Consider the following 81,161-nt stretch of genomic DNA (forward strand, 5'->3'; position numbering starts at 1 on the left):
ACGGCCTTTGGCGCGGCCGGTCCGGGTATTGCCTTGAGTGGCCCCAAAGTGGCATACACACCCAAAGGCGTGCCTGATGTGGTGCCCATCACCATCAGTGATGGAACGCAACGGGAAACCAGCAAACCATTGCCAGACGTGAGTTCCAAAGGTTTAAGTATCAGCAGCGAGTTCAGCTCTGTGAATTACGATTCCGACGGTGAACAAACCCAGGAAGATTTCAAAACACTCAATTGCACCTGCCAGTTTGCAGCCAATGGTTCTGCCAACCCAGCCGCCTATTACACCTACAAGGATGGTGCTCTGGTGGTGAAATATCCTGAAACAGCTGCCGACATGGTCAACAAGATCAACGGGGTGGCCATTACCGCCCAGGGGGATAGCCAAGACCCGTTGTGCAATACCTGTTGTGCGGATCATCATGACAGTGAGGACGCAAGTGTTACATCCAATGCGACAACGGCCTTGTTCGACCCTGAGCGACCTTCAGGCGACTATGAGACCAATGGTGACCACAAACATTATTACTACAACAATGCCAGCCAGCCCAACCTGGGGCTGACCCGTGTTGCACCCACCAGCGGCAACGATTACCTTGAAGCCTGCCGGTTTCTGCGTGTCGATGGCATCTTCCGCATCATGCAGGACTGGCGACTGTCCGATGTGGCGGTGATGCCCAAAGACGATTACCTCGAAGACAGCACAGCACTCAGCAACTACCAGACGTATGTTGGCAATGTGGTCAAAGGGCAAGCCAAGACAGACGGTGGCACATCGACCAGCTGGAGCAAATTAGGGCTTTCCACCCGGAATTTGTCCAATAAAAACGCAGGTCCCATTCAGTTGCTCGCCCGCGGTGTTTACGTCGATAAGGTGTATTCCGCTCCGCGCACGTTCGATACTGCTTATTACAGTGGCATTGTGGCTGGCACTACCGGTCTGGACAAAATTCCTTTCAGCGAGGTGAATCTCACCTTGTTGGCAAGCTGGGCCTCCAGCAACCTCTCTGTCGTAACGGTGACCAATGAAGCCATCAAGGACATCACCTCTGCCACCTCGGATTACTATGGCGTGTACAACCGTGGGCGGGCCGTCGTCCAAACGGGCAATGGGGGCAACGCCGATATAACCGCCTATGTCCTGCCCAGCAACAGTGGCCTGACTGGCGGCACCACGCGGGCAACCTATGCTGCGACCGTAGATTACGATAGTAGTCTGACAGCATCAGGAACAATTACCTACGACAGTGAAATCGGCATTGACCGCCATGACCATCGCTCAGCATTGAGAAAATCCGACTTCATTAATATTGCACGCACTGGCACCACCACCGCAGGCAGCCGTACTGTCTTCGGGACATTGCAGTTGGGCAACACCAGTGGTCTCCTCAATAGCGTGACCGTAACAGGGCCAGGGTCATGCTCGATTACGTCGCCCACTGGCAACAGTACATTCACATGCAGTGTTGCCGACACTTACACGGGAGCGTTAACTCTTGCAACCAGCCAAACAGATGGCTTCTTGTCGGCCACAAGTTGTGCATTAACGGCGGGTTCAACCGATGTGAATTGCGGAACTTATTCTGTTTATGGTCCAACAATAAACGTTTCTGGCACTTGCAATGGCAATGGTCAATCTTGCAGCAGTAAGACCCTTTCCCTTACCGCTGGAACTGGTACAACCTGTTTCATAGGTAATGCGCCGTATTGCACTGTTCCAATAGGCTGGACCGGCACCATTAGCGTGACCGATACAGCTAATAATGCAATCGTTGATATTGGCGCTAGCGGCACAACACCAAATTGCGGCTCTGGCAGCAGTAGCGACTCCTTGGTCATCAGTACGGAAGTAGGGCCGAGTGATGCCCCAAGTTCATTTGTCATGTGTGTTAAGTAACGGAAAAGGTTTTACACATTTCAATTTTTCCGCCTATTGATACTATTAATTCAATCAGAATAATTTCTATGCATTGTTGCCAGGTCTTGTAAAACAAAAGAGTAATTACAGGGAGGAAATACCATGAACATCAATCATGGGCATATTGGCGTCCGGCCGCATGGCCTGACGCTGGTGGAATTATTGGTGGTGCTTGCCATATCAGCCGTATTGCTGGCCATGGCAATCCCTTCCTTTTCCAGCATGCTCCACGCGAGCCGTTTGCGCGGCGCAGCAGATATATTAATGGCCGACTTTCGCCTGACCATGACTGAATCCAGCAAACGGGGCGACAATGTTCTGGTCTCTTTTCAACGGGACTCTGACGGTTCAAATTGGTGTTATGGCTTGAGCGCCCTCACCAGTTGCAATTGCCGCGAGGCAAACTCCTGTCTGATCAACGACGCCGAACATGTGGTCCGTGGGACAAATTTTGCCGGCATATTGGCAACACCAACACACAGCAACTATTGGTTCAAGCCAAAACGCTCAACCATCACAGCAGGCAACATCACATTTACCGCGCAAGATGGCAAACAGCTCAGGGTTCTGGTCAGTGGCTACGGCCGCATTCGACCTTGCTCACCCAGCGGCATTAGCAACATCTCCGGATTTCCAATATGCCCCTGAACTTGAAAGCAATACGACCATGAGTGGGTACCAACTGTCGACATCTACATACAAACCCAGGGCTTAATGCACGCATCAAGCCGTGCATTCATGTCCGGCACGGTAACGTCGTAGTCGAGATCGCTGGCCCAGGTCAAGCAGGCGATTTCGGACTCTTTTAGAACACCGGCAAGAAAAAAGGACTTGGCATTGCTGCGAAGTCCTTTTTCATTTTTTGTTTTGGTGGGCAGTACAAGTTTCGAACTTGTGACCCCTGCAGTGTGAATGCAGTGCTCTACCCCTGAGCTAACCGCCCTTTCCCTGTTCAGGAAAGAGGCAAATTATGCCACAGTATCTGGCGTTTTCTGCTCGTGCGAGCGCCAAATTGTCTTGGCATTGCTGGACTTGTCGATTTGCTTCAGCACGTCTTCGTGCGCGGCCATTTCCTGTTCGCTGGCGCGGATCACCGGCAGCACAAACTGGCTTAAATCCAGCGCACCGACGCGGTCACCGTTGGCATCGGTGGCGGGCGCTTCGTCCATGAGCAGGGCATCCTGGCCACGGGTGAGGTTGATGTACATGTCGGCCAGCAGCTCGGCATCGAGCAGCGCGCCGTGCAACGTGCGGCCCGAGTTGTCCACCTCCAGGCGGTCGCACAGGGCGTCGAGCGAGTTGCGTTTGCCCGGAAACATCTCCTTGGCCATGACCAGCGTGTCGGTGACGCTGGCCACCACGCTTTTAACCGGCGGCTGCTTGATGAGCGCCAGCTCCATGTTCAAAAAACCCAGGTCAAACGGCGCGTTGTGGATGACCACATGCGCGTCTTTCAGGTAGTCCAGCAGGTCCTGGGCGACTTCTGCAAACCTGGGCTTGTCCTTGAGGAATTCGCTGGTGATGCCGTGCACCTTGAGCGCTTCTTCGTGGCTGTCGCGCCCCGGGTTGACGTAAAAGTGGCGATTGTTGCCGGTGAGCTTGCGGTGCAGCATCTCGACGCAGCCGATCTCGATGATGCGGTCGCCGTTGTCGGCCGACAGGCCCGTGGTTTCGGTGTCGAGAAAAATTTGACGCATATGTTTAGCAGGCTAAAAAAGTAACGTCATTGCGAGCGAAGCGCGGCAATCCATGACTTCCGAATACATGGACTGCCACGCTTCGCTCGCAGTGACGAAGTCTCTGTTAATGATTTTCCTTGGCATGGTTGATCGAGTATTTGGGGATCTCAATCACCAGGTTTTTCTGCGCCAGGATGGCCTGGCAGCTCAGGCGCGAGTTGGGCTCCAGGCCCCAGGCCTGGTCAAGCAAGTCGTCTTCATTTTCTTCCGACGGCGCCAGAGTCTCAAAACCTTCGCGCACGATGACGTGGCAGGTGGTGCAGGCACAGCTCATTTCGCAGGCGTGCTCGATGTTGATGTGGTTGTCCAGCAAGGCTTCGCAAATGGAGGTGCCCGCCGGCGCAGACAGCTCGGCGCCCTGCGGGCAGTATTCGGCGTGAGGCAAGATTTTGATGATGGGCATGATTAGATTGATTTGATATTCTTACCAGCCAGAGCTTTTTGAATGCCGCGATTCATGCGCAGCGCGGCAAAGGCTTCGGTGCCCTTGGCAAGCGCCAGCGTGATGGCCTCAATCGCTTTGGCGTCTTCCAGCGTGCGGGCGGCCTGCACGGCCTGCATCAGGTAATCGATGTCGGCGCGCTGGGCGTCGTCGAGCAAGTCACCGTCGGCATTGAGTGCGCTCACAGTGGCCAGAACCATGCGGTCGGCATCGACGCGCGCCTCGGTCACGGCACGGGCCTGCATGTCGGCCTCGGCGGTGGTAAAACTTTCTTGCAGCATGCGGGCGATCTGGTCGTCGCCCAGGCCGTAGGACGGTTTGACGGTAATTTGTGCCTCCACGCCGCTGCCCTGCTCGCGCGCAGCCACGCTCAACAGGCCATCGGCATCCACGGTAAAGGTGACGCGAATACGTGCGGCACCGGCCACCATCGGCGGAATGCCGCGCAACTCGAACCGCGCCAGACTGCGGCAGTCGGCCACCAAATCTCGCTCGCCCTGCACCACATGCAGCGCCAGCGCGGTCTGGCCGTCGATGTAGGTGGTGAAGTCCTGCGCCTTGGCTGTGGGAATGGTTTCGTTGCGCAACACGATGCGCTCCACCAGGCCACCCATGGTCTCGATACCGAGCGAGAGCGGAATCACGTCGAGCAACAGCAGGTCGCCGCCCGGGTTGTTGCCGGCCAGCTGATTGGCCTGAATGGCCGCGCCCAGCGCCACCACTTCATCGGGGTTGAGGTTGGTGAGCGGCGTCTGACCAAAAAATGCGTTGATGGCCTGCTGGATTTGCGGCATGCGGGTGGAGCCGCCCACCATCACCACGCCCTTGACCACGTCGGCAGCCAGTTTGGCGTCGCGCAGCGCCTTGCGCACCGCCTGCAGGGTGCGCGCGGTCAGCGGCTGGGTGGCGGCTTCGAAGTCTGCACGGATGACATCCAGGCTGAGTTCACCGCTGGACAGTTGAGCCCGAAAAGTTGCAGCCTCTGCGTCCGTCAAAGCCTCTTTGCAGGCGCGTGCGGCGGTCTTCAAAGCGGCTTTGTCGGTGGCATTGGCAACTGCTGTGCCAGTCTGTGCCAGCACCCAATCGATGAGTGCATGGTCGTAATCGTCACCGCCAAGCGCCGAGTCGCCACCGGTGGCCACCACCTCAAACACGCCCTGCGTGAGTCTGAGAATGGAGATATCGAAAGTGCCGCCTCCCAGGTCGTAGACCGCGTAAACCCCTTCGCTGGCGTTGTCCAGGCCGTAGGCAATGGCCGCGGCGGTGGGCTCGTTGATCAGGCGCAGCACGTTCAAGCCCGCCAGTTGCGCCGCGTCCTTGGTGGCTTGGCGCTGGGCATCGTCAAAGTAGGCCGGCACCGTGATGACCGCGCCATACAGGTCGTCATTGAAGGTGTCTTCGGCGCGGTAACGCAGCGTGGCCAGGATGTCGGCGCTCACTTCCACCGGGGACTTCTCACCCTGCACGGTCTGCAGGCCGAGCATGCCGGGATGGTCGACAAAATGGTAGGGCAGCTTGGCGGCCAGCGCCACGTCTTTCAGGCTGCGCCCCATGAATCGCTTGACCGAAGCGATGGTGTTTTCTGGGTCGCCGACACCGCCGGTGACGGCATCATCGCCAATCTGGCGGCCACCGCCGGCCAGGTAGCGCACCACCGACGGCAAAATCACCCTGCCTTTTGCGTCAGGCAGACATTCGGCCACGCCATGGCGCACGCTGGCCACCAGCGAATGCGTGGTGCCCAGGTCAATGCCGATGGCAATGCGCCGCTCGTGCGGGTTGGGCGTTTGCCCGGGTTCGGAGATTTGGAGTAGAGCCATGAGGGAAGGTGTGTCAGTTTTCTATCTGGTCCAGTCGGTCGTTGACATCGGCCACAAAGCGCTCGATGAACATCAGCGCCCTGACCTGTGCCACAGCCGCTGCAAAGTCATGCGACTGGTCCAGCAATTGTTCTATTTTAAGAAGTACATCGCGTTCGGCCCGGCGGCACTGCTGGCTGATCTGCGCCAGGTCTTGCGCACCCTGCGCCTCGTCAAGCTCTTCGCGCCACTGCATTTGCTGCATCAAAAAGGACGTGGGCATGGCGGTGTTGTTTTCGGCATTGACCTGTGCGCCGTGCAGTTCGCACAAGTAGGCGGCACGCTTCAAAGGGTTTTTCAGGCGCTGGTAAGCCTCGTTGATGCGCACCGACCATTGCATCGCCACACGCTGGGCGGCCGCGCCCTGGGCGCTGAACTTGTCGGGGTGGGCCTGACGCTGCAGGTCTTTCCAGCGCGCATCCAGCGCCGCGCGGTCCTGGGCAAAACGCCGCTCAAGCCCGAACAGCTCGAAATCGTCAGATTGGAGATTCACACCCGAAAAGACTCACCGCAGCCGCAGCGGTCACGCTCTTTGGGATTGTTGAACTTGAAGCCTTCGTTGAGTCCTTCGCGCACAAAATCGAGCTCGGTACCGTCCAGATACGCGAAGCTCTTGGGGTCAACCAGCACTTTCACGCCGAAACCCTCAAACACCATGTCTTCCGGGCCGATTTCGTCCACGTACTCCAGCTTGTAGGCCATGCCGGAACATCCGGTCGTTTTGACGCCCAGGCGCACACCCACGCCCTGGCCACGTTTGCTCAGATAGCGGGTAATGTGCCTGGAAGCGGCTTCTGTCAGCGTCACAGCCATGATGAATTCGTAGGTTTCGTTTATGCAGATTGCGCTTCGGCGTGCTTTTGGCGGTAGTCGTTGACGGCCGCCTTGATGGCGTCCTCGGCCAAAATAGAACAGTGGATTTTGACAGGTGGCAAGGCCAGTTCTTCGGCAATCTCGCTGTTTTTTAGCGCCGCAGCCTGATCCAGCGTCTTGCCCTTGACCCATTCTGTGACCAACGACGACGAGGCAATGGCCGAACCGCAGCCGTAAGTCTTGAAGCGCGCATCTTCGATCACGCCGGTCTCGGGGTTGACCTTGATCTGCAGCTTCATGACGTCGCCGCAAGCCGGTGCGCCGACCATGCCGGTGCCCACCGAGTCGTCGCTCTTGTCAAAAGAGCCCACGTTGCGCGGGTTTTCGTAGTGATCTACGACTTTTTCTGAATATGCCATGTTGTTTCTCCTGGATTGATTGGGTTCAGTGGGCAGCCCACTGGATGGTGGAGATGTCGATGCCTTCTTTGTACATGTCCCATAGCGGGCTGAGCTCGCGCAGGCGCGCCACGTTTTCCTTGATGGTGGTCACGGCGTAGTCAATTTCTTCTTCGGTGGTCCAGCGGCCAATGGTCATGCGCAGGCTGCTGTGCGCCAGTTCGTCGCTGCGGCCCAGAGCACGCAGCACATAGCTGGGCTCCAGCGAGGCCGAGGTGCAGGCCGAGCCGCTTGAGACCGCCAGGCCCTTGATGCCCATGATCAGCGACTCGCCCTCGACATAGTTGAAGCTCATGTTCAGGTTATGCGGCACGCGCTGCGTCAGGTGGCCATTGATGAAGACCTGCTCCACGTCTTGCAGGCCGGCAATCATGCGGTCGTGCAAGGCCTGTATCTTGACCAGTTCAGCGGCCATTTCTTCCTTGGCGATGCGGTAGGCCTCGCCCATGCCCACGATCTGGTGCGTGGGCAGCGTGCCCGAGCGCATACCGCGCTCGTGGCCACCGCCGTGCATTTGCGCCTCAATGCGGATGCGTGGCTTGCGCCGCACAAACAGCGCGCCAATACCCTTGGGGCCGTAGGTTTTGTGGGCGGTGAGGCTCATCAAATCAATGGGCAGCTTGCTGATGTCGAAGGCCACGCGGCCGGTGGCTTGGGCGGCATCCACATGGAAAATCACGCCCTTTTCGCGGCAAATGGCGCCAATGGCCTCAACGTCCTGGATCACACCAATTTCATTGTTGACGTACATCACGCTGGCCAGAATGGTGTCGGGGCGAATGGCGGCCTTGAAGGCGTCCAGATTGACCAGACCATCGGTCTGCACGTCAAGGTAGGTCACCTCAAAGCCCTGGCGCTCCAACTCGCGGCAGGTGTCAAGCACGGCCTTGTGCTCGGTCTTGACCGTGATGATGTGCTTGCCTTTGGACTGGTAAAAGTGCGCTGCGCCTTTGAGCGCCAGGTTGTTGGACTCGGTGGCGCCCGAGGTCCAGACGATCTCGCGCGGGTCGGCACCAATCAGGGCGGCCACTTGTTCACGGGCATTTTCCACCGCGGCTTCGGCCTCCCAGCCCCAGGCGTGGCTGCGCGACGCCGGATTGCCAAAATGGCTTCTGAGCCAGGGGATCATGGCATCCACCACCCGCTGATCGCAGGGGTTGGTGGCGCTGTAGTCCATGTAAATGGGGAAGTGGGGGGTACTGTCCATGTTTTGTACTCTGGCTGAAGAAAAAGATTACATCTTGGCAAACGAAGAACCCAGCGCAAACACCGAATTGGGGGCGTTAACGCGGACTGGCTGCATCACCGGCATGCTGGAAATGGCGCGTTTGAGGTTGGGTTTCTCTTCCATCTGGAAGCCCTTGGCCAATTGGTCGTCAACCAACTTCTGCAGGCTGACCGAGTCCAGAAATTCAACCATTTTGACATTCAGCGAAGCCCACAACTCGTGCGTCATGCAACGCGAGCCTTCGCCCAGGCAGTTTTCCTTGCCACCGCACTGGGTGGCGTCAAGTGGCTCATCGACCGAGGTGATGATCTCGGCCACGGTAATGTCGGCGGGCGAACGCGCCAGCGTATAACCGCCGCCGGGGCCACGGGTGGATTCCACCAGCGCGTTGCGGCGCAGCTTGCCGAACAGTTGTTCGAGATAAGACAGGGAAATTTGTTGGCGCTGGCTGATGGCGGCCAGCGTGACCGGACCAGCCGATTGACGCAAACCCAAATCAATCATTGCAGTGACCGCAAAACGGCCTTTGGTAGTTAAACGCATGGCACACTCCTGATGTTTCGTTATCAATTATAACCAAAAACCGAGTATTTTAGTCGGATAAGAAGACTGATCAGTATCTTTATAAGGTTATTTGGCCGCCGCCAGCGCCAGCAGGTTGTCATGGCCGCCGGCGCCAAAGGCCTGCTCCTTCAAAATGGCCAGTTGGTCGCGCACCCGCGCGGCTTTTTCGAACTCCAGATTGCGGGCGTGTTCCATCATCAGTTTTTCCAGGCGCTTGATTTCGCGCGAAATATCTTTCTCGCTCATATCCTCCACCTGGGCGCGCTGCATGGCATCGCGCTCCAGCTTTTCGGCTTCCTTGCCGGCCTTTTCGCTGTAAACCCCGTCGATCAAATCCCGCACCTCCTTGACGATGCTGCGCGGCGTGATGCCATGCGCCAGGTTGTGCGCCACCTGCTTGACCCGACGGCGCTGGGTCTCGTCGATGGCTTTGCGCATCGACTCGGTCACCTTGTCGGCATACAGAATGGCGCGCCCTTCCAGGTTGCGGGCGGCGCGGCCGATAGTCTGGATCAGGGATCGCTCGGAGCGTAGAAAACCTTCCTTGTCGGCGTCCAGAATCGCCACCAGCGACACCTCGGGAATGTCCAGGCCTTCACGCAGCAGGTTGATGCCCACCAGCACGTCAAACGTACCCAAGCGCAGGTCGCGCAAAATCTCGACCCGCTCCACCGTGTCAATGTCGCTGTGCAGGTAACGCACCTTGACGCCGTTGTCGCTCAAATAATCGGTCAGCTGCTCCGCCATGCGCTTGGTCAGCGTGGTGATCAGCACCCGCTCGTGCTTGTCGACGCGGATGCGGATTTCCTGCAACACATCGTCGACCTGGCTGGTGGCCGGGCGCACTTCCACTTCGGGGTCGACCAGGCCGGTCGGGCGCACCAACTGCTCCACCACCTGGCCGGCATGGTCCTTTTCCCACTGGGCCGGCGTGGCAGAGACAAAAATGGCCTGGCGCATCTTGGTCTCGAACTCTTCAAATTTGAGCGGCCGGTTGTCAAGCGCACTGGGCAGCCGAAAGCCATATTCCACCAGCGTGGTCTTGCGCGAGCGGTCGCCGTTGTACATGCCGCCAAACTGGCCGATCAGCACATGCGACTCGTCCAAAAACATCACCGCGTCCTTGGGCAAGTAGTCTGTCAAGGTGGCGGGCGGCGCGCCGGGGGGTGATCCGCTCAGGTGGCGGCTGTAGTTCTCGATGCCCTTGCAGTGGCCGACCTCGCTGAGCATTTCCAGGTCGAACCGGGTGCGCTGCTCGATGCGCTGCGCTTCCACCAGCTTGCCTTGTGACACAAATTCCTTGATGCGGTCGGCGAGTTCGATCTTGATGGCTTCCACCGCCGACAGCACCTGCTCGCGCGGCGTGACGTAATGGCTGCTCGGGTACACGGTAAAGCGCGGGATCTTTTGCCGGATGCGCCCGGTCAAGGGGTCAAACAGCTGCAGGCTCTCGATCTCGTCGTCAAACAGCTCGACCCGGATCGCCATCTCGGAATGCTCGGCCGGAAAAATGTCGATGGTGTCGCCGCGCACGCGAAAGGCGCCGCGCGAAAAATCGATGTCATTGCGCTGGTACTGCATGCGCACCAGTTGCGCAATCATGTCGCGCTGGCCCATTTTGTCGCCGGTACGCAGCGTCATCACCATCTTGTGGTACGCCTCGGGCTGGCCAATGCCGTAAATGGCGGAGACGGTCGCCACAATCACCACGTCACGCCGCTCCAGCACGCTCTTGGTGCACGACAGGCGCATCTGCTCGATGTGCTCGTTGATGGCGGAATCTTTCTCGATGAACAGATCACGCTGCGGCACATAGGCCTCGGGCTGGTAGTAGTCGTAATAACTGACGAAATACTCGACCGCGTTTTTCGGGAAAAATTCGCGGAATTCGCTGTACAACTGCGCCGCCAGCGTCTTGTTGGGCGCAAACACGATGGCCGGACGACCCAGGCGCGCAATCACGTTGGCCATGGTGAAGGTCTTGCCCGAGCCCGTCACGCCCAGCAGCGTCTGGAACACCTCGCCATCCTTGACGCCTTCGACCAGTTGGTTGATGGCCTCGGGCTGATCGCCGGCGGGCGGATAGGGCTGGTACAACTCAAAGGGCGAGTCGGGGAAGTGCACAAACGTGCCGGCACGTTTCGGCTCGGAAGCATCGCTTGCGGCCAGGGACAGGGGTTCAGACATTCAAGATCAGCTCAAAATTCAAATCAGGGCGAATGTACTCCAATGCGCCCGACAACCGCTGTCAAGCCGGGCTCAAGTCCTGACCTCGGGTAATGCTTGCGCTTCAAGCCAGCGTTCCACATCGGCCGGGTCATGGAAGGTGCGTACTTCTGCAAAAGCTGTCTGCGCCTGCGGATAGACCCGCCGCAACAAATTGAGCCACTGCTTGAGCCGCCCGGTCTGCTGGTCGCGCTCCAGGTGCGCACAGACCAGGCGCCAGAATTCAGCGATCAGCACCAGAAGCTCTGGCCAGCTCAAATCGGCCACCCCTGAATTGTCCTCCAGCGCGGCCCGGATGCCGCGTGCCAGCGCCGGGTTGGCCACCATGCCGCGCCCCAGCATCAGACTCTGGCAACCCGATACCTGCTGGCAGCGCAAGGCGTCGGCCACCGTCCAGATCTCGCCATTGGCCACCAGCGGCAAACGCACCACCTGGCGGATGTCGGCGATGCGCTCCCAATAGGCCGGCGGCCGGTAACCGTCGGCCTTGGTGCGCGCGTGCACCACCAGCTCGGCAGCGCCACCGGCCTCGATCGCCAGGGCGCAGGCTTCGGCCCGGCTGTCGTCGTGCAGGCCAAGCCGCATCTTGGCCGACACCGGCAGATGCGCCGGCACGGCGCGGCGCACGCCAGACACAATCCGGTACAGCAACTCGGGCTCTTCGAGCAGGGCCGAACCGCCGCGGTGCCGGTTCACCACCGGCGACGGACAGCCAAAGTTCAGGTCAATGCCTTCGGCCCCCATGGCCGCCAGGCGTGCCGCGTTGTCGGCCAGGCAAACCACGTCGGAGCCCAGCAACTGCGGCCGCACCGGCACGCCGGACGCGGTCTTGCAGCCCTGCAGCAGTTCCGGCACATAGCGCAAGAAAACGCGCTCCGGGAAGAGCGTGCCGGTGACCCGGATGAATTCCGACACACAGCGGTCAACGCCCCCCACGCGCGTCAGGATGTCGCGCAGGACGAAGTCGAGCAAGCCCTCCATGGGGGCAAGAAGCAGGGTCGGCATGGTCAGGGATGGTCAGTGGGAACAGGTCATGAGCCTTGGATTGTCGGGCTCTATGCGTTGTTTTGACAGAATCGGAGCCAAACCATACAGTTGCCTTTTCTCAAATATGAACGGAAATCCACGCATGACCATCATTGTCAACATCGATCTGGGATATGAATTTGCCGTCAAGGCTGACCACACCACCGTCTTTGGCACTCTGTCTGACGTGCCGAAGTCCGCCAGTTTCTTCCCGAAAGTGGATCAGTTGGTGGACCTGGGCGATGGCGTTTATCGCTGGGAAATGGAAAAGATCGGCATCGCCCAGATCAGCCTGCAAACCATTTATGCATCCAGATACGTGTGCGACAAGGCCACGGGCAGCATCGTCTGGACCCCGGTGCCGGGCGAAGGCAACGCGCTGGTGTCAGGCTCCTGGCAAATCACCGACAAGAAAAAATCCACCCAGCTGGTGCTGAAGATTCAGGGTGAACTCACCCTGCCCTTGCCGGGCCTGATGAAAATGATGGTCGCGCCTGTGGTCGAGGCCGAGTTCGAGAAAATGGTCGAGCAATACATTGACAAGCTCACCCAGCATTTTGGCGGCGAGGTAATCAGTTCAAATCGCGTTTGAAGCGGATTTCCTCGACCCGTGTGTTGCCCATGGGCACGGTTTTGATGCTGGTCATTTCCCGCTTGAAACCGGCCATGTCAAAAAAGCGCAGGGCGCGCTCGAAACCCAGCGGCACCCAGGCGCTGACCTTGGTACAGCCCTCAAAAGTCAGCCCTTCACGCGCTGCGTCCCACAGCGCCAGCCCGACGCCCTGGCCCCACTGCTCGGGCTGAACATAAAGCGACCAGATTTCACCCATGGTGTTGGGCGTCTTGGGGTCGCGCGAGCGGTCAAAGCCGACAAAACCCACCACGGTCGAGCCCTGTACGGCCACCAGCACCTGGGGTTCGCTGTACTCAATGGCCTCGCGCCAGTAAACCAGGCTGTGCTCGGGGGTGCCGCCCAGGGGCACGGCCTCGCCGGGGAAAACGGCTTTGAAGGCGGCCTGACTGGAGCGGGTGCGGATGTCGGCAATGGACTTGGCGTCGCGCAGGAGGGCGGGACGCACTTCGGTAGGCGTAATCAAAGACATAAAAGCGCCGGGGACCAGCCCGACCATCAATCAAAATAGGAGCCGCATTGTCGCCGCAAGCGCTCAAAGCGGTCAGTACTGGTACACACCCTGCCCGGTTTTGCGACCCAGCCGGCCGGCTGCCACCATTTCTTTCAGCAAGGGGCAGGCGCGGTACTTGCTGTCGCCAAACTCGCTCAGATACACCTCCATCACCGCCAGGCACACATCGAGACCGACCATGTCGGCCAGCGCCAGCGGGCCGATCGGCTGGTTGCAGCCCAGTTTCATGCCGGCATCAATGTCCTCGGCCGTGGCCAGCCCCTCAGCCAGCACAAAGAAGGCCTCGTTGATCATCGGCACCAGGATGCGATTGACCACAAAACCGGGGGCGTTCTTGACGGTGATCGGGGTTTTGCCCAGGGCGGTAGCCATGGCGTGCACCGCCGCGTGGGTGGCGTCGCTGGTTTGCAGGCCACGGATGATTTCAACCAGCGCCATCATCGGTACCGGGTTAAAGAAATGCATGCCGATAAAACGGTCCGGGCGAGTGGTCACGGCGGCCAGCTTGGTAATCGATATGGAAGACGTGTTGGAGGCCACCAGCACTTCCGGAGCCAGCAAGGCATCGAGCTGTTTGAGTATCTTGACCTTGAGATCGTAATTTTCAGTGGCAGCTTCAATCACCAGTTGCGCGTCTTTGAGGTCGTCGTAGCTGGTACTGCCCTGAATGCGGGCCAGCGCTGCAGCCTTGGCATCCGCCGTGATCTTTTCTTTCTTGAGCAAGCGGTCCAGGCTGCCAGACACGGTGGCGATGCCCTTGGCCACTGCGGCCTCTGAAATATCCACCATGACCACGTTGATGCCCGACACGGCGCAAGCCTGTGCAATGCCGTTACCCATGGTGCCCGCGCCAATGATGCCAACCGTTGTGATGCCCATCTTGAAAACTCCTGTTGATTTGATCTCTTGATGTTAACTGGCAAAAAATCGCCTCGTTTTGGCTGAATGTGTCAACCCCGGCTGTCATTGCGAGCGTAGCGCGGCAATCCAGAGTCCATAAATGCATGGATTGCCGCGTCGCTGGCGCTCCTCGCAATGACGCACCCTAACGTGATAATGCGGGCACTTCAACCCAGGAGACGTTCCTCATGAATCTCACCGAACAACTGCTGACCGCGCTCAAAAAGCACGGTGCGCGGCAGATTTTTGGCATCCCCGGCGACTTTGCCCTGCCCTACTTCCGCATCATCGAAGAGTCGCAGATTTTGCCGCTTTACACCCTGAGCCACGAGCCCGGCGTGGGTTTTGCGGCCGATGCCGCTGCCCGCATCAATGGCAGTCTGGGCGTGGCGGCGGTCACCTACGGCGCGGGTGCCTTGAACATGATCAATTCGGTGGCCGCCGCCTTTGCCGAGAAATCGCCGCTGGTGGTGCTTTCGGGCGGGCCGGGCAAGAACGAGTCACGCTCGGGCCTGCTGCTGCACCACCAGGCCAAGACGCTTGACAGCCAGTTTCAGATTTTCAAGGAAATCACCTGCGACCAGGTGCGCCTGGACGACGCCGAACGCGCCCCGGCCGACATTGCCCGCGTGCTGGCCAACTGCCTGCGCCATTCCGAGCCGGTGTACATCGAGATTCCGCGCGACATGGTGGCCGTGCCCTGCCTGGAGGTGGTGCCCGAAGCCGCGTTCCAGGTGGACCCCGACGCGCTCGATGCCTGTGTCGATGAAATCCTGGAGCGCCTCGCCAGTGCCAAATCGCCCGTTTTAATGGCCGGCGTGGAAGTGCGCCGCTATGGCCTGGAAGACAAGGTCGCCACCCTGTCGCGCCGCCTGGGGCTGCCGGTCGTCACCAGCTTCATGGGCCGCGGTCTGCTGGCCGACCAGGACGCGCCGCTGATCGGCACCTACATGGGTGTGGCGGGGTTCCCGGAAGTGACGCAGCTTGTGGAAAGCTCCGACGGCCTGTTTCTGCTGGGCGAGATCATCTGCGACACCAACTTTGCCGTGTCCGAGACCAAGATCGACATGCGCAAGACCATCCAGGCCTTGAACGGCCAGGTCAACATCGGTTACCACACCTACGCCAAGCTGCCGCTGGCCGCCGTGGTCAACCGCATGTTGGAACGTGTGCCCGGGCCCGACAAGGCCTTCAGCGTGACGCCGCAAAGCTTTCCCACCGGCTTGGCCGAGGACGACCAAAGCATCACACCCACCGACATTGCCACGGCCGTGAACGACCTGATGGCCAGGCACGGCAAGATGCCAATGGCCTCCGACATGGGCGACTGCCTGTTCACCGCCATGGAAATCAGCCACACCGCGCTGGTGGCGCCCGGCTATTACGCCACCATGGGTTTTGGCGTTCCCGCTGGCCTGGGCCTGCAAGCCGCCACCGGTGAACGCCCGCTGATTCTGGTCGGCGACGGCGCCTTCCAGATGACCGGCTGGGAGCTGGGCAACTGCAAGCGCTATGGCTGGGACCCGATCGTGCTGCTGTTCAACAACGCCAGCTGGGAAATGCTGCGCACCTTCCAGCCCGAGTCCGGCTTCAATGACCTGGGCCACTGGGGCTTTGCCGAAATAGCGGCCGGGCTGGGCGGCGACGGTGTGCGCGTGGGCACCCGGGCCGAACTCAAGGCGGCACTGGACAAAGCCATGGCCACGCGCGGCAAGTTTCAGTTGATCGAAATCACCATTCCACGGGGCGTGCTCTCCAACACGCTGGCCCGTTTTGTGGCGGGGGTGAAGCGGCTCAACGCGGCCAAATAAGGGCCGAGCGCCTCACACCCAGGCGCATTCACAAGTGAAGTGCCGCAAATACTGCGGCTGCTTGGTAATCTTCACACCGCGGATGCTGGCGGCTTTTTGCTTGACCTCATCAATCACCTCAGCCGCATAGTCGAAGTGGCTCTGCGTGTACATGCGCCGCGGAAAAGCCAACCGCACCAGCTCCATGCTGTGGTAGGTCTCGGTACCGTCAGGCAGGCGCTTGCCGAACATCACCGAGCCAATTTCCACACCGCGAATGCCGCCCTCCAGGTACAAAGCGTTGCACAGCGCCCAGGCCGGGTAATGCGCCACCGGCATGTCGGGCAGCACGGTGCGGGCGTCGATGTAAACCGCGTGGCCACCGGTGGGTTTGACAAAGCCCACACCCGCCGCGTCAAGGCGCTCGCCCAGGTATTCGGCGGTGCGCAGACGGTAGCGCAGGTAGTCTTCCTGCATGCCCTCCTCCAGCCCCACGGCCAGCGCCTCCAGGTCGCGCCCGGCCAGGCCGCCATAGGTGGGAAAGCCCTCGGTCATGATCAGCACGTTGCGCACCGCGTCCATCCACTCCTCGCTGCGCAGCACGATGAAGCCGCCAATGTTGACCATGCCGTCTTTTTTGGCGCTCATGGTGGCGCCGTCGGCATAACTGAACATCTCTTGCACGATGGTTTTGATCGGCGTGTTCTCGTAGCCCGGTTCGCGCATCTTGATGAACATGGCGTTTTCGGAAAAGCGGCAAACGTCCATGATGAAGGGCTTGCCATGCGCCTTGAGTAGCTTGGCGTAGGCGCGGATGTTGGCCATCGACACCGGCTGGCCGCCGCCGGTGTTGTTGGTCACGGTGATCATGCCAAAAGGTATCTGGTCACCCCGCTCTTTCAGCAATGCCTCCGCCCGATCCAAGTCAATATTGCCCTTGAACGGATGGAGGGTGGCGGGCTGCAAGCCCTCGGCAATCACCAGATCGAGCGCCTCGACGCCCAGATATTCCAGATTGGCGCGGGTGGTATCAAAGTGGCAGTTGTTGGGCACCACGTCGCCTTTTTTACACACTGCGGTGAACAATACTTTTTCTGCGGCACGGCCCTGGTGTGTTGGCACAAAGAACTGCATGCCGGTGATGTCTTGAATCACTTTCTCCAGCCGGTAAAAGCTGCGCGCCCCGGCGTAACTCTCGTCGCCTTCCATGATGGCGCCCCACTGGCGCGAAGACATGGCGCCAGTGCCGGAGTCGGTGAGCCAATCGATCAACACGTCTTCGGCGCGCAGCTTGAACACGTTGAGTTTGGCGGCTTCCAGCAGTTGCTCGCGCTCAGGCCGCGTGGTCATGCGGATGGGCTCGACACTTTTGATGCGAAACGGTTCGATCAGGGTTTTGGGCATGGTGTTTCCTTGCAGGATTTCAAAAAAACCTGAAGGTAGCACCGCCCGAGGGACCGTGGTGTCGGTTATTTCCAACAGCGGCCATACGTTTTGTGCCAATACATGCGGCGAATGAAATCGCGCAGTCCTGACTTGAAAGGGGTGGATTTAACTTCGGTTGCGCAGCGGCAGGCATTATCCGGATTCAGTTCGTGGGCAGCAAATCCTTGGCCATTCGGCAAGCCAGCAAAAACACCGGCTTGCCTCAAGATCGGAAATCAGGGCATGTACTGACCACCATTGACATTGATGATCTGTCCCGTGATGTAGCCACTGCAGGCATGTGAAGCAAGGAACAAAAAGGTTGGTGCAATCTCTTGCGCGGTAGCAAAACGGCCCATCGGGATGGTGGCATTAATCTGGGCGCGCACCGCATCGTTCTTATCGGCATGGAAAGCGGTATCCACGGTTCCTGGTGCCACGACATTAAAACGGACGCCGTCCTTGGTGTAAGACGTCACCCAATTTTTTTGGATGGTATGGATCCAGGCCTTGGCGGCAGCATAAAGCGAAGCGCCCGGACCACCGCCCATGTAACTCGCAAACGAGCCTACCAGAATCACCGAGGATGTGGTACCGCTGGCCTGCGCCGAGGCCTTCAGATGAGGCATCGCGTACTTGGTGACCATGTGCGCCGACCGAGCATTCAGATCGAACACCCGATCAAAAAATTCATCGTCAATTTCGCTGATCTGTTTGCGACCGACCAACCCGCCAACGTTGTTGATAACCACGTCAATTCCGCCAAATCGAGCGACGAAACGCTCGATCAGATCCTTGCACTCCAGGGTATTACACAGATCGCCCTGAAAAAACTCGGCTTCGCCTCCGATTTGGTGCAAACCTTCAAGCGATTGCTGCACGCCATCGGTCATTGCCTGTGAGGTGATTCCTATTTTTGCGCCATAACGAGCAAAGGTCTGTGCAGTTGCCAGCCCGATGCCTGCTGTTGAACCGGTGATCAATACGCGTTTGTCTTTCAAGTCCTTGAACATTCTCTTTTTCCTTGTGATGAAAATCAGCTGCTAAATTGGGATAGTTCCCACTTAAATAGTCTCACTATATGGACACATAAAAACTATTTGACACAATGGTACTTTAATCTTACTATTTGGTCAACAAACTAAGTATTTGAGACAAAGTTGAGGTGCCCATTGAACAGTCCAACCAAACCATCACTGCCGACCGAAACAAAAGACGCCCAGAAAGGCGGCGGTACGCAAACCCTGTTGCGCGGATTGGCCTTGCTTGAATGTGTGGCGCAGGGCATATCGGATGTGAAAGGCATCGCAACACATCTTGGAACGCCCCGCAGCACCACCCACCGCATGCTCAACAGTCTGGTCAACGAGGGTTATCTGCACCACGTCCCATACGGTGGCTATACGCTCGGTTTCCGACTGATCTATCTGGGCGCCAAGGCAAGTGAGCAGCGCCCGCTAGGTGCACTGGCCCGGCCGTATCTTGAAGCACTGGCGGTACAGACCGGTGATACGGTGCATTTGGGCACGCGGGAAGAAAACCGGGTGTTTTACCTGGACAAGATTTCCGGAACCAAGGGCCTTGAAATGCGGTCCCGGGTCGGCCATCGCATGCCTCTGGCCTCCACTGGCGTGGGTAAGGCGCTGATGTTGGGATTGGCACCGGATGCCTGGCAGGCGCTGTACAACGAGGCTGTGGCCGAGAAGGTGAATGCAGGGGAGCGTGTCTTGCTGAGTCCGTGGCCGCAATACCAAGAGGACATGCTGCGTTACCGGGCGCAGGGGTGGGTCATGGATCTGGAGGAGAACGAACTCGGAATCCGCTGCGTGGCCGCACCGATCAGGGACGTCAGCGGTGCGGTGGTGGCGGCAGTCAGCGTCGCCAGCGCGGTGCCTTACATCCCAAAAGAAAGGCTGTTGGCTCTGGGCCCGACTGTTTATGCCGTAGCCCAAGACATATCTGAAAAGCTGGGACTGGAGCGAAACCGTCATGAATGACATCAACAAGCAGCATACCCCTGAACTGCTGGCGCTGGATTGGGGCACATCGAGTTTGCGCGCTTTTTTATTGGGCGGCGATGGGCAGGTGCTACAGACCCGCAGCACCTCCCAGGGTCTGCAATCGCTTCCCGTGCCAGGTGCAGCAGGTTTTGAAAAGGCTTTTGCTGACATTGCCGGTGACTGGCTGGCGAACTGGCCGCAGTTGCCAGTCGTTGCCGGGGGCATGATCGGCAGTATCCAGGGTTGGAAAGAAGCACCGTATGTGCGCTGTCCTGCTGACGTCGGTTCACTGGCTGCACACAGTGTGCGTATGCCAAGCGGAGCAGGTGTCGACGTGGTCATTGCGCCAGGTGTGCTGTTGGATGAAGTCGGCATGGCCCCTGATGTGATTCGTGGCGAGGAAATCCAGATTGCTGGGGCCCTGGCAGAAAACCCGGCGCTCGCCGAGCGCGCCACCATGGTGCTGCCCGGGACGCATTCCAAATGGGTCCAGATCAGAAACGGGCGGATCACCCACTTTTCCAGCTACATGACCGGCGAAATTTTCTCCGTTCTGGTCAAGCATTCCATCCTAGGCCGACTGATGACCGACGAGACCTCTGCCGAGGCCGGAGCCGAAAAGGCCGCCTTCATGCAGGGTTTGCAGGCCGCGCGCGACAGCCAGCCTGGTGATTTCACACACCAGATCTTTGCCTCCCGGACCCTTGGACTGACGGAGCGTTTGCCGTCCCACCTTCTCAAGAGCTACTTATCTGGGCTGTTGATCGGCCACGAACTGGTTTCAGGCTTGGCCAAGTCGTCAACTGTCTTGCAGGCGCAAGGTCCGTTGTTGCTGATCGGTGAGGGCACCCTGTGCCAGCGTTATGCAAGTGCTTTTGCGGCAATGGGCGTGGCGGTGGCCGGAATTCTCGACAACCCGGCCCCCCGTGGCTTGTGGGAGTTTGCCAAGGCGCTTGGATTGCTCAAAAAACCGATGCACATACTGAACTGAGACCCCATGATGACCCACGAAATTCATACCCGTTTTGAGATCGCGCTGCAGCATTTGCCCCTGGTGGCAATTCTTCGCGGCCTGACCCCAGCCGAAGCTGAGCCTGTAGCCAAGACCTTGTACCAGGCGGGCTTTCGCCTGATCGAAGTCCCGCTGAACTCGCCAGACCCGTTCACCAGCATTGGCCGCATCCGTCAGTGTCTGCCAGAGGATGCCCTGGTGGGTGCCGGTACGGTGCTGGATACAGCCGATGTGACGCGCCTGAAAGACATCAGCGCCGATCTGGTGGTGATGCCACATGCTGATACCGATGTGATCAGCGCCGCCAAAGCCCATGGTCTGATCAGTCTGCCCGGCATCGTCACACCGACCGAGGCCTTTGCGGCACTTAAGGCCGGTGCCAATGCGCTGAAGCTGTTCCCGGCCGAACTGGTGTCACCCGCCATCATCAAGGCGATGCGTGCTGTATTACCCAAAGCAACGCGTCTGTTCCCGGTGGGGGGCATCACACCCACCAACATGTCACCTTACTTGGCCGCCGGCGTCAGCGGTTTCGGATTGGGTTCCGCCTTGTATTCGCCTGGAGTCTCGCTTGCGCAGTTGTCCAGGCAAGCCGAATGCTTTGTTGCTGCGTGGAAGACGCAGTGCGCGGCATAGAGAGTTCCTGACCATCGCGTCGGGGACCTCATTTTGTGTAGTTTTTTCACCAACTGTACTAATTTTTAACAATCAGGAGAAATGATGAAATCGAAAACAGTGATAGCGCGTTTGTTGACGGCGATGTGCGCCTCCACCCTTTTACTCAGTGCCCCGGTTCGGGCTGCCGACTACCCGACCAAGCCGATTGAAGTGGTGGTGCCTTATTCCGCTGGCGGTGGGACAGACCTGGTGACCCGCGCCTTTGTGGACACGGCCAAGAAATATCTGCCCAAGGCCATCGGTGTGGTCAACAAGACCGGCGGCGGTGGTGCCGTGGGTTTGTCTGAAATCGCGATGACGCGTCCCGATGGCTACAAAATCGGTACCGGCACGGTGGAAATCGCCATGCTGCCGCATATGGGCTTGGTGCAGTTCGCGGCTGATGATTTTGCGCCTATCGCCCGCCTGAACGCGGAGCCGGCGGCCATTTCGGTCAACGCGAGTGCGCCATGGAACACCTATGAAGAGTTCATGACCTATGCCAAGGCCAATCCGGGCAAGGTGCGCATCGGCAATTCAGGTACCGGCGCCATCTGGCATCTGGCAGCGGAAGCGTTGTCGGACAAGACCGGCGCCAAGTTCAACCACATCCCGTATGACGGCGCCAACCCCGCTGTGACGGCCCTGCTCGGTGGTCACATCGAAGCCGTTACGGTCAGCCCCGCTGAAGTGGTGGGTCATGTCACGGCTGGCAAGGTCAAGATCTTGGCCGTGATGGCCGATCAGCGCCTGCCTTCGTTTGACAAAGTGCCCACACTGAAGGAAAAGGGCGTGGACCTGAGCATCCTGACCTGGCGCGGCATTGTGGTCCCCAAGAAGACCCCGCAAGACGTTCAGGACGTGTTGCGCACCGCAGCCAAAAAGACCGTGGAAGACCCGGCTTTCAAGGATCAGTTGGCCAAGATGAACCTGACACACGCTTATCTTGATGCCCCGGCATTCAAAGCGGCCATTGACAAGGACAACCTGTTCTTCAAAACCCTGATGACCAAACTCGGCATCGCCAAGTAAAACCTGATGCTGCCCGGTGACAGCGGGCAGACCGGACGACATAGCAAGGTCAGCCAACGTTTCCCGGTGGGCTTCGTGCCCGGCCCGGGTGCTTTGTGCTGCCAACTCGTGAGGTTCTAAACCATGACTACATCCCAAGCCTCCACCCCAACAGAGCTGAAATCTGCGGGTTGGAACATGGACATCGTTATCGCCGGCATCGTTTCGATGTTGGCCGTCGCCGCGATATTCTTTTCGCGCAAATTCCCTACCACTGGCCTAGCCACAGATATCGGTTCGGCGCGGTTTCCTCAAATTTACGCAGTTGCACTGCTGGTGCTGTGCGCGATGCTGATCGGCCGCCATCTGATCAAAGGCAGGCCAACGCCGTCCGCAGTGCCTGAGGGCATGGTGATCAATGTGGAAGTCCGCAACTACCGCAAAACCTTTGTCGGCATCGTCAGTTCGGTGATTTGTCTCGCCGCCATGCCCTACCTCGGTTATGGATTGGTCACCGTCACCTATCTGTCGTTTCTGATGTGGCTGATGGGCATGCGGCACAAGGCCTGGAACCCGCTCCTTGCCCTCACGATCACCGCAGTCCTTTACTTCACCTTTTCGACCGGACTGAATGTGCCTTTGCCGTTCGGCAGCCTGTTTGAATAAAACGAACCACTTCGTTGGAGACTTGCCATGCAAGAACTGAATTTGCTTTTGAACGGGTTTGCCGCCTTGGCGCACCAACCCATGGCACTGCTGCTGGCTGTGATCGGCGTTGCCGTGGGTATTGTGATCGGTGCCATGCCGGGTCTGACCGCGACCATGGGGGTAGCGATCCTGTTGCCCTTCACCTTTGGCATGGACCCGGTGTCGGGCCTGCTGATGATTTCCGGCGTGTATTTCGGCGGGGTGTATGGCGGTTCCATTACCGCCATCCTGCTGAAAATTCCAGGCACCCCCGCCGCGGCCGCCACGGCGATCGACGGTTTTGAGCTGACCAAAAAGGGCATGGCCGGCATTGCGCTGGGCACAGCGACCCTTTCGTCGTTCATCGGCGGTACCCTGAGCGTTATCGTGCTGGTGTTCATGGCGCCCCTGCTGGCGGGTGTGGCCCTTGAATTCAGCGCGTCGGAGACCTTTGCACTGGCCGTCTTTGGTTTGAGCATCATCGCCAGCATCTCGGGCAAATCGCTGGTCAAGGGCCTGATTGCCGGTTTTGTCGGCCTGCTGATCTCCACCATCGGGCTTGATCCGATGGGCGGCTTCCCAAGGTTTACCGGCGGTTTTGTTGAGCTGATGAGTGTGCCGTTCATCCCGGTGATGATCGGCCTGTTTGCCGCTGCTGAAGCCTTCAAGCAGATGGAAACCAGCGACATCGTCAAGAGGAAGGCCGCAGAACTGGGCCGCATCATTCCGCCCTGGTCGGTCTTCAAAGGCCTGATCTTCACGATTCTGCGTTCGGCGGGTCTGGGGATTTTCATCGGGGCGATCCCGGGTGCCGGTGCCGACATCGCGGCGTTTGTGGCCTACAACGAAGCCAAACGCTTCAGCAAGCACCCGGAGAACTTTGGCAAGGGTGAACTGTCCGCTGTTGCGGCCTGCGAATCCGGCGCCAATGGCTGTACCGGTGGCGCCATGTTGCCGATGCTGACACTGGGCATTCCGGGGGATGCCACCACCGCAGTGATGCTGGGGGCGCTGACGCTGCAAGGTTTGCAACCTGGCCCGCTGCTGTTCAAGGATCACAGCGATCTGGTGTTCACCCTGTTTGCGGGCATGTTGTTCTGTTACCTGGCCATGTTGGTGATTGGTTTGGGGTCGCTGCGTTTCATCGGCAAGATCCTGCAGATGCCCAAGTCGGTACTGACACCCACCATCCTGGCGCTGTGTGTGGTGGGCACCTACGCGATCAACAACAGCATGTTCGACATCGGCATCATGCTCGCTGCTGGCGTGCTGGGCTACTTCATGGAGAAGTGGGATTTCCCGCCCTCACCCATCGTGCTGGCGCTGATCATGGGCCCGATGGCTGAGAGCAACTTCCGGCGCGCCTTGTCGTTGTCCAACGGCAGCTACGACTTCCTCTATACCCGCCCGATCACCGCCACCTTCCTGGTCATCGCCTTGCTGTCGCTGTTCTTTCCGGTGATCAGCAGATACCGGCATAAACGTCTGCTACGCCGACTTGCCAGCGCCAACGCGGCCTGATCCAACCATTTTGCAAAGGACAATGTGATGAAGATAACCACCCTGAGCGCGGATGCGCTGCTATGTCCTGAGGTACGTAACGCCGTTGGCGAAAGCCCGGTCTGGGATGTGAATTCGGCTTGCTGGTTGTGGATCGACCAGGCTGGCAAGGTATTCCGTCTGGACCCGGCCACCGGTGAAACCCGTCACTGGTCGGTGACAGAGAAAATCGGCAGCATGGTGCTGCGTCCCGACGGTGGTCTGGTGTGTTGTTGCGAGACCGGCATTTTTGATGTGGAGTTGGGTGAGAGCGAGGCCGCCGGCATGACACGGCTGGCCTCAATCACCCACCCGAAGACCGGCATGCGCTTCAACGACGGACGTTGTGACCGGCAAGGGCGGCTCTGGGTGTCCACCATGGTGATGGACATTTCGCTGGGTGATGCGTCCGGAAGCTGGTTTCGCTACACCCGCCAGGAGGGGCTCATCGCCTCCGACTTTGGCGACTTTGTGATTCCGAACGGTTCGGCCTTCAGCCCGGATGGCAAGACCTTTTATTGCTCCGACACCCATCGCGATGTGCGCATGCTCTGGCAATTTGACTACGACACCGACGCCGGTGTTCCGAGCAACAAGCGCCCGTTTGTCGACCTGCGCGATGCGCCGGGACGCCCGGACGGCGCGGCGGTGGACGTGGATGGTTGCTACTGGATTTGCGGTCTGGATGAAGGCAGCATCATGCGCTTCACCCCGCAGGGCAAGCTTGATCACAAGTTCATGCTGCCGATGCAAAAACCGACCATGTGCTCCTTCGGTGGCGCCGATGGCCAAACCATGCTGGTGACGTCGCTGTGCCGAGGCGAGAAAGACCTGGAGACCGATCCACATGCCGGTCGGCTGCTGATGTTCAGGCCGGGTGCACAAGGGATTGTTGAACCACGGCTGCTGGCCTGACGTATACGCTGGCAAACTGGTTCCAAGCAGCGCAACTCGGGTTCGTCAAGCGTGATCACAACTTGGCTCACGATGCCGCACCCAAGTTCAGTTGCCACTCGTAACCATCGTGATCCTGGGTTTTCTAAAAAACCTCAACAGGATCGGCAAACACCACAAGGTCAGGGTAAACACGCCCAGCCCTCCCGCAATCGGACGCTCGAAAAAAGCCAGCATGGAACCATCGGACTTGATCAATGAGGTAGTCAGGCTGCGTTCGACCAGTCCACCCATCACGATGCCAAGGATGGTGGGAGCCACGGGGAACCCATTTTCCTCCATCATGTAGGCGATGACCCCCATCACCAGCATGATGACGATGCCGGATGCCGATGCATCAATTGCATACGAGCCGACGATACAGAACACGAGGATCAGCGGTGCCAGGATCAGTTTCGGGACGACGAGTACCTTGGTCCCCACACGGATCGCCAACAGACCCAGCGGGATGATTAGCAGATTGGCCAGCAGGAACACCAGAAAAATCGCCATGACCTGCGGCGCGTTGTTAACAAAGATCATCGGACCGGGGTTGAGGCCTTTCATGTAGAGGACACCAATCACGATGGCCGTGATCGAGTCGCCGGGAATGCCAAAAACCAGAGCAGGCACATACGCACCCGACAACGCGGCGTTGTTCGCTGAGCAGGCTTCAACCAAACCTTCATCGTGGCCTGTTCCGAACTTCTCTGGCGTCTTGGAGCGCATTTTTGCCGTCGCGTAGGCAATCCAGGAACCGATATCGGATCCTGCTCCCGGCAAGATACCAATGATGGTGCCAATCAGCGAGCCGCGCACTACGTTAAATCGATATTTGAATAATGAACCACCCAGACCATCAAAGATGGTTCGGAAGTTGCCGACACTCTTAGGTCTTTTTACCTGTGTTGCGCCGAGCAGCGTGCGTATGACCTCGGGAATGGCGAACATACCGATGAGTGCTGGTACAAAAGATACGCCACTGATCAGAGAAGGCTGGTCGAAGGTAAATCGAGGATAGCCAGAAGATGCATCTTGACCCACTGTCGCTATCAATAATCCAAGCGCCAATGAAAGCAGTCCTTTGATGACGGATCCGGTTCCCAGCATGACAGCGGCAGACAAGCCCAGAAGAGCCAGCCAGAAATACTCGAAGCTGGTGAAATTGATGGAAACTTCTGCCAGTTGCGGAGCTGCCAAGATGAGAATCAAGGTGCCAAATATCCCGCCGATGCATGAACATATGACCGAAATGCCAAGTGCTCGTCCTGCACGTCCTTGCTTGGCGTATTCGTGCATTTCGTCCACATATGCTGCCGACGCTGCAGTTCCGGGAATGCGTATAAGAGCCGCAGGTATATCAGAAGCGAAAATCGCCATGCATGCCGTCGTGACGATAGCGGCAATCGCCGTCACGGGTGGCATATAGAAGGTTAAAGGCACCAGCATGGCTGTTGCCATCGTGGCCGACAGTCCGGGTACCGCCCCGACGAACAGGCCAAAAGCCGCGCACGCCAGCATCGTTATCAGCGTCTGTGCATTGAAAACAAGCGGCAATGCAGCCGACATATGATCGAGCATCACAACCAGCTCCCCATTGGCAAAGGCACGTAAAGCATTCGGGTCATCACCAGAGCCACTATGGCAACGAAACCAGCCGCCATGACAAAAATCAACGGCTTGCGCAAGCCCGACAGCAGGTACATTCCCGTGCACATCACCAGCGCGCCAAGCGGAAAACCGATATCTTCGAACCAGATGGAGAGTACCAGGGTACCCAAGAGACAGAAAACCACGCTTGCCAGGTGGAGAGGCTGGTACCAACCAGGATCCAGCGTGACAAGCGCGCTCTTGCGCAAGCGTCTTAGCGACATTGCGGCAACGATTGCACCACCGATCATCATGCATGTCCCGATCAGGGTGGGAAAGGTCGATGGGCCAATTTCTTGCCCAGGCATCTGAGGGAAATGCCGTGCTATGAGCAGCACGGCAAGCCCCAATGCCATAAAGAAAAGACCACTAAACGCATCGTGAAGCCGCATATAAACATCTCCATGTCTGACTGCGCCAAAACCGCAGTCAGACATATACAAAAATCACTACTTAAATCACCACTTACTACTTGGTAATACCTACTGCACGCAGGGTCGATCCAACGTCCGCATCAGACTTTTTCATGAAGCTCACAAACTCATCGCCGGCATTCCACTGGGTTGCGTATCCGCGACTATTCATGAACTTGAGGTATTCCGGATTCACAACGACCTTCGCCACAGCTTTTTGCAGAGTCGCCAGGATATTTGGAGGAGTACCCTTTGGCGCAACCAAGCCGCGCCATGATCCCATGGACCAGGACTTTCCTGTAGCTTCGGTAAACGTTGGTAAATCCGATTTTGCAGCCGCGCGTTTGTCAGCGAAAATAGCAACGGGCCGGATGCGACCAGCATCCATCAAGGCTTGCGCCTCGGGCAGAGAGGCTACAGCGAACTGCACGCCGCCAGCCGCCAGATCCTGCAAACCAGGGGCTGCACCTTCTGACGGAACCCAGGCCACGCGATCAGCTGGAATATCCGACGCCAACAACATGCCAGCCATTGCCAGGTGATTCACGCCACCTTGAGCCGAACCCGAGGCCTTAAAGGCGCGGTTCGCACTGGCGCGAATGGCACCTACCAAGTCATTGGCTGTCTTGTAGGGCGAGTCCATCCGCACGAATACCGCTGCCGGGTCAGAGTTGTAGATCCCGATCGGTGCGTAGGACTGATAGGTGAGAGTCGTCAGCCCCTGGTAGTGCATGCTGCCGATCTCCAGCGTAGCCACGCCGATGGTGTAACCATCCGGCGCTGCCGAAGCGATTGCGCTATGGCCCACCACGCCTGACCCCCCCGTTCGATTGACAACCGGAACGGGTACACCAAGTTCCTTCTCCAACAACGTGCCGATCATGCGCGCGGTTGCATCTGTTCCACCACCGGCGCCCCAAGGTACGATCAGGGTTACCGGCTTGGCTGGCCAGTCGGCTGCCTGTACCGCAGTCGCAAAAGAGGTGCCCAAAACCAGGGCTGTTCCTGCCACCAGGGCGAAACGTCGGTTAAAACACGTAGCCATCAGTCTATCTCCTTAAAAATTGCGGCAGCAAAATACCACCGACTTGGTTGAAAATCAAACCACCTTGCCGGGATTGAGCAGGTTCTTTGGATCAAGTGCACCCTTCAGCGTGCGCATCAGTGCGATCTCTTCGGGCGTTCGGGCGTGCCCCAACCACCGTTGCTTCAACGTGCCGATCCCGTGCTCTGCTGAGACGGTGCCGTGATAAGCGCGCACCAGTTCATAAACCACCTCCTCGACATCGTCTTTGGGTTGAGTGGCAACGCCGGGTAGGAAGGCCACAATATGCATGTTGCCGTCACCAATATGCCCGTAGAACACCGACAGGCATCCCGGCACGCGTTCCGCCAGTTTTTCCTTGCAGCGGCGTGCATATTCATCCATAGCGGCAACCGGAAGTCCAATGTCAAAAGCCATGTGGCGCGGCCATAAGGTATGCAGCTCGCCACAAGCATCGCGCACGCCCCAGAAGGCACCGGCGTCCGCCACCGACTGGGCAACTGCTGCATCGGGGATCACACCGTTCTCAAGCAAGCGCCCCAGCCACGCTTCGAAACGGGGGGCATCCAGGGTCGGGTCGGTACCAAGCGCTTCGATCAATACATAGGCCGCACGAGGAGGCGCATCATGGCCAAATGGATTGCGAACACCAGGCGCTTGCGTCGTTGCAAAAGTCCAGTAGTCAGGCCACATCACTTCAAAGGCTGACAGCAGCGGTCCGAGCTCGCTGCGCGCCGACGACAGCAAACGAAGCACTGTTTCAAAATCATCGGCTGCGCAAATTGCCGTCATGGTTGACGCCGGCTTGGGAAACATCTTCAACACAATGCGCGTGATAATGCCAAGCGTTCCTTCACTGCCGATGAACAGGTGCTTTAGATCAAAGCCGGCATTGTTCTTGATCATTTTGTTCATGCTGGTAACCACGGTGCCATCGGCCAAGACCGCCTCGAGACCAAGAACCATCTCCCGTGCCATCCCGTATCGGATAACCCGGTTACCACCAGCGTTGGTCGAGAGATTGCCTCCTATGGCACAAGATCCGCGTGCACCCAGATCGAGTGGACAAAAGAAGCCCGCATCTGCCGCGGCCTGCTGCACTGTCTCCAACGGCGTTCCGGCCCGGACGGTCATGGTGGCCGAAGCTGGATCAATCTCTTCTATGCCGACCATTCTCTCCATCGAGAGTGCAATCTGGTCCTCTCCAGCTCGTGCACCGCCGCACAAGCCTGTCAATCCGCCTTGGGGAACCACCGCAATTCCATGCAGGTTACAAAGGCGCATCACGGTCGAAATCCCCTGGGTATCGGATGGACGAACCACTGCCAGCGGACGTGACGGCAACATGCCGCTGTAGTCATTGTGATTTCGAACCGGCAGATTGTTGCCTGTCAAAACGGCGGTGGGGCCGAGTTTTTCAAGAAGTTCCTGCAGTACAGTGGATTGGGCGGTGGCTGTCATAGTCATGATGTCTGTGTGCTTCTCGTAAAAAGTTGAACTCAATGCCCAAACTGGTCATCGAGATGTTTATGAAATGGCAGACCTATGCGCTCCGAGAAGTCGGCATAGCTCACCATACCGCTGGCAGCAGCGGCTGGGGTTCCATCTACCTTCAATCGCAGGAGTGCATCGCTTACCGCCTTGACTGCGGTAAAGAGCGTCGTAACGGCATAAAACACAACGGAGAACCCCATCTCCTGCAGGTCTGCGGCCGTGAGTGCGACCGTCTCGTTGCCATCGACGATTGACACAACTTTGGGCCCATTCACCGCCCTGGCAATAGCCTCGATCTCGGCGATTTTTTTAATGCCATCGACAAATACCAGGTCCACACCTGTGTCCTGGAAAAGCTTGGCCCTGCGAACCGCCTCGTCTATCCCCGCGGCAGGAAGTGCATCGGTGCGGCCGATGATTAACAGGTCATCATCACCGCGCGACTGAACGGCGCAGCGTAAGCGCAGCGCAGCCTCGCCCGCATCCATCAAACGGATGCCCGCCATCTGGCCACAACGTTTGGGTGCCACCTGGTCCTCCAGATGTATGGCGGCAACACCTGCCTGCAAATACTCACGTACGGTGCGATGGATGTTGGAGGGGCCTCCATAGCCGGTGTCAGCATCGGCAATCACCGGAATCTCAACCACGCGTACCATGTCCCTGGCGTGCGTTGTCATCTCGGTCTGCGTCATCAGTCCGATGTCCGGACATCCAAGGCGAGTGGCTGTTGCACCGAATCCCGTCATGTAGATAGCAGGAAATCCTGCCTGCTGAATCAACCGTGCGGTCAACGCGTCTGGTGCGCCTGGCGCCATCACGATCTGACCCGACTGAAGCAGAGTCCGCAGCGCCCCTGCCTGTGTGAGCTTGTTCATGGCGGCTATTTCCTGAAATGCTCAAGGGCCGCACCGCGCGCTGACAACCGCCCAACGCAAGGCGAACCTACTTGACTGAAAAAGTACAAACTCACCGATATTGCAAGAATGGCAACTTCGATAAAGGGTAAGGATGTCATCATGAAATTGGGTTGATAGGGTTGTATATGCGCTTGATGTATTGTTGTATGTAAGGCATTACATGTGAACTGGTGTTTACCCTATGTTGGCAATTTCCATCAAACTTGTACCTCACATACAATGAGCAACCATCCCAACATGGACTACCCTGGAAGGAAAATTGTGAAACGATCGCTCAAGCTAGCGCCCACCAGTTCACTGGCCACCCTGGCAACCCAGCGCATCCGCGACGCCATCACCGATGGGGAATTTGCCCTTGGTGAAATGATTCCCGAAGAGTCCCTGGCGCAAGCCATGGGCATCAGCAGAACGCCCGTGCGAGAAGCTTTAAACCAATTGCAGCGTATCGGTCTCGTCGTGATCAAACCGCAACGTGGCAGTTATGTGTTCGAACCCAGCGAAGAAGATATTGACGCCATCTGTAGCTACCGCTACATGCTGGAAAGTCAGGCTGCCAGGATGGCCCATGCGCAAAATATGGAAGCAACACTGAACGCAATGTCTGACGCGGTGACTGCCATGGAGAAGGCGCGCGGAGATGGCGACCGTGTGGCTTACGGTCAGGCTGACACCCGTTTCCACGCAGCTTTTTTCGAAAACTGCGGCAATGACTACCTGCGAGCTGCCTATGACTTGGTCTCTGGCAAGATTGCTGCTTTGCGCACTCAGTTGACGGCGCCCTTTGATGCCTTGCGCAGCCAGTCTTTCGATGAACACCGCGACTTCGTCGAGCTGTTTCGAGTGGGCGGTTTCACGCAGATCGATGCACTGATGCGCGAACACGTCAACCGCACAGGCGTCGTCTACTCACAGGCCTGGAAAGCACTGCAGAAGACCACTGCAGATCAGACTGACCGAAAAATCTGAACTGTGATGGACTGCAAATACTGCGATTTTCTAAAGCATGGCCACCTACCCGATGGTATGCAACCGGTGGGGCGTGTCAACGGAGCGGATGCGCTTCTGTTGATCGATAGCAAACACCCCGGACGCTGTGTTCTGGTGTCACCTTGGCATGTTCGCGATCTTTTCGACCTACTGCCAACGCAGCGAAGCGAGTTCCTCGAAGCCGTCAGCCGCCTTGCCAAGGTTGTGTCCACAGCCTGCGCTGCTGACAAGGTGAACATCGCGTTTTATGGCGACCTGTCTGACCATCTGCATGCGCATGTGGTGCCCAAGTGGCGCGATGGCCCTTGTTGGGGTGACGCATTTAATCTGCAACCGACGATCGCTGAGGAACCAGGTGCAGGTCCATTTAGCAATCTGAGCTGGACAGACGTTAATGAAAACCTTAGGGGGCTCATTCGCACCGGCAACTGATCACTTGTGCATTTTGAAATGCCGTGCCAAATGCAGAAATGGGCGCAGACATGCAGGAAGTACGTTAATACATGCTACGAGCCGGTCAATCAGTTTAGTGTTGCATATACCGGTCCATGACGACCGACAGCAACTGGTCCTTCAAGAGTCATCCGCTGCATACCTGATGATGGCATGCCCCTATTCTTCCTCGTATGCGCCAAGATACCACCAGCCAGCAGATGGTGAGTTGGGCTGACGGCCTATGGTTTACCCGCCCAACTGCTGCTCCAGATCATGCAACACCCGGTAACACGGCAACACTTGGCCTAAGCTGCTGTTGGGCTGGCGGCCGTCGCGGATGGCGACAAAAAATTCACGGTCTTGCAGCTCGATGCCATTCATGCTGACGGCCACCTGGGACACGTCGATCTTTTCTTCCTTGCCATTGAACAGGTCGTCGTAGCGGGCGATGTAAGTGGCGGTGTCGCCGATGTAACGAAAGAAGGTGCCCAGCGGGCCGTCGTTGTTGAAGCTCAGGCTCAGCGTGCAGATCGCGCCATTGGCGGTCTTGAGCTGGATGCTCATATCCATGGCAATGCCCAGCGTGGGATGAATCGGCCCCTGGATGGCGTTGGCCTTGACCACCGGGCTACCACACTGGTAAGCAAACAGGTCCACCGTGTGGGCCGCATGGTGCCACAGCAAATGGTCGGTCCAGCTGCGCGGCTGGCCCAGCGCGTTCATGTTGCTGCGCCGGAAGAAATAGGTTTGCACATCCATCTGCTGGATGTTGAAGCGGCCCGACGTGACCTCCTTATGCACGTACTGATGGCTGGGGTTGAAGCGGCGGGTGTGGCCGCACATAGCGACCAGGCCACTTTTTTCTGCCACTTGCGCCACTTCTTCGCCATCCTTGAGCACGTCGCACAACGGGATTTCCACCTGGACATGTTTGCCCGCGCGCAGGCAGGCTAGCGTTTGCGAGGCGTGCATCTGCGTCGGGGTGCACAAAATAACGGCGTCCACCTCATTCAGCGCCAGGCTCTCGGCCAGTTCGGTAGTCACATGGCCAATGCCGTATTTGGCGGCGACTTCCCGGGTCTTGTCCAACTCACGGCTGATGAGAGAGACAACTTCCACGCCTTCAATATTTTTGATGCCATCCAGATGTTTGATGCCAAAAGCACCCGCCCCCGCCAGCGCGACTTTGATGGGCTTCATACGTTCTCCAGAATGAGGTGGCCCACGGCGGTGTTGCTCGCAGGCACGTGGTAGAAGCGGTGCTTGACCACAGGCGGCTTGCCGCCGGCCACGTCGGCCATGGCGCCGCGTGCGATGAGCCACATCACCAGCTCGATGCCCTCGCTGCCGGCCTCGCGCACGTAGTCGATGTGCGGCACTTGGGCACAAGCGGCGGGGTCGGCAATCATTTGATCGAGCCAGGCGTTGTCCCATTCGCGGTTGATCAGCCCGGCGCGCGGACCCTGCAGCTGGTGGCTCATGCCGCCGGTACCCCAAATTTGGACGTTCAGGTCCTGGTCATAACTTTCCACGGCCTTGCGAATGGCCTGCCCCAGCTTAAAGCAGCGCTGGCCCGAGGGCACCGGGTACTGCACCACGTTCACCGCAAACGGAATCACCGGGCACGGCCATTCAAAAGCATCGGCCGGTGGCTGGCCGCACATCAGGCTCAGCGGCACGGTCAGGCCATGGTCCACCGGCATCTTGTTGACAATGGTCAGGTCAAAGTCCTGCTGGATTACCGACTGGGCAATGTGCGCGGCCAGCTCCGGGTGACCGACGACGGGCGGCACCGGGCGCGGGCCCCAGCCTTCGTCGGCTACCGGAAATTGGGGCGCCGTGCCAATGGCAAAGGTGGGAATCATGTCGAGACTAAACGCGGTGGCGTGGTCGTTGTAGACCAGAAAAATCACATCCGGCTTGTTGTCTTTCATCCATTGTTTGGAATAGTCGTAGCCGGCAAAGACAGGTTGCCAATAGTGTTCCTTGTCTTTGCCCAAGTCGAGCGCCGCGCCAATGGCGGGCACGTGCGAGGTGTAAACGGAAGCGGTGATGCGCGCCATGTCAGGCCTGCACTTTCTGGCCAGCACGGCCCTGGGGTTGGTGTTGGGGCTGGGCGTCGCCGTCTTCGCCGACAAAGCGGTTGCCTTCAATGGTGCGGCCGCCGTGCAGCATCATGTCGCGGTATTCGGCCTCGGTCATGCCGGTCATGGAACCGGCCATTTGCTGAAAACTCAGGCCATCGGTGGCGCCAATGCGGGCCAAAAAGTAGATATTGCCGCCCAGCGCCATGCAGCGGTTCAGGTCGCGCGCCATCACGGCCAGTTTCTGCTCTTCGGTCATCGGCCATTCGTCCAGGTAGGCCCGCTCGTCCTGCTTGAACCGGGCGCGGTTCTCGGGCTTCATCAGTGAGACGCAAAACTGGTTCAGGTGGTAGCCCTTGCGGCTTTGCTCGGCATCAAAAATGGTGGTTCCGGGGACGTCGAGGTAGGGTTTATCGAGTGCCATAAATTTCCTTCAAATCAAAAAAACCTGGATTGCCACGCTGCGCAATGACACTTCAGGACGGGGACAGCTCAGGCCAATACAAGCGCATCGGGTTGGCCACCAGCAGCTGGTACTGCAGCGCTGCGGTGGGGGCGATGTGCGGAATAAAGTCGACCAGCAGGCCGTCGTCGGGCATGTGGTCCTTGAGGTTGGGGTGCGGCCAGTCGGTGCCCCAGAGCACGCGGTTCGGGAACTCTGCAACGATCGCCCGGGCAAACGGCACCACGTCGCGGTAAGCGTTCTGCTCGCCGTTCAGGGCTTTCGGGCCGGTCACGCTCAGGCGCTCGGGGCAGCTGACCTTGCTCCAGACGTTGGCGTGCTCGCGCATGAATTTCTGGAACAGGGCAAACTGCGGGCCGTCCACCGGCAGCGACACGTCGGGGCGGCCCATGTGATCGACCACCACGGTGGTGGGCAGCGCCGTAAAAAAATCCCACAGTTCGGGCAGATCCACCGCTTCAAAATAGATCACCACATGCCAGCCCCAGTGCTTGATGCGCGCGGCAATTTCCATCAGCTCGTCCTTGGGCGTGAAGTCCACCAGGCGCTTGACAAAGTTGAAGCGAACGCCGCGCACACCGGCGTCGTGCATGGCCTGCAGTTCGGTGTCGCTCACGCTGCGTTTCACGGTGGCCACGCCGCGCGCCCTGCCTTCTGAATGGATGAGCGCATCGACCAGCGCGCGGTTGTCGGCGCCATGGCAGGTGGCCTGCACAATCACGTTTTTGTCGAATCCGAGGTGGTCGCGCAGCGCAAACAGCTGCGCCTTGGAGGCATCACACGGCGTGTACTTGCGCTCGGGGGCATAGGGGAACTCGGCACCCGGGCCGAACACGTGGCAATGCGCGTCCACCGCACCGGCGGGCAATTTGAACGTGGGCTTGGCAGGACCGGCGTACCAGTCCATCCAGCCGGAGGTTTTGGTGAAATCACCTGTGGTGGCTTGGCTCATCGTTCATTCCTTGGTTTGACCTGCGCGAGCATGCGGTCGGCCTCGACACGCCAGTCTGCGCTGCGGGCGAATTCAGGCGTGCCTTTGGGGCCGAACACACCGCTGTCGGCCAGATCGGCCACCCAGGCCTGGCGCTCGGCGGTTCCCGACGCTGACCAGGGGGTCAGACCGGCATCACGCACGGTCTCGGCCACTTCACGCACTTCTTCGCTGCGGCGTCGGCCATGCTCGATGACGCGTTGAAAGAAATAGGCGGCCTGTTTTTCCCAGTCGATGCCGGGGAAGGTCTCATAGAGTGAGGCCACCACCGCGTCTTCCACGCCGTAGTGGCGGGCTGTGGTGAAGCTCTCGATCACCATGGCCTCCAGCCCCTTGATCATGACGCTGCGGCACATCTTGGTGGCACTGGCCACGCCCAATTGCTCGCTGGCAACCTTGGCGGCAAAGCCCATCGCATTGAGCAGCGGGCACAAGGCATTGGCGTGTGCTCCCCCCAGCAGCAACGGCACCTTGATGCGGTACGGCGGGATGCTGGTCATGACGGCACCTTCCACATAACGGCCACCGGCTGCGTCGATCGAGGCAGCAGCACGCTGCTTGGCACCCGGAGAAGCCGAGTTGAAGTCAAGGAAGAAGCTGCCTCGCCGGACTGAGTCGGCACAGGCCTCTGCCACCCGCACGGTCTGGCTGGCAGTGACCGCGCTGATGATCAGGTCAGCGCCCGCCGCCAATTCACCGCTGGCGCCGAGCAAAGCCACACCATGCTGTGCCGCATGGGTCTGCAGGGGCGCGGCGGTGTCCGCGTTGTCCAACTTGAGGTCATAGGCGCTGACGGCGATGCTCTGGGCGCGCAGGTCTTCTGCCAGAATGCGGCCCACCTCGCCGTAACCGACCAGGCCAACGCGCCATTGTTTGGGATCTGTTTGCATGGGGAGGTGTTCAGTCGATGTATTTCAGACCGGCTTTCTCCAGGCCTTCGCGCATCTTGTAGTAGTCGAGCCCGAGCACACCCGAGGCAAAGATGGAGCGCTTGGCGCCTTCGTTGGCCTCGCGCGCCTCGGCTGCATCGGCGACCTGTTGCGCCAGGGCGGCGGGCACCACCACCACACCGTCGATGTCGGCAATGACGACATCGCCGGGGTTGACCTGGGCGCCGGCGCACACCACGGGCACGTTGACCGAGCCCAGCGTGGCCTTGATCGTGCCTTTGGCATGGATGGCCTTGCTGAACACGGGAAAGTTCATTTCGGTCAGGTCTTTCACGTCGCGCACGCCGCCGTCGATGACCAGACCGACGGCACCACGGGCCTGGAAGGAGGTGGCCAGCAGGTCGCCAAAAAAGCCGTCCGCGTTGTCGGTGGTGCAGGCGGCCACCACCACGTCACCGGGCTGCAACTGCTCGGCGGCCACGTGCATCATCCAGTTGTCGCCCGGCTGCAGCAGCACCGTCACCGCCGTGCCGCAAATCTTGGCTTCGTTGTAGATCGGGCGCAGGTAGGGTTTCATGAGGCCGACGCGGCCCATGGCCTCGTGGATGGTGGCGACACCAAAGCGTGACAGTTTTGCGACCGCTGCCTTGTCGGCGCGGGTAATGTTGCGTTTGACGATACCGAGCTGATTCATACTTTCTCCTGTTCAGGTGGGGGACGGCGCCTGGGTGATGTGCCGCACATGCAGCGACAGGCCAAGCGCCGCCATGTGGTTGCTGTTGCGACTCAGGATGGTCTCGGACAGGGGCAAAAACTGGGCTTCTTCAAAAGTGGCGTGGGCCTGGTAATCGTTCACCAGTTGCTGCACGGCGGCGGCATCGAGCAAAGCGGTCTGCCCTTTGGCCATTTTTTTCAGCTGGGGTTCCAGTTTGGCCCACATGGCTTCAATCTGCCGGTGTTCACGGGTCAACCGGTCGGTGATGGCCTTGACGTGCGTCAGCTCGGCGCCGGGCTCGGCGCTGGCCAGAACGGCTTCAAACAGCACCCGCTCTTCTTCCTCATGGTGATTGAAGATGACGTCACGAAAGAAGTTGCGCGTGCTCTCGGCGGCCTGACGCGTCCGCTCGGCGGCCTGCGCCTGGGCCGGCAAATCTTCCATGACCGTCAGTTGCCGCAGGATGCCTTCGTGGCAATGCGAAAAGTTGCTGATGGGGGCGTTATCGGTCGCCATCGGGGGTGATTGGTTTGTGCTGGCCATGGTGAACTACCTGAAGAAGTTGGGTGGGGCTGGACCGGATCAGTCGGCTTGCCGGCCGGCGAGCCGCGCATCCAGGCGCGGGAACACGCGCCGCGCATTGCCTTCATAAATCTGCTGGCGATCGGCATCGCTCAGAAGGGTGCTGGCTTCGATGTAGCGCTTGGTGTCGTCATAGTAATGACCGGTCTCGGGGTCAATACCACGCACCGCGCCAATCATTTCACTGGCGAACAGCACGTTTTTCACCGGGATCACGGTGGTGAGCAGATCAATGCCGGGCTGGTGGTAAACGCAGGTGTCAAAGAAGATGTTGTTGAGCAGATGCTCTTGCAACAGCGGCTTCTTCAATTCCTGCGCCAAGCCACGGAAACGGCCCCAGTGGTAGGGCACGGCGCCACCGCCATGCGGGATCAAAAACTTGAGCGTCGGAAAATCCTTGAACAGGTCGCTGGTCAGGCACTGCATGAAGGCCGTGGTGTCGGCGTTGAGGTAATGCGCGCCGGTGGTGTGGAAACAGGCGTTGCAACTGGTGGACACATGGATCATGGCCGGCAGCTCGTATTCCACCATCTTCTCGTAAATCGGGTACCAATGCCGGTCGCTCAAAGGGGGCGAGGTCCAGTGGCCGCCGCTGGGGTCGGGGTTGAGGTTGATACCCACTGCGCCATAGTCACGCACACATTTTTCCAGCTCTGGGATGCACGTTGCCGGATCCACGCCGGGCGATTGCGGCAGCATGGCCACCGGCACAAAGCTGTCCGGAAACAGCTGGCTGACGCGGAAACACAATTCATTGCAAATGGCCGCCCAGGTGCTGGAGACATTGAAATCGCCGATGTGGTGCGCCATGAAACTGGCGCGCGGACTGAACAGTGTCAGGTCAGAACCCCTGCTGCGCATCAGGCGCAACTGGTTGGCCTCGATCGACTCGCGCAGTTCGTCGTCGCTGATGTGCAGGTCGGCCGCCTTCGGGCTAAGGGCGGGGTCCTTGATGCCGGCGATTTGCTGGTTGCGCCAGGTTTCCAGCGCTTTGGGTGCGGTGGTGTAGTGGCCGTGGCAGTCGATGATCATGGCGATGCTTTCTAAAAATCATGGGTCAATCAAGACTTGGGCTCGGCAAAATCGAGCGGCAGGCCGACATAGTTCTCGGCGATCGACAGAGAGCCGGCGTGCGAGTTGAGCAGGTAGTCGAGCTCGGCTTCCTGGAAGCGGCTGGTGATCGGGCCATCCTCAGGAAAACGGTGCATCAGCGTGGTCATCCACCACGAAAAACGCTCGGCTTTCCAGATGCGGCGCAGGCAGCGTTCGGAATAGGTGTCGATGCCGTGCTCGCTGTGTTTCTGGTAGAAATCGACCAGCGCGTTGCACAGGTACTTGACGTCGGTGGCGGCCAGATTCAGGCCCTTGGCACCGGTGGGTGGCACGATGTGCGCGGCGTCCCCGGCCAGGAACAGGCGGCCGAAACGCATGGGTTCGGTGACAAAGCTGCGCAGCGGCGCAATGCTTTTTTCGATCGACGGCCCGGTGACCAGTTTGGCATTGGCTTCATCGTCGAGCCGCAGGCGCAGCTCCTGCCAGAAGGCGGCGTCGGTCCAGTCTTCAATGCGGTCGGTGAGCGGCACCTGCAGGTAGTAGCGGCTGCGGGTTTTGCTGCGCTGCGAGCACAGGGCAAAACCGCGCGGACTGTTGACATAAATGAGTTCGTCGTGCACCGGTGGGGTGTCGGACAACAGCCCGAGCCAGCCAAAGGGATAGACCTTCTCGAACTCCTGAATCGACTTGCGCGGTACGCTGGCCCGGCACACGCCATGGAATCCATCACAGCCGGCAATGAAGTCGCACACCAGTTCCATGGCCTGGCCCTGGTGGGTAAAAGTGACCCGTGGCCGTTGGGTGTCAAAGTCCAGCACCTGCACCTCACTGGCTTCGTAATAAGTGGGCAAGCCCGCTGCCACACGCGCATCCATCAGGTCGTGGGTGACCTCGGTCTGGCCGTACACCATCACGTTCTTGCCGCCGGTCAGGCCGTTCAGATCCACACGATGGCGCTTGCCGCAGTACAGCATGTCAAAGCCGCCGTGCACCAAGCCCTCGCGGTGCATACGTGCGCCCACGCCCGCCTCGTCGAGCAGATCGATGGCCACCTGCTCCAGCACACCGGCACGGATGCGGCTCAGCACATAGTCGCCCGAGACGCGTTCGACGATGACCGCGTCAATGCCGGCCTTGTGCAGCAACTGGCCCAACAGCAGGCCGCTGGGCCCCGCGCCAATGATGGCCACCTGGGTACGAATGGAAGTTGTCATGTGAGTCACCCCTTAAAGGTATGCACCAGCACCAGTGCGATGGAAGGGAACATCAGCAGCATGGCGATGCGAATGAAGTCAGACAGCAAAAACGGCATCACGCCCTTGAAGGTTTCGACCAGCGGCACGTCGCGGGCCAGCCGGTTGATGATGAACACGTTCATGCCCACCGGCGGGTGCACCAGGCCGATCTCGACCACCATCAGCGCCAGGATGCCGAACCAGATGCTCTTGTCGCTATCGGTCATGCCAAAAAAGTCCAGCCCCATCACCACCGGGTAAAAAATCGGGATGGTCAGCAGGATCATGGCCAGGCTGTCCATGACACAGCCCAAAAAGATGTAGATCAGCAAAATGGCGATCATCACCACCATCGGGCTCAGCTGGCTGGCCTGCACCCAGGCGGCCAGCTCGACCGGCATCTGCGACAGGGCCAGTGCGGTGTTGAGCATGTCGGCCCCCAGCAGCACCAGAAAAATCATGGCCGTGGCTTGTGCGGTGCCCAAAGCGCTGTCGATCAAACCGCGCAAGCGCATGCCGCCCGACACCACCGCCAGCACGCCACAGGCTGCGGCGCCAATGGCGGCCGCCTCGGTCGGGTTGGCCCAGCCGCCGTAGATACCGACGATCACCACCACAAAGACAGCCAGCACGGGTGCCACCTGCAGCAGCGCCTTCAGACGCTTGGCCCAACTCGAACGCGGGCCGGCCGGGCCGGCATTGGGGTTGAGGGTGACGATGATCTTGATCACCAGCATGTAGCCCAGCATGGCGATGATGCCCGGCAGCACCGCAGCCATGAACAGCTTGCCGATCGACTCCTGCGTCAGGATGGCATAAATCACCAGTGGCACCGACGGCGGAATCATGATGCCCAGCGTGCCGCCGGCTGCGAGTGCGCCGGTCGCCAGGGAACCCGAGTAACCAAAGCGCTTGAGCTCGGGCAAAGCCACCTGCCCCATGGTCGCTGCGGTGGCCAGCGACGAACCGCAAATGGCGCCAAAACCGGCACACGCGCCAATCGAGGCCATGGCCACACCGCCCTTGAGGTGGCCCATGAAAGCTTCGACAAACCGGAACAGTGCCGCGCTCAAGCCGCCATGGGTGGCGAACTGGCCCATCAGCAAAAACAGCGGGATCACCACGATGTCGTAGTTGGACAGGCGGGCATAGGCCAGGTTTTTAAGGAAATTCAGGATCGGCAGCGCCTCGGCCCCGGTCAGATAGAAGTAACCCGCTGCGCCCATGGTGAACATGGCGATGCCAATCGGCACGCGCACCACCAGCAGCAGCATCAGGCAGGCAAAAATGACGCCGCCAATGGCAATACCGCTCATGACTTCACCCCGCTTTGCGCCGCGCTCATGCGCCAGTGAAAACTCACCATGTAGAAACCAGCCAGCGCCATCAGCAGAAACCCGGGCACCATCAACACCTGGGCAACCCAGATTGGCCAGCCCAGAATCATGCTGGTCTCACCCGCCTCCTTGATCGCCAACGCCCCCACGGCGGCGCGCCAGGTGATCAGCGCCCCGAACAAGCCCACCAGCAGCGAGCCAAAAGCATCAAGGCGATGCACCGTGGCCGGACTGGCCTTGGCGGTGAAGAAGTCCACCTTGACATCACCGCCATTGAGGTGGCAGTAAGAAAAAAAGCTGGCCGAGGCAAAAGCGGCCGCCATTTGCAGCATTTCGACATCGCCGGGCACCGGCGCGGCAAACAGCTTGCGCCCGACAATGCTGATGATGCTCATGACCACGATGGCCACGAACATCAGGCCGCCCATGATGGCCGACACTTTGGAGGCGCGAAACAAAATTTGGCCTATAGGACCAAAGGCAAGCGAAGCGGCACCAGGGTCGGCACCGGGAATGGGCTCATGCATGAACACTCCTACTCTGACGCTGCCATCCAGGGACGCATCAAATGGTTGAAATTGGGGGATGACCTGTGTGACGCACGCCACCCAGGTCGAGCCGACAGCTTGCTTACTTGACCGCGTACTTGCTGATCAAGGCGCGTGCGTTTTCCAGCAGCAACTTGCCGTTGGCACCTTTGGCGGTGACATCTGCCACCCAATCCGTGGTGATTTGCTCGCTCGCCTTTTTCCAGCTTTGGAGCTCTGAGGCAGGAATCACGTTGTGGGTGTTCTTTTCGGTCAGCTTCTTGCCAATGCCATCGGCCGCCAGAAAGGTCTTGCCGACCTGACCTGACAGGGCCTGGCCGCTGTTGGCGTCGATCACCTTTTTCAGGTCAGGCGGCAGGCTCTCGTATTTGGCCTTATTCATGGCAAAAACGAACGTGGAGGTGTAAATGGCGGGCTCGGCCGGGTCGGTCTCGGAATGGAACTTGACCAGCTCCTGGATCTTGACCGAAGGCACCACTTCATAGGGCACCAGGGCGCCGTCGATCACCGACTTGGCCAGGGCCTCGCTCACGGCCGGCACCGGCATGGCCACGGGGGTGGCACCCAATGCGGCCAGCAGCTTGTTGGTCTGGCGGGTCGGGGCACGGACTTTCAGACCCTTCAGGTCAGCCATGGTTTTGATGGGTTTGTTGGTCATGTGAAACACGCCATCGCCATGGACGTGCAGCGCCAGCAGCTTGACATCCTTGAACTCGGCGGCCACGTTCGGATTGGTTTGAACAAAGTCCCACAGCGCCTTGCTGGTGCCCTCCGGGCTTTGCATCATGAAGGGAAGCTCGAACACTTCAGACAAGGGGAAGCGACCCGCCATGTAGCCGGGCAACACCCAGGTCACATCGACCACGCCGTCCTTGACCTGGTCAAACAGCTGCGGCGGTGTGCCACCGAGCTGCATGGACGGGTAGATCTGGCATTTCATTTTGTCGCCGGATTCCAGGGCGATCTTGTCGCACCAGGGCTTGATGAACATGGTCTGGGCGGCCGAGCCGGCCGGCAGGAAGTGGTGCACCTTGAGCGTGACCGTCTGCGCTGAGGCGCTGAGTGCGGCGCAAGCCAGCACTGAGAGTGCCGCGAAGGATTTAAATGATGCTTTCATGTTGTCTCCTGTTGTAAAAATAAAACCAAGTTTTCCAGTTCAAATGGTAGCGGTTGTTTCAGCGCGCCGAGGCAGGGCCGGACCAGATCGTGGCGGGCACCATGACCTCGCCCCGCATGATCAGGCGTGCCGTGCGCAGCAAGGCCGCTTGCGTCACTTGCTGCGGGTCTTGCGGGTCCAGCCCCAGGGCCACGCTGAATTCTCCGGTGGGGTGCTCGACCGATACCGTGGGCGCGTTGCCCGGCTGCATCACGGCCACGCCGTCGCACACCGAGCCCTTGAGCACACAGGCGGTCCCCACCGTGACGGCGGCCAGCACGCCAATGGCGTCATGGCACACATGCGGAATAAAACTGCGGGTGTTGATGCTGCCACCGGCGCGAGGCGGCGCAATCAGCGTCATTTTGGGATAGTTCTTTTGCGCCACATCGCCCAGGCCCATCTTGCGCGAAATCTGCAAACGCAGCGCTTCCAGGCGGCGCTTCAGGTTGTCATCGGCATTGAGTTCGGCCACGCTCTCATAACCGGTGCGGCCCATGTCGGCAGCTTCGATCAGCACCAGCGGCATGCCGTTGTCAATGCAGGTCACATCGAGCGTAAAGGGGGCAAAATTTTCGCCAGTGACCGTGATGGTGTCACGTACCTGCCCTGTCGGCAGCAAGCTGGAACACACCGAGCCGGCGGTATCCAGAAAATTGATGGTGACTGGCGCGGCACTACCTGGAACGCCGTCAATGCGGGCGTCGCCACCGTAATTCACCCGGCCGCCTTGCGTGGCCACCGTGATGTCGCACTGCATGCCGGTGTTGAGGGTCAGCACGCGCGCTGTGGTGGTGTCACCCTGCACGGGAACCAGGCCGCGCTCGATGGCAAAGGGCAGCACGGCAGCCAGCATGTTGCCGCAGTTGGGCGTGGTGTCCACGGTGTCGCGCTCGGGCTGCAACTGGGCAAACAAAAAGTCCACCGCCACACCGGGCGTTTGACTGGTGCTGACGATGCCGACCTTGCTGGTCAGCGGGTGCGCGCCGCCCAACCCGTCGATCTGGCGCCGGTCCGGCGAACCCATCACCGCCAGCAGCACCCGGTCCCGCGTGGCCACGTCAGCAGGCAAATCCGAGGCCAGAAAAAATGGCCCGCGTGAGGTGCCACCGCGCATGAAATAACAGGGAATGGGAGTTTGCATGGGGCGGATTTTGACGATATCTGCCGACCTTCAAAAGCCAATCAAGCCACTACCAGATATAACAACTTGGCATAATTGGCATCTTGTTATGGTTAACCCTTAATCCCACAACACAGACACTTCACCGACGACAGCCCATGGACCTGAAACAACTCGAATACTTTGTGCGCGTGGCCGAGCTTGGCAGTTTTACCCGCGCCGCCATTGCCCTGAACGTGGCGCAACCGGCACTAAGCCGTCAGGTGCGCCTGCTGGAAGTGGAGCTGCGGCAAAACCTGCTGACGCGCAACGGCCGCGGCGCCTTGCCCACCGAGGCCGGCAAACTGCTGCTGGCGCATGGTCGCGGCATCCTGCACCAAGTGGCACGTGCACGTGAAGAGTTGGGCCGGGTGCGCGGCTCGCTGGCGGGCAGAGTGGCCGTGGGCCTGCCGACCAGCCTGGCGCGGGTGCTGACCGTACCGCTGATCCGGGCCCATCAAACCGAATTGCCCGATGCCACGCTGGCCATCAGCGAAGGCTTGTCGATGCCCATGCAGGAGTCGCTACTGGCCGGGCGGCTCGACATTGCGGTGCTCTACAACGCCCAGCCCAGTTCCGACATCGACATCACCCCGCTGCTCGAAGAAGACCTGCTGCTGGTGCAACGGCGCCCGCCCGGTCTGGCCGAAGAACCGCCACCCGGCCCCATCACACTGCGCGAACTGGCCCGCTTGCCGCTGGTCATCCCGACCCGGCCCAACGCCATCCGCATGCAGGTGGAGACCGAACTCGCCAACCTGGGTTGTCGCCTGAACATGGCACTTGAAATTGATGGGGTATCCGCGATTCTGGATCTGGTGGCAGACGGAGCCGGCAGCGCCGTGCTGTCGCGCAACGCAGTGGCCAGTTCGATCCGGCCCTCCGCATTCACCGTGCGCACCATCACGGACCCGGTATTGCGCACCAAAATCTGCATGGCCACCAGCGCACTTAGGCCCACCACACTGACGCAGCAAGCCACGCTGGCGCTGCTGCAGCGCACGGTGCAGCAGGTTTTCAAGCTGTAAAAAGCCGGAAAACCTATTCCACCCGCGTGATCGACACCGGCTTGAAACCGAGGTCAGCCACCTTGCCCTTGCGTGCCCGTGCCGCCCGGGCGTTGTTGAGGCTGCGGATTTCCAGTGTTTCATCACGCGCCTTGCCACCGCGGCCAATGCCTTCAATGCGCACGCTTCGGGTGTAGGCGGCCGCGCCGGCCAGCGTGTCCTTGGCCTCCAAGTCCAGCAGCATCAGGCCACGGCCGCCATTGGCTTGTGGCCTGAGTTCGCTGAGCTCGAAGGTCAGAATGCGCCCGCCCGTGGAGGCACAGGCGACATGGGTGGCTGGCGCGACAGCGGTTGCGGCATTGGCCACCAAGGAGGGCTGGCACAGGGTTTCGCCCTCGTTCACGGTGACAAAGGCCTTGCCCGCTTTTTGGCGCGAGACCATGTTGGCCACCGTGGCGGTAAATCCGTAAGCCCCGGAGCTGCTCAACAACAGCGTAGCCTCCATCGGACCGGCAAAATAAGACAGCAATTGGGTGCCTGCCTCCAGTTCAATCAGGCTGGTGATCGGCTGACCGTCGCCCCGGCCACCGGGCAGCAGCGCCACCGCCACCGAATAGACGCGGCCGTTGGCGCCAAAAGCCAGCAGGGTATCGACGGAGCGGCACTCGAACGTGCCATACAGCGCATCGCCAGCCTTGAAGTTGTATTCGGGTGTTGGCGCGCCATTGAGCCGGTCACGCGCCCAGCCTTTTTGCGTGCGCACCCAGCCTTTCTGACTGACCACCACGGTCACAGACTCGTCCACCACCTTGACTTCGAGCACCACTTTTTTCTCGGTCTGGATCAGGGTGCGGCGAGGATCAGCGAAGGTCTTGGCGTCCGCCTCGATTTCTTTCACCATCAGGCGGCGCAGCGCCGCCGGGCTGCCCAGAATTTCTTCCAGCCTGTTCTGCTCCTCACGCAGACCGGCCAGCTCCTGCTCGATCTTGATGGCCTCCAGCCGCGCCAATTGGCGCAGGCGGATTTCGAGAATGTCCTCAGCCTGCCGCTCCGACAGATTGAAACGCGCGATCAAGGCCGCCTTGGGTTCGTCGGCCTGGCGGATGATGGCGATCACCTCGTCAATGTTGAGCAACACCAGCGCCCGGCCTTCCAGGATGTGGATGCGGTCCAGCACCTTGGTCAGCCGGTGGCGGGTGCGCCGCTCGATGGTGGTCTGCCGGAACGCAATCCACTCGGTGACCATCTGGCGCAGCGACTTGAGTGTGGGCCGGCCATCGAGCCCGATCATGGTCAGGTTGATCGGGCTTGACGTTTCCAGGCTGGTATGCGCCAGCAGCGTATTGATGAGCTCCTGCTGGCCGATCTTGCTGGTCTTGGGCTCGCACACCAGGCGCACGGCCGCGTCCTTGCTGGACTCGTCGCGCACGCCGTCGAGCACCGACAGCACGGTGGCCTTGAGCTGGTTTTGCTCCAGCGACAGGGCTTTCTTGCCGGCCTTGATCTTGGGGTTGGTCAGCTCTTCAATTTCTTCGAGCACGCGCTGGGTGCTGACACCGGGCGGCAACTCGGTCACCACCAGTTGCCACTGGCCGCGCGCCAGTTCTTCGATCTTCCAGCGGGCCCGGCATTTCAAGGAACCGCGACCGCTGCGGTAGGCCTCGGCAATCTCGGCGGCGCTGCTGATGATCTGGCCGCCGCCGGGAAAGTCCGGGCCCGGCAGCAGGGCAAACAATTCATCGTCCAGCAGGTTCGGCGTCTTGATCAGCGCCACGCAGGCATCGGCCACCTCGCGCAGGTTGTGGCTCGGGATTTCGGTGGCCAGGCCCACGGCGATGCCGCTGGCGCCGTTGAGCAGGGCAAACGGCAGGCGCGCCGGCAGCTGCTTGGGCTCCTCGGTGGAGCCGTCGTAGTTGGGTGAAAAATCGACCGTGCCCTCGTCGATTTCGTCGAGCAATAGGCTGGTGATTTTGGCCAACCGCGCCTCGGTGTAACGCATGGCGGCAGCGCCGTCGCCGTCGCGACTGCCAAAGTTGCCCTGGCCGTCGATCAGCGGGTAACGCTGCGAAAAGTCTTGCGCCATACGCACCAGCGCGTCGTAGGCGGCACTGTCGCCGTGCGGGTGGTAACGGCCCAACACATCACCCACCACGCGCGCACATTTGACCGGTTTGGCCCCGGTGTTGCCATTGGCGCCACCAAAACCCAGGCCCATGCGGCTCATGGCATACAAAATGCGCCGCTGCACCGGTTTCTGACCGTCACACACATCCGGCAAGGCGCGCCCCTTGACCACGCTAAGGGCGTATTCCAGATAGGCCTGCTGGGCATAAGTGGCCAGGTTCAGCGCGTCGTCACCCTCGGGCTGGGCCGGGGCCGGGGGTTCAAAAATGAGTTGATCAGTCATAAAACCAGTTTCAAAAATTCAAAAATCAAGTAGCCTCATCATTGCGCCAGGTAACCCGCGAGGCAGGCAGTCTGGGCAACTTCCTCATACTGGAGTACCAGAAATCGTCAGTCCCCCAGACTGCCCACCTCGCTAGACGCATCGATGAATCGAGCAGTAGCCAGCCCAATTTATCCGACAGTTAAACATCAATCTCCACCGAATCCCCGTGCAACTCCATCAACTCCCGGCGCGCCGCAGCCTCCCCCTTGCCCATCAGCTTGGTCATGAGTTCGGAGGTTTGCAGCACACTCAAGCTGCCCAAATGCACCGGCAGTAACCTGCGGGTGTCGGGATTCAGCGTGGTGTCCCACAACTGTTCGGCGTTCATCTCGCCCAGGCCCTTGAAGCGGCTGATGGTCCAGGTGCCTTCGCGCACGCCTTCCTTGCGCAGCTTGTCCAGAATGGCGGTGAGTTCGCCTTCATCGAGGGCATAGGCCTTGGACGCGGGCTTTTTGCCGCGTGCCGGCGCATCCACCCGGAACAGCGGCGGGCGGGCCACAAAGACATGACCGGTGTCGATTAGCTTGGGAAAATGCTTGAAAAACAAGGTTAGCAACAGCACCTGGATGTGCGAACCGTCCACGTCAGCATCACTCAAAATGCAAATCTTGCCGTAGCGCAGGCCGCTCAGATCGGGGGCGTCATCGGGTCCGTGCGGATCGACGCCAATGGCCACGGCAATGTCGTGGATTTCGTTGTTGGCAAAAAGGCGGTCACGCTCGACTTCCCAGGTGTTCAGGACCTTGCCGCGCAAGGGCAGCACAGCCTGGCTTTCCTTGTTGCGCCCCATCTTGGCGCTGCCGCCCGCCGAGTCACCTTCGACCAGAAAAACCTCGTTCTCGGCAATGTCGCGGCTCTCGCAGTCGGTGAGCTTGCCCGGCAACACCGCCACGCCCGAGCCCTTGCGCTTTTCAACCTTTTGGCCTGCCTTCTGGCGGCTTTGCGCGGCCTTGATGGCAATCTCGGCCAGCTTCTTGCCGTATTCCACATTCTGGTTCAGCCACAGCTCCAGCGCCGGCCGGACAAAGCTGGACACCAGCCGCACCGCATCACGCGAGTTCAGTCGCTCCTTGATCTGGCCCTGGAACTGCGGGTCGAGCACCTTGGTCGACAACACATAACTGGCGCGCGCAAAGACGTCGTCGGGCAGCAGCTTGACGCCCTTGGGCAACAGCGAATGCATTTCCACAAAGCTTTTCACCGCCGTGTACAAACCATCGCGCAAGCCCGACTCGTGCGTGCCACCGGCGGGAGTCGGGATCAGGTTGACATAACTTTCGCGCACCGGCTGGCCGTCTTCGGTGAAGGCCACGCACCAGGCCGCGCCCTCGCCCTCGGCAAAACTGTCGTGCTGGGCGTCGGCAAAACCCTCGCCTTCAAACAGCGGAATGACCGGCTCACCGGTCAGGGTCTGCGTCAGGTAATCGCGCAAGCCTCCCTTGAACACCCAGGTCTGGGACTCTTTGGTTTTCTCCTGCACCAGCGTCACCGAAACGCCTGGCATCAACACCGCCTTGCTGCGCAACAGGTGCTCCAGATGCGCCATCGGCAGTACCATCGACTCAAAATATTTACCGTCGGGCCAGACCCGCACCGTGGTACCCGACTTGCGGTCGCCCTCGCCTGCCGGTCGCACGCTCAGGGGCTCGATCACGTTGCCACCGGCAAACACCAGGCGTGCCACCTGGCCTTCGCGGTAGGTAGTGGCCTCCAGGCGCAGCGACAAGGCATTGGTCACGCTCACACCCACGCCATGCAGGCCACCGGAAAAACTGTAGGCACCGCCCTGGCCCTTGTCAAATTTGCCACCGGCGTGCAACTGGGTAAATACCAGTTCGATCACCGGCGCATGCTCGGTGGGGTGCATGCCGAAGGGAATGCCACGGCCATCGTCTTCGACGGTGATCGATCCGTCGGCATGGACGATGGTCTTGATCTTTTTGCCGTGCCCGGCCAGCGCTTCGTCAGCGGCGTTATCCAGCACCTCCTGGATGACGTGCATCGGGTTGTCGGTGCGGGTGTACATGCCCGGACGCTGTTTGACCGGCTCCAGCCCTTTCAGGACGCGGATCGAGTTTTCGGAATATTCGGGGGTGGGTTTGCTTGCCATAACAGCGCATTGTAATCAGCCGGTTTTTAAACAACTGGATGGATAACCAGTCTTCAAAATTCACCGCTTCACCGGCGTTGCCCATGCCATCGACTTGGCGCAGCCGCTGACAGCAGAACCCGACATGGCAACAAACGGCCCGGGAGTAACATCGACACATCAGGGAAAACCCTGATGTTGCTTTTTTTCATTTGAAACTCTGATCACCGACCATGAAATTGACCTCTACCCATTACGTTTCACTTCGTCTCACTGCCCTTGCCGTGTTGGGACTCACCACTGTCTTCGCCAGCGCACAGGATGTGCAAACCGTGCGTATCGCCCACGCCGGCCCGACTTCGGGTGGCATTGCCCACATCGGCAAAGATACAGAAAACGGCGTGCGCATGGCCATTGACGAACTGAACACCCAGGCCATCGTCATTGGCGGCAAGAAAATCAAATTTGAACTGGCGGCCGAGGACGACGCCGGCGACCCGCGTCAGGCCACCGCAGTGGCACAAAAGCTGTGCGACTCCAAAGTGGCTGGCGTGGTCGGCCACTTGCAGTCGGGCACCACCATCCCGGCTTCATCCGTGTACAACAAATGCGATCTGCCCCACATCACGGTGGCAGCCACCAACCCCGACGTAACCAAGCGCGGCTACGCCACCACTTTCCGCCTGATTGCCGACGACAACGCGCTGGGTGCGGCGCTGGCCGTGTATGCCAGCGACAAGCTCAAACTCAAAACGGTTGCCGTCATTGATGACCGCACGGCCTATGGCCAGGGTTTGGCCAACGTCTTCAAGGCCACCGCCAAACAAAAGGGCATGCAGATCCTGGCCGAAGAGTTCACCACGGACAAGGCCACCGATTTCATGGCCATCCTGACCAACATCAAGAGCAAGAAACCAGATGCCATCTTTTACGGCGGCCTCGACTCCCAGGCCGGCCCCATGCTGCGCCAGATGGCGCAGCTGGGCATGTCCAATGTGAAGTTCTTTGGCGGTGACGGCCTGTGCACCGAGAAGCTGGCTGAGCTTTCCAGCAAGGCGGCTGCACTCAAGGGCGTCACCTGCGCCACGGGCGGTGCTTCAGTGCAAAAAATGCAGGGCGGCGCGGCCTGGAAGAAAAAATACGATGCCCGTTTTCCTGGCCAGTTCCAGATTTACAGCCCCTACGCCTACGATGCCACCTATGTTTTGGTGGATGCCATGAAGCGCGCCCAGTCCGTCGATCCCGCGGTCTACACCCCGTTCATCGGCAAAACCAAGCTCAAGGGTATCACCGCCAACATCGCCTTCACCCCGAAAAACGAGTTGACCGTGCCCGCCGTGACGCTGTACTCTTACAAGGACAACGTGCGCGCAGAGCATTAAGGCTTAAAGACCTGGCGGGTGCGGGGCGGGCATAGTTCGGTATATTCCACGCATGTCGCATCCCGCCAAAACACTTTCCATGAACCAGGTCCTGCTATGCGGAGCCGCCATCGTCACGATTTCAATGGGCATCCGGCACGGCTTTGGGCTGTGGCTGCAGCCCATGACACAAGACCTGAACTGGAGCCGCGAAACCTTTGCCTTCGCCCTGGCCATCCAAAACCTGGTGTGGGGATTGACCGGCGTTTTGGCCGGCATGCTGGCCGATCGCTTTGGCGCTTTTCGCGTCATCGTGGGTGGCGCCCTGCTTTACGCCCTGGGGCTGCTGGGCATGGCCTATGCCACCACCGCGCTGCTGCTGTCGCTGAGTGCCGGGGTGCTGATAGGCATGGCGCAAGCGGGCACCACCTATGCCATCATTTACGGCGTGATTGGCCGCAACATCAGCGCCAGCAAACGCTCCTGGGCCATGGGCGTGGCGGCAGCGGCGGGCTCCTTTGGTCAGTTCCTGATGGTGCCGACCGAGGGTTTCCTGATTGACAGTCTGGGCTGGCAGCAGGCCCTGGTGGCGCTGGCGCTGGCGGCGCTGCTGATCATGCCACTGGCCTGGGGCCTGCGTGAGCCGGGGTTCAGGGGCGGCGCCGGGCATTTTCGCGAGCAGTCCATTATGCAGGCGCTGCGCGAGGCCTTTCAATACCGCAGCTTCCAGTTGCTGATGGCCGGTTATTTTGTCTGCGGCTTCCAGGTGGTGTTCATTGGTGTGCACATGCCGAGCTACCTGAAAGACCAGGGACTCGCGTCCAACGTGGCCAGCATCTCCCTGGCGCTGATTGGCCTGTTCAATGTGTTTGGCACCTACGCCGCAGGCGTGCTGGGCCAGCGCATGCAAAAGAAAAACATCCTGGCCTTCATTTATTTTGCGCGCGCTGTCGTCATCAGCATCTTTTTGCTGGTGCCGCTGTCGCCCATGAGCGTCTACGTGTTCTCGGCCGTGATGGGCCTGCTGTGGCTGTCCACCGTGCCGCCGACCAATGCCACCGTGGCGCAGATTTTTGGTGTGGCGCATTTGTCCATGCTTGGAGGCTTTGTTTTCTTCAGCCACCAGATCGGCTCTTTCATGGGCGTCTGGCTGGGCGGCTATCTGTTTGACCGCACCGGCAGCTACGACATCGTTTGGTACATCGCGATTGCACTGGGCGTGCTGGCAGCGCTGGTCAACCTGCCGATCAAGGAAGCCGCCATTGTGCGCACACCGGTGCCCCAGGGGGCCTGACGCCATGAAACCGGTCCAGAAAGTCCTGCTCTACACCGGCTTGGCTGTGGTGCTGGGGCTGGTGTTTGCCATGTACACCCAGCCCGACTTTGTCATGACGCTGGCCAACCAGGTGTGGGGTTGCTTTTAGTGTCTGATCACAACTTGAGTGAGCCCTCTGACTGGGTGCAACACTGGCAGCATTTGATCCACCCCAACGCGCGCGTGCTGGACGTGGCTTGCGGCTCGGGTCGCCACATGGCATGGCTGAGCCAACGGGGCTGCAATTGCACCGGCATCGACCGCTCGGCGGAGGCGCTGGCGCAAGCCGGCCGCTTCGGCGACACGGTCCAGGCGGACATCGAAGGCGGTCCCTGGCCCCTGATGCAGCACGGCCTGCCGCAACAATTTGACGTGGTGCTGGTCACCAATTACCTGTGGCGGCCGCTGTTTCCCGTATTGCTGCAAAGCCTGGCACCAGATGGCTTGCTGCTTTATGAAACCTTTGCCCAGGGCAACGAAACCGTAGGCAAACCGGCCCGGCCCGATTTCTTGCTGCAAACCGGCGAATTGCTGCAACTCTGCCAGAGCCTGCGCATAGTGGCGTTTGAGGATGGTTTCCTGCCGAACCCGGAGCGCTTTGTGCAGCGCATTGCGGCTTTCAGGCCCTTGCAAGCCTTTAACACGGCATCGTCACCCGCGCGTTACCCGCTCTCGCTAAAATGATACGTTAATCCAATTACCAGAAGACAAGATGTCAAACTCCACGCCCCAACTTACCGGCAGTATTGTTGCCCTGGTCACCCCCATGCATCCTGACGGCAGCGTGGACTACCCGGCGCTGCGCAAACTGATCGACTGGCACATTGCCGAGGGAACGGATTGCATTGGCGTGGTCGGCACCACCGGCGAGTCGCCCACCGTCAGTGTCGAAGAGCACCGTGAGATCATCCGTGTCGCCGTGGAACAGGCTGCCAGGCGCGTGCCTATCATGGCCGGCTGCGGTTCCAACTGCACCGCTGAAGCCATTGAACTGACCAAATTCGCCAAAAAAGTGGGCGCCGATTACCAGTTGCAGGTGGTGCCTTACTACAACAAGCCGACCCAGGAAGGCCAGTACCAGCACTTCAAGGCCATTGCCGAAGCCGTTGACCTGCCCATGGTGTTGTACAACGTGCCCGGGCGCACGGTGGCAGACATGACCATTGAAACGGCGCTGCGCCTGGCCCAGGTGCCCGGCATCGTGGGCATCAAGGAAGCCACCGGCAACATGGACCGTGCCCAATGGCTGATTCGCGAGGCCCCCAGGCACTTTGCCATTTATTCAGGTGACGACCCCACCGCAGTGGCGTTGATGCTGTGCGGTGGTCATGGCAACGTCAGCGTCACGGCCAATGTGGCCCCGCGCCTGATGCACGAACTGTGCATGGCAGCCATCGCCGGTGATGTCAAACGCGCCATGGAAATTCAATTCAAATTGATGCCACTGCATAAGAACCTGTTTGTCGAAGCCAACCCGATCCCTGTGAAATGGGCCGTGGCACGCATGAACCTGTGTGGCGGAACGCTGCGTTTGCCCATGACGGAGCTGACCCCCGCCTACGTGCCGGTGGTAGAAGCCGCCTTGCGCGACGTTGGCCTGCTTTGACGCCAGGCTGCTCCGCTGTCCCCCGCTGAACCGATCTTTGACCCAAAGGAACCTTTGTGAACCCTATTTCCAGAATTGCACTCCTTGGCCTGACCCTGACCCTGGGCGCGTGCTCGGTGCTCGAGACCGACAAGGTGGACTACAAAAGTGCCGGCAAGGCGCCGACACTTGAAGTGCCACCTGACCTGACCCAGCTGTCGCGCGAAACACGTTATGCCGTACCTGGCGCAGCGGTCACCGCTTCCAGTTTTCAAATTGGCCAGCTTGCCACTCAAACCACGCCCACAGCGGCAACGTCCTTGGGTGATGTGCGCATCGAGCGCGCCGGCACCCAACGCTGGCTGGTCATCAGCCGCCCGGCCGACAAATTGTGGGAGCCGGTGAAAGACTTCTGGCTGGAAAACGGTTTTTTATTGGTGATGGACCAGGCCAACCTGGGCATCATGGAAACCGACTGGGCAGAAAACCGGGCCAAAATCCCGCAGGACATCATCCGCAACACCATTGGCAAGGTGTTTGATTCGCTGTACTCCACCGGCGAACGTGACAAGTTTCGCACCCGTCTGGAACGCAACCCCAGCGGCGGCACCGACATTTTCATCAGCCACCGCGGCATGATCGAGGTCTATAGCTCGACCTCCAAAGACCAGACCGTGTGGCAGCCCCGTGCCGCCGACCCCGAGCTCGAAACCGAATTTTTGCGCCGCCTGATGGTCAAGCTTGGCATCTCCGAGGTGCAATCCAAAGCCCTGGTCGCCGCCGGGCCGGGCAGCACAGGCGCCCAGATGGACACCGTCAACGGCCAGCCTGTGGTGCGCCTGAATGACGAATTTGACCGTGCCTGGCGCCGGGTGGGTCTGGCGCTGGACCGCACCAATTTCACCGTGGAAGACCGTGACCGCAGCAAAGGCATTTACTTTGTGCGTTATGTGGCGCCCAACGCCGACAAGGCCGAACCGGGCTTCTTTGGCAAACTCTTCGGCTCTTCCAAGCCCGACAGTGCACCGCAAAAATTCACCATCTCGGTACAGAGCCAGGGCAACACCAGCACGGTGTCGGTGCAAAACGCGAATGGCAGTCAAGCGGCGATGGCTGACGCGCAGCGCATCGTCAAAGTGTTGGCGGACGACCTCAAGTAAGAAAAAAGAAAACCGTCACTGCGAGCCCTTCGGCGGGCTCAGGACAGGCGGTAGCGCGGCAGTCGATGCCGTCGGAAGTCATGGTTTGCTTCACTTGCGCTCGCAATGTCGTCGCTGATTCAGTCCAGCCAGCGGGTGAACTCTGACACCGCTTCACGCGGAGTGCGGAAGCTGTTCACCAACTGCTCCGTATCCGCGTAACCCAGGGCCATGCCGCACACCAGCATTTCGTCCGGGCCGGCGCCAATGTGCGGCAGGATCAGACTGGCATAGCCGTTCCACGCCGCCTGCGGGCAGGTATGCAAGCCACGGGCGCGCGCCGCCACCATGATGTTCTGCAGAAACATGCCGTAATCGAGCAAGGAGCCGCGCCCCATGATCCGGTTGATGGTGAACATCAGGCCCACCGGGGCGTCAAAAAACTTGTAGTTGCGCTGGTGCTGCGCATGCATTTTGTCCTTGTCACCCTTGCCAATGCCGAGCAAGTTGTACAGGCCCCAGCCATTTTCTCGGCGCCGGTCAATGTAGGGGCTGACCCACTTTTCAGGGTAATAGTCATATTCTTCGCAGTACGCGGCGGCCAGCGCCGGGTTGGCACGCAGCGCATCATGGGCGGCACAGACCTTGTCCACCAGACTGTTGCGGCTATTGCCTTGCAGCACATAGACCTTCCAGGGTTGGGTGTTGGTGCCCGACGGGGCCCGGCTTGCCACCTGCAGGATGTCGTGCAGGGCCTGCTGCGTTACCGCCCGTTGGGTAAAGGCGCGGGCAGACATGCGCGAGGTGATGGCGGTGTCCACGGTGGCTGCGTTCAGTTCTGAATCAGACAATTTTTCTGGGGTCAAACGAGTTTCTCCAGGACAGTTTTGAGGGGTTCGGGCAAGGGGGTGGGCCGGCGCGTTGCACGGTCCACATAGACATGGATGAAGTGGCCCTTGGCGGCGGTCAAGGGGGCATCTTGCGCAAACAGCCCGACCTCAAAGCGCACACTGGAATTACCCAGGCGCGCCAGGCGAATGCCGGCCTCGACGGTTTGTGGAAACGCCAGCGGCTCGAAATAATTGCACTGGGTTTCGATCACCAGCCCAATGGTCTGACCGTGTTCGATGTCGAGCACGCCCTGCTCGATCAGGTAGGCGTTCACCGCCGTGTCAAACCAGCTGTAGTAAACGACATTGTTGACGTGACCATAGGCATCGTTGTCCATCCAGCGGGTGCTGATGGCGCGAAACACCTTGTAGGCGCTGCGCGGTTCAGGTTGTGGCTTGTGCATGGGTCAGGATTTTCGGTCCTTTTCCTTGAGCAGGTCGCGCAGGCGCCTGGGAGCGGGTACCAGCGGCGTGCGGCTGCGCGTCCAGGCGCCCTGGTCGGACGGTGACAGGGCGCGGCCCCGGCTCATGAACCAGGATGCCAGCTTGTACAGGCCCGAGCGGCCATACACCTGGGCCCAGACATTCCAGACCGCTGTACTGGCTGCGGTGCGCCCGGCGCCGCTGCCGCGCAAGGTGGCCTCGTCGCTGTCAGGCTTGGCTTGCGAGGCATTGCGCAAGCGCACCAGGATATCGGTGATCGGTATCTTGACCGGGCAGACCTCAACGCAGGCCCCGCACAGGGTCGAGGCAAAGGCCAGCGGGTAAGTGGCATCCAGCCCCAGCATGTGCGGCGAGATGATGGCGCCGATCGGGCCCGGGTAAGTGGTGCCATAGGCGTGGCCGCCGATGCGCGCATACACCGGGCAATGGTTCATGCAGGCGCCGCAGCGGATGCATTTGAGGGTTTCGCGCAGTTCTTCATCGGCATAGGCCTGGGTGCGGCCGTTGTCGAGCAGGATCAGGTGCACTTCTTCGGGGCCGTCTTTTTCACCGGGCTGGCGCGGGCCGCTGATCAAATTGAAATAGGTGGTGACCGCCTGGCCGGTGGCCGAGCGCGACAGCAGGCTGTACAGCGGCGGCACATGCTCCAGCTTTTCCACCACTTTTTCAATGCCGGTGATGGCGATATGCACCTTGGGCACGGTGGTGCACATGCGACCGTTGCCTTCGTTTTCCACCAGGCACAGGGTGCCGGTTTCGGCCACGCAAAAGTTCACGCCCGACAAGCCGATGTCGGCATCGGCAAACTTGCGCCGCAGCACCTTGCGACCAATGCGAATCAGGGCATCAACGTCTTCGGTATAGGCCACGCCCGGAATTTCTTCGGCAAACAGCTTGGCAATCGCCTGTTTGGTCTTGTGGATGGCCGGCATGATGATATGCGACGGCGCCTCGCCGGCGAGCTGCACGATGTACTCACCCATGTCGGATTCCAGCGCCTCGATACCGGCTGCCTCCATGGCGTGGTTAAAACCCACCTCTTCGCTCACCATCGACTTGCCCTTGATGATGCGTTTGGCCTTGACCCGCTGGGCAATACCGAGGGCAATGGCGTTGGCCTCATCGGGGTTTTGCGCCCAGTGCACCTGGATGCCGTTGGCGGTGAGCCGGGCCTCAAGCTGCTCCAGCAGGCGCGGCAGGTTGGCCAAACTGTAGCGGCGAATTTGTGAACCCAGTTCGCGCAGACCCTGCAACTCTTGCTCATCGGGAAACTGGGCGCGCCGTTTGGCCTGCAGGAAGTCCATGGCGCCGCGAAAATTCTTGCGCTGACCCGGATCATTGAGCACACTGCGGCTGCGCTCCTTGAAGTCTTCCATCGGGTGGATCTTGATGACCTGGCTCATGCGGCTGCTCCTGGTTGGGCGGGGGCTGCGTGACGCAACAGCACCACCAGTTCGCGCGGGCCATGCGCACCGTAGGCCAGCGTTTGCTGGATGTCGGCGGTCTTGGACGGGCCGCAAATCAACAGCGCGTTGGTCGGCAAACTGTCCTTCCAGCCCTCGGTTGCCACCGCCGAATGAAAATCGGCATGGATGGTGGCCACATCCAGCAGCACAAAGTGCACCGACGGCACCAGCGACATCAGGCGCGGTTCGGCGGGCGTGGGCCACACAATCAGGCTGCCAATCTCGGCAATGGCGCTTTTGGCCAGCGTCAGCGAGGCATCGACCTCGTCAAACAGCACATCGCGCCAGGAATCAATGGACTCGGCATAACGTTTGAGTTCCAGGTTGGCGGGTTGACGCGCCTCCAATGCGGCACCGTGCGGCGTGTCAGTGCCAATGAGCAGATTGCGCAGGCCCTTGGCGGCGACCAGGCGCAACAAGAGATCGGGCCAATCGGCAGCCGTGGTGTCGTGCACCTCGGTTTTGACGGCTTCCAGCGCGGCGCGCAGGCGGCTCACGCGCTGGGCGCTGTCTTCACTGCGCTGGTGCGCTTCAAACCAGGCCTTGACATCTGGCAAGGGCAGCGGCTCCGGCGTGGCCGTGGCGCGCAATCGGCCCAGGATGCTGCTGCGCGCGTTCGCTTCAGCCGCGCCGGTGGGGTTCAAGGTCGCGTTCATGCGGCGTCTCCGGTGGCGGCTTGTTCAGCCGTTCGACGCCACAAAAAACTGGCCAGGTGTTCACCCGGCAACGTGGGCTGGGGCAAGCCAGCCAATTCGTCCTGCCTGGCAGCGCGACCGGTAATGTTGAGCAGGCAACCGCAGTCGGCGCTGACCACCAAGCCAGCCCCCGTGTCGCGGATGGCGGCCACCTTGTCGCTGACGATGGCCTCGGAAATATCGGGATAACGCATGGCAAAGGTACCGCCAAAGCCGCAGCACTCCTCAATGCGTACCTGTTCCTTCACGGTCACCTGCGCCATGCTGTCAAGCAGCGCCACACTGGTCTCATGCACGCCCATTTCGCGGCGCGCGTGGCACGAGGTGTGCAGCGCGATGGTGCATGGCGCGCCCAGGTCTGGCTGGCTGAAATTGACCACATGCACCAGGAATTCACTGAGTTCATAGACCCGCTCCGACAGGTCCACCGCCTTGGCGTGCAACACCGGGTCGCCGGCAAACAGATGCGGGTAATGCTTGCGGATCATGCCGCCGCAAGAGCCCGATGGAATCACCACCGGCCAGGGCTCGACAAACAGATTCAATTGCTGCAAGGCCACGGCACGTGCCTCCTCCGGAAAACCGCTGCTGTGGGCGGGCTGGCCGCAGCAGGTTTGCGCTTCCAGGTAATGCACCCGAATGCCTTCGCGCTCCAGCAGGCGTACCGTGTCCAGACCCGCCTCGGGCGCGAACTGGTCAATCAGACAGGTGGCAAACAGGTAGACATCGGTCGGTTTTGGCGGGTAGGTTCGCGCTTCAAAGGTGCTTAAGGTCATCTATCTTGTCTCCTCGTTGTGGCACGCGTTTGGCGCGCATGGCTGGATTGTGAAACATTTAGCCGTCTTGTTCTTGTGATATTCGCACGGGAGAGTTTTCAATAATTTCAAACGTCCAGACCGGCCTGTTGACCTGGATGCTGCTGCCAGCGCTGTGCATAAGACAGCCCCAGGCGAAAGGTGCGGCGTTGAATCCGGACGGTCTCTTCAATCTGCCTGCCATAGCCACCCGCCATCACGAACGCCACCGGAATCCGGCGCTCATGACACCAGTCAAACACGCGCCGATCCCGCGCCTCCAACCCGTCCTCGGTCAAGGCCAGGCGACCCAGGCGGTCACCCCGGTAGGGATCGGCACCGGCCAGGTACAGCACCAAGCCGGGCTCAAAGCGCTGGCTCAGCTCGAGCAGCGCCTGCTCCAGCGCGGCCAGGTACTCCGTATCGCCACAGCCATCAGGCAGCGCCACGTCCAGGTCGCTGGCCTCCTTGCGAAACGGAAAATTCTTGTCGCCATGCAGTGACAGCGTGAACACGCTGTCGTCTTGTTGAAAAATATGCGCCGTGCCATTGCCCTGATGCACATCCAGGTCGATCACCGCCACCTTCAGGGGCTGACGGTGTTGCCGCTGCCACTCTGCTTGCGCCAGACGTGCCGCCACCGCCACATCATTGAAAACACAAAATCCGCCGCCCTTGTCGGCGTAAGCATGGTGCGTGCCGCCTGCCAGATTGGCCGCCACGCCGGTTTGCAGTGCCGAGCGCACCGCCGCGACCGTGGCACCTACCGAGCGTCGCGCCCGCGCCACCATGAATTCGCTCCAGGGGAAGCCAATCTCGCGCATGGCAGCGGCACTGATCTGGCCGCTCACCAGGGTTTCGATGTACCCGGGCGTGTGCACCAGGGCCAATTGGCCGTCGCTGGCAGCGGGCGCCTCCAACAACGTCACCGCCGGCAGATGCTGCGCGATGGCTTCGCGCAGCATGGCGTATTTGGCCATCGGAAAACGATGTCCCGGCGGCAAGGGCAAGACAAAATGATCTGAATAAAAAGCCTGCATGGCGTTATTTTGGCTTGATGACAAAACTGGCATTTTGAGACTTTGCGGGTCAGACCACCCGCACAGCGACGTGCTCTGACCCCAGATGATTAGGAATTAGTCTCTAATTTGCTGCAATGCAACAAAAAAAGCTTGCGCAGACTTGGGATCCCCCTATAATTCAAACCATGCTGCACTGCAACATAAACCGGGTTCACTCAGTTTCGGCGCAGATACCTTTTTACTAAACCTCTGGAGAATTGATTATGCTGACCGTAGAACAAGTGATGGCCTCACAAAAAGCCAATGTTGAAACCCTGTTGGGCCTGACTTCCAAAGCCTTTGAAGGCGTGGAAAAGATTGTTGAACTCAACCTGAGCGCGTCCAAAGCTGCTTTGGCTGAAACCGGTGACGCCGCCAAGGCCATGTTGAGCGTCAAAGATGCCCAGGAATTGCTGGCACTGCAATCCGGCCTGCTGCAACCCCTGGCTGAAAAGACCGCTGCTTACAGCCGTCACCTGTACGAAATCGCGACCGGCGCTTCCAGCGAGTTCACCAAGGCTTTTGAAAGCCAGGCTGCTGAAGCCCAGCAACAATTTGCCGGTATGGTTGAAGCCGCCGCCAAAAACGCACCTGCCGGTTCTGAAACCGCAGTGGCGGTGATGAAGAGCTCGGTGGCTGCTGCTACCAGTGCCCTGGAGTCCGTGCAAAAAGCGGTCAAGCAAGCCACTGACGTGGCCGAAGCCAACTTCAATGCCGTGGCGGCCACCGCTACCACCAAACCTGCTGCTAAAAAGCGTTAATGTTTGAGTCCGGCAAGTCAAACATCAAATTAATTTAAGAATTTGACTTTAAAACCAAGGGGAAACCCTGGCTTGCTTGGTATCATTTGGAATATCGAAAACGAAAGTTTTCCAACCGTTGTCTCCTCGGGTCCTTTCGAAACCTTCAGGTTCAGGGACTCCTTAAGGGTTGGTCGCAAGACCAACCCTTTTTTTTGCTCTGTTCAGATCAGGTCGGTGCATCCGTCATGGTTCCCGTCAGGGTACCACCGAGCAGTTCAGGCAGGCGATCGATCGGCATCTTGAATCCACTGGCCTGGGCATGGCCACCCCCACCCATGCTGGCCGCCAGGGGAATGCAATTGAAATCAGACCTGGAGCGCAGGCCGCACTTGACCACCCCTTTTTTGTCGACACTCCAGAGCAAGGCAAAGGTGCCGGATTTCCGACACAGCAAATCACCCACCAGACTGTGAAAGACACCGGGTGCATTGACCATCAGTCCAGCCACGCCATTGAAGACCACGGGGCTCGCCGCATCAGCGATCAATTCGGCCAGCTTTGAAAACTTCTCGTCCATGGCGTGGCCACGTTCGATGAAGGCCGCCAGTTGCACGGCATCCATTTGTGCAATGTACTGCCAGCGCGCAAAGTCAAACGGCTCCATGTCGAGGGCCGCCAGAAAACTGGCACTTTCAGGATATTGCCAGACCCAGATGTCACGGTCTTCGACAAACCGGACCAGATCCGGCACTGGATGTGCCGGATGGAAAAACTCCCAGGCCAATCGGGCGCCCGACTTCTTCATGTCGAAGTGCACCACACCGCAGCAACACACAAAACCGGTCAGTTTCTCCGCCGCGCTCAGGTGATGGTCCAGCATGACCAGCTTGGCGGCGCGTTCTTCAATGGCGCGCAAAATAGCTTCACCAAAGGAAAAGTCCAAAATGTACACGGCGCGCCCGGCCAGCGCCGGCAAGTCATCCACCGACCGGACATCCCCATGGTCGAGGGCCAAAAATTCGGCCTTGCCATGGTAATACGTCCAGGCCGCCAGCGCTGCAGCAAAGCCGTCCGGGCAGGTGTGGCCATGGTAAATGATGAGGGGCTGAGGGTCGTTTGGGTCGGGCTTGACCAGCAAGCTCAGTGGCAATATGGATTTCATTGGCTAAATATAATTGATCGATGAGTGTAGACAAGAACCCGACAATTTTCACTGGCTTCGCCGAACCCGATGCCCGCCAGTTTGATGCCTGGTCGCATCAGCCGCTGCTGATGTCAATGGAACAAGGTGGTATCGACTGGCCAAGCTCCTGCCGCAACGGCACCTGCCGCACCTGTTTCAGCAAGCTGGACAGTGGTCAGGTGCACTACCAGATCGAGTGGCCGGGTTTGAGCGCCGAAGAAAAAGACGACGGCTACGTGCTGCCCTGTGTGGCCTACCCCTGCTCGGACGTGGTGCTGCGGCACGAAGCTTTTTGAAATCAGCGTGATGAGCGTAAATCCGGGCGCGGGACTTTTTTGAACCTGATTTTTCGGTCCAGTTCGATCGCATCCTTTTTCACCTGACGCTGGGCATCCAGCGTTTTCCCCACAGCCAGCCACTGGGCAAATTCTTCGGGTGTCTCCAGCGTCATGCGACCGATCACGCCCGAGCGAAAGTCGTAGATCGCAATCTCGGCGGCCTTTTGCAGATTAACCTTTTTGCCACCCTGCAAAGCGCCGCGCTGGCGACCAATCGCTTCCAGCAACAGCTCATCTGTCATGGCGGCCACACCCGTGAGCTTGAAGCGGGCCTCCAGCAGCGCCGGGTAATGCGTTTTTAAATAATCCAGCAGTTCCAGCGCCGCTTCTTCTTCATCAAAGGCATTGCGACCAATGGCGCCACTGGCGGCCAGGTTGTAGCCACTCTTGGCCACAATGATGCGCGGCCACAACATGCCCGGCGTGTCGTACAGATAAAAGTCGTCGGCCAGGCTGATGCGCTGCTCCAGCTTGGTGATGCCGGCTTCATCGCCAGTCTTGGCAGCGCGCTTGGCGGTGAGCGTATTGATCAGGGTCGATTTGCCCACGTTGGGAATGCCGCAGATCAGCACCCGCATCGGCTTGACCATGCCACCGCGGTTGGGCGCCAGCTCAAAACAGGCTTTGACCAGTGCCTTGGCGGGCGCCGCCATGCTGGCGTCCAGCCCGATGGCGCGGGTGCCGCTCTGGCTGTTGTAATGCGCCAGCCACTGCACGGTGCGCTCCGGGTCGGCCAGGTCCTGCTTATTCAGGACCTTGAGTGTCGGTTTGCCCTGCGTCAGCTCAGCCAGCATCGGGTTGGCGCTGGATCCGGGCAGGCGGGCGTCGAGCAATTCGATCACGACATCGATGTTTTTGACGCGTTCGGCTATCGCCTTTTGCGTCAGGTGCATGTGGCCGGGAAACCATTGAATTGCCATGTTTTATAAATCCAGTTTGAACCGCAGCCCATCAATGCTCATGCAGAACCCGGGCACGCGTGGCCTTGACCTCGGAGCGCTGTGTCTTGGCCTGGCGCACCCGCCTGACTGAGGCGCGCGTCGGTTTGGTGGGTTTGCGCGTTTTGGGCGGCTGCGCCACGCTGTTGACCAGTTCGTGCAGGCGAATCAACGCGTCAAAACGGTTCATCTCCTGGGTGCGGTGCTGCTGCGCCTTGAGCACCAGAATGCCGTCCTTGGTAATGCGACTGTCATGCAGCGCCAGCAAACGCTCCTTGACGTCGTCGGGCAGGCTCGATGCAGCTATGTCAAAACGCAAATGGATCGCGCTGGATACCTTGTTGACGTTTTGCCCGCCCGCGCCCTGCGCCCGGATGGCCGAGAGTTCAACCTCGTCCTCGCGCACATGTAAAGGCTCTGCATTCACGGTCATCCCAGTCACACCAACGAAGCGGTAGGATTTGTCTCTGGCGCATGCACATAACGCGCCACAAACGCACCCACGGCAGTTTCCGGCAGCGGCAACCACACGGTGTGGCCACTGCCTGGCGCCACCGCCACGGCGCTGCCGTCAGCGCTTTCCATGCGGTTGATCTGCACATCAAAATTGCCATCCGGGTGGATGATCTCGAGCCAGTCGTTCACGGCAAATCGGTTGCGCACGTTCACCTGCATCAGGCCGCGCGCGGCGTCAAACGCCACGGCATCGCCCACGTACAAGCTGCGACCCGACTCCGAGTAACCGCGCAAATAATTTTGCGTGGCTTCGGGACTGTGGCGCTGGAAAAAACCCGAGGTGTAGCCGCGGTTGGCCAGCCCTTCGAGCTGCCCCAACAGCGCCGGGTCCAGTTCGCGTCCGGCCACCGCGTCGTCTATCGCGCGGCGATAGCTTTGCACCGTGCGCGCCACGTAATACGGGCTCTTGGTGCGGCCCTCGATCTTGAGCGAATCGACACCAATTTCCACCAGCCGCTTGACGTGCTCGATGGCGCGCAGGTCCTTGGAATTCATCACGTAGGTGCCGTGCTCGTCTTCCTCGATCGGCATGTAACTGCCCTCGCGCTGGCTTTCCTCAAGCATGTAGACCTGGTCGGCTTCGGGCGCACGTTCAATGTGACCCTGCCCTGGCAACACGCCACCGCCGGTTCGCTCGTCCTGTTCGCGTTCACGCGCCATCGCCGCCTGGCGTGTCAGCACGTCGCCCGAGGCATCGACCACGCCTTTTTGCGTCTTGTAGTCCCAGCGGCAGGAATTGGTGCAACTGCCCTGGTTGGCGTCGCGGTGGTTGAAGTAGCCCGACAGCAGGCAGCGGCCCGAATAGGCAATACACAAGGCGCCGTGCACAAACACTTCGAGTTCGGTGTCCGGGCAATCCTGGCGAATCTGCGCCACCTGGTCCAGCGACAACTCGCGCGACAGGATGACCCGGCTGATGCCGACGGTTTTCCAAAACCTGACAGCGGCGGAATTCACCGTGTTGGCCTGCACCGACAGATGGATTTCCATCTCGGGCCAGGTTTCGCGCACCATCATGATGAGGCCGGGGTCGGACATGATCATGGCATCGGGCTTCAAGGCAATCACCGGCGCCATGTTGTCGATGTAGCTCCTGATCTTGTTGCCGTGCGGGAAGATGTTGGACACCAGGAAAAATTTGGCGCCTTTGGCATGGGCCGTGTCAATGCCCTGCTTCAAGACCTCAATGGCACCGAAGTCGTTGTTGCGCACGCGCAGGGAATAGCGCGGCTGGCCTGCATAAATGGCCGTGGCGCCAAAGGCCAGCGCCGTTTCCAGCATGGCCAAGGAGCCTGCCGGGGCCAACAGTTCAGGGGTTTTCATGGCGTGTATCAATTCAGGCCTGGGCGGCAATAGGCGCCAGCACAGGCTGCACATCGCCACACTGGGCGCGCTGGCGCAACGCGTGCTCCATCACCACCAGCGCCAGCATGGCTTCCAGGATGGGCGTGGCGCGAATGCCCACGCAAGGGTCGTGGCGGCCTTTGGTGACCACTTCGGTGGGCTGGCCCGCCATGTCGATCGAGGTGCGCGGCGTCAGGATCGAGCTGGTCGGCTTGACCGCCACCGACACTTCCAGGTCCTGCCCTGAGGTGATGCCACCCAGCGTGCCGCCCGCGTTGTTGCCCATGAAGCCCTGAGGGGTCAGCGCGTCGCCATGCCTGCTGCCACGCTGTGCCACGCAGGCAAAACCGGCGCCAATTTCCACGCCCTTGACAGCATTGACGCCCATCATGGCGTAGGCAATGTCAGCGTCCATTTTGTCGAACAGCGGCTCACCCAGGCCCACCGGCACATTCGATGCCGACACGCGCAAGCGCGCACCACAGGAGTCGCCGCCCTTGCGCAGCTCGCTCAAGTAGCTTTCCAGCGCAGACACATCGGCCACCGGCGCAAAAAACGGGTTGTTCGGCACATGCTGCCACGACTCGAAGGCAATCGGCAGTTCGCCAATTTGAGTCATGCAGCCGCGAAACACCGTGCCATATTTCTCAAACAGCCATTTTTTGGCCACCGCGCCGGCCGCCACCATCGGCGCCGTCAAACGCGCGCTGGAACGGCCACCGCCGCGCGGGTCGCGAATGCCGTATTTCTGGAAATAGCTGTAATCAGCATGGCCGGGGCGAAAGGTTTGAACGATGTTGCCGTAGTCCTTGCTGCGCTGGTCGGTGTTTTTGATCAACAGGCAAATCGGCGTGCCGGTGGTTTTGCCATCAAACACGCCCGACAAAATTTCTACCGCATCGGGCTCGTTGCGCTGGGTGACAAACTTGCTGGTGCCTGGCCGACGCCGGTCCAGATCGGGCTGAATGTCAGCCTCGGACAGCGACAGCCCGGGCGGGCAGCCGTCGATCACGCAGCCAATGGCCGGGCCGTGGGATTCACCAAAGTTGGTGACTGCGAATAAATTTCCAAAGGTATTGCCGCTCATGGGGCGCGATTATCCCAGAGCGGGCCGCCCTGTGGGCGAAGCCTTGAAACTAGAGCTTGGGCGCGTCTGCCGGTTCCTGGCCTTCGGGCCAGTCATGGATGTAGGCCTTGAGCATCTTGTTCTCAAAGTTCTGACTGTCCACCACGGCGCGGGCCACGTCGTGAAAGCTGATCACGCCCATCAGCACTTTTTTGTTCATGACCGGCATGTAGCGCGCATGGCGCTCCAGCATCATGCGCCGCACTTCGTCCATGTCGGTCTCGGTAGTGCAGGTCAGCGGCGAATCGTCCATGGCAGTGCGCACAACGGTGCTACTGATGCTGCCACCGGTTTTGACCAGGACCTTGGTGAGCTCGCGAACCGTGAGCATGCCCACCAGTTCGCCGTGCTCCATGACCACCAGTGAACCTATATCACGGTCATCCATCAACTTGAGTGCGTTTATCAGAAGCTCGTCGGGTGAGACTGTAAACAGCGTGCCGCCTTTGATGCGCAAAATATCACTGACTTTCATAGTGCTCCTCGTGTTGAATCAGTCAAAGATGACCGAATAAGTAATCCGAAATATAGCCCACAATCAGCTCGTCTTGATCAGTGATTTCCATCAGCTTGCTGCTAATTGTTTAAAAATATTGATCTCACGCACCTTATTCAACCCGAAAGTCCCCCATGCCCGGCTACTCCGACCCCGGTTTTGACACCCTTGCCTTGCACGCGGGCGCCGCGCCCGACCCCGCCACAGGTGCCCGTGCACTTCCCATCTACCTGACCACCTCGTTCGTTTTCGAGTCCAGCGACCACGCCCAGTCGCTGTTCAACCTGGAACGCGCCGGCCATGTGTACAGCCGCATCAGCAATCCGACCAACGCGGTGCTGGAGCAGCGCATCGCGGCGCTGGAAGGTGGCATTGGCGCGATTGCGGTGGCCAGCGGCCAGGCCGCGCTGCACCTGAGCATTGCCACGCTGATGGGCGCCGGCAGCCACATCGTGGCCAGCACCGCGCTCTATGGTGGCAGCCAGAACCTGTTGCACTACACGCTGCGCCGCTTTGGCATCGACACCACGTTTGTCAAGCCCGGCGACATCGACGGCTGGCGCGCGGCAGTGCGGCCCAACACCCGGCTTTTTTTTGGTGAAACTGTCGGCAACCCTGGGCTCGACGTGCTGGACATTCCGACCATAAGCGACATCGCCCACGAGGCCGGCGTGCCGCTGCTGGTGGACTCGACCCTGACCACGCCCTGGCTGATGAAGCCGTTCGAGCATGGTGCCGACCTGGTCTACCACTCGGCCACCAAGTTCCTGAGCGGCCACGGCACGGTGATCGGCGGGCTGGTGGTGGATGGCGGCAGTTTTGACTGGGAGGCCGCGGGGCGCTTCCCCGAGCTGTGCCAGCCCTACGACGGTTTTCACAACATGGTGTTCTCCGAAGAATCCACCGTCGGCGCGTTTTTGCTGCGGGCCCGCCGTGAAGGCCTGCGCGACTTTGGCGCGGCCTTGAGCCCCCACTCGGCCTGGCTCATTTTGCAGGGCATGGAAACGCTGCCGCTGCGCATGGCGCGGCACATGAGCAACACCCAGCGTGTGGTCGAATTCCTGGCCAGCCAGCCCTTTGTGGCGCGGGTCGGCCACCCCATGCTGGACAGCCACCCCAGCCATGCGCTGGCGCAAAAACTGCTGCCACGCGGCGCGGGATCGGTCTTCAGTTTCGACCTGAAAGGCAGCCGCGCCCAGGGCAAGGCCTTTGTCGAAAACCTCAAGCTGTTCAGCCACCTGGCCAATGTGGGCGACTGCCGCAGCCTGGTGATCCACCCGGCCAGCACCACCCACTTCCGCATGGATAACGCAGCCCTGATCGCGGCCGGCATCACCCAGGGAACGATCCGCCTGAGCATCGGACTGGAAGATCCGGATGATCTGATCGACGACCTGAAACGGGCTTTGAAAGCCGCGGAGAAAGCAGCATGATTTTCACTGTCAACGGCGCACCAACTTATTGCTACACCGGCGGCAAACCCTTCGATGCCGCCCAGCCCACCGCGATCTTCATCCACGGTGTGCTGGGCGACCACAGCGTCTGGATTTTGCAGACGCGCTACCTGGCGCACCACGGCTGGAACGTGCTGGCGATTGATTTGCCCGGCCACTGCCGCAGCGGCGGCGAGCCGCCCGCCACAGTAGAAGAGGCGGCCGACTTTGTACTGGCGTTGATGGCTGCGGCAGGGCTCAAGCAGGCCGCCTTGGTGGGCCACAGCCTTGGCTCGCTGATTGCACTGGAAGCCGCGGCCCGCGCACCTGAACGCATCAGTCAACTGGTGCTGGTCGGCACCGCGTTTCCCATGCGCGTCTCCCCGGCCCTGTTACGGGCGTCAGTGACGGAGCCGATGAAGGCACTGGCCATGGTCAACGTATTTTCCCGCGCCACGCTGGCCCCGCCGCCCTCAGCTTTGGGGCCGGGCACCTGGGTCTATGGCGCGTCGATGGCGCTGGGCCGCCGGGTGCTGGCCAGCAATCAAAAAGTGAACGTGTTTTACACCGGCTTCAAGGCCTGCGACAGCTACCAGAACGGCCTGCAAGCCATGGCCCGGGTCACTTGCCCGGTGCTGTTTGTGCTGGGCAAGGTGGACCAGATGACGCCGCCCAAGGCAGCGCAGGAACTGATCAAGGGGGCAAGGAATGCCCAGGTGGTTTATTTGCCCGGTGGGCACCAGCAGATGAATGAAACGCCTGAGGAGATGCTGGCGGCATTGAGCGGTTTTTTGACCATCAACAAAATGGTATTGCGCTGAAGTAACTCGGTGTCGCTTGAAGACACCCCGGTTTTGACACCCTCACTGGCTTGGGACAACTTATTCCGTTTCCAAATCATTTGTGTCTAGGCGCGAAGCCGCAGGCAGTGCTGTAGCACGACAAGGCGAAGCAACAACGACACGGATGATTTAGAAATGGAATTACGTTCACACAAGGGCTGCAGCGTGGGTATAGCACTTCTTCGGGCAAATCTTGGCGCACGCAGTGCAACCGATGCACAGTTCCTGGTGCGCAATCGTCATCACTTTCTTTTCGTATTCCTCATCATCGTCGTCATCGTCGATATCGACAGTAATCCGCTCGCCCTCTTCGGTCAAGCCAACCAGTTCCAATACACCGCGCGGACAGACCTTGAAACAACGTCCGCAGCCGATGCATTTTTGATCGTCCAATGCCGCGACAAAAGTGGGGGTCCACACCGCACCACTGGGCAGGGTGACGTTGAATGTCGCGCTCATAACGCAGCCGCCGCCTTGCGTGCGTCCATCAGCATGGCATGAGCTTCGTGACAGCGCTGCGCCACCTGCAAAATCATTTCCCAGTTGGTTGGCAGTTCTTCCGACAGGTCGTGCAGGTCCATTTTGGCCTGCGTGGCGCGGGCGTTGAGTTTTTTCAGCCGCGCCTTGAGTTCTTCAGCATCCGTGCTCATGATCAGGCTCCGTATTGCGCCACAGCGGGATAAGTGCGGATCATGCTGACCGCTTCATCAAAAAACTTGCCCCCGGCCTGCGCCAGTTTGGCCAGTGACGGGAAGCCAAAGCGATGCACGTCGCGCAACTGCTTGTTGACCACGACCAATCGACCGGCAATCAACACCATGCGGCCAAAGCCTTCGTGGCTCATTTTCATCATCGGCGACACCATCTGACCGGTTTCGCGCTCAATCGCCACGGCAATCGCGTTGTAGAAAATTTCCAGATGCCACAAGGTTTCGGGATCCGGATCACCCAGGATCGGCAGGGCACGGCGTTCTTCAGCCGTGTGAATATAGGGCTTGAGCAACTGCAGGTCGCTCTTGTTGTCCCAGGTGCCGTTGGTGTCCTGCGCGCGCAGTTGCTTGATGAGCTGCTGCACAAACGGTGTCGAGAGATACGCCTCGTCATTGACGGGGGCAAGCGTCTCAAGGGTTTCAGATTCTGTCATTGGGTTACCTCATCGTCTTCAAAGTCAAATGTGCGCTCGCCGTCTTTGGCCAGTGCCTTGCGCAGCCAGGGTGGCGGCGTGCCCTGCAGCACCAGCTGAAGCTTGTCCAGAATTTCGGCAATCGATTCAGGCTGGGACACCTTGATGGGATGGATCTTCATGGCCACGACACGCGCCGCACCGGAGCCACCAATGGCGGCCACGTAGACGATGGCGCAGTCCTTGATGGCTTCCAGCTTGGGGGCCAGCTTGTCTTCGTCGCCGTCTTCTTCAAGCGTGTCGCCAAACTCAAAACTCTCGACAAAGTGATGCCCCTCGGGCGACACGTCATACACAACAATGCTTTTGGCCCAGCCAAAATGCGCGTCAACGCGCGCTTTGTCCTGGGTGGCGAAGGCAATTTTCATAAGGCACTCCTGGTTTTGGGTTGAGGTTTCAAGGGGTCAGGCACTGGCAGCCGCCACGGTTTCCTGATAACGCGCTGAGTCCTGCAGCTTGTCCGGTCTCGCTCGCACCACTGCCGCTGCTGCGCGCAAGGCCTCGGGCGTGAGCGGCCAGTCGGTAGCGTGGTGATGACCGATCTGTTCAATCATCAGGTTGGCAATGTCAAAAATCAGGGCCATCGTGCCGCGGTAACCCACCTGGCAACGGTGTGCGTTGCCAATGCGGTCAAACACCGGAAAACCAATGCGCAACAGGGGCTTGCCCAACCGCTCTGCCGCCTGGCGACCATGTGAATGGGTGACCAGCAAGTCGCAATCTACGGCACCTTTTTCCAGGTCTTCCAGGTCACCCAGAATCACTGTCTCAGCCGGCAGCAATGCGTGCGAAGCCGACTTGGTGGTGCTAACGCAGCAGCGCAATTCGGCCCCCATTTCATGCAGCAGGCTGCCCACCGCCAGCAGCAAGTCGGGTTCGGCCGCAATCGCCACCTTGATGCCACCAGTGTAAAAATGGCCGTCCAGCATGGCATCAAGCAACTGGCTGCGCTGGCTGCGGTATTTGGCGGGCACCGGCCGCCCGGAAACCTGTGCCAGACGTTGCAGAAATCGGTCGTTGACTTCCAGCCCGGTCAACCGGTCAAAAATTTCCAGCGGTGTCCCGGCAATGCCTTGCAACGCTTCGGCCGGCTCACGGGTTTGTTCACCCACGCCGATGGTCAGCGCAGAAGCCCCGGCGGCCCGAATCTGTTCCAACGTGGTGCCACCCAAGGTGGTGCCACGCCAATCGGGGGCAATGTGACCGTCGAGCGAGCCTGAAATGTCTGGCAGGACGATGACCGAGAGGCCAAAAGCTTCAATGATGTCGCGCAGTTCGTCAATGTCGGCCGGCGCCAGATGGCTGCCGGGCAACAAGGTCACTTGCTGGGTGTTGACCGGCAGCGGTTTAACCAGTGTCTTGACGATGGCGGTTACCGCATGGCTGTAGCCATCTTCAAACCCACCCACGTAATCGGGGGTAGATACATAGATGATCTCGGTGTCATCCAGCTCGGGCTTGCGTTTGCGCACGGTCACGATGTAGCCGTCCACATCATCCCCTTTTGTTTCCGTCAGGCCGGTGGAGCAGATGGCAATCACTTTGGGTGCGGCGCGTTTGCGGATGTTCAGCAGAGCCGCTTCGATGTTGTCGTAGCCCCCCAGGATGGAGGTCACCTCGTTCATGGCTGTAGTCTGCAGCGGAATGGCTTCCTTGAAATGCCGCACCAGCAGCACCAGACCGAACGAGGTGCAACCTTGTGAGCCGTGCATCACCGGCATACAGGCGTCCAGCCCCAGAAAGGCAAAACTGGCACCCAGCGGCTGGCTCATCTTGAGCGGGTTCACCGCGCAGGCTTTTTTGGATTCAACAACGCTGGCCATGTTGGATTACTCGGGTTAGGGGTTGTGTGGGGTCAACTCGGCACTTCTTCGGGGGCCAGGCCCATGGACTTGGCGGCCACTTCGGTCAGGTAAGCCATGGGCTGCGCGCTGGGCAACACGGCACCCAGGGTTTCGCCGTCATCACCCCAGGGGGCCGGGATCCGCACCTGCTGCCAGACCGGGTTGTGGATGGCGCGGTCTATCTCGCGCACCAGTTCCACCATGCCTTCATAGCCGCCATAAGGGTGATAACGCTCCTGGTTGATGTCCAGCCAGGGCATACGCGCTTTCAGCGCGACAAACTGCGAACGCCCGCCGGAGAGCATGATGTCAGCCCGCGCCTCACGCAGCATGTTGTACATCTCGCGCGGGGTCATGTCGTCGATCATGTGGGCGTCGTCACCCATGATCTCCTTGATCTTTTCCTTGTCTTCCTTGGTGGACTTTTTCACGCTGGTGCCCACAATCTCCATGCCACCTTCCTGCAGCGCTGCCACCACCGACCAGGATTTGACACCGCCGGTGATCAGCAGCACCCGCTTGCCCTGCAGCCGCTGCTTGTATTCGGCAATGCGCTGCCAGGCGCGTGCCTCTTCGACTTCGATCAGGCGCTCGGTACGGTCCAGCAAATCATCAGGGGCACCCTGCTGCACCAGCAGTTTGGCGATCTGGCGCAAGGTGTCGCTCATGTCGCCAATGCCGTAGAACGAACCTTCAAAATACGGAATGCCCCAGCGCTGCTCCATCTTGGTGGCAATGTTGATCATCGACTTGGAGCACACCATCATGTTCACCTTGGCCCGGTGCGCGCTGGCCACCTCCTTGTAACGTCCGTCGCCCGAGATACACGACAGGATCCGGATGCCCAGCGCATCCAGCAGCGGCTTGACCTGCCACAACTCGCCCACCAGGTTGTATTCACCAATGATGTTGATGTCATAGGGCGTGGTGAATTCGGGTTCTACCGTGCCGATCACGTAGTCCAGCAAAGCCTCGGCACCCAGTTTGTTGCCCAGGTTCTTGGGGCCGGCAAAACCGGGGGCGTTAACCGGAATGATGGGTTTGCCAAATTTCTCGGTGGCGCGCTGGCACACGGCCTCGATGTCGTCGCCCACCAGGGCAGTCACGCAGGTCTGGTAGACAAACACAGCCGGTGGATCGTACTTCTCAATGATCTCGCGAATCGACTTGAACAGGCGTTTTTCACCGCCGTAGATCACGTCCAGCTCGTTGATGTCGGTGGTGAACCCGGTGCGATAGATTTGCGGGCCGGACGAGCCACTGTGCCGGTTGTCCCAGGAGTTGCCCTCGCAGGCAATCGGCCCGTGCACCAGGTGCGCCACGTCGGCAATGGGTTGCAGCGCAATCTTGGCGCCGTCAAAAGCGCAACCACCGGCGGCCGCGCCGGGCGAGAGCTGCTTGGTGCAGCCCTTCTTGCGTTCCTTCTCGCTCTTGCCCTGATTCTTGTCGCAACCAGGCTCTTCGAACACTTCGGCAATTTTGGCCTTGAGCGCAACTGACATGGAAGACTCCTGATGGGGTGGGTAGTCTTCTCATTGCATTTTTGGTGCCAGGATAAAACCCGACTTTTTCAGTGATTACGACGGGATATCGCTACCGGCGACGCCGCGCTTTAGCCGGTTTGTAGGGATTACGACAAACGGTTTGCGACAGAACGGCGGCTGGTTTGCTGGCTTCACGATCCAGTGGATCAATCATCCAGGTTGGAGTATCAACATTCACCCGTTTCTGCGCCTGCAACACACGCTTTGCCTTGGTACTCATAGGTGGCGAAAGAATGCCGGTGCGCTTTGCCATTTGTCATGCAGCCCGTCAACATAGGTGATGGGGACTTTTGAAAGCTCCTCGTCTGTAACATCGGAGAGACACCCAAGATTGACGCCATACATTTTGCCGATGGGCGTTTCATTGCCGATGCCAAAGCAGCGAACGCCGCAGCGCTTGCAGAAATAGTGATGATTTTTCTTTGTGTTGAACAAATACTGCGTCAGCTCGGATTCGCCAGTAAGTAAACGGAAGTTTTCAGGCCTGGCTACAGTCGGCCAGAAGCGAGTGCGCCGACATATGGAGCAGTTGCAACGGAATGAGCTTTGGGTGAGGTCAAGGTCGGCCTCGAAAGTTACAGCACCGCAATGACAACTGCCTTGATATGTTTTTAGCATGATGCATTCTCCTCAATACCTGAGAGCGGGCTTTTTCAAGCCCAACGATTAGCGCTTATCCTCTAGCCATGCAGGAATGTCACGTTGCCCACGCAAAACGCGCCAGACATCAATGCTATCTTCACACTCGATGAAGAACACCAGATACGGGTAGCGGTTGAGTGACCGGGAGCGTAGGCCGGGAATGTTCAGCGCGTGGGCGTAGCGTGGTGAGCCGGTGGCGGGATGGCGCGCGATATGGGCGTAGGCCTGCTCAAGGGCATCGACAAACCCCAAGGCTGCTCGCTCGGCGCTTTCGCTCAGATAGTGATCAATCGCGTCGTCCACGTCCCGGTTGGCCTCACTGCGCGGGCCAATGGACTTGGCCTTCATCCCGGAGCGCGATTTTGCACACGCTCACGCAATGTCGAAAAGTAACTGGCATCGACGGGCGCCGCAGGCGTTGATGCTGCGCCCTTGAGCAGCAGGCCACGCAGGTGCAAAAGATCCGCGTCTTTGCGAATCAATTCGCGCACGTACTCGCTGCTGGTGCCGTAACCGCGTTGTGCGACCTGTTCGTCCACAAAGGATTTGAGCGAATCAGGCAGGGAGATGTTCATTGTGCTCATGGCGTCATTTTATGACTGCTTGGCAAAAATCAGCCATCGAATCAAACATCGCCCCGCTCACGGGTGCAGCGCATGTATTGCCGCATCAATGCCGCGAGAACAGGTCGCGCAGCTTGCACAGGGTGGTGGTGAGGTCGAAGCGGGTGTCGGCCAGCGCCTCGCCGGCCATGATTTTTTGCAGCGCGACGAGGGGCGCGGTCTCGCCGGTCAGCACCACCTGGGCGCCCCATTTCGCCATGTGACGGATATAGCCGTCGCCCGCGTTGGCGGCGATCATGATCTCGACGCCCTGCAGTGGGTGCGGGCCGGTGTCCTGAAAGTGGTGCGGCAACTGTTCCCTGGTCAGCTCGACGCGCCGGGGTTCGGGCAGCGGCGCGCCGGGCTGGCAGTCGAACACCAGCCAGTCGCGGGCCTGGCCGGCATGGCCGCTGACTTGGCTCCAGTGATCCTTGGTGGCAACGGCAATTTTCATGAATGTCCTTGGTTTCAATAACCGATCTCGAACCACCCTGGCTCGCGGCGGCGCAGTTGCGCAAACAATTCCAGCGTAGCGGGCACCAGGGCGCGCACGCCGTACCAGACCTCCTCGCGGCGCGGCTGGGTGTCGTGCGCCAGCAGCTGCTGCAGGCAGTGCCAGCCATGCCAGTCAATCTGGACCAGGCGCCGGCGCAGCGGCTCCGGCAAATGGGCCAGGGTCTGCGCGATGACGAGCAGGTGAACCTCGACACGCTGCAAGGTATTGGCGCTGGCAAACAGTTCGTCTTCGCTCTGCAGCTCGGCCAGCAGGGCAACGACGACCTGCCCGCTGGTCTGCAGAATGTCATATTGCATGCGGGACAACATGGTCGGGTTCGTTCGTGCGGCCCGGCTCAGCAGTCGTCGGCCAATACTTCAAGCGCCACCAGTTGTTCATGCAGTGCAAATCGTGCGCGCCAGAGCGCCTTGCCCGCAATGAGCGGATCGCCGCCCTCGAAGGCGGCCACGGCTTCAGTGTCATCCCAATAGACACAGCGCTCACCCTGGGGGTTGGCCAGCGTCGCCAGCTTGCAGACAAAATCCTCCTTGTCGTAGGCAAACCAGGCGCGCGGATGGCCTTGATCAGGCAATTCAACAACATGGATCACGGCAAACTCCTGCTTGGGTGGATGTCAGACTTATTCCACGCCTTCGTTGGTGGCCTTGACCCACACCGCGCGGCGCAGGCGCTGTGTGATGCCGGCCGGGCTGGTATCCAACACGCGTTGCGCTGCCGACAAGGCGTTTTGTGCCACGGCGGCCTCCGCCAGCGTGAACGGCAAACGCCCAGCCGCGTGGGTGGCGCCTGGCACGGCTTTGACGATGGCTTGCCGGTTGGGGTGTTCCTCCATCGGAATCAGGCTGTCTGCCTCGCGCACCCCTGCCAGACACACCCAGCCATCAATGACCTCAACCTTGCGGCCATCCTGAGTTGTCCTGATGTAGGTGGCATCCATGGTCAGAACTTGACGATGATGTCTTCGTCGCGCACCACCATCTGGCATGCCAGACGCCAGGGTGGCGGCATGTCTTTGGTCTCGGCGTCGGCAATTTGCTGGGTCGTGATCTTGCCAGCCAGCTTCAGCACCAATTTTTCCTTTTCGGTCAGCGCGACACCGATCGGTGTGGCACCGGAGAGCACAGACACCTGCACCTGGCAGGAACCGCATTCGCCGTTCTCACACTCGGACTCCAGCGGCACGCTGTTGGCTTTTGCTACAGCAAGCAGCGTTTTGGTATCGCCCGCAACGGCATACACCGTCACGTCCTTCTTCATACGGGGGGAGCTAAAGGTTACGTTGGCCATGATGGTCTCAATTTGTATTGGTGACTCCTTAAGGGGATGCAATTCCCGTTGCGAGCCGATTGAGGTTGCGTTGTAGCCCACAGCCGTACACCCGTACGGCGAGGACTGCAAACGCAAGATCAACCGGCGCAGCAGGGAAGTGCGCCCCTTAGCGGATGATGTCGTAGGAGTAGTCGGTCTTGGCGATTTCCATGGTGTTGCCGTCGAGTGCTTCAAAGAACTCGTCGAGCAACATCACCAGCACGCGCATGGCGCCGTCATAACCCCAGGTGGCGTAACGGTGGTAGTGATGGCGATCAAAGATCGGGAACACCAGGCGCACCAGCGGTGTTTTGGTATCGCGTTCCAGGAACTTGCCGTAGGTGTTGCCGATCATGAAGTCCACCGGCTCCGTGAACAACAGCGAACGCAGGTGCCACAGGTCGCGCTTGGGGTAGGCCTTGCAACCCTTGCCGTATGGCGACGAATCAAACAGCGCCTGCATCTTGATCTCCCACTCTTTGCCACCATTGGTGGAAACCACATGAGCGGGTTCGGCACCCAATTCCAGCAGAAAGGCTGCGTAACCCAGCATCTGGTCCGGGTCGCCATACAGGGCAAAGCGTTTGCCATGCAAGTGCGCCTGGCTGTCGGCCATGGCATCCACCACTTCGCCGCGTTCTTTTTCCAGCTGTGCCGGAATTGGCTTGCCGGTCAGGCGAGAGATTTCCATCAGGAAGGCATCGGTACCTGCCACGCCCACAGGCGCATTGAGAACCACCACTTCCTGGCCATGCTCACGGATGAACTTGGTGGTTTTTTCGCAGCAGTATTCCTGGAACACGATGGTCGCCTTGGCGTGCAGGCCGGCAATCACTTCTTCCTTGGTGGTGCCACCAGCGTACATGCGGAACTCGCCGTCAGTGGGTGTATTCCAGTTGCCAGACGGGTCACAAAGGATGTTCACCTTGACGTCGAACAGGTCAAAAATCCGGCGGATTTCTTTCATGTTGCCGACCACGAAACCATCAAAACCGCCAATGAAGTTGATGCTGTCGTCAGGCACACGCACCAGGGGTTCGGTGGTCTTGGCCTTGCCGTCCCAGAAGTGGCGCAACACACCCATCAAGGCATTGTCGTAGCCGGTGACATGGCTGCCGACAAAGGCAGGTGTGTGGGCAAACGGCACATCAAACTCTTCAGGAATGCTGCCCTTTTGCTTGCTGGTCTTGATGAAAGCGTCCACGTCGTCACCAATGACCTCAGCCATGCAGGTGGTTGACACGGCAATCATGTCGGGCTTGTACAGGCTGTAGGCGTTGGCCAGGCCGTCCACCATGTTGTTCAGGCCACCGAACACCGCAGCGTCTTCCGTCATGCTGGATGACACGCAGCTGGTGGGTTCCTTGAAGTGACGTGAGAAATGCGAGCGGTAGTAAGCCACACATCCCTGGCTGCCGTGCACAAAACTCAGTGTCTTGGCAAAGCCGTTGGCGACAAACACCGCGCCCAGGGGCTGGCAAGCCTTGGCCGGGTTCACGGTGAGTGAGTCGCGGGCGAAGTTCTTTTGTTTGTAATCTTCGGTTTTGGTCCATTCGACGATGGACTTGATCTTCTCGTCGGCATGGTTGAATTCGAATTCTTTCTTGTCGGCGAGCATCTTCTGATACTCGGGCTCACGAAACAGCAATTCGTGGTCGATGACTTTGTCAGCGGATTGGGACATGACGGACTCCAATAATTTGCGGTTGGGGCGAGGGCCGTCAGGCACTCGCGTCTAGATTTTTGTAAAGGTGGCGAGCTTTCACCCGCCACATGGGTTTACGCGGCCTTTTTCCAGGGCGCCTTGGTCAGGCCCCAGATCGGGCTGGAAATGGCCATGTCCATGTCACGGGCGAAGATGGCAAAGCCGTCGTAACCGTGGTAAGGGCCGGAGTAGTCCCAGCTGTGCATCTGGCGGAAAGGCACGCCCATCTTCTGGAACACGTACTTTTCCTTGATGCCCGAACCGACCAGGTCCGGCTTGACCTTGTCGACAAAGTGCTCGAACTCGTAACCGGTCACGTCGTCATAGATCAGCGTGGCATCCTTGATGTAATGGGTGGTGCGCTGGTAGTCGTCGTTGTGACCAAATTCGTAGCCGGTACCGACCACCACCATGCCGAGGTCTTCGTAGGCACCAATCACGTGACGGGGGCGCAGGCCGCCGATGTACAGCATGACGGTCTTGCCTTCCAGGCGCGGCTTGAACTTGTCCACCACGGCTTGCATCAGCGGCTTGTACTTGGCGATGACCTCTTCGGCCTTGGCCTTGATGCTGTCGTCGAAGTGGCTGGCGATTTCGCGCAGGCTCTTCTCGATCATGGTGGGGCCGAAGAAGTTGTATTCCACCCATGGAATACCGTACTTCTCTTCCATGTGCCGGCTGATGTAGTTCATCGAGCGGTAGCAGTGCAGCACGTTGAGCTTGGCTTTGGGCGTGTTTTCGATTTCAGCGATGGTGCCGTCACCGGACCACTGGGAAATCACGCGCAGACCCATTTCTTCAAGCAGGATGCGGCTGGACCAGGCGTCGCCACCAATGTTGTAGTCACCGATGATGGCCACGTCGTACGGGGTCGAGACGAATTCCGGGTGCTTGTTGGGGTCAACCTTGTCGAACACCCAATCACGGATCGCGTCATTGGCCAGATGGTGGCCAAGCGACTGGCTGACACCACGGAAACCTTCGCAGCGCACCGGCACGATGGTGTGGCCTTCAAATTCCTTGCTCTTCTTTTTCGACACGGCTTCGATGTCGTCGCCAATCAGGCCGATCGGGCACTCGGACTGAATCGAAATACCCTTGTTGAGCGGGAACAGTTCCTGAATCTCGTCAATGATCTTGTCGAGCTTCTTGTCACCGCCAAAAACGATGTCTTTTTCCTGAAAGTCAGAGGTGAATTGCATCGTCACAAAGGTGTCGATGCCGGTGGTGCCGATGTAGTAGTTGCGCCGGGCCGCCCAAGAGTATTGGCCGCAACCCACCGGTCCGTGGCTGATGTGGACCATGTCCTTGATGGGGCCCCACACCACGCCTTTGGAGCCAGCGTAGGCGCAACCGCGAATCGTCATCACGCCAGGCAATGACTTGATATTGGACTTGACGCCGCAATCGGGCTTGCCTTCTTCAAACGAGCCCAGGTGTTTGGCGCGCCGCTTGGCCATCTTTTCGGGATAAGCCTTCAGCACTTCATCAATCAGGGCCTTGTTCGTGGCCTTGCGCTCTTCAACGGTGGCAGTCATGGGGGAACTCCAGTGATAAAAATATTGTCAATTGGTACTTGGACCGACCCGACTCAAGGCTGAATCAGGTCGGACGCCGTACCTCTTAAGCGGCAGCAGCCAGTTCTGCCGCAGCCTTGCCGACTTGGGTTTCGTCGATCGTGTCCATGATCCCGAACTCCATCAGCATGTCTTCGAGCTGGTCCATGGTGATGGGTGTGGGGATGGTGCCGTTGCCAGCGTTGTTGTGGATCTTGCTGGCCAGCGTGCGGTACTCGGCCGCCTGCTTGGACTCGGGTGCGTACTCGATCACGGTCATGCGGCGCAGTTCTGCGTGCTGCACGATGTTGTCGCGCGGCACAAAGTGGATCAGCTTGGTACCCAGCATGCCAGCCAGGGCGTCAGCCAGTTCCAGCTCCTTGTCGGTCTGGCGCTCGTTACACACCAGGCCACCCAGACGCACACCACCCGAGTTGGCGTATTTCAGAATGCCCTTGGAGATGTTGTTGGCCGC

Annotated in this window: 86 protein-coding genes, 1 tRNA gene and 1 pseudogene; 24 read left to right on the forward strand and 64 right to left on the reverse strand. The window is 59.6% G+C overall.

The genetic code is table 11. From position 1 onward, the window contains the following. Positions 1–1,896 (forward strand): hypothetical protein (locus NDI87_RS00395; RefSeq protein WP_296272749.1); only part of this gene is annotated, 1,896 nt, incomplete at its 5' end. 123 nt (positions 1,897–2,019) lie between these two features. After that, complete coding sequence (locus tag NDI87_RS00400) at positions 2,020–2,565, forward strand: GspH/FimT family pseudopilin (protein WP_296272751.1); 546 nt, start codon at positions 2,020–2,022, stop codon at positions 2,563–2,565. Positions 2,566–2,785: 220 nt separating this feature from the next. Here NDI87_RS00400 and NDI87_RS00405 read toward each other — a convergent pair. The 11 genes from NDI87_RS00405 to NDI87_RS00455 all read right to left on the reverse strand — a co-directional run bounded on the left by NDI87_RS00405 (position 2,786) and on the right by NDI87_RS00455 (position 12,251). Further along, positions 2,786–2,860 (reverse strand) — tRNA-Val (locus tag NDI87_RS00405). A 25-nt stretch (positions 2,861–2,885) separates the two neighbouring features. Next, positions 2,886–3,614: a DNA polymerase III subunit epsilon gene (dnaQ, locus tag NDI87_RS00410; RefSeq protein ID WP_296272753.1), complete on the reverse strand. Its 729-nt coding sequence runs from the start codon at positions 3,612–3,614 to the stop codon at positions 2,886–2,888. A 106-nt stretch (positions 3,615–3,720) separates the two neighbouring features. Continuing rightward, positions 3,721–4,059: an ISC system 2Fe-2S type ferredoxin gene (fdx, locus tag NDI87_RS00415; protein ID WP_296272755.1), complete on the reverse strand. Its 339-nt coding sequence runs from the start codon at positions 4,057–4,059 to the stop codon at positions 3,721–3,723. Between the two features lie 2 nt (positions 4,060–4,061). Continuing rightward, entirely contained in the window at positions 4,062–5,918 is a 1,857-nt protein-coding gene (hscA, locus tag NDI87_RS00420) for a Fe-S protein assembly chaperone HscA (protein WP_296272757.1), read from the reverse strand. A 13-nt stretch (positions 5,919–5,931) separates the two neighbouring features. Then, positions 5,932–6,450 carry a Fe-S protein assembly co-chaperone HscB gene (hscB, locus tag NDI87_RS00425; protein WP_296272758.1) on the reverse strand — a complete coding sequence of 173 codons (519 nt, stop codon included), beginning with the start codon at positions 6,448–6,450 and terminating at the stop codon, positions 5,932–5,934. Continuing rightward, positions 6,447–6,770 carry an iron-sulfur cluster assembly protein IscA gene (iscA, locus tag NDI87_RS00430; protein WP_296272760.1) on the reverse strand — a complete coding sequence of 108 codons (324 nt, stop codon included), beginning with the start codon at positions 6,768–6,770 and terminating at the stop codon, positions 6,447–6,449. Before iscA ends, hscB begins: the two co-directional genes overlap by 4 nt. 20 nt (positions 6,771–6,790) lie before the next feature. Continuing rightward, a complete protein-coding gene (gene iscU / locus NDI87_RS00435; RefSeq protein WP_296272762.1) occupies positions 6,791–7,189 on the reverse strand; it encodes a Fe-S cluster assembly scaffold IscU in 399 nt (132 codons plus the stop codon). Between the two features lie 25 nt (positions 7,190–7,214). Then, positions 7,215–8,435: an IscS subfamily cysteine desulfurase gene (locus tag NDI87_RS00440; RefSeq protein WP_296272764.1), complete on the reverse strand. Its 1,221-nt coding sequence runs from the start codon at positions 8,433–8,435 to the stop codon at positions 7,215–7,217. Positions 8,436–8,462: 27 nt separating this feature from the next. After that, positions 8,463–8,999: a Fe-S cluster assembly transcription factor gene (locus NDI87_RS00445; protein WP_296272765.1), complete on the reverse strand. Its 537-nt coding sequence runs from the start codon at positions 8,997–8,999 to the stop codon at positions 8,463–8,465. A gap of 87 nt (positions 9,000–9,086) precedes the next feature. Beyond that, a complete protein-coding gene (gene uvrB, locus NDI87_RS00450) occupies positions 9,087–11,207 on the reverse strand; it encodes an excinuclease ABC subunit UvrB (RefSeq protein WP_296272767.1) in 2,121 nt (706 codons plus the stop codon). A 72-nt stretch (positions 11,208–11,279) separates the two neighbouring features. Continuing rightward, positions 11,280–12,251 (reverse strand): tRNA-dihydrouridine synthase, encoded by a 972-nt coding sequence (locus tag NDI87_RS00455; RefSeq protein WP_296272769.1) that lies wholly within the window; start codon positions 12,249–12,251, stop codon positions 11,280–11,282. A gap of 124 nt (positions 12,252–12,375) precedes the next feature. Here NDI87_RS00455 and NDI87_RS00460 point away from each other — a divergent pair, with 124 nt between their 5' ends. Further along, complete coding sequence (locus NDI87_RS00460; protein WP_296272771.1) at positions 12,376–12,864, forward strand: SRPBCC family protein; 489 nt, start codon at positions 12,376–12,378, stop codon at positions 12,862–12,864. Here the strand turns inward: NDI87_RS00460 and NDI87_RS00465 are convergent. Together NDI87_RS00465 and NDI87_RS00470 are read right to left on the reverse strand one after the other, a co-directional pair. Beyond that, entirely contained in the window at positions 12,845–13,366 is a 522-nt protein-coding gene (locus NDI87_RS00465) for a GNAT family N-acetyltransferase (protein WP_296272874.1), read from the reverse strand. The two genes, NDI87_RS00460 and NDI87_RS00465, sit on opposite strands and share 20 nt — an antisense overlap. 81 nt (positions 13,367–13,447) lie before the next feature. Further along, positions 13,448–14,296 carry a 3-hydroxybutyryl-CoA dehydrogenase gene (locus tag NDI87_RS00470; RefSeq protein WP_296272773.1) on the reverse strand — a complete coding sequence of 283 codons (849 nt, stop codon included), beginning with the start codon at positions 14,294–14,296 and terminating at the stop codon, positions 13,448–13,450. Between the two features lie 209 nt (positions 14,297–14,505). Here NDI87_RS00470 and ipdC point away from each other — a divergent pair, with 209 nt between their 5' ends. Further along, a complete protein-coding gene (ipdC, locus tag NDI87_RS00475; protein WP_296272774.1) occupies positions 14,506–16,128 on the forward strand; it encodes an indolepyruvate/phenylpyruvate decarboxylase in 1,623 nt (540 codons plus the stop codon). Between the two features lie 12 nt (positions 16,129–16,140). Here the strand turns inward: ipdC and NDI87_RS00480 are convergent, their stop codons facing one another. Both NDI87_RS00480 and NDI87_RS00485 read right to left on the reverse strand, forming a co-directional pair. Further along, positions 16,141–17,511: a tryptophanase gene (locus NDI87_RS00480; RefSeq protein ID WP_296272776.1), complete on the reverse strand. Its 1,371-nt coding sequence runs from the start codon at positions 17,509–17,511 to the stop codon at positions 16,141–16,143. 257 nt (positions 17,512–17,768) lie between these two features. Further along, positions 17,769–18,545: an SDR family NAD(P)-dependent oxidoreductase gene (locus tag NDI87_RS00485; protein WP_296272778.1), complete on the reverse strand. Its 777-nt coding sequence runs from the start codon at positions 18,543–18,545 to the stop codon at positions 17,769–17,771. A 159-nt stretch (positions 18,546–18,704) separates the two neighbouring features. Here NDI87_RS00485 and NDI87_RS00490 point away from each other — a divergent pair, with 159 nt between their 5' ends. From NDI87_RS00490 to NDI87_RS00520, 7 genes are all read left to right on the forward strand, one after another. Next, positions 18,705–19,529, forward strand: a complete 825-nt coding sequence (locus NDI87_RS00490; protein ID WP_296272779.1) for an IclR family transcriptional regulator — start codon at positions 18,705–18,707, stop codon at positions 19,527–19,529. Then, positions 19,522–20,523: a 2-dehydro-3-deoxygalactonokinase gene (locus NDI87_RS00495; RefSeq protein ID WP_296272780.1), complete on the forward strand. Its 1,002-nt coding sequence runs from the start codon at positions 19,522–19,524 to the stop codon at positions 20,521–20,523. Before NDI87_RS00490 ends, NDI87_RS00495 begins: the two co-directional genes overlap by 8 nt. A 6-nt stretch (positions 20,524–20,529) precedes the next feature. Then, positions 20,530–21,180, forward strand: a complete 651-nt coding sequence (locus NDI87_RS00500) for a 2-dehydro-3-deoxy-6-phosphogalactonate aldolase (RefSeq protein WP_296272781.1) — start codon at positions 20,530–20,532, stop codon at positions 21,178–21,180. Positions 21,181–21,264: 84 nt separating this feature from the next. Beyond that, positions 21,265–22,233, forward strand: a complete 969-nt coding sequence (locus NDI87_RS00505; protein WP_296272782.1) for a tripartite tricarboxylate transporter substrate binding protein — start codon at positions 21,265–21,267, stop codon at positions 22,231–22,233. A gap of 123 nt (positions 22,234–22,356) precedes the next feature. Beyond that, positions 22,357–22,878: a tripartite tricarboxylate transporter TctB family protein gene (locus NDI87_RS00510; protein WP_296272783.1), complete on the forward strand. Its 522-nt coding sequence runs from the start codon at positions 22,357–22,359 to the stop codon at positions 22,876–22,878. Positions 22,879–22,905: 27 nt separating this feature from the next. Next, positions 22,906–24,420, forward strand: coding sequence for a tripartite tricarboxylate transporter permease (locus NDI87_RS00515; protein WP_296272784.1), 1,515 nt, complete (start codon positions 22,906–22,908; stop codon positions 24,418–24,420). Between the two features lie 27 nt (positions 24,421–24,447). Then, positions 24,448–25,353, forward strand: coding sequence for an SMP-30/gluconolactonase/LRE family protein (locus NDI87_RS00520; RefSeq protein WP_296272785.1), 906 nt, complete (start codon positions 24,448–24,450; stop codon positions 25,351–25,353). An 87-nt stretch (positions 25,354–25,440) separates the two neighbouring features. Here NDI87_RS00520 and NDI87_RS00525 read toward each other — a convergent pair whose 3' ends face one another. The 5 genes from NDI87_RS00525 to NDI87_RS00545 form a co-directional block, all read right to left on the reverse strand. Further along, positions 25,441–26,952: a tripartite tricarboxylate transporter permease gene (locus NDI87_RS00525; RefSeq protein WP_296272876.1), complete on the reverse strand. Its 1,512-nt coding sequence runs from the start codon at positions 26,950–26,952 to the stop codon at positions 25,441–25,443. After that, positions 26,952–27,413, reverse strand: a complete 462-nt coding sequence (locus NDI87_RS00530; protein ID WP_296272786.1) for a tripartite tricarboxylate transporter TctB family protein — start codon at positions 27,411–27,413, stop codon at positions 26,952–26,954. The genes NDI87_RS00525 and NDI87_RS00530 overlap by 1 nt, the downstream gene beginning before the upstream one ends. Before the next feature lie 76 nt (positions 27,414–27,489). After that, positions 27,490–28,479 (reverse strand): tripartite tricarboxylate transporter substrate binding protein, encoded by a 990-nt coding sequence (locus NDI87_RS00535; protein ID WP_296272787.1) that lies wholly within the window; start codon positions 28,477–28,479, stop codon positions 27,490–27,492. Between the two features lie 54 nt (positions 28,480–28,533). After that, entirely contained in the window at positions 28,534–29,946 is a 1,413-nt protein-coding gene (locus tag NDI87_RS00540; protein ID WP_296272788.1) for an FAD-binding oxidoreductase, read from the reverse strand. 32 nt (positions 29,947–29,978) lie between these two features. Further along, the gene (locus NDI87_RS00545; RefSeq protein ID WP_296272789.1) at positions 29,979–30,851 is read right to left on the reverse strand and encodes an isocitrate lyase/PEP mutase family protein; all 873 of its coding nucleotides are present in this window, start codon (positions 30,849–30,851) and stop codon (positions 29,979–29,981) included. A gap of 279 nt (positions 30,852–31,130) precedes the next feature. Here NDI87_RS00545 and NDI87_RS00550 point away from each other — a divergent pair, with 279 nt between their 5' ends. Continuing rightward, positions 31,131–31,859, forward strand: coding sequence for a GntR family transcriptional regulator (locus tag NDI87_RS00550; RefSeq protein ID WP_296272790.1), 729 nt, complete (start codon positions 31,131–31,133; stop codon positions 31,857–31,859). Between the two features lie 6 nt (positions 31,860–31,865). After that, positions 31,866–32,312 (forward strand): HIT family protein, encoded by a 447-nt coding sequence (locus NDI87_RS00555; RefSeq protein WP_296272791.1) that lies wholly within the window; start codon positions 31,866–31,868, stop codon positions 32,310–32,312. A 249-nt stretch (positions 32,313–32,561) separates the two neighbouring features. On the opposite strand, the gene NDI87_RS00560 is transcribed toward NDI87_RS00555, so the two are convergent. From NDI87_RS00560 to NDI87_RS00620, 13 genes are all read right to left on the reverse strand, one after another. Beyond that, positions 32,562–33,515 carry a Gfo/Idh/MocA family oxidoreductase gene (locus NDI87_RS00560; RefSeq protein ID WP_296272792.1) on the reverse strand — a complete coding sequence of 318 codons (954 nt, stop codon included), beginning with the start codon at positions 33,513–33,515 and terminating at the stop codon, positions 32,562–32,564. Further along, complete coding sequence (locus NDI87_RS00565) at positions 33,512–34,378, reverse strand: class III extradiol dioxygenase subunit beta (RefSeq protein WP_296272793.1); 867 nt, start codon at positions 34,376–34,378, stop codon at positions 33,512–33,514. Before NDI87_RS00565 ends, NDI87_RS00560 begins: the two co-directional genes overlap by 4 nt. A gap of 1 nt (position 34,379) precedes the next feature. Next, a complete protein-coding gene (gene ligA / locus NDI87_RS00570) occupies positions 34,380–34,823 on the reverse strand; it encodes a protocatechuate 4,5-dioxygenase subunit alpha (protein WP_296272794.1) in 444 nt (147 codons plus the stop codon). A 52-nt stretch (positions 34,824–34,875) separates the two neighbouring features. Further along, positions 34,876–35,814 (reverse strand): amidohydrolase family protein, encoded by a 939-nt coding sequence (locus NDI87_RS00575; protein ID WP_296272795.1) that lies wholly within the window; start codon positions 35,812–35,814, stop codon positions 34,876–34,878. Continuing rightward, positions 35,811–36,743 carry an NAD(P)-dependent oxidoreductase gene (locus NDI87_RS00580; RefSeq protein ID WP_296272796.1) on the reverse strand — a complete coding sequence of 311 codons (933 nt, stop codon included), beginning with the start codon at positions 36,741–36,743 and terminating at the stop codon, positions 35,811–35,813. The genes NDI87_RS00575 and NDI87_RS00580 overlap by 4 nt, the downstream gene beginning before the upstream one ends. Positions 36,744–36,753: 10 nt before the next feature. Continuing rightward, complete coding sequence (gene ligK / locus NDI87_RS00585; protein ID WP_296272797.1) at positions 36,754–37,437, reverse strand: 4-carboxy-4-hydroxy-2-oxoadipate aldolase/oxaloacetate decarboxylase; 684 nt, start codon at positions 37,435–37,437, stop codon at positions 36,754–36,756. 12 nt (positions 37,438–37,449) lie between these two features. Then, a complete protein-coding gene (locus NDI87_RS00590) occupies positions 37,450–38,001 on the reverse strand; it encodes a hemerythrin domain-containing protein (protein ID WP_296272799.1) in 552 nt (183 codons plus the stop codon). 39 nt (positions 38,002–38,040) lie between these two features. Next, a complete protein-coding gene (locus NDI87_RS00595) occupies positions 38,041–39,072 on the reverse strand; it encodes an amidohydrolase family protein (protein ID WP_296272800.1) in 1,032 nt (343 codons plus the stop codon). Positions 39,073–39,101: 29 nt separating this feature from the next. After that, positions 39,102–40,295: a 4-hydroxybenzoate 3-monooxygenase gene (pobA, locus tag NDI87_RS00600; RefSeq protein ID WP_296272878.1), complete on the reverse strand. Its 1,194-nt coding sequence runs from the start codon at positions 40,293–40,295 to the stop codon at positions 39,102–39,104. 17 nt (positions 40,296–40,312) lie between these two features. Continuing rightward, entirely contained in the window at positions 40,313–41,644 is a 1,332-nt protein-coding gene (locus tag NDI87_RS00605; RefSeq protein WP_296272801.1) for a TRAP transporter large permease, read from the reverse strand. Next, positions 41,641–42,192 (reverse strand): TRAP transporter small permease, encoded by a 552-nt coding sequence (locus tag NDI87_RS00610; protein ID WP_296272802.1) that lies wholly within the window; start codon positions 42,190–42,192, stop codon positions 41,641–41,643. The genes NDI87_RS00605 and NDI87_RS00610 overlap by 4 nt, the downstream gene beginning before the upstream one ends. 103 nt (positions 42,193–42,295) lie before the next feature. Next, the gene (locus NDI87_RS00615; protein WP_296272804.1) at positions 42,296–43,330 is read right to left on the reverse strand and encodes a TRAP transporter substrate-binding protein; all 1,035 of its coding nucleotides are present in this window, start codon (positions 43,328–43,330) and stop codon (positions 42,296–42,298) included. Positions 43,331–43,388: 58 nt separating this feature from the next. Then, on the reverse strand, positions 43,389–44,513 hold the full coding sequence (locus NDI87_RS00620; protein ID WP_296272805.1) for a 4-oxalomesaconate tautomerase: 1,125 nt from the start codon (positions 44,511–44,513) through the stop codon (positions 43,389–43,391). Positions 44,514–44,650: 137 nt separating this feature from the next. Here NDI87_RS00620 and NDI87_RS00625 point away from each other — a divergent pair, with 137 nt between their 5' ends. Then, positions 44,651–45,559 carry a LysR substrate-binding domain-containing protein gene (locus tag NDI87_RS00625; protein ID WP_296272806.1) on the forward strand — a complete coding sequence of 303 codons (909 nt, stop codon included), beginning with the start codon at positions 44,651–44,653 and terminating at the stop codon, positions 45,557–45,559. A gap of 13 nt (positions 45,560–45,572) precedes the next feature. Here the strand turns inward: NDI87_RS00625 and parC are convergent, their stop codons facing one another. Both parC and NDI87_RS00635 read right to left on the reverse strand, forming a co-directional pair. Further along, entirely contained in the window at positions 45,573–47,945 is a 2,373-nt protein-coding gene (gene parC / locus NDI87_RS00630) for a DNA topoisomerase IV subunit A (RefSeq protein WP_296272807.1), read from the reverse strand. A gap of 181 nt (positions 47,946–48,126) precedes the next feature. Continuing rightward, on the reverse strand, positions 48,127–50,097 hold the full coding sequence (locus NDI87_RS00635) for a DNA topoisomerase IV subunit B (protein WP_296272808.1): 1,971 nt from the start codon (positions 50,095–50,097) through the stop codon (positions 48,127–48,129). Positions 50,098–50,309: 212 nt separating this feature from the next. On the opposite strand from NDI87_RS00635, the gene NDI87_RS00640 reads away from it, so the two are divergent. From NDI87_RS00640 to bamC, 6 genes are all read left to right on the forward strand, one after another. Beyond that, complete coding sequence (locus tag NDI87_RS00640; protein ID WP_296272810.1) at positions 50,310–51,458, forward strand: branched-chain amino acid ABC transporter substrate-binding protein; 1,149 nt, start codon at positions 50,310–50,312, stop codon at positions 51,456–51,458. 79 nt (positions 51,459–51,537) lie between these two features. Beyond that, positions 51,538–52,731: an MFS transporter gene (locus NDI87_RS00645; protein WP_296272812.1), complete on the forward strand. Its 1,194-nt coding sequence runs from the start codon at positions 51,538–51,540 to the stop codon at positions 52,729–52,731. A 4-nt stretch (positions 52,732–52,735) separates the two neighbouring features. Then, positions 52,736–52,861: a hypothetical protein gene (locus NDI87_RS00650; protein WP_296272814.1), complete on the forward strand. Its 126-nt coding sequence runs from the start codon at positions 52,736–52,738 to the stop codon at positions 52,859–52,861. A 14-nt stretch (positions 52,862–52,875) separates the two neighbouring features. Then, the gene (locus NDI87_RS00655; protein WP_296272816.1) at positions 52,876–53,436 is read left to right on the forward strand and encodes a class I SAM-dependent methyltransferase; all 561 of its coding nucleotides are present in this window, start codon (positions 52,876–52,878) and stop codon (positions 53,434–53,436) included. 28 nt (positions 53,437–53,464) lie between these two features. Continuing rightward, positions 53,465–54,358, forward strand: coding sequence for a 4-hydroxy-tetrahydrodipicolinate synthase (gene dapA, locus NDI87_RS00660; RefSeq protein WP_296272818.1), 894 nt, complete (start codon positions 53,465–53,467; stop codon positions 54,356–54,358). 56 nt (positions 54,359–54,414) lie between these two features. Then, a complete protein-coding gene (bamC, locus tag NDI87_RS00665) occupies positions 54,415–55,497 on the forward strand; it encodes an outer membrane protein assembly factor BamC (protein WP_296272820.1) in 1,083 nt (360 codons plus the stop codon). Between the two features lie 119 nt (positions 55,498–55,616). On the opposite strand, the gene NDI87_RS00670 is transcribed toward bamC, so the two are convergent. The 6 genes from NDI87_RS00670 to NDI87_RS00695 all read right to left on the reverse strand — a co-directional run bounded on the left by NDI87_RS00670 (position 55,617) and on the right by NDI87_RS00695 (position 60,805). Continuing rightward, entirely contained in the window at positions 55,617–56,273 is a 657-nt protein-coding gene (locus NDI87_RS00670; RefSeq protein ID WP_296272880.1) for a nitroreductase, read from the reverse strand. A gap of 65 nt (positions 56,274–56,338) precedes the next feature. After that, entirely contained in the window at positions 56,339–56,770 is a 432-nt protein-coding gene (locus NDI87_RS00675) for a thioesterase family protein (protein WP_296272821.1), read from the reverse strand. A gap of 3 nt (positions 56,771–56,773) precedes the next feature. Then, a complete protein-coding gene (locus NDI87_RS00680) occupies positions 56,774–58,213 on the reverse strand; it encodes a LutB/LldF family L-lactate oxidation iron-sulfur protein (protein ID WP_296272823.1) in 1,440 nt (479 codons plus the stop codon). Beyond that, on the reverse strand, positions 58,210–58,932 hold the full coding sequence (locus NDI87_RS00685) for a lactate utilization protein (protein ID WP_296272825.1): 723 nt from the start codon (positions 58,930–58,932) through the stop codon (positions 58,210–58,212). The genes NDI87_RS00680 and NDI87_RS00685 overlap by 4 nt, the downstream gene beginning before the upstream one ends. Next, the gene (locus NDI87_RS00690; RefSeq protein ID WP_296272828.1) at positions 58,929–59,747 is read right to left on the reverse strand and encodes a (Fe-S)-binding protein; all 819 of its coding nucleotides are present in this window, start codon (positions 59,745–59,747) and stop codon (positions 58,929–58,931) included. The genes NDI87_RS00685 and NDI87_RS00690 overlap by 4 nt, the downstream gene beginning before the upstream one ends. Before the next feature lie 107 nt (positions 59,748–59,854). Further along, positions 59,855–60,805, reverse strand: coding sequence for a histone deacetylase (locus NDI87_RS00695; protein ID WP_296272831.1), 951 nt, complete (start codon positions 60,803–60,805; stop codon positions 59,855–59,857). A 242-nt stretch (positions 60,806–61,047) separates the two neighbouring features. Here NDI87_RS00695 and NDI87_RS00700 point away from each other — a divergent pair, with 242 nt between their 5' ends. After that, a complete protein-coding gene (locus tag NDI87_RS00700; protein ID WP_296272882.1) occupies positions 61,048–61,587 on the forward strand; it encodes a phasin family protein in 540 nt (179 codons plus the stop codon). 208 nt (positions 61,588–61,795) lie between these two features. On the opposite strand, the gene NDI87_RS00705 is transcribed toward NDI87_RS00700, so the two are convergent. Further along, on the reverse strand, positions 61,796–62,731 hold the full coding sequence (locus tag NDI87_RS00705) for a DHHA1 domain-containing protein (RefSeq protein ID WP_296272833.1): 936 nt from the start codon (positions 62,729–62,731) through the stop codon (positions 61,796–61,798). Between the two features lie 20 nt (positions 62,732–62,751). On the opposite strand from NDI87_RS00705, the gene NDI87_RS00710 reads away from it, so the two are divergent. After that, entirely contained in the window at positions 62,752–63,048 is a 297-nt protein-coding gene (locus NDI87_RS00710) for a 2Fe-2S iron-sulfur cluster binding domain-containing protein (protein ID WP_296272835.1), read from the forward strand. Between the two features lie 2 nt (positions 63,049–63,050). Here NDI87_RS00710 and ylqF read toward each other — a convergent pair whose 3' ends face one another. Genes ylqF through NDI87_RS00735 form a run of 5 tightly spaced genes read right to left on the reverse strand, consistent with a single transcriptional unit; the run spans position 63,051 to position 67,489 of the window. Then, positions 63,051–64,010, reverse strand: a complete 960-nt coding sequence (gene ylqF, locus NDI87_RS00715) for a ribosome biogenesis GTPase YlqF (protein WP_296272837.1) — start codon at positions 64,008–64,010, stop codon at positions 63,051–63,053. Positions 64,011–64,041: 31 nt separating this feature from the next. Next, the gene (arfB, locus tag NDI87_RS00720) at positions 64,042–64,455 is read right to left on the reverse strand and encodes an alternative ribosome rescue aminoacyl-tRNA hydrolase ArfB (RefSeq protein WP_296272840.1); all 414 of its coding nucleotides are present in this window, start codon (positions 64,453–64,455) and stop codon (positions 64,042–64,044) included. A gap of 11 nt (positions 64,456–64,466) precedes the next feature. Beyond that, on the reverse strand, positions 64,467–65,867 hold the full coding sequence (gene yegQ / locus NDI87_RS00725) for a tRNA 5-hydroxyuridine modification protein YegQ (RefSeq protein ID WP_296272842.1): 1,401 nt from the start codon (positions 65,865–65,867) through the stop codon (positions 64,467–64,469). 13 nt (positions 65,868–65,880) lie between these two features. Next, positions 65,881–66,975, reverse strand: a complete 1,095-nt coding sequence (aroC, locus tag NDI87_RS00730; RefSeq protein ID WP_296272843.1) for a chorismate synthase — start codon at positions 66,973–66,975, stop codon at positions 65,881–65,883. Positions 66,976–67,024: 49 nt separating this feature from the next. Then, the gene (locus NDI87_RS00735) at positions 67,025–67,489 is read right to left on the reverse strand and encodes a CBS domain-containing protein (protein ID WP_296272845.1); all 465 of its coding nucleotides are present in this window, start codon (positions 67,487–67,489) and stop codon (positions 67,025–67,027) included. Between the two features lie 155 nt (positions 67,490–67,644). On the opposite strand from NDI87_RS00735, the gene NDI87_RS00740 reads away from it, so the two are divergent. Together NDI87_RS00740 and NDI87_RS00745 are read left to right on the forward strand one after the other, a co-directional pair. Then, on the forward strand, positions 67,645–68,943 hold the full coding sequence (locus NDI87_RS00740; protein ID WP_296272846.1) for an O-acetylhomoserine aminocarboxypropyltransferase: 1,299 nt from the start codon (positions 67,645–67,647) through the stop codon (positions 68,941–68,943). Further along, complete coding sequence (locus NDI87_RS00745) at positions 68,940–69,764, forward strand: alpha/beta hydrolase (protein ID WP_296272848.1); 825 nt, start codon at positions 68,940–68,942, stop codon at positions 69,762–69,764. The genes NDI87_RS00740 and NDI87_RS00745 overlap by 4 nt, the downstream gene beginning before the upstream one ends. 168 nt (positions 69,765–69,932) lie before the next feature. Here the strand turns inward: NDI87_RS00745 and fdxB are convergent, their stop codons facing one another. From fdxB to nifH, 17 genes and pseudogenes are all read right to left on the reverse strand, one after another. After that, complete coding sequence (fdxB, locus tag NDI87_RS00750) at positions 69,933–70,244, reverse strand: ferredoxin III, nif-specific (RefSeq protein ID WP_296272850.1); 312 nt, start codon at positions 70,242–70,244, stop codon at positions 69,933–69,935. After that, entirely contained in the window at positions 70,241–70,435 is a 195-nt protein-coding gene (locus tag NDI87_RS00755) for a CCE_0567 family metalloprotein (RefSeq protein ID WP_296272852.1), read from the reverse strand. The genes fdxB and NDI87_RS00755 overlap by 4 nt, the downstream gene beginning before the upstream one ends. A 2-nt stretch (positions 70,436–70,437) precedes the next feature. Continuing rightward, the gene (locus NDI87_RS00760) at positions 70,438–70,929 is read right to left on the reverse strand and encodes a NifX-associated nitrogen fixation protein (protein WP_296272853.1); all 492 of its coding nucleotides are present in this window, start codon (positions 70,927–70,929) and stop codon (positions 70,438–70,440) included. Then, complete coding sequence (gene nifX, locus NDI87_RS00765; protein WP_296272854.1) at positions 70,926–71,336, reverse strand: nitrogen fixation protein NifX; 411 nt, start codon at positions 71,334–71,336, stop codon at positions 70,926–70,928. Before nifX ends, NDI87_RS00760 begins: the two co-directional genes overlap by 4 nt. Before the next feature lie 36 nt (positions 71,337–71,372). Then, positions 71,373–72,791, reverse strand: a complete 1,419-nt coding sequence (gene nifN / locus NDI87_RS00770) for a nitrogenase iron-molybdenum cofactor biosynthesis protein NifN (protein ID WP_296272855.1) — start codon at positions 72,789–72,791, stop codon at positions 71,373–71,375. Between the two features lie 32 nt (positions 72,792–72,823). Next, a complete protein-coding gene (gene nifE / locus NDI87_RS00775; RefSeq protein WP_296272857.1) occupies positions 72,824–74,314 on the reverse strand; it encodes a nitrogenase iron-molybdenum cofactor biosynthesis protein NifE in 1,491 nt (496 codons plus the stop codon). 258 nt (positions 74,315–74,572) lie between these two features. Beyond that, entirely contained in the window at positions 74,573–74,974 is a 402-nt protein-coding gene (locus NDI87_RS00780; protein ID WP_296272859.1) for a GFA family protein, read from the reverse strand. A 48-nt stretch (positions 74,975–75,022) separates the two neighbouring features. After that, a complete protein-coding gene (locus tag NDI87_RS00785; protein WP_296272860.1) occupies positions 75,023–75,346 on the reverse strand; it encodes a type II toxin-antitoxin system RelE/ParE family toxin in 324 nt (107 codons plus the stop codon). Next, positions 75,343–75,582, reverse strand: coding sequence for a ribbon-helix-helix domain-containing protein (locus NDI87_RS00790; protein ID WP_296272862.1), 240 nt, complete (start codon positions 75,580–75,582; stop codon positions 75,343–75,345). The genes NDI87_RS00785 and NDI87_RS00790 overlap by 4 nt, the downstream gene beginning before the upstream one ends. Positions 75,583–75,667: 85 nt before the next feature. After that, on the reverse strand, positions 75,668–76,054 hold the full coding sequence (locus NDI87_RS00795; protein WP_296272863.1) for a hypothetical protein: 387 nt from the start codon (positions 76,052–76,054) through the stop codon (positions 75,668–75,670). A gap of 14 nt (positions 76,055–76,068) precedes the next feature. Then, positions 76,069–76,413 (reverse strand): hypothetical protein, encoded by a 345-nt coding sequence (locus NDI87_RS00800; RefSeq protein WP_296272864.1) that lies wholly within the window; start codon positions 76,411–76,413, stop codon positions 76,069–76,071. A 38-nt stretch (positions 76,414–76,451) separates the two neighbouring features. Further along, positions 76,452–76,706 carry a hypothetical protein gene (locus NDI87_RS00805; RefSeq protein WP_296272866.1) on the reverse strand — a complete coding sequence of 85 codons (255 nt, stop codon included), beginning with the start codon at positions 76,704–76,706 and terminating at the stop codon, positions 76,452–76,454. A 30-nt stretch (positions 76,707–76,736) separates the two neighbouring features. Then, positions 76,737–77,054, reverse strand: coding sequence for a hypothetical protein (locus NDI87_RS00810; RefSeq protein WP_296272868.1), 318 nt, complete (start codon positions 77,052–77,054; stop codon positions 76,737–76,739). A 2-nt stretch (positions 77,055–77,056) separates the two neighbouring features. Continuing rightward, positions 77,057–77,404, reverse strand: a complete 348-nt coding sequence (locus NDI87_RS00815) for a 2Fe-2S iron-sulfur cluster-binding protein (RefSeq protein WP_296272869.1) — start codon at positions 77,402–77,404, stop codon at positions 77,057–77,059. Positions 77,405–77,552: 148 nt separating this feature from the next. Beyond that, positions 77,553–79,109: a nitrogenase molybdenum-iron protein subunit beta gene (gene nifK / locus NDI87_RS00820; protein WP_296272871.1), complete on the reverse strand. Its 1,557-nt coding sequence runs from the start codon at positions 79,107–79,109 to the stop codon at positions 77,553–77,555. Between the two features lie 95 nt (positions 79,110–79,204). Then, complete coding sequence (gene nifD, locus NDI87_RS00825) at positions 79,205–80,668, reverse strand: nitrogenase molybdenum-iron protein alpha chain (protein WP_296272872.1); 1,464 nt, start codon at positions 80,666–80,668, stop codon at positions 79,205–79,207. 85 nt (positions 80,669–80,753) lie between these two features. Continuing rightward, positions 80,754–81,161, reverse strand: a pseudogene (gene nifH / locus NDI87_RS00830) (nitrogenase reductase); the annotation flags it as partial.

The organism is Rhodoferax sp., from assembly GCF_023701345.1.
Taxonomy (GTDB): Bacteria; Pseudomonadota; Gammaproteobacteria; order Burkholderiales; family Burkholderiaceae_C; genus Rhodoferax.

Coding starts and splice junctions, on each gene's coding strand:
- NDI87_RS00460 (WP_296272771.1), top strand. CDS start 12,376: ATGACCATCATTGTCAACATCGATCTGGGATATGAATTTGCCGTCAAG.
- NDI87_RS00560 (WP_296272792.1), bottom strand. CDS start 33,515: ATGAAGCCCATCAAAGTCGCGCTGGCGGGGGCGGGTGCTTTTGGCATC.
- yegQ (WP_296272842.1), bottom strand. CDS start 65,867: ATGAAAACCCCTGAACTGTTGGCCCCGGCAGGCTCCTTGGCCATGCTG.
- ipdC (WP_296272774.1), top strand. CDS start 14,506: ATGAATCTCACCGAACAACTGCTGACCGCGCTCAAAAAGCACGGTGCG.
- aroC (WP_296272843.1), bottom strand. CDS start 66,975: ATGAGCGGCAATACCTTTGGAAATTTATTCGCAGTCACCAACTTTGGT.
- NDI87_RS00505 (WP_296272782.1), top strand. CDS start 21,265: ATGAAATCGAAAACAGTGATAGCGCGTTTGTTGACGGCGATGTGCGCC.
- parC (WP_296272807.1), bottom strand. CDS start 47,945: ATGACTGATCAACTCATTTTTGAACCCCCGGCCCCGGCCCAGCCCGAG.
- NDI87_RS00815 (WP_296272869.1), bottom strand. CDS start 77,404: ATGGCCAACGTAACCTTTAGCTCCCCCCGTATGAAGAAGGACGTGACG.
- NDI87_RS00640 (WP_296272810.1), top strand. CDS start 50,310: ATGAAATTGACCTCTACCCATTACGTTTCACTTCGTCTCACTGCCCTT.
- nifK (WP_296272871.1), bottom strand. CDS start 79,109: ATGTCCCAATCCGCTGACAAAGTCATCGACCACGAATTGCTGTTTCGT.
- dapA (WP_296272818.1), top strand. CDS start 53,465: ATGTCAAACTCCACGCCCCAACTTACCGGCAGTATTGTTGCCCTGGTC.
- nifN (WP_296272855.1), bottom strand. CDS start 72,791: ATGGCCAGCGTTGTTGAATCCAAAAAAGCCTGCGCGGTGAACCCGCTC.
- NDI87_RS00440 (WP_296272764.1), bottom strand. CDS start 8,435: ATGGACAGTACCCCCCACTTCCCCATTTACATGGACTACAGCGCCACC.
- fdxB (WP_296272850.1), bottom strand. CDS start 70,244: ATGAGCGCGACATTCAACGTCACCCTGCCCAGTGGTGCGGTGTGGACC.
- ylqF (WP_296272837.1), bottom strand. CDS start 64,010: ATGGCAATTCAATGGTTTCCCGGCCACATGCACCTGACGCAAAAGGCG.
- NDI87_RS00795 (WP_296272863.1), bottom strand. CDS start 76,054: ATGAAAATTGCCGTTGCCACCAAGGATCACTGGAGCCAAGTCAGCGGC.
- NDI87_RS00550 (WP_296272790.1), top strand. CDS start 31,131: ATGGACTACCCTGGAAGGAAAATTGTGAAACGATCGCTCAAGCTAGCG.
- NDI87_RS00605 (WP_296272801.1), bottom strand. CDS start 41,644: ATGAGCGGTATTGCCATTGGCGGCGTCATTTTTGCCTGCCTGATGCTG.
- NDI87_RS00625 (WP_296272806.1), top strand. CDS start 44,651: ATGGACCTGAAACAACTCGAATACTTTGTGCGCGTGGCCGAGCTTGGC.
- fdx (WP_296272755.1), bottom strand. CDS start 4,059: ATGCCCATCATCAAAATCTTGCCTCACGCCGAATACTGCCCGCAGGGC.
- NDI87_RS00620 (WP_296272805.1), bottom strand. CDS start 44,513: ATGCAAACTCCCATTCCCTGTTATTTCATGCGCGGTGGCACCTCACGC.
- NDI87_RS00470 (WP_296272773.1), bottom strand. CDS start 14,296: ATGGGCATCACAACGGTTGGCATCATTGGCGCGGGCACCATGGGTAAC.
- NDI87_RS00810 (WP_296272868.1), bottom strand. CDS start 77,054: ATGGATGCCACCTACATCAGGACAACTCAGGATGGCCGCAAGGTTGAG.
- NDI87_RS00645 (WP_296272812.1), top strand. CDS start 51,538: ATGAACCAGGTCCTGCTATGCGGAGCCGCCATCGTCACGATTTCAATG.
- NDI87_RS00755 (WP_296272852.1), bottom strand. CDS start 70,435: ATGAGCACGGATGCTGAAGAACTCAAGGCGCGGCTGAAAAAACTCAAC.
- NDI87_RS00455 (WP_296272769.1), bottom strand. CDS start 12,251: ATGCCGACCCTGCTTCTTGCCCCCATGGAGGGCTTGCTCGACTTCGTC.
- NDI87_RS00500 (WP_296272781.1), top strand. CDS start 20,530: ATGATGACCCACGAAATTCATACCCGTTTTGAGATCGCGCTGCAGCAT.
- NDI87_RS00650 (WP_296272814.1), top strand. CDS start 52,736: ATGAAACCGGTCCAGAAAGTCCTGCTCTACACCGGCTTGGCTGTGGTG.
- NDI87_RS00740 (WP_296272846.1), top strand. CDS start 67,645: ATGCCCGGCTACTCCGACCCCGGTTTTGACACCCTTGCCTTGCACGCG.
- NDI87_RS00675 (WP_296272821.1), bottom strand. CDS start 56,770: ATGCACAAGCCACAACCTGAACCGCGCAGCGCCTACAAGGTGTTTCGC.
- uvrB (WP_296272767.1), bottom strand. CDS start 11,207: ATGTCTGAACCCCTGTCCCTGGCCGCAAGCGATGCTTCCGAGCCGAAA.
- NDI87_RS00710 (WP_296272835.1), top strand. CDS start 62,752: ATGAGTGTAGACAAGAACCCGACAATTTTCACTGGCTTCGCCGAACCC.
- NDI87_RS00480 (WP_296272776.1), bottom strand. CDS start 17,511: ATGCCCAAAACCCTGATCGAACCGTTTCGCATCAAAAGTGTCGAGCCC.
- NDI87_RS00495 (WP_296272780.1), top strand. CDS start 19,522: ATGAATGACATCAACAAGCAGCATACCCCTGAACTGCTGGCGCTGGAT.
- nifE (WP_296272857.1), bottom strand. CDS start 74,314: ATGTCAGTTGCGCTCAAGGCCAAAATTGCCGAAGTGTTCGAAGAGCCT.
- NDI87_RS00680 (WP_296272823.1), bottom strand. CDS start 58,213: ATGAGCCAGGTCATCAAGATCCACCCGATGGAAGACTTCAAGGAGCGC.
- NDI87_RS00685 (WP_296272825.1), bottom strand. CDS start 58,932: ATGAACGCGACCTTGAACCCCACCGGCGCGGCTGAAGCGAACGCGCGC.
- NDI87_RS00705 (WP_296272833.1), bottom strand. CDS start 62,731: ATGAAATCCATATTGCCACTGAGCTTGCTGGTCAAGCCCGACCCAAAC.
- NDI87_RS00595 (WP_296272800.1), bottom strand. CDS start 39,072: ATGATCATCGACTGCCACGGCCACTACACCACCGCACCCAAAGCGCTG.
- NDI87_RS00800 (WP_296272864.1), bottom strand. CDS start 76,413: ATGCAATATGACATTCTGCAGACCAGCGGGCAGGTCGTCGTTGCCCTG.
- NDI87_RS00760 (WP_296272853.1), bottom strand. CDS start 70,929: ATGACAGAATCTGAAACCCTTGAGACGCTTGCCCCCGTCAATGACGAG.
- NDI87_RS00515 (WP_296272784.1), top strand. CDS start 22,906: ATGCAAGAACTGAATTTGCTTTTGAACGGGTTTGCCGCCTTGGCGCAC.
- NDI87_RS00785 (WP_296272860.1), bottom strand. CDS start 75,346: ATGAAGGCCAAGTCCATTGGCCCGCGCAGTGAGGCCAACCGGGACGTG.
- dnaQ (WP_296272753.1), bottom strand. CDS start 3,614: ATGCGTCAAATTTTTCTCGACACCGAAACCACGGGCCTGTCGGCCGAC.
- NDI87_RS00580 (WP_296272796.1), bottom strand. CDS start 36,743: ATGCAAACAGATCCCAAACAATGGCGCGTTGGCCTGGTCGGTTACGGC.
- NDI87_RS00695 (WP_296272831.1), bottom strand. CDS start 60,805: ATGCAGGCTTTTTATTCAGATCATTTTGTCTTGCCCTTGCCGCCGGGA.
- NDI87_RS00540 (WP_296272788.1), bottom strand. CDS start 29,946: ATGACTATGACAGCCACCGCCCAATCCACTGTACTGCAGGAACTTCTT.
- ligK (WP_296272797.1), bottom strand. CDS start 37,437: ATGAATCAGCTCGGTATCGTCAAACGCAACATTACCCGCGCCGACAAG.
- NDI87_RS00565 (WP_296272793.1), bottom strand. CDS start 34,378: ATGGCGCGCATCACCGCTTCCGTTTACACCTCGCACGTGCCCGCCATT.
- NDI87_RS00575 (WP_296272795.1), bottom strand. CDS start 35,814: ATGAGCCAAGCCACCACAGGTGATTTCACCAAAACCTCCGGCTGGATG.
- NDI87_RS00555 (WP_296272791.1), top strand. CDS start 31,866: ATGGACTGCAAATACTGCGATTTTCTAAAGCATGGCCACCTACCCGAT.
- iscU (WP_296272762.1), bottom strand. CDS start 7,189: ATGGCATATTCAGAAAAAGTCGTAGATCACTACGAAAACCCGCGCAAC.
- hscA (WP_296272757.1), bottom strand. CDS start 5,918: ATGGCTCTACTCCAAATCTCCGAACCCGGGCAAACGCCCAACCCGCAC.
- iscA (WP_296272760.1), bottom strand. CDS start 6,770: ATGGCTGTGACGCTGACAGAAGCCGCTTCCAGGCACATTACCCGCTAT.
- NDI87_RS00615 (WP_296272804.1), bottom strand. CDS start 43,330: ATGAAAGCATCATTTAAATCCTTCGCGGCACTCTCAGTGCTGGCTTGC.
- NDI87_RS00485 (WP_296272778.1), bottom strand. CDS start 18,545: ATGTTCAAGGACTTGAAAGACAAACGCGTATTGATCACCGGTTCAACA.
- NDI87_RS00745 (WP_296272848.1), top strand. CDS start 68,940: ATGATTTTCACTGTCAACGGCGCACCAACTTATTGCTACACCGGCGGC.
- NDI87_RS00590 (WP_296272799.1), bottom strand. CDS start 38,001: ATGGCCAGCACAAACCAATCACCCCCGATGGCGACCGATAACGCCCCC.
- NDI87_RS00670 (WP_296272880.1), bottom strand. CDS start 56,273: ATGTCTGCCCGCGCCTTTACCCAACGGGCGGTAACGCAGCAGGCCCTG.
- NDI87_RS00445 (WP_296272765.1), bottom strand. CDS start 8,999: ATGCGTTTAACTACCAAAGGCCGTTTTGCGGTCACTGCAATGATTGAT.
- NDI87_RS00790 (WP_296272862.1), bottom strand. CDS start 75,582: ATGAGCACAATGAACATCTCCCTGCCTGATTCGCTCAAATCCTTTGTG.
- NDI87_RS00400 (WP_296272751.1), top strand. CDS start 2,020: ATGAACATCAATCATGGGCATATTGGCGTCCGGCCGCATGGCCTGACG.
- NDI87_RS00610 (WP_296272802.1), bottom strand. CDS start 42,192: ATGCATGAGCCCATTCCCGGTGCCGACCCTGGTGCCGCTTCGCTTGCC.
- NDI87_RS00735 (WP_296272845.1), bottom strand. CDS start 67,489: ATGAAAGTCAGTGATATTTTGCGCATCAAAGGCGGCACGCTGTTTACA.
- NDI87_RS00535 (WP_296272787.1), bottom strand. CDS start 28,479: ATGGCTACGTGTTTTAACCGACGTTTCGCCCTGGTGGCAGGAACAGCC.
- nifX (WP_296272854.1), bottom strand. CDS start 71,336: ATGAAAATTGCCTTCGCCACCCAGGACAAAGCGCGCGTTGACGCGCAT.
- NDI87_RS00520 (WP_296272785.1), top strand. CDS start 24,448: ATGAAGATAACCACCCTGAGCGCGGATGCGCTGCTATGTCCTGAGGTA.
- NDI87_RS00525 (WP_296272876.1), bottom strand. CDS start 26,952: ATGCTCGATCATATGTCGGCTGCATTGCCGCTTGTTTTCAATGCACAG.
- nifD (WP_296272872.1), bottom strand. CDS start 80,668: ATGACTGCCACCGTTGAAGAGCGCAAGGCCACGAACAAGGCCCTGATT.
- NDI87_RS00510 (WP_296272783.1), top strand. CDS start 22,357: ATGACTACATCCCAAGCCTCCACCCCAACAGAGCTGAAATCTGCGGGT.
- NDI87_RS00530 (WP_296272786.1), bottom strand. CDS start 27,413: ATGCGGCTTCACGATGCGTTTAGTGGTCTTTTCTTTATGGCATTGGGG.
- ligA (WP_296272794.1), bottom strand. CDS start 34,823: ATGGCACTCGATAAACCCTACCTCGACGTCCCCGGAACCACCATTTTT.
- NDI87_RS00780 (WP_296272859.1), bottom strand. CDS start 74,974: ATGCTAAAAACATATCAAGGCAGTTGTCATTGCGGTGCTGTAACTTTC.
- NDI87_RS00635 (WP_296272808.1), bottom strand. CDS start 50,097: ATGGCAAGCAAACCCACCCCCGAATATTCCGAAAACTCGATCCGCGTC.
- NDI87_RS00690 (WP_296272828.1), bottom strand. CDS start 59,747: ATGACCTTAAGCACCTTTGAAGCGCGAACCTACCCGCCAAAACCGACC.
- NDI87_RS00545 (WP_296272789.1), bottom strand. CDS start 30,851: ATGAACAAGCTCACACAGGCAGGGGCGCTGCGGACTCTGCTTCAGTCG.